Below are 114,983 nucleotides of genomic sequence, written 5' to 3'. Positions count from 1 at the left end.
TCGCTGCGCAAGTACAAGGCCGCGCTGCCCCCCGAGAAATGCGTGACACAGGCCCGCCCCGATACCCCGGACCTGCAGGCAGGAGCGTTGTGGCGACCAAATCCTAAAGTCAAATTAAGCAGGTCCGGTGACGCCGGGCCTTGCGGCAGGGCGTGGCTGCGCGTGGCCGAGCCGACTGTCGCACCGAAAGCCGATGTTTTTTGCGGCTTCGGCGGTTGCACAAAGCGCCCGCGCGCGCGATCTTGGATCGGCGATGACCAGTTTCGCGCGTTCGGCCGTCACCGCGGTGCTGGGGCCAACCAACACCGGCAAGACCCATCTGGCGGTTGAGCGGATGTGCGGCTATTATTCCGGCACCATCGGCTTTCCGCTACGGCTGCTCGCGCGTGAGGTCTATGACCGCGTCGTGCGGCTGAAGGGCGAGGCGCAGGTCGCGCTGATCACCGGCGAGGAGCGGATCGTTCCGCCCAACGCCCGCTATTTCCTGTGCACGGCGGAGAGCATGCCGCTCGACCGCGAGGTCGGGTTCGTCGCCATCGACGAGGCGCAATTGGGGGCCGATCCGGAACGCGGGCACGTCTTCACCGACCGGCTGCTGCGCGCGCGCGGCCGCGACGAGACGATGATCCTCGGCTCCGCCGCGCTGAAGCCGCTGGTTCGTGCGCTAGTGCCGGAGGCGGAGGTGATCGAGCGGCCGCGCTTCTCCACGCTCAGCTACGCCGGCGCCAAAAAGCTGTCGCGCCTGCCCAAGCGCTCGGCGATCGTCGCCTTTTCCGCCGAGGAGGTCTACGCCGTCGCCGAGACGATCCGGCGCCTGCGCGGCGGCGCGGCGGTGGTGATGGGTGCGCTGTCGCCGCGCACGCGCAACGCGCAGGTCGCGATGTTCCAGGCGGGCGAGGTCGATTACCTCGTCGCAACCGACGCGATCGGCATGGGGCTCAATATGGACGTGGCGCACGTCGCCTTCGCCAGCCTGTCCAAGTTCGATGGGCGGCGCTCGCGTCGGCTCACGGTGGCGGAGATGGCGCAGATTGCGGGTCGCGCCGGCCGTCACCAGCGCGACGGCACCTTTGGCGCGCTGGTGGAGGAGGGGCCGGGCGCGTTCACGCCGGAGGAGGTCTACGCGATCGAGGAGCATCGCTTCCCGACGCTCGACTTCCTCTACTGGCGGAACGGCACGCCCGACCTCTCCAGCGTCCCCGCGCTGGTCGCCAGCCTTGAGGCGCGTCCGCAGGGCGTGGAACTGCGCGCCGCGCCCGAGGCGATCGACCTCAAGGTGCTGAAGCGCCTGTCCGACGAGCCGTGGGTGGCGGAGCGGACGCGGACGCCGGTCGGCGTCGCGCGGCTGTGGGCCGCCTGTGGGCTGCCCGACTTCCGCAAGCTCGGCGTGGAGCCGCACAGCCGCTTCGTCGCGCGCATCTTCGGGCACCTGAGCGAAGGCGACGGGCGCATCCCCTTCCGCTGGTTCGCGGAAGAAGTCGCGCGGCTCGATACGGTGGCGGGCGACGTGGAGACGATCGCCGGCCGGATCGCCGCGGCGCGGAGCTGGGCGTACATCGCGCACCGCGCCGACTGGCTGGCCGACCCGCTGGAGGCACAGGCGCGCGCGCAGGCGCTGGAGGAGAAGCTGTCGGACGCGCTCCACGAGCGGCTGACCCAGCGCTTCGTCGACAAGCGCACGACCGCGCTGCTCCGCACGATCGGGGCGGACGCGCGACACCTGCCGGTCGAGATCGACGCGGCGGGCGAGGTCACGGTCGAGAACCACCCGATCGGCCGCCTCGACGGGTTCCGCTTCACGGTCGCTCCCGATGCCCGCGCCGGCGACAAGCGCCTGCTGCTCGCCGCGGCTGAGCGGCGGCTGTCGGGCGAATATGCCGCGCGGGCGGCGGCACTGGTCGCGGCACCCGACGCGGCGTTCACGCTGGCGGACAGCGCCCTGCAGTGGGCGGGCGCGACCGTCGCGTGGCTCGCGCCCGGGCCGTCGCTGTCGCGGCCCCTGATCAAGCTCGACCGCGCGCTCGACTGCCTCGACAAGCCGGCGCGCGCCGCAGTCGAGGCGCGGCTCGGCCAGTGGATCGAGCGCGAGACGCGGCGGCTCACCCCCGTGCTCGCGCGGCTCGACCTGCTGGCGCGCGACGAGACCGCACCGGGCGCGCTGCGCGCGACTGCAGCGGCGCTGGGGGAGGCGGGCGGCATCGCCGATCGTGCGACCATCGCCGAGGTGGAGGCGCTCGATCCGATCGCCCGCCGTTTCCTGCGTGACCTGGGGATCACGGTCGGCACGCTCGACCTGTTCGATCCGCGGCTGACGAAGCCGGCCGCCGCCGCCTGGCGGGCCGCGCTCCTGGCCGTGCGCGGGCACGTCACCTCGCTGCCGGCGCCCGGCGCGACCGTGGTCACCGGGGGCGGCCCGCTTGCCGGGTTCCGCCGCATCGGCGCGCAGCAGGTCCGCGTCGACCTGGTCGAGCGGGTCGCGCGAGCCGCGCATGAGGCGCGCGCCGGTCGCAAGCCGTTCGCCCCCGATCCCGCGCTCGCGACGTCGATGGGGATCACTGCCGACAGCCTCGCCAAGCTGATGGCGCGGCTGGGTTTCGCGCCCGTTCGCGGCGACACGCCGCAGTGGACCTGGCGCGGACGGCCGAAACTGGTTTCGCCCAGGATCGAGAAGCCGGTGCGCCCGAACGCCTTTGCGGCGCTGGCGGAGCTCGGAATCGGGCGTGGCTGAGCCGGTGCCGGCCGGCGCCGCGATGCGGATCGACAAGTTTCTGTGGTACAGCCGCCTCGCCAAGACGCGCAGCTTCGCGCAGGAGGTCGCGGCCGCGCGCCACCTGCGGATCGACGGCCGGGTCATCGAGAAGGCGTCGGCGAGCGTGCGGGTCGGCGACACGCTGACCTTTCCGCTCCACGGCCGCGTCCGGGTCATTCGGGTGCTCGCGCTTCCCGTCCGCCGCGGCCCGGCACCGGAAGCGCGCTCCTGCTACGCCGATCTCGCCGAGCTTAAGAACGTGTCGCAGGAGGGCGCAGGCGATTGACGCGCGCGCGTCGCCTGCCCTAGCGGGGGCGCCGCGCCGCCGTGCGCACCCGAGGAGTGAGCATGACCTACGTCGTCACCGACGCCTGCATCCGCTGCAAGTACATGGACTGCGTCGAGGTCTGTCCGGTGGACTGCTTCTACGAGGGCGACAACATGCTGGTGATCAATCCCAGCGAGTGCATCGACTGCGGCGTGTGTGAGCCCGAGTGCCCGGCGGAGGCGATTCTGCCCGACACGGAGAACGGGCTGGAGAAGTGGCTGGAGCTGAACGCCACCTTCTCCGCGCAGTGGCCCAATGTCACCCGCAACGCCGGGCAGACGCCGCCGGACGCCGACGAGCACAAGGGCGAGGCGGACAAGTTCGACAAGTATTTCTCGCCGGAGCCCGGCAAGGGCGACTGATCCCGCCGCGGGGCAGCGTCGCCGCAGCGCAGCACTGGTAATTTTATTGCAACCGTGTTAAGACCTCTGCGACAGCGGCGGTAAAGCGTCGCTTTGTCCGGAGTATGTACGTCATCCGCCCCCGGTCCCCGCGCCCCTCCCCAGGCTGCGCGCGGTCGCCCATGGGGGCGAAGCACACGGAAAGGCTTGCCCCACATGGCTGCAAAGGCGCTGTCCTTCGTTGTCGGCGATTATGTCGTTTATCCCAAGCACGGTGTTGGCCGTGTCATCGAGCTGCAGAAGCAGGAGATCGCGGGCACCAGTCTGGAGCTCTACGTGCTCCGGTTCGAGAAGGAGCGCATGACGCTCCGCGTTCCGACCAACAAGGCCGAGAGCGTCGGCATGCGCAAGCTGTCGAGCGACAAGACACTGAAGGAAGCGCTAGAAACGCTGAAGGGCAAGCCGAAGGTCAAGCGCACCATGTGGTCCAGGCGTGCGCAGGAGTATGAGGCGAAGATCAACTCGGGCGACCTGGTGTCGATCGCCGAGGTGGTCCGCGACCTGTTCCGGCCCGAGGATCAGCCGGAGCAGAGCTATTCGGAGCGCCAGATCTTCGAGGCGGCCGCCTCGCGGCTCGCCCGCGAGCTCGCCGCGATGGAAGAGGTCGAGGAGCCGAAGGCGCTGGAGAAGATCATCGACATCCTGAAGAAGGCGGCCCCCGCCTTCGTGAAGGACAAGGTTCCGGCCTGAAGCCGACGGACGTTCGCCGATAAAAAGGAAGGGGCGGCCGGCGATGGTCGCCCCTTTTCGCATTGTCTGGTCTCCACGCGTGTGTTAGGTTGGCAACACACATCGGGAGAGATCGGATGCGAACGCTTTTGGTAATCGCCGCGGCACTGCCGCTGGTCGCATGCGGCGGCGTGTCGTTCGGCAACGACAAGGGCGAGCCTGCGCAGGCGAGCGGCAGCGGCGGCACCCGCACATTCGCGGTGAGCGACTTCACCAAGGTCGAGCTGGCCGGATCGGACGACGTCGACGTGCAGGTCGGCGGCGCCTTTCGCGTGACGGCGACCGGCCCCGCCGACGTCCTCGACAAGCTCGACATCCGCAAGGACGGCGACACCCTCTCCATCGGCCGCAAGCGGGAAGGTAACTTCCAGATGAGCAAGGGCCCGCACGCTACCATCACCGTGACGATGCCGGCGATCCGCGCGGCGAACCTCGCCGGCTCCGGTGACATGCGGGTCGATCGCGTGCCGAGCGGCGAGGACTTCTCGGCCTCGCTCGCGGGAAGCGGGGATCTCGCAATCGCGCAGCTGGACGCGCGCAACGTCGAGCTGAACATCGCAGGTTCGGGCACGATCGCGGCCGGCGGCCAGGTCGAGCGGCTGAGCACCAGCATTGCGGGCGCGGGGGATGTGCGCGGCGCCAATCTGCGGGCGAAGGTGGCCGACATCTCGATCGCGGGATCCGGCAATGTCGTCGCGCAGGTGAACGGCAACGCCACGGTGTCGATCATGGGTTCGGGCGACGTGTCGCTCGGCGCGGGTGCCAAGTGCACCACCAGCAAGATGGGATCGGGCACCGTCACCTGCGGTTGACCTGCCGGGCACGCGCGGGCAGCGTCCTGGCATGATCCGCGCGCTTCCGCTGCTCGCCCTGCTGCTTCCCACCGCCGGACCGGCGGAGGAGCGCCCGTACATGGTGACGGGCTTCGACCGCATCCGGGTGGAGGGACCGTTCGAGGTGCGGGTGACGACCGGCGCCCCGGTCGGTGCGTCCGCCAGCGGCGCCGAGCGGTCGCTCGACGGGCTGAGCGTGCGCGCGAGCGGGCGGACGCTGGTGGTGTCGCGCAGCTCGACCGGCTGGGGCGGCTACCCCGGCGAGCGCCCGGCGCTGCCGGTGGTCACCGTCCGCACCACGCTGCTGCGCTCGGCGACGGTGCTCGGCGGCGGGCGCGTCTCCATCGATCGGGTCGGGGGGCAGACCGTCGACCTGGCGGTGTCGGGCGCGGGTGAGCTGTCGGTCGGCACGGTCGCGGCCGACCGGCTGACCGCGGCGGTGATCGGATCGGGCGCCCTGACGCTCGGTGGAGCGGCGCAGGAGGCACGCTTCCAGTCGAACGGCCCGGCGCGCATCGATGCGGGTGCCCTCCGCGTCCGCGACCTCACCGTCTATGCCCAGGGCACCGGCGACGGGCGCTACGCAGCGGAGCGAAGCGCCAGTGTCAACGCAGTCGGGCAGGGCAGCGTCACAATCGCCGGGACCCCGGCCTGCAAGATTGCCGGCGACGCCCCGATCACGTGCGGAGCGCCGCGCTGACGACCAGCCGCTTCCGCGCGCCCTAGCGCCCGAGCAGCACCCGCGCCTGACCCGCGATCTGCGCCAGCATCGCGGCGTTCGGCGCGGGCGCGGCGCGCGCGCGGCGGACGAGATCGGCGAATTGAGCAACCCGCGGTGCGTTCGCCGCGAGCCAGCGGGTCACCGCCTGCTCCGGCCCGTCCGACCCGCAGCGCGCGAGGAAGTCGAGGCGGAGCTGCTGGAAATCGCGGGCGAGCCCGGCAATGAGCAGCCGCTCCCACGGATCGCCGCTGGTGATCCGGGCCGCGTGGGTCTGCGCCCAGTCGAGCCCGAGCGCCTGGCCGAGCCGGGTGAAGGCGTGGGTCAGCGCCGTCTCGTCGATGCCGAGCCGCTCACCGAGATCGGCAAGGCCGACCGCGCCGTCCATCTCGAACAGGCGCACGACCGGGCGGATCAATTCGGGTGGCGCCCCCGCCTCGGTCAGCCGCGCGGCGATCCGGTCCGATCCGGCGCGCGCCTCCTCTCGCAGCAGCTCGGTGGTGCGCGCGTCGAGTGCGTCGAACCCCGGCTTCAACCGCGCGAGTACCGCACCCGGCGCTTCCCCGCTTCGGGCGGCACGCAGCAGGTCGGCGACCTGCGCGCGCACACCCACCGCCACCTCGTCGAACAGCGCGATCCGAGCCGTCTCCCCGATCGGGGCCGCCTCGATCGCCGCCCACAGCGCCGGCAGGCCGAAAATCCGCTCCGCCACCACGAACATCGCCGCGATGTCGCCGAGCGAGGCGCCTTCCTCCTCCGCGAGTTCGAAGGGGTGGAGGACGCCGATCCGGTTGACGATGCGGTTGGCGAGCTTGGTTGCGACGATCTGTCCCCGCAGCCGGTGCCCGTCGATCGCCGCGCCGAAGCGCTCCTGCATGGCGCGCGGAAAGGCGGCGTGAAGGTCGTTGCGGAGCTCGGGCTCGTCACCGAGCCCGCGCGTCTCGACTGCGTCCTGCAGCGCGAGCTTCGCGGTTGCGAGGAGCACCGCGAGTTCGGGGCGGGCAAGGCCGCTGCCCTCCTGTGCGCGGCGCAGCAACTCGTCGTTGGGCGCCAGCCCCTCCACCTGGCGGTCGAGCCGGCCGGACGCCTCGAGCATCTCGATCACCCGGCAGTAGCTCGGCACCGCGATCGCGCCGTCGTTCTCCATGACGGACAGCGCGAGCGTCTGAAGCCGGTTATCCTCCAGCACGAGCCGGGCGACATCGTCGGTCATGGCGGCGAGCAGCGCGTTGCGGTCGTCGTAGCCGAGCCGGCCCTCCGCCATCTCGCGGTTGAGCGCGATCTTGATGTTGACCTCGTTGTCCGAGCAGTCGACACCGGCCGAATTGTCGATGAAGTCGGTGTTGATCCGCCCGCCGGCGCGCGCGAAGGCGATCCGCGCGGCCTGCGTCACGCCCAGGTTCGCGCCTTCGCCGATCGCGCGGGCGCGTAGCTCCTCCGCATCGACCCGGAGGCGGTCGTTTGCGGGATCGCCGACGGTTGCGTTGTTCTCGGCGCGCGCCTTCACATAGGTGCCGATTCCGCCGAACCAGATCAGGTCGACCGGGCTCTTGAGGATCGCGGTGATGAGCGCGCCGGGTTCGATGTCGCCCGGCGCGAGGCCGAGCACCGCCGCCGCTTCCGCCGACAGCGGAATCGTCTTTTCGGTGCGCGCATATACCCCGCCACCGCGGGAGATCAGCGCCGGATCATAGTCCGCCCAGCTGGAGCGCGGCAGCCTGAACATACGGTCGCGCTCGGCCCAGCTCGCCGCCGGATCGGGCGCGGGGTCGAGAAAGACGTGACGGTGGTCGAACGCCGCGACGAGCCTGATCGCCTTCGACAGCAGCATGCCGTTGCCGAACACGTCACCCGACATGTCACCGCAGCCGACGACGCTGATCGGCTGCGTCTGCACGTCGACGCCCTGTTCCGCGAAATGGCGCTGGACCGACACCCAGCCGCCGCGCGCGGTGATGCCCATGGCCTTGTGATCGTACCCCACGCTGCCGCCGCTCGCGAAAGCGTCGCCCAGCCAGAAGTCACGCTCCAGGCTGATCGCATTGGCGACGTCGCTGAAGGTCGCCGTGCCCTTGTCTGCGGCCACCACGAAATACGGGTCCTCGCCGTCGAGCACCGCTACGCGCTCCGGGTGGACGACCCGGTTCTCGACCAGATTGTCGGTGATCGACAGCAGCGTGCGGATGAAGATGCGGTAGGCCTCGGTTCCCTCCGCCAGCCACGCGTCGCGGTCGGCGGCGGGCGGCAGCTGCTTGGGATAGAAGCCGCCCTTGGCCCCCGTCGGCACGATCACGGCGTTCTTGACCCGCTGTGCCTTCATCAGCCCAAGGATTTCCGTGCGGAAATCGTCGCGCCGGTCGGACCAGCGCAGTCCGCCGCGCGCCACCGGTCCGGCACGCAGGTGGATGCCCTCCACCCGCGGCGAATAGACCCAGATCTCGCGCCACGGCAGCGGCTTGGGCAGTCCGGGCACGCGCGCGCTGTCGAGCTTGAAGGCGAGCGCCTCTTGCGCCGCGGGTGCGTAGAAGTTGGTGCGCAGCGTCGCGTGCACGACGCCCGACAGGGTGCGCAGGATGCGATCGTCGTCGATCGCGGAGACCTGGTCGAGCCCGGCCTCGATCGCGGCGTCCGCGCCGGCGATCCGCGCCGGCTCGCCGGCGCGGTCGGGATCGTGGGCAGCCGCGAAGCGCTCGACCAGGGCTGCGGCGACAGCGGGCGCACGGCGGATCGCGTCAACCACGGTCGCCAGGCCATAGGTCAGTCCGGTCTGGCGCAGATAGCGGAACCAGGCGCGGAACAGGGTCGCAGCGCGCGGGTCCATCCCCGCCTCGACGATCAGGCGGTTGAACGCGTCGTTCTCCGCGCGTCCTTCCAAAACGGCGGTGACCGCCGCCTCGACGGTTGCCACGTCGCCCTCGAAGCCGCCCGGGACGGAGACGAGGAAGTCGTGCACCACCGCGCGCTCGTCGCCCAGCAGCGCGGTCGGCACTTCCTCGATCACGCGGAACCCGAAGTTCTCGAACACGGGCACCGCGTCCGACAGCGGCAGCGCGCCGCCCAAGCGGTAGAGCTTGATCCGGAGCTCCCCGGCACTGCCGGCAACCGGCGTGATGCGGATGGAGCGGCCCTGCGGCCCTTCCAGCGCGCTTAGCCGCAGCACGTCGCGCGCCGCCTCCTCGGGCGTCGAGTGGAGGCGGTAGCCGTTGGGGAAGGTACCGGCGTAGCGGATCGCCAACCGGGCGGCGCGCGTGTCGGAGACCTCACCGGCGAGCGCCGCCTCGATCGCGGGCTCCCAGCCGCGCAGCATGCGCTCTAGCTCGGCATCGAGCGCGGCGATGTCGGGCACCCGGTCCTTGCCCCGGACGTCCAGCGTGTAGCGGATGAGGGCGACGCCGCCTTCCTCCAGTGCGATCGACCAGTTGAGGATCGCGGCGTCGGCCGCCTTCGCCAGCATGTCGCCGATCGCGAGCCGGCGCGCGGTGGTCACGTCGTCGCGCGGCAGCCAGACAAAGGCAAAGATGTGCCGCCCGAGTGACGATCGCACCAGCGCGAGCTTGGGTCGCGGCCGGTCGGCGAGCGACATGGCGGTGAGCGCGAGTTCCTCAAGCTCGGCAGCCTGGAACGCGGTGGTAAGGTCGTGGGGCAGGGCGGTGAGCGCATGGGTCAGCGCCTTGCCCGTGTGCCCCTTGGGATCGAAGCCGAACTTCGCTTCCATCCGCGCCAGCCGCTCACGCAGCACCGGGACGTCGCGCGGCGCCGCATGGAGCGCGGAGGAGGTCCACAGGCCGGCGTGGAGCGACAGGCCAGTCACCTCCTCACCGATGCGGATCGGCACCAGCACCAGGTCGAGCGGCACGCGGCGGTGAACGGTCGCGATGCAATTGGACTTGAGCAGCAGCGGCGCGTCACCGCCGCGGCGGAAGAAGTCGAGAGCCAATTTTCTGGACTGGTCTGCGAGCAGCGGGACGTCGAACTGGTGCCGGGCAATGCCGAGCGCGTTCTCCTCGCGGCCGTCCGCGTGCCAGGTGACGTGGCCGAGCAGCGTCATGCCGCGATCGTTGAACCATTGCAGCAGCGCCGCGCCCTCGTTCGCGCCGAGCGTGATCAGCCGCGACACGTCCGCGCGCACCGCCGCCTGGAGGGCGGGCCAGTCGGCAACCGCGCTCCTGACATGCGCCAGGTTGCGTTCGAGCTCGGCGACGATGGCGTTGCGGACCTTCGCATCGGCGCGGCGCATCTCCAGATACACCATCGATTCAAGCTGCCCGCCCCCGATTGCCTGGAGCGTGCCATCCGCGTCGCGGGTGACCGGCACCACCGGGTGGATCACCCGGTCGATCGGCACGTCATGCGCCGCGATCGTTGCCGCGATCGAATCGACCAGGAACGGCATGTCGTCGTTGATGACCGCGAGCCGCAGGCGGCGTTCGCCCTCCAACGCCTCCAGCCGGACGGCGGGAGTGCCGGGCAAGCGCGACAGCGCGGCCTCGGCGACGAAGCGGGCGGCGGCGGCGCGCTGCTCCGTGCTCAACCCCTCGATCTCTCCCGGCAGGGCGCCTTCGATCAGCCGGGCGTCGAGCGCCTCCGACAACGTCTTGGTCTCTTGTGCCATGGCCGCGCCTATGCGCCCGCTCCACGGTCGGCTCAAGGCTCAGCGGGGCTGCAAATCCGCTAAGTTCGCCACTATAAGCGGGTGGTAGCGCTCACCGCACGGGAGAAGGCCGGACATGATCGCATGGCACAGGCTTGCACGGCTGATCGCGCTCGCGGCGGCGCTCCTCGCGGTCTCGCCGGCGCGGGCAGAGGTGGTGCTCGGCTTCTGGTCGCGCGATTTCGGCAGCTACTTCCCGCACGCTTTCATCACGGTGAAAGGAACGGTCGATTCGACCGGGGAGGTCGTTGACACGTCCTGGGGCTTCACGCTCAATTCGCTCAGCCCGAAGGCGCTGTTCGGATCGGTGAAGGCCCATATGGACGTGACCGCCAAGACCTACATGCGCGCGAGCGACGTGCATTTCACCGTGCGGCTGAGCGATGCGCAGTACCTCGCAATCAAGCGCCAGGCGGCCGAGTGGGGCGCACCGGGTTCGCGCTGGAACCTGAACAAGCGCAACTGCGTCCACTTCGTGGCGGAGGCCGCCAGGCGCGCCGGGCTGACCGTGGTCGAGGACCGCAAGCTGATGAAGAAGCCCAAGAGCTTCACCCGATCGCTGGTCCCGCTCAACCCCGGTCGGGTGACCCTCGTCGAGTTGAAGGGCGCCGAGTGGTTCGCGCGCGAGCCGGGGGCCGAAGTGTTCGGCGTGCCCGAGAAGGTCAATGGCTCCGTGCTGCAGAGCGAGGTGCCGGGCGGGGTCAGGCGCGACTGAGGCGCCTTCAGGCCGGCACCAGCTCCATCACGTCCAACACCGACTCGAATGCGGGATAGGGCAGCACCACGCGCCAGCGCCGCTCGGCCACCCGCTCGACGAACCCGGCCATGTCGCGCTGCGCGTCAGCGCCGTAGGCGGGTCCGGCCTGCTCGTCGCCGAGCGCGAGGGCGCCGAGGAACACGCCGCGCGTATCGGTCGACGCGTAGATTCGGCCGATCGCCCGTTGCCCACCATCCAGGGTTGTGAGCGAACCGTCCGCGTCGATCCGGCACGTGGCCGCGGGCAGGCTCCGGAACCCAGGCCGGTCCGCTGCGACGGCGCCGAGCTTCACGACCCGGCAGCGGTACGTACCGGCGGGCGGAACCGGTTCAGTCAGAGCGAGATCGGGTTCGGCGAGCGGCCCCAGCGCGGCGATCCCGGCCGCATCGGTGCCGCGCGCGGCCGGCAGCGCTGTTGTCCATGCGTCGCGCCAGCGGCTCAGCCGATCGCGGTCCTCCGGTGTGGCGACGGCGCGCCACGGCGCAGCGCCGGTGCAGGCCGGCGCGTCGGCGCACCCGGCCGCGGGACGCTCGCCGCCGCTGCACGCCGCCAGCAGGATCGCGAGCGGGAAAGTCAGGCGCGCGCTCACCCGGCGGTCCAGCCGCCGTCGACCGACAGGTTCGCGCCGGTGATCTGCGCCGCCGCGTCGCCGCACAGGAACAGCGCGATCGCGGCGACCTGTTCGGCGGTCACGAACTCCTTGGTCGGCTGTCCGGCCAGCAGCACGTCGTTGATCACCTGCTCGCGCGTCATCCCGCGCGCCTTCATCGTGTCGGGGATCTGGTTCTCGACCAGCGGAGTCCAGACATAGCCGGGCGAAATGCAGTTGGCGGTGATCCCGAAGGTCGCCGCCTCAAGCGCAACCGTCTTGGTGAAGCCGGCGAGCCCGTGCTTGGCGGTCACGTACGCCGACTTGAATGGGGAGGCGACCAGGCTGTGCGCCGACGCGGTCTGGATGATCCGGCCCCACCTACGCTCCTTCATGTGCGGGAGCGCGAGGCGGGTGGTGTGAAAGGCGGCGGTGAGGTTGAGCGCGATGATCAGGTCCCACTTGTCGAGCGGAAACGCCTCGACCGGCGCGACGTGCTGCACCCCTGCGTTGTTGATCAGGATATCGACGCCGCCGAACGCGTCGGCGGCCTCCGCCATCATGGCCTCGATCTGATCGACCTTTGTCAGGTCGTGCCCGCTATAGCGTGCGCCGGCCCCGCTCGCCTGCTCGAGCCCCGCGCGCTCCGCCTCGATCGCGGCCGCATCGCCGAAGCCGTTGATGACGACGTTCGCGCCCTCCGCCGCCAGCGCCTTTGCATAGGCGAGGCCGATCCCGGATGTGGATCCGGTGACGAGTGCGGTCTTTCCGGTGAGGAACATGAGGAATCTCCATGCGTCATCATCGTTCGCCCTGAGTGGCTGCTGAGCCTGGCGAAGCGACGTACCGAAGGGCCTGTGGTTCGATACGCACCTTCGGCTCCGCTAAGTCGCTACTCACCACGAACGGTGGAGTGAATGGCGTCAGTCTTCGTCAGATCGAACTGCGCGGTCTTTCCGTCGAGAATGTTGCTGGCCACCACGCGCGAGCGGGCGACGGTGCTCCCGACCGCGGCCACGCCCGCCGTCCAATGCTCGCGCATGGTGCGGGCGGAGAACTCATAGTCGCGCGACCCGCCCTCCCAGGCGTTCGCGCGGTAGATCAGGTGAACGACGTTGACCGCGGGCTCGTTCGCGGCGCGCGCCAGCGCCACCACCTCCGGATCGTCGCGCAGTTCCGCCGGCAGCCGGGCGAGCAGGGCGCGGATGCGCTCGCGTTCCTGGCGCAGCTTCAGCCGCTCGCTCGACACCTGGCGCGTGCGACTGGAAAAGCGGATCTCCTTCTCGCGCGCGACCACGTCCATGATCGTCCGCGGTCGCTCGGCGGCGGCGGAGAACAGGTCGACCTGGAACACCAGCGTGTCGCAGCGCTGGTGATCGAGGATGTGGGTCAGCGGCGTGTTGGAGACAAGGCCTCCATCCCAGTACCAGCGACCGTCGATCTCGACCGGCGGCAGGCCCGGCGGCAGCGCGCCCGATGCCATGATGTGGCGCGCGTCGATCCGGTCGCTCGTCGTGTCGAAGTAGCGGAAGTTGCCGCTCTCCACGTCCACCGCGCCGACCGACAGGCGCACCGGGCCGGTGTTCAGCAGCTCCCAGTCGACCAGCTTGTCGAGGGTCGCGGCGAGCGGCGTCGAATCGTAGAAGCTTAGCGCCTGCGGAGTGCCGGGCACGGCGAGTGCGGGTGGAATGCCGCGCGGCGTGAAGAAGCCGGGCACCCCCGTCATCATAACCGCTGCCGCCGACCACTCGTGAACCCACTCGCGCACGCGGTCGTCGGGGACGATCGGGAAGCTCGGCAGGGCGGCGGTCAGCGTGTTCCAGAACGCGCGCAGCCGCTCCACCCGGCGGTCGGGCGGGTTGCCCGCGACGATCGCCGCATTGGCGGCACCGATCGAGATGCCGGCCACCCAGTCGATCTCGATCCCGGCGCCGGCCAGCGCCTCGATCACCCCGGCCTGGTAGCTGCCGAGCGCGCCGCCGCCCTGGAGCACCAGCGCGACGCAGTCCGGCAGCGGCAGCGCGGCGCCCGCGGCGGTGCGGCTGGGGCGGCGTGGGTCGGCATCGGCCATGGCCGGCGTCATGCGCCGCGTCGCGCCCGAGTGCAACCGACAAGGGGGCTGCGCATTGTGACCGTGACGCCAGCGAAAGGATGCCCATGCGGCTCGACGATCTCGATCCCAGCAGCAATGTCCGCGATCTCGGCTCGGGCGGCGGTGGCGGTGGTGGTATCCCGATCCTGGGTCTGCTGCTCCCCTTCCTGTTCCGCGGCCGCATGGGCTGCGGGTCGATGGTGCTGCTGGTGATCGCGGGGGTCGTGTTCCTGATGATGGGCGGACTGGGCTCGCTGACCGGCGGCGGCGGCGTCGGCCCGGCGCAGCGCAGCGACACCGGCGGCCAGTCGGGTGCCGCGGTCTGCAACACTGCCGAGCGGCTGTTCTCGTGCCGGGTGCTCGCCTCCACCGAGCAGGTATGGAGCAGCCTCTTCCAGCAGCAGGCCCAGCGCTACACCGCACCGACCCTCAACTTCTACGGCGGGAACGTCCGTTCGGGCTGCGGCTCGGCATCGTCGGCGGCCGGGCCGTTCTACTGCCCGCCGGATCAGGGCGTCTACCTCGACACCAGCTTCTTTGACGAACTCCAGAGCCGCTTCGGTGCCAAGGGTGACTTTGCTGAAGCCTATGTCATCGCGCACGAGGTCGGCCACCACATTCAGAACCTGACCGGCGCGGCGCAGCAGGTCAGCCAGATTCAGCAGAGCGGCAGCCGCGCGGAGGGGAATGCCGCCTCCGTCCGGCTGGAGCTGCAGGCGGACTGCTACGCGGGGGTCTGGGCGCGCCGTTCCGGCCGGCTCGAACCCGGCGACATTCAGGAGGGCATGACCGCGGCGAACGCGATCGGCGACGACACGCTCCAGCGTCAGCAGGGCGGGGCGGTGGTGCCCGACAGCTTCACCCACGGCTCCTCGGCCGATCGCCAGCGCTGGCTGCAGCGCGGGCTGGAGACGGGCGATCCGGCGGCCTGCGACACCTTCGGCACGGCGACGCGGTAACGGCAACGGGTTGGCGAGGTCCCCGCGCTTCTGGCAGAAGCGCGGGCGAAACCTGACCAGGAAGCCTTCATGTCGCCTCACCACGATCGCCTCCGGGCGCTCCGCCAGCACCTCGCCGATTCCCGGCTCGACGGCTTCGTCGTCCCGCTGACCGACGAGCACATGAGCGAGTATGTCGGCAGCTACGCACGCCGGCTGGAATGGCTGACAGGGTTCCAGGGATCGGCCGGCACGGCGGTGGTGCTCACCGACTCGGCGGCCATATTCACCGACGGACGCTACACGCTCCAGGTCCGCGAGCAGGTCGACGCTGCCGACTGGGCGTACGTCGAGGTGCCGGCGACATCAGTCGCGGCGTGGCTGGGCGAGCACGCGCCGGCCGGGGCGCGGATCGGTTATGATCCGTGGCTCCACACGTGCGGCTGGGTCTCGGACGCGCGCGCTGCGCTGGCGGCGCGCGGGGGCGATCTGGTCGCGGTCGATACGAACCCGATCGATGCGGTCTGGGCCGATCGCCCGCAGCCGTCGGCCGCCGTGCTGCGCGTCCAGGACGATGCGCTCGCCGGCCAATCCGCCGCTGCCAAGCGCGGCGAGGTCGCCGACTGGCTGATGGCGAAGGGTGCCGACGCGGCGGTGCTCGCCGCACTCGATTCGATCGCTTGGACCTTCAACGTCCGCGGCGACGACGTGTCGCACACGCCGGTCGCGCTCGCCTATGCGCTGGTCCACGCCGACGGCACCGCCGATCTGTTCGTCGCGCCCGAGAAGATGAGCGAAGCGGTCGCGCAGCACCTGGGCAACGCCGTCCGGGTCCACGACCGCGCCGCCTTTGCATCGGCACTTGGCGGACTCGCCGGCAAGCGCGTCGCGGTCGATCCTGAGCGCGCGGTCGCGGCGATCTTCGAACAACTGGAGGCCGGCGGCGCGACCATTCTCGCTGAGCGGGACCCGACGGTGCTGCCGCGCGCGCAGAAGAACCCGGCCGAGGTCGCCGGCCATCGCGCGGCGCAGCGCCGCGACGGTGCGGTGATGGTCCGCTTCCTGCGCTGGATCGAGGCGGAGGCTCCCAAGGGCGAGCTGACCGAGATCGCCGCCTCCGACTACCTTCAGCACCTCCGTGAGGCGGCGGGGGCCGTCGACCTGTCGTTCGACAGCATTTCCGCGACCGGCGCGCATGGCGCGAGCCCGCACTACAAGGCGGACGCGCAGTCCAATGCGCGGATCGAGCCTGGCCAGCTCTACCTGATCGACTCGGGCGGACAGTGGGCGGACGGCACCACCGACATCACGCGCGTGATCCCGGTCGGCGAGCCGACGGCGGAGATGCGCGACCGCTTCACCCGCGTGCTGAAGGGGCACATCGCGCTCGCCACCGCCGTGTTCCCGCAAGGCACCGTCGGCGCGCAGCTCGACACGCTCGCCCGCGCGCCGCTGTGGGCCGCCGGCCTCGACTTCGCGCACGGCACCGGCCACGGCGTCGGCGCCTATCTGTCGGTGCATGAGGGGCCGCAGCGGATCGCCAAGCCCAACTATCCCGGCGGCGGGCCGATGGAGCCGCTGCGCGCGGGCATGATCCTGTCCAACGAGCCGGGCTACTACAAGGCGGGCGAGTACGGCATCCGTATCGAGAACCTGCTGCTGGTCGTGGCCGCCGAGGTCCACGGCGCGGAGCAGCCGATGCTCGCCTTCGAGACACTGACCTTTGCGCCGATCGAGCGAAGCCTGATCGAGCCCGCGCTGCTGAGTGTGGAGGAGCGGCACTGGCTGAACGCGTACCACGCCCAAGTGCTCGACCTGCTCGGCCCCGGTCTCACGGGCGACGAGCGCGCGTGGCTGCTCGGCAAGTGCGGGCCGATCTGACACCCGTCACAAGTGGAGCATGCTTGATGCCCGATCTCTACGACCAGCCGATCCATCTCGGACCCGGCGGCACTGCGCTTCCGCAGCCCGCCTTCTCCGGGCCCGAGTGGTATGAGGACTACGGCGCGCGCCACGGCGACGACGGCGCGGACGGGCGGCTCGTCAGCCTCTACCGCTTCGACGAGAGCTGGACGAGCTGGGAGATGCACCCGGCCGGCGACGAAGTCGTGGTCTGCCTCGCCGGCACCATGACCCTTCATCAGGAGCACGCCGATGGCCGGGTCGAGCAGGTCGTGCTCGGTCCGGGAAACTACGCGATCAATCCACCCGGCACTTGGCACACCGCCGACGTCGCCGAGCCGGTAACGGCGCTGTTCATCACGGTTGGCGAGGGGACGAGCCATCGTCCTCGCTGACCGGCGGATCGGCCGCCGCGACGCCGCGCGCCTGCGCCTTGCGCTTGCGCAGGTTCTCGCGCAGCGCCTGCGCCAGGCGCACCTGCCGTTCGTCGTCGCTTCCCATCGCGCCTGCGATAAACTGGTGGCTGTTGCCTTGACAATGGCCGGCCGATCCGCTCTTGAGCCGCCTCCCGCACGGGCGAGTGCTGCCGTAGCTCAGTGGTAGAGCGCATCCTTGGTAAGGCTGAGGTCGTGAGTTCAATCCTCACCGGCAGCACCATTTTTCAATGGTTTACGGGCCGCTGGCGGTAGTTGCGCCAGCCCTGGCAATCACCTGGCAAGCACTGTCGGACGATTTTCTTCTTCACTTAGTGAGGCGGACAGGTCCAGTGGCACGCCGAAGCGATGCCGCCGTCAATATGTGGGTGGAGAGCGGTCTGTCCGCTCTTCGTCGGCGGCGGCCGTAAGCGGCCGATCGTTCAACCGGCGGGGATATCGCGTGAGTGGCCGGCTGTGGGTGGAAAGCGGACGTGGAATGGAGTCTTGATCCGAGTCAGCGATGAGCCGCCCATATCTGAAGTGCGTCTTAGCCCTTTTTACGCCAGCTAAATGCCACTGCGAGCGCAATCCCGAGTGCCAACCCGAGAGGTAGGTTCCTGGTCGCTATGCCAACGGCGGTACCAATGGCCACGCCAATCGTGATGCCCTTGCCTGTCATTGATTACTGGTCCTTGTATCGCGTCCAAAGGCTCAAGGCTCTAAAAGCCTGCTCTCTCTGCGGCGTCGATCACGAACGCTCTCACGCTCTGTTCTCACAGCATGGGAGTTGTGCCGGATGTAAAGCGCCAGTCCCGTAATCGCCGCAACCAGGATCAAGATGAGGCCGTAAGCGACCGCTACACGAGGTTCGATCAAAATTACCTTTGGTGACGCTAGATCGTCAGTCCGATCAACCGTTTGTCGGCCCGGAAGGTCCACCCGCAAGCGGACCATTTCGGGTCGCCTCCGCCGCCTACCCGCCAGCGAGCATGCGAACGGAACCCCAGCCAATAATCAACACAATGAGAACGCCTACTACCCAAGCGAAAAGGCGCGACTTCGGGACAGCTCAGCCGTAATCGGCAGACTTCGACATGATAATCTCCTGGGGCGACCGCGGTAAAATTCCCACAGATCCGCCGCACAACAGCTCGCTTACCCGCAAAGTTCATAGTTATGTTTCAGGATCAGCCCTATTCTATATCTTTTATCCTGCGGAACGATTGCCGCTGCGAGCACTTAAGTCGGGGCGATGTGGTGGCACTCGGTAGCCCCCGAAGGCGTCATCGCAGCGAAGTCCCTGCCGGCTTCTCAAAGGCAGTCGGTGAGGGCGTCGAGGTCCGATCACGCTAAGCTCGATGCTGTTGCGCTGCCCCGTCCTCTTGGCGCGAGGGTCGACTTCAGGAAACCGCATGAACCTGCTGCAGCTATTCAGATGTCTAGCCGGCGAGCACAAGGCCAACGAGCGGAGGGTGCGGCTTACCTACAACGGTTGGCGTGCTCGTTGCCGTGGCTGTGGGCGCAAGATGGTGAGGTTCAACGATGGCTGGATGCTGCACCGGTGAGGATGATATTGCAGCTGCGGCACCGTAATTTGGTCCGTTCCATTGGATGCATATTTCACTCACTTCGGCGGCTGCCAAGAACGATGCTCCTACCGGGGCTAGCTGGTCCAATTACTTGAGCCCTTCGGCGCCGAGTTGGTGCCAGGTCCACGTCCTGCAACTTGGTGACAGAGCGCAGCCAATCGCCAGCAGAAACGCCAGCACAAGCGGCGTACCCCAAACGAGAGCGGCGAACCCAATCAGCCAGATCATCGGCACATTACCTCGTCAGAGCTGACCGGTAGCAGGGTGGACGAGGTCGCTACCGCTTCGAAACTGTCGTGTGGCCAACGTCGCTCGAGGTGAAACCAAGCTCATGCTGGCGCACTCAATCGTTCAACGATTAGCAACCCACCGGGTTCTTCGAACCTCGCCATCTAGCAGCTTTGGCTTGAACATCGCACGAACGCGGTCTGCGTCTGCTAGGTTCGTCATGACGACGCGCGTACCGCCCGAGAGCAGCGCCTCGATAGCGCTAATGATCATGCCATCCTTTTCACAGGCCGAGCGGATCTCAGCGACACTAACGCCCACATTTACCGCACGAGTGGTCGCAACTTCGTCGCGGAGTGCGGATGTGGATTGACGCCAGCTCATGCCGCAGCGACCAGCGACGAACGAACGCCGAGTGAGGCCTGAAATGCACGAATACAGTTGGCGTAATTGGCGGCTAATTCCTGATGTGCAAGACGAGCTTTCGGGGTCGTCGCCGAAGCGGCGTGGTGCATCGCAACCTGATGCTGTCCCAAGATATAATTCAGGTCCATGCGCAGGACTCCCGATAGTAGCGGGAGCACGATGGTCTCTCAGTCGCTGACCACTACGGCCGGATGTCTGCGATATGCCCTTATACCATTCTATTTCGAACAATGATACGGTAATCGGTCTTCAGGGGCCCTGGCGATTATAGCGTCAAGGGTAAATTTAATTGGTCTGCGCTCCTTACCTTCAGAAATGCGTTAGCCATATACTTTTGTACCTTCGGCCCTCCTTTCGCTTCGATGGCTGAGAGACCATCGCGCTCCCGCTAACGGCAAAGGATTTGGCATGAAGGATCATGATGGCATCAACGATCGCGCAAGCTCGTGCAATTTTCACGACGCAACTGGCGTTTCCGACCTTTTAGCCCTTCACGGCATCTGGCGAACAACGGTGGATGTATTCCATTACGGCGCATATCGTTACAACAGTGCCGTTGATGCGCTAGCCAAAGCACTACGCCACCCGGTCGCCGGTCATGTTTGAGGGTCGGCTCACAACAAGGCGAGGCTCTGTCACGTTCCGACAACCGTTCCTACTGCGAGGCTCCGAGAGGCCGCATCCAGCAGGTACTTTCGACGTGGACAGCGACAGCGAGGCGATCACCGGCGCGAGCTGCGTCGCTCACCGACATGTCGCCACCTTCATCTACCTGAGAGATGGCGGCAGCACCCGGATGGTTTCCGTAGATCCAGGCGACCTACACACTGCGCTCGAACATGACCGTCAGACCAGCGACAGCGTCATGGCTTCAAGAAGCGAATGATCGTTCCCGTAGGCTCCTTCCTGCCTACTACAGAAATCCGCCCGTCTGTGAACGTAGTTGAGCGTACTCCAAAGCTAGCGAAAAGTGGGCTTTGTCGTGCGGGAATGACGTGCGGCAAACTCTGATCAGGAAGGGCATGCCAACGGTGGCGTCGAAGTCATGGGAGCTAGCAGCAACGCTCAGCTCGTTGCGCTTATTCGTGCGCTCGCGATCACCGCAGTGGATAGGCAGTGTGCATGTCTGTGATCGTGGGACTACGCACGTTCGCCGAGCCGCCGCGAACGGCGGTGATGAGTGGAAGGCGCTCTGTCTGCTTTTCCGCGCAGCTAGCAGCAAGGCAGGCCGTCATTCAGGGTTAAAGATTGACGGTCCGCTTCGCTGATTGACCGGCAACCGATCGTTCGCTGCGGCCGGGCAGGTGGACTAAGCAGACGCTTTCTGCCCATGCTGCGCGGCACTTGGAAGGTGGCTAAGCTGCCTTTGCTGCCAACCACAGAATGTGCGGCGGACTTTCGATCTGCTCGCCCCCGTCGACGCTGACCTGCTCCACCACGAAGCCAGCGGTGCGCAGCCGCACGGTAAAATCATCATCGGCGTACGCAGACCAGACAGCCAAGACGCCGCCCGGCTTCAAGGCCGCATGAGCTGCCCGCAACCCCCAGGGGCAGTACAGCCGCTCGTTGGCACAGCTGATCAGGCCATCAGGTCCGTTGTCGACATCCAGGAGGATCGCGTCAAAGCGACTCTCTCGCTCTATGATCACGTCATGAACGTCGCCGACGGTGATCGTAACCCGCGGATCAGACAGAGAGCCGTCGAACAAGTGAGCAAGTGGACCTTGAGCCCACTCAACAACGGTTGGCACCAATTCAGCCACCTCAATTTGCGCAGCAACCGGGAAAGCCACGCGCGCGGCTGCAAGGGTGAACCCCATGCCCAGCCCGCCAATGAGGATGCGATCGGCGCAAGCACCCACCCGCTTGGCGACCAGCGTTGCCAACTCCTGCTCGGATCGGAATGCCCAGCTTCCCATCAGCTGCTCTTCGCCGAACATGATCTCGAAGTGTTGATTCCACTGCCGCAAGTGGAGCTGTCCGCCACCAGGGATCGTGGCGGAATCGACGTATGTGCCCCACGTTTCAATTGACCGGTCTGAGGACGCGCTCGCGCCTGATGCCGACCGGGTCAGAATCTCACCTCTGGCAAATCAGCCGCAAACCAGGCCTGTCCAGAACAGGCCAGCGTACGTTCCCCGAGTACAATCAACGGGCTGCTCGACCGCGATCAGGGTTCTCACTTAGTCCATCAAGGAGCTTTTCTGAGCGAATTTGCGCTCGGGCCTCATCGGCGCGGTCGTTCCGATCGGCAAGGACGGTCCAAGCGTGAGAGGCGCGCTGGCAGCGCTCGCGCACATTTTCCAGAACGGCGGCTTCGGCGGCGAGCTGCTGCTCGGCGGCCTGGAGTCGGTAAAGGTGCGTGGACGACATTGCCGCCTCCTGAACTGAGGAACGAGGCGGAGGTGGCGTCCACCTCCGCCGACCGAAGTTCAGGCGGCTTGAAGGTTCACGGCAGAGGTCTTGCCGCGCTTGTCGGTCTCCAGCTCGTAGGTGACGCGCTGGTCCTTATCGAGCGTGTGCATGCCTGCCCGCTCGACGGCGGTCACGTGAACAAAGGCATCTTCCCCGCCGGTCTCCGGCGAGATGAAGCCATAGCCCTTGCTGGCATTGAAGAATTTAACGGTTCCGGTGATCATGGGTAATCCTTCGTCCAATGTGTCGGGCATGCGCCAACGATGCGCATCCCGGCGTCGAGAAGCTAGAAAGGGACAAAGGGGAGCCAGAGCGGCCCGATATCCGTCGCAGGCGACGTCAGCCATCCACATGTAGGGTGTGCTCGGGCTTGGAATAACCCCCTCGGCGGTATCGTCAGAGATAAGCTCCTGCATCCGCTTGCGGCAGACGGATTGCACCCCATCTATTGTGCAGTGCAGCAACATGGTCATGGCCACGCCTGTGCAGGCTCACCACCAAGGACGCTGCTTATGCGGAAGCTCTCCGACACGATCACCCGACTTTCAGCGCTGCGCTCCGCAGACACGCGCGGCGGCACAGCGGGCAGCACCAGTCGGCTCACGAGACTTGATGCGTTCGGCTCGAACCCCGGCGCGCTACAAGCGTACACCTACATCCCGGCATCGCTCGGTGCGGGAGCGGCCCTGGTGGTAGTGCTTCATGGCTGCACTCAGACAGCGGCTGGCTACGACACCGGCGCTGGCTGGTCGGAGATGGCCGATCGCCATGGATTTGCTCTGCTCTTCCCTGAGCAGCAGCGGAAGAACAACCCCAACCTGTGTTTCAACTGGTTCTCGCCCGAGGATAACCGGCGTGGATCCGGGGAAGCGCTGTCCATTCGCGAGATGATCGAGGCGGTCGCTGGCAGACACGGCATCGATCCGGCGCGGATCTTCGTCACCGGCCTATCCGCTGGCGGAGCGATGTCGTCGGTCATGTTGGCGACCTACCCCGAAGTGTTCGCCGGCGGCGCTATCATCGCCGGTCTTCCGTACGGCTCGGCCAGCACGGTGCCGCAGGCGTTCGATCGAATGCGGGGAACGGGCGGTCCCAACCCAGCCGAGCTGGCATCTCTGGTCCGTAACGCGTCGGACCATCACGGCCCTTGGCCAACCATCTCGGTCTGGCACGGCAGCGGAGATGCGACCGTCAATCCGGTCAATGCCGAAGCGATCCTCAGCCAATGGCGCCCGCTTCACGGAGTTGATCAAGGCCACAGCCGACTAGATGTCGTTGATGGGTATCCCAGGCGCGTGTGGAGCGATGGCGCCGGGCGCGAGGTCATCGAGGAGTACAGCGTCACCGGAATGGCGCACGGCACTCCGCTCGACACAACAGGCGTCGATGGCTGCGGTAAGGCCGGCGCCTACATGCTGGAGGCGAGCATCTCCTCCACGCGCCACGTTTGCCGCTTCTGGGGCTTGGCTCCGACGGATACGGCGCTCACGACAGCCCGACCTGCTGAACGGGAAGGTGGCTCACGGGTGTCCGAACTTGCAGCTTCACCGAAGGGATTGGACGAGCCGTCGCATTCCCGAGCGACACCTTCCGATGTTGCAGCGATCCCGGGCGCCAGCGCTGTGGGCAAGATCATCGAAGACGCGCTTCGTGCGGCCGGGCTGATGCGGTAGCGGCATGAAGCTGAGGATCCAGCACGATACGATCTATCGCTACCGGCGATCCGTCACGCTGCAAGCGCATCGACTGGTGCTCGTACCGCGCGGAACGCACGAGCTACGCGTTCTGACGCAGTCATTAAAGCTCGCGCCGGAGGCAAAGGTCGAGTGGGCACAGGATGTATTCGGCAATCTGATCGCGACCGCTACCTTCGCGGCCACAACCGACGAACTGTCGATCTCCGCCGGTATTATGGTCGAGCAGTGTGCGCCGACCTGGCCGGTCTTCAGTATCGCGCCCGGAGCTCACTCCTATCCATTCCGCTATTCTGACAATGAGATCGCTGATCTGGGCGCGCTCCTGCAGCCTCAGCGCGTCGATGAAGAGGTTCGGCTCGACACGTGGGTGCGCACCTTTGTCCGTGCATCGCCCACCGACACACTGTCGCTGCTGATTGACCTGAACGCCGGCGTAGCCGCTGCGGCCACTTACCGCACCCGTGACGAGGAAGGCACGCAGACGCCGCTCGCAACGCTGTCACTGGCAAGCGGATCCTGCCGCGACCTGGCCGCGCTGTTCATCGAGGCGGCCCGCCGACTGGGCTTCGGCGCTCGGGCCGTTTCAGGCTACCTCTACGACCCTGACACCCCCTGCGATGCTCCCGGCTCAACGCACGCCTGGGCCGAGGTCTATCTGCCGCTTGCCGGATGGATCGCGTTCGACCCCACGCATCGTCGGATTGGGTCGGCAAACCTTATCCCTGTGGCTGTAGGCCGCGCAAACGACCAGATCATGCCGATCAGCGGCGGCTACATCGGGGAGGCAGACGATCGTGCTGACATGCAGGTGCGCGTGAGCGTGCAGGCGATCTGATCAACCTTCTCAGCGGCAACCCTGGCACGACCGCCTGCGCGCAGGCGGCCTTAACAAAAATAGCAAGCGTCCGACGGAAGCGTCACCATATTAGGTCGATCGCACCGACCTCTTGAGCATCGTGTGACTGAGAGCCCTGCGCTCCCGCTCGTCGGAGGCAGGCATGATAGATGAGACGGAAGCCGAGTATTTCGCCTTACGCGCCGCCCAGTGCCGGGCGGTCGGGCGTGCCGCGACCGATCCTGCGCTACAATATGCCCACCGCGCGCTCGCCGAGCGGTACGACGAGTGGGCACTGGCATCGGCGGCCAAGGAGCGAACCGAGCAAGGGCAAGGCGGTGAATAACACGCGGCGCTGGACGCAGACATGCATTACCGAGCTACGCAGCCGATGTTTGAGCGGCGAGACAATGGAGCAACTGGCAGCGGGACTTGATCGATCAATCGCCGATGTTTCCCGCATGTGCCAACGGTTGCGGTTGTCTGACGGTCATGGATGTTGTGCGGCCCCAGCGATTCCGGCAAGCCGACCTGATGGTGGACGAGACGGATAGCGGCGCCGTGCTGCGCTACGCAATATTGGACACCGCGCCAGAGCAGGGATTCGATGATCTGACCGCTCTTGCGTCCGAAATCTGCGATGTGCCCACAGCACTCGTTTCGCTGCTCGACTCCGACCGACAGTGGTTCAAGGCAAAAGTTGGCTTCGAACCGCGGCAAACGGGTCTCGATAGCTCCGTCTGTCGTCATGTTGTTCGCGAAGCCACGACGATCGTCATCCCGGACCTGACCAAAGACGAACGCACCCGCGACAATCCGTTGGTCACCGGCAAGCCGGGCATCCGGTTCTACGCGGGTGCGCCGCTGGCGACCTGCTTCGGCGTGGTCGGAGCGTTATGCGTTATCGATACGGTACCAAGGCCCGAGGGGCTGACGCTGCGACAGCGCACCTCGTTGGAGCGCCTCGCCCGACAAGCGGTGCTGTTGCTGGAGGCGCGACGCGACTCCATGGACCTACGAGAGCTCCTCGCCGCGCAAAGTGGTGCTGACGCAGCCTTGTCCGTATCCGAAGGTCGCTGGCGACAGCTTTACCGGAACATGGATCAGGGCTTCATCTACGCCCGCGCATTGCGCGACAAGAACGGCGTCATTTACGACTGGCGCTACGAGGATGTGAACAAGGCTTGGGGAAGCCTAGTTGGCATCGACGCTGACTTCGTGCGTGGGCGCACGATCCGGGAGGTCATTCCCGAAATAGAGGAGGAGTGGGTAACAGGATTGGCGCGTGTGGTAGATACGCACAATCCCGCCCGCTTCACCAGTCGAGTGGGCTCCTCCAATCGATGGTATGACGGAACGGCACAGTGGGTCGGGGGCGACGATTTCACGGTCATCTTCCACGAGACCACTGCTCGCGTCGAGGCAGTCCGACGGCGAGATGCGCTGCTCGTCCTGGGTGACATGATCCGCGATAGTCTCGGTACAGCAGACATGCTGGCTAAGGCGGCTGAAGTGATTGGCGTCGCTGTCGACGCATCGCGCGCGACGATCGGTGAATTCGATCACAACCGAGAGCGTATAGCGGTGGACGCCGGCTGGGCATTGCCCAGTATGCCACCGATCGGCGGCAGCTACCGCTTCGAAGACTATGGTCGCATCCGCGAGAAACTCGTGCAGGGCGAAACATTGATCATCGAAGACGTCGAGACCGACCCGCGAACGGCCGACGCAGCAGCGGACTGGCGGGCACTAAAGGCGCGAGCGGTCGTCAACATACCTGTCAAGGTTGAGGGGCGAACGACCATTGTGCTGATCGTTCATCGCGAGGAGCCATACGCTTGGACGGAGGACGAGGTCGCTTTTCTACGAAACGCCGCTGATCGGTTGGAAACAGCGATTGCGCGTCGCCGGGAAGAAGAGCGGCAGGACGTCGTCAACAAGGAGATCGCCCACCGATTGAAGAACTCGCTTGCGATGACACAGGCGATCGCACTTCAAACCTTGCGCGGCGATGCGTCGTCGGCGGGTTTGGAGGCATTCGCCGCTCGATTGCAGTCGCTCGGTGCCGCACACGACGCGCTCACAATGGGAAGGTGGAAGGCAGCCGTCCTCACCGATGTTCTCGCCGGTGTGCTGGACAGCGTCGGCGTGCGTGGCCGATGCGACATCTCCGGACCCGAGATTGCTATGGGGAGCAGGGCGTCAATGAGTACGTCCTTGCTGATCCACGAACTCGCGACCAATGCAATGAAGTATGGCGCTTTGTCGAGCGAGAAGGGACGCGTTTCGATAGAGTGGCGAGTGGACGGCGTAGACGACGATGGAGAGCTGATACTCGAATGGACTGAACGTGGTGGACCGCCGACCGTTGCGTCGACCCGGAAGGGATTTGGGTCGCGGCTTGTCCGCCTTGGTCTTGTAGGAACCGGCGGCTCCACCGTTCGCTATGATCAGACTGGTTTGAAGGCCTGCTTTCGCGCGTCGCTATCCCAGGTGGAGCAGGCATGATTATCGGTCGAGGCGACGTGGGCGGAAGTGTAATCGTGCTGATAGTTGAGGACGAGCCACTTCAACGGTTGGATATGATCGACATAGCAGAGGAGGCCGGCTTCGAAGTGCTGGAGGCGCACGACGCCGATCACGCCATTGCGCTGCTGGAAAAACGGACGGATGTGCGCCTCGTCCTCACGGACATCGACATGCCGGGTGCGATGGATGGGCTCAAACTCGCCGCTGCCGTCCGGCGACGTTGGCCGCCGATCAAGATCATCGTGACCACTGCGGGCGTAGCTCCTGTGCAAGCTGACCTACCTAACGGCGCCGTGTTTCTGCCTAAGCCATTGAACCACCGACGCGTAATCGAAACGATGAATCGTTTGATGGCTTGATACGAATTTCGTCTTGGCTTCTGGGCGACGGGTAAGCATCAAGTACGGGCGCGCGGTGGCTGCAATCACCTTCTCAATTAATCGCAATTAATCTACACTTGAGCCCGCTACATCTACTGAGCGACCGTTCAGATCAGGATGGCTTCCGTCAAGGAATGTTCGCGCCCATCTCCGTCTAACAGAAAGAAGACGAGACGTGCGGCTGTGGCCTGACGTGTAATCAACTTCGGTGCCGCTCTAACGGCCGAGGCGGTGCGAAAGCGGCACGCGGCTGGGCACATTTTGACGGTTTCATCAGTTGCGACCGCTGGTGGAATCACGGCGATTCCGCCGGAGTGACCGGAAGCATGCGACCTTCCGCTCCAGACCGTTGTCGTAGGGCGTCAATGCGACCCGCGAAAGCACTCGCCATGCCGAGATGATGACGACGGCTAAGCGAACAGACCGCAGCGTCTGCGCGCATGAGCGAGACCTGATGGCAAGCGAAGAGATGATTGAGATCCATAAGACAGCTCCGGCATGTAAGCGGGAGCGCGGTTAGTCTCACAGTGACGGCGCTTACGAGTGAATGCCAGCGGTCTTACCTACTTAGTGCATGTCGACGCCGATTACATCCTTTCTACTGGAGGGAACTCGCATCGCTCAGACGTCAGTGCGTTCGGCAAGTTCCAGAGCGTCCTCCACGTCAACGCCCAGGTAGCGCCCTGTGCTATCGATCTTGGCATGGCCGAGGAGGATCTGAACGGCCCGAAGGTTGCGAGTCGCCTTGTAGATGATCGATGCTTTCGTGCGCCGAAGCGAGTGCGTCCCGTAATCCTGAGCCGGAAGGCCGATGCCGGCCACCCACTCGTGCACGAGCCGGGCATATTGTCGCGTGCTCATGTGAGCCATGTAGTCGTTTCGGCGCGGGAAGACGAAGTCATTCAGCGTTCCGCCGCGTCGCTCCAACCAAGCCCGCATCGTCTTTCGTGCCGTGTCCATCAGCTCAAACTGAACCGGTCGTCTGGTCTTCTGCTGAACATGACGGCGCGGTCACGAATGCGCCCGCCGGAAACTACATCGCCGATCCGTACCCTGACCACATCACAGCCGCGCAGCTTGCTGTCGATGGCGAAGTCAAACAGCGCTCGGTTGCGCAGTCGTCTATGCTGGTCGAGCCAGAAGCGAATGGCCCAGACCTGTTGCTGTTTTAGCGCCCGCTTTGCGCCGATCAGCCGGCCCTCGTTCCAGGGCCGGAGCTCGTGGAAGGCGAGATCCATCGCCGAGTGACCCATCGATCATCTCCATCGAATCCGATGCGCCAATCTAACGTACGCAGGCGCGGTAAACCGGTGGTTCGGAAGTGTAGTTGATAGGACGGCGGTGACGCTGAACGAGCGGCTGGTTTCGGGCAGCAACCCGAAATCTCTGAGCGTACGCATGTGGGTCAACCAAGCCGTCCAGCGGGTGGAGCATCACCTCGTCGCGTCGAGAATGACGGCGACTGTCTCCTCCGGCGCGTCCCACATCGGAAAGTGCCCGCTGCCCTCGAACCAGTTGAGCTCGGCGCCGGGAAAGGCTGCCTGCGCGCGCGCCGCCTGTCTCGGAAGGCAGAGCCGGTCGTGCCTGCCCCACCCGATGACGACCCGGCCGGTGCCGGCAGCGGCGGGACCTGACTGCTCAGGTCCCGTGGCAAGGCTGCGGACCAGCGCATCGAACGTCGGCGTCCTACTGAGACCTTCCAGCTCGGTCGCGACGGTCTCCCCGTCAAGCGCCCAAGGACGCGCGGAGAGCTGAGCGAGCAGCGCCGTGCGCGACGCTGCGTTCCGGCTCAACGCCGGCAGAGCTGGCCGGATGGCCCGCAGCAAGCGACCGGAGGCGCCGATAGTGGTTCTGAAGAAGGTCCGCTCCCAGCCTCGCCAGAAGCCGCCAGGATCAAGCGCGACCACGTTGCCGACGAGTCCGCGCCGCGCGAGCTCAAGCACAATCCGCGCGCCCATGGAGCTGCCGATAACATCGACGCCAGACAAGCCAGCCTCCGCGATGTAACGCTCGACGCTGCCGACCAGACCATCAAACGTCCCGCTGTCGGACTCGGCAGGCGTAGCCCCATGGCCGGGAAGGTCGACCGCGATGACCTTCCGCGAGGCGCTGAGTGGGTCCAAGACGGTGCTCCACGATCGCCAACTCCCGCCCAGTCCGTGGATCAGAAGCAGCGTGCGTCCCGTGCCGCGCTCAATGGTGTTCATGCCGTCTCCGCCTTGTCGCTGTGAGAAGCTCAACGAGCAAGGGCGCTTCGCGGGCCCGGCCTTCATCAGCTGACGAGCGCTGGAGATCGGCGCGTAGGTCCACGACGGAAGGCGGTAGGGCCGGGTAACTCTTCCTGTTCAGATAGAGCCCTTGAATATGAACGAGCGACCGCTTGCGAGTAGCGCTACGTTTGCACTGCATGGCCGATAGTGGGTCTAATCGAAGATGAGAGACATATCGGAGCGAAGAACTAACCATCGGCGATGTCGGCCTGCAGCCAGAGCGGTCCCTGATGCACGTCGATTGTTTGCAAGCGACCGGGCCCCAGATTTTCGAAGCGGTGGGGTACCCCGGCGGGCCCGAACACCACCTCTCCCGCCGTCGCATCGATAATCGCGTCGCCGGCGAAGAAGCGCGCATTGCCCGCAACGATGATGAAGACCTCGTCATAGGGATGAACGTGAAGCTGCGGCCCCGCCCCGGGACTATCGTTGCCATAAGCGAGCAGGGTGCAGCGGGTGCTCAGCGTCGCGCCTTCGAGATTGCCGCGCCATGGCCCGTCCGCTTCAGGATCGAACAGCCGCGCCTTGGCTGCGCTGCGCTCATCCGGCCCAACCGTCGCGGGGTCGAAATCCTTGCGCATCTCGGCGTGTCTCCTTGGTTTTTGAGGGCGCGGGCGCCGGCCTTCAGCGCCGGTAGGTGAGGTGGAGAGTCCCGCTCTCCGCGACCTCGGACATGACCGTATAGCCCGCCTCCAGTCCGCGCAGATCGTCCCACAGGCGAACGCCGCGGTCGAGCAGGATCGGTGCTATCGCGACGTGGAGGTGATCGACAAGCCCGGCCTTCAAATAGTCGCGCACGATCGTCGGCCCGCCGCCGATCCGCACATCCTTGCCGTTCGCCGCCTGACGCGCGCGATCCAGTGCCTCCGCCGGAGTGGCGCTGAGGAAGGTGAAGCTGGTGCCGCCCGCCATGCTCAGCGGCGGTCGCGGCCGATAAGTGAGCACGAACACCGGGCAACGGAACGGGGGTTCGTCGCCCCACCAGCCGCGCCAGTCCGGATCGTCCGGAAAGGCATGCAGGCCGAACTTGCCCGCGCCCATGATCTCGGCGCCGATATTGTCGAAATAGTCCCGGGCGTACCGATCGTCGATGCCAGTCGTGCCCTCGCCGTTTGCGTCGCCCAGCACGCGTTCGCGAAAGCTGCGGGTCGCGGCATAGGCGCCAACCAGCCGCGACCAGTCCTGGCCGAAAGGGTTGTCCGGCGTCTGGTCGGTCGTCGTCGCGAAGCCATCCAGCGATATCATCAGGTCAACCCGTACGCGCATGATTACCTTCTCCAACACTAAGGCGCATGCCTTCGTGTTGGACTATACACAGTTAGGCAAGTGCCTTTCTTTATTGACCTGCGATGGTCGTGCGCCAAAATGTGCGAATGCCCCATCATTCGACTCCGCTGGACCTTGCCTTTCATGCGCTCAGCGATCCGACCCGCCGCGCGGTGGTGTCGCGGCTCGCGCAGGGGGAGGTGCCGGTCAGCGTTCTCGCCCAGCCGTTCGACATGGCGCTTCCCTCCTTCGCCCAGCACCTCAAGGTGCTCGAGGATTCGGGATTGATCGCCAGCGAGAAGCGCGGGCGGAGCCGCTGGTGCAGGCTGGTCAGGCCGCGCTTCGACGAGGCCGCCGAGTGGATGGAAGCCGAACGCCGCCGCTGGGTCGACCGGCTGGACCGGCTCGAAGCCTATCTCGATCGGCAACAGAAGGACAACGCATGACGATACCCACGCCTTGGCCGCACGATCGCGAGGTCGTCGTCGTGCAGGTTTTTGATCATCCGCGCGAGCGCGTCTTCGCGGCCTGGATGGATCCCGATGCGCTGGCGCAGTGGTATGGTCCTGACGGGCTCGCCATCGAGACGCATGAGGCTGATCTGCGCGAAGGCGGGCAGTGGCGCTTCGACATGGTCGGCACATTCGAGGGAAAGCCGCAACGCTTCCGCAATCTGATGCGCTTCCTCGAGATCGTCCCGAACGAGCGCATCGTCATGGACTATGGCACGCCATCGCCGGACGATCCCGATCGCTTCCGAATGGCAGTCAGCTTCGATGTGCAGGCCGATGGCAAGACGGTGCTGACGCTGCGCCAGTTGCACCCCAGCCGGGAGCGTCGAGACGCGGTGATTGGCTTCGGCGCCGTCGAATATGGGCAGCAGACGCTGGACAGCCTGGCCAGATGGCTGGCGCGGGACCGTTCGAAGGCGGTCGCCAGTCCGTTATGAACGAATGGCAGACCTTGGGCGCGGCGGGGGTGGCCTGCACGACCGCTTGTGGGTCTTAGTATCAAGATCGCTGGCTCTTGAAACGGTGACTTCGGTCAGCCTCTCACGCGTGTCGTGCTCTGATGGCAAAGGCGTGCGCAGGATTTTGGACGAACACGCGATCGCTCCCCCGACGCGAGGTTTGACATCACGTCGTGGTCGCCCATCCAAGTCCCGCCAGCTTCTGCCGCTCGGTCGCTCGAGCCTACTGCGAAGCGGTCCACGCGAGCGGGCAGGATAGGAATCTCCATGAGCTCTACTCGCATGGGTTCGACCCGGTTCTGAAAAGCGACTAGTGTTCGGGACCGGCCTATCGCCTCCATGCCGACGACTTCGCGGAATTGGATTTGGTGCGACAGGCGAACGTCCTCGTCCTCGCTTACCAAATCTGGTTCGGGCTGCCGCCAGCGATGATGAAGGGATTGTCGACCGTGTGCTCGGCACAGGGTTCCTGCCAAGCAACCTGAAGCAGAAGCCCGGCCCCATCCTGAAGGGAAAGCGTCTGGTCGTCATCACCACGTCGGTCGCTACACGCCCGTGGTCAGAGAAGAAGGGTCAGTACTGCGCTCTGCGTCATGCCTTTGATCTCTACCCCAACGACATTTCCGGCATGCACGGCTAGGACGTCAGGTGAACCAGCGGCGGGCAGCTTCGATGTGGTGCACGAGAAGCTTATTGAACAGCACGATCTTGTGTGTGCCGTAGGGCAGCAATTGTAAGATTTAGAGTGTCCGCGCCTAGTTATAGAACTGCAGAACGGGCGCAGGGGGAACAACGCTCCCGAGATGCTGTGCCTTTCAGCTAACAAGTTGAACTAACGTCCGCGTCCGAGCAGCCAAGGAGTGGCCTCATATGCCCGGCTATCGGTCAGACCTCGACGCGCTCATTTATCAGCGCAACGGCCAGGTCCACATCACCAGCGGTGTGCCGACGAGCACCACCAGCAATGACAGCGGTGCGCCGAGACGGGCATAGTCGCCGAAGCGGTATCCGCCTGGCCCGAACACTAGCGTGTTGCACTGGTGGCCGATCGGCGTGAGGAAGTCGCAGCCGGCGCCGATCGCGGTGGCGATCAGGAACGCCTCCGGCCGGTAACCCAGATCGTGCGCAAACACGGCCGCAATCGGCGCCATCACCAGCACGGTCGCGGCATTGTTGAGGAACGGCGTCACCGCCATCGCCGCCACGAGGATCAGAGCGACCGCACCCCAGGGTGGGAGCCTCGCCGCGACATGCGCGAGACTGGTCGCGATCACGTCGGAGGCGCCGGTGGTGCGGAGCGTGTCGCTGACCGGGATCAGCGCGCCGAGCATGATGAGGATGGGCCATTCGACGCCCTCATAGGCGTCGCGGAGCGGCAGCGCGCCCACTGCCATGGTGAGGCCCGCCGCGGCGAAGAAGGCGACCGCCACCGGTACGTAACCGGCTGCGGTGGCGATCATGGCGGCCGCCAGGATGACGACAGGTAGCCATCCTCGACCCGAATTTCCGAGCCGGATCGCTCGCTCGGCAAGCGGCAAACTGCCGAGATCGCGCATGCGTTCAGGCAGGAGATCGAGCGGACCCTGAAGCACGATCACGTCGCCGGACCGCAGCGTCGTGTCGCTCAGCTTGCGGGTCAGCCGCTGCCCAGCGCGCGAGATGGCGATCAGGTTCACGCCGTAGCGCTGCTGGAGCAGTATGCGGCCTGCGGTCTGGCCGACGAGGACGGAGCCGGTGGTCACCACCGCCTCCACCACGCCGATCTGGTCCGTGTCCTTGCCCTCTACGTCCCCGACGTCGCGATCCTGTCCGGCGAGCTCCAGCCCGTCGCCGGCGATCACCCGCTCCAGCGCCGCAGGATCGCCACCGAGGATCAGCGTATCGCCTTCATGGAGCGTGAGACCCGGAGCGATCGACAGATGCATGTCCTCCCGGTCGACGCCGGTCACGCTAACCTCATGGTCGTGGCGCTCGACGAATGCGGCGACCGTCTCACCAACGGCCGCCGAACCGGCGCCGACCCGTGCTTCCGTCACATAGCCTTCGATATTGAGCGCCTCGCCCATGGTCGGTGCCGCGCGTCGATTGCGGGGGAGCAGGCGATAACCGAAGCGAAGGAACAGAAGTCCGACGACCAGCAGCCCCATCCCGGTCGGCAGATAGTCGAACATCGTAAAGGGCCTGCCCGTCATTTGCTCGCGCACGCGGCTGACGATGATGTTGGGAGAGGTGCCGACGAGCGTCGTCAGGCCGCCGAGGAGCGAGGCGAAGGACATGGGCATCAGGAAGACCGATGGGCTCGCATTGTCTTTCTTCGCGATCTGGAAGGCGGCGGGCATCAGCATCGCCAGCGCGCCGACGTTCTTGACCAGCCCCGACGCGACGCCGACGGTGCCGGCGAGCAGCAGCAGGTGCGAGCGCACCCGCGTGACCCGCCGGGTCATCACGGCGAGCGCGCGCTCGATCAGCCCCGACCGCTGGATCGCGGCCGAGATCACCAGCGCCGAGCCGACGATGATGACGATATCGTCGGAGAAGCCGGTAAACGCGCGCTTGGGCTCGACCAAGCCGAGCGCCAGTCCGGCAAGCAATGCCAGGATGGCGGTGACATCGTAGCGGAAGCGGCCCCACACGAAGAGCGCCATCATGCCGGCAAGGAGTGCGATCGAGAGGACCTGCGGCGTCGTCACGGGAGCCAGATGCCGATCAAGGCCGCTGCTGCGACGACCAGCAGGAAGGCGTTGACCGCGATCAGCAGCCAGGCGGGAAGGCGTGGGGCGTCGGGCTTGGGCGGCGCCACCCGACCCATTTGGCGCCAGACCGCAGCCACGAAGCAGAAGCCGCTGAACAGGATCAGCACGGTACCGGTCGCGCCGACCAGCCAGTCGGGTACGACCGTCTGCAGCAACGCGCGCGCGCCGATTCCTGCGGCGAGCGCGGCGAGGCCAGTCCGGACCCAGGCGGCATAGGTCCGCTCGGCGGCCAGCACCGTGCGGTCCGCGGCGAGCTCGGTGCGGCGGTCGGCGCTGTCGGCCTGCTGCTCGGCGCTCTGCTCCAGCTTACCGGCGCTGTGCGCTAGGTCGACATGGACCTTCGCCGCCTTGCGGTCGTTGGCTTCCGTCACGACGCCTCGTCTGCAGGCGCGTCGGTGCGAGCGCGGGCGATCGCTAGCGGCTCCTTGAAGGTCAGCGTGCGATACGGGTAGGGGATCTCGATCCCGGCTGCGTCCAGCGTCCGCTTGATCGCGCGCACCACCTCGTCGCGGCTGGCGTGCGCCTCCGCGGGTTTGGACCCCGCCCACCAGCGGACAAGAAACGTGATGGCGCTGTCGTCGAACGACTTGGCGAAGATCTCGGCTGGCTGATCAGCGTCGACGCTCGCGCATCCCTTCACCGCCTCCGTGATCCGCTCCTTCGCAGCATCGAGGTCAACATCGTACGCGACGCCCACCTCGACGGTGTGGCGTCGCTTCGGCCGCTGGGTCATAACGGTAACCGGGTTCTTGAACAGATAGGCGTTGGGCACGACGACCAGCTCGCCCGACAGGTGTCGCAGGTGCGTGTCGCGGAGCGAGATCATCTCGACGCGGCCTTCCACATCCTCGCACGCAATCACGTCACCTATCCGCATCTGCTTGCGCAGCATGATGAGCACGCCCGCGAGGAAGTTCTCGAAGATGTCCTTGAACGCAAAGCCGACCGCGACGGAGCCGAGGCCGAGTACGGCCAGTATGTTGGCGGGCGTCACCCCCGGGAACACGATGGTGGCGGTGACGAGCAGCCCCACCACCCAAATGAGCACGCCGACCAGCGTCTCCACCAGGTTGATAAGGGTCCCGCGAAGATCGGTTTTGGCGAGCAGCCGCTCGGCGATGCGGCGGGCGAACTTCGCAAGGATGTAAGTCGCGACGAGCACGACGATCGCAATGGAGAGCTGCGGTAACAGGCGGATGAAGTCGGACGCCATCTCGCGAAGGCGCCGGATCAGGATATTCACCACGTCCATCAAGCGGGAATGCCTAAGTAGCGCAAGGCGTTCCGGTTTCTGCGCGGCAGCGGTTATCGCGCTTGGCGACAGCGCTATGCCTGCGAGATGTGCTAATCGGGCGGCCGCGAGAGCGGAGGTCATGCGCGATGATGAGCAGCAGCGCGGCAGTCGAGATCCGCTTTGCGTGCGCCGCAAACGCCCATGCCGATCAGCTTGCAGCCGAAAGTTTTGCGAACCGGAGGCGGTGCCGGAGGACCGCCTCGTTCATGCCAATGCAGCCGGAAGCACTTTCCGTTGGTACGCCAGCTCACTCCCACCCGGCCGTCGGCAGCTGAGGCGCACCATATTTCGTCGCGTTCGTCGCTAATTTGCGAAGGAGCAGCGACAAGCATAGAGCCGCGTCGGCCTTGACCTCGAACTCGGGTCCGTCGCAGTCTACTCGCTCGCTTTCCGCCTCCATGCGCAGCACGCGGTTACTTGGTAAGGCTGAGGTCGTGAGTTCAATCCTCACCGGCAGCACTATTTTCGCACAGTGCTGGCGACCGGCATCGACTGATGGCGCTCTTGCGTCGTAGCTCGGCCTCTGCCGCGCGCCCGCGACCTTTGCCGCATTGACAACACCGCAGCTCGGCTGCGACCGACACGGCACGACCGGGAGGATCACCGCCCGGCGCAGCAGGAGGGTGTGATGCGGGGCTTCAGGTTCGTGACGATGGCGGCGCTGGTGGCGCTGACGGTGCCCGCGATCGCGCAGCAGGCGGCGCCGGCAAGCGACCGGCTGGCGCTGTCGGAGCGCGGCTATCTGACCCGGCCGGGCCTCGACGTCATCGTCTTCGACGACATCTACCCCGACGGCCACCAGACCGGAGTGACCGTGATCCAGCATGGCCGTCGCGTGGCGGCCAACGGCGACATCCGCCTGGAGGCGGAGCCCGGCCAGTGGTCACCGATGCCCAAGGGCGGCGAGCGGACGGTGGACCGCGCGACCGGCACGATCACCCAGGCGCTGTCCTTTCCCGATCCGGAAAAGAACGGGAAGGGCTTCAACCCGATCTTCTACCCCGACCTGTCGCTGTCGTACAAAGTGCGGGTGGTGCCGGAGCCGGGCGGGGGTTTCCGCGTCAGCGTCGACATGGACCGGCCGGTGCCTGCCGCCTGGATCGGCCGGGTCGGCTTTAACCTGGAGCTGTTCCCGGAACATCTCTTCGGCCGCTCCTGGCTGATGGGGGACAAGGGCGGCACCTTTCCGCGTCAGCCCGGCGGTCCGGTCGCGGCGACAACGGGGCCGAAGGTGCCCGTGCCGCGCAACGCGCAACCGAACGGGCCGGTGCAGGACCCGAACGGCCAGGTCCTCGGCGTGCCGCTCGGAACCGGGCGCAGCCTGGTGGTGGCGCCCGAGAGCGAGCAGCAGCGCATGACCATCACCAGCGAGACGGGCACGATCGCGCTGATCGACGGGCGGTCCGCCCACAACAACGGCTGGTTCATCGCGCGCGAGACGGTGAAGGCGGGCGCCACGGCCAACGCGGTGTCGTGGGTCGTGCGGCCGAGCACGGTGCCCAACTGGACCTACGCACCCGTCGTCCAGGTGAGCCAGGTCGGCTACGCGGCGGCGCAGCCGAAGCGCGCGGTGATCGAGCTGGATGCCACCGCGGGTGCAGCTGCGGGCGCAGCGACGCTCTACCGCCTCACCGCCGCCGGGCGTGAGGTCGTGAGGACAGGGCCGACCGCCGACTGGGGCAAATTCCTGCGCTATCGCTATCGCACCTTCGACTTCTCCGACGTGACCGCGCCCGGCATGTACGTGCTGGCGTACGGCGGCAGCGAGACCAACCCGTTCAGGATCGGCAATGACGTGTTCGCGCGCGGCGTGTGGCAGCCGACGCTCGACACGTTCCTGCCGGTGCAGATGTGCCACATGCTGGTCCGTGAGAAGTACCGCGTCTGGCACGGGCTCGATCACCAGGACGACGCGCTGATGGCGCGCACCGGCCTCAACCACTTCGACGGCTATGCGCAAGGAGCGGAGACGCTGACCCGCTTCAAGCCGGGCGAGGTCGTGCCGGGGCTGAACGCGGGCGGCTGGCACGACGCGGGCGATTTCGACCTGCGCGTCGAATCGCAGATCGGCACGGTTTGGGTCCTCGCCAAGATGGTGGAGGAGCTCGGGCTCGACTATGACGCGACCCGGATCGACGCGGCGGCGAAGTCGGTCGAACTGCGCGACCCGGATGGTAGAAACGATGCTATCCAGCAGATCGAGCACGGGCTCGCCTCCGTGCTCGGTGGCTACCGGGCGCTCGGGCGGCTCTACCGCGGCATCATAGAGCCCGACCTGCGCACCTACGCAATGCTCGGCGATGCGGTGAACCTCAGCGACAACGTGTTTCGCAAGCCGCGTCCCGGCCTCGGCGTCGATGCCAACGGCACGCCGGTCGAGTTCGACGATCGCTGGGTGTTCACGGAGGACAACCCGGACCGCGAGCTCTACACGGCGGCCGGGCTTGCCGCGGCCAGCCGGGTGCTGAAGCGCGACAATCCCGCCCTGTCGGCCGAGGCGCTGGCGGCTGCGCGGGCGATCACTGCCAAGGCGCTGCCCCGCGCCACCAGCGTGCCGAACAAGGTGTTCGCGCTGGCCGAGCTGATCCAGGCGACCGGCGGGCGAGACTATCTCCCGGCGCTTGCCGAACTGACCGACGCGATCGTCGCCAAGCCGGGCGAGAGCGCGTGGATGCTGGCGTCGATCCGCCGCGATCTGCCCGCGGCGATGCGCAGCCGGGTCGATGCGGCGGTCGTCGCCTACCAGCGGTCGGTGCAGGAGAGCGCCAAGACCGACAGCCCCTACGGCATTCCCTACGTGCCCAAGATCTGGGGCGCGGGCTGGGACATTCAGGAGCGCGGCGTGCAGCAGTGGTTCTTCAAGAAGGGCTGGCCGCAGGCGACCGACGACGCGAGCTGGCTCAACGCGCTGAATTTCGTATTGGGCGCGCACCCGGGGGAGAACCGGGCGAGCTTCGTGAGCGGCGTGGGCGCGGAGTCCGCGCTGGTCGCCTATGGTTTCAACCGCGCCGACTGGTCCTATATTCCCGGCGGGGTGATCTCGGGCACCAACCTGGTCCGGCCCGACCTGCCCGAGCTGAAGAAGTGGCCCTATTTCTGGCAGCAGGGCGAGTATGTGATGGGCGGCGGGGCCGAGAACTTCATGTTTCTGGCGCTCGCCGCCGATCGGCGCTTTTCCGGAGCCAGGAAGTGAGATTGCCGGCCGCCGCAGCGCTGCTCGCGCTCGCAACCGTGCTGGTGCCGGCCGCGGACGCGCAGGTCCCCGGCGGGATCGTCGACGACGATCCCGCCATCCGCGAGTATGTTCTGGAAAATGCGAGCGGCGCGCGGGTGCGCTTCCTGAATTACGGCGCAACGATGACGGGGATCGAGGTGCCAGATCGCGCCGGTCGCCGCGCGAACGTGGTGCTGAGCTACCGGCGCGAGAGCGATTACCGCCGCGGGAACGAAGGCAACTGGTTCGGCTCGATCGTCGGGCGCTACGCCGGGCGGATCGCCGACGCCCGCTTCCCGCTCGACGGCCGCACGATCCAGCTGACCGCCAACAGCGGCCCCAACGCGCTCCACGGCGGCGGCGGGCAGGGGCCCGACCGGGCGATCTGGAGCGTGCGCCCCTTCTCCGACGAGCAGGGGGTCGGCGCCGTGCTGCGCCATGTCTCGCCGGCTGGGACACAGGGTTTCCCGGGCACGCTGACGATCACGGTCGTGTACCGGCTGGGCGACGACAACGCCGTGACAACCAGCATCAGCGCGACCACCGACGCGCCTACAGTCGTTAACCTGACCAACCACGCCTATTTCAACCTGGGCGGTACCGGCGCGCGGACGGTCATGGATCATCGGCTCAGCATCGCCGCCGACCGGGTGATCGTGACGCGAGAGGGCGGCATCCCGACCGGTGTCCTGGCGCCGGTCGCGGGCACCCCGCTCGACTTTCGCGATCCCCATGCGATCGGCGAGCGGATCGAGGCAGCCGATGGCCTGGCCAAGCCGCGCGCCGGCTACGACCATGGCTGGGTGCTGCAAGGTGGCGTGACTGCCACGCCGCGCCCGGTCGCCCTCCTGTCCGACGCCGCGAGCGGCCGCACGCTGACGGTCGAGACGACCGAGCCGAGCCTGCAGTTCTACACCGCCGAGCACTTCGACGGGAAGACGGCCGGGAGTGCCGGACCGCTGGTCAAGCGCGCTGGCGCCGCGCTCGAGACCCAGCACTTCCCCGACAGCCCAAACAAGCCGTCATTCCCCTCCACGACGCTCCGCCCGGGCGAGGCGTTCCGGAGCACGACGATTTGGCGCTTCGGCGTGGAGGCCGGTCCGGAACGGCCCTGACCTGACCGCTCAGCCGTTCCAGTCGAACGCCGCGACCTCCCGCCGCACGCCGAGTAGATAGGCATCGGCGACCAGACGGAACGGCTGAAGGTCGGTGTCGCTCTGCCGCGTGGCGATCAGTTCGGCGAAGCGGGCGTAGAGCCGCGCATACTCCGGCTCGTCCGGCACAGCCTGCGTGACGCCGTCGACCGCCATCGCCGATCCTCCCGCCGTCAAAGTCAGTACGCCGTCGTCGGTCTGGATCGCGATGTCCCAGGTCTGCGGCCCGCGCTGATCGAAGTCGAAGCCGACCGCAATCGCCGCGTCGGTGCCGTCGTCCAGCACCAGGTCGGCAGCGATCGGCGCGGCCTTGTTGGCCGGAAAGGCAAGCGTCGCCCGCGCGAGCGACAGCGGGTGGGGCAGGATGCGGGTGAGGATCGACAGCGCGTTGATGCCGGGATCGAACACGCCGATCCCGGGCTCCCAGATCCACTCCTGCCCCGGATGCCAGACGCGGACGTCCTCCCGCCACGACACGGTCACCCGCGCGATCCGGCGATCCTGCAGCCAGGCGCGGGCAGGCTCCACCGCCGCCGCCTCGCGCGAGTGCCAGGTGACGTGGAGCACGCTGTCCGACCCCGCGATCGCCGCGACGATCGCCTCCGCCTCCGTCACGGTCGCGGCGGGCGGCTTCTCGAGCAGGATGTCGAGCCCGTGGGCGACCGCGTCGCGGATCAGGGCGATCCGGCCGCGCGGCGGCGTGCAGATCGCGATCGCGCGAACCTTGGGCTGCCCGGCGACCAGCTCGGCGATGCTCCCGTAATTGGGCACGTCGGGCAGCGTGTTGTGGCGTGTCACCGTTGCGGCGAGGGTGAAGGCGTCGCTCGCCGCGATCGTGGGGATGTGCTGGTCGCGGGCGATCTTGCCGACGCCGACGATCGCGAGTGGGGTGGGCTGTGCGCTCATGCGGTCCTCATGTGGGAAGGTGATGCGGGAAGTTGGCGTTCTACCAGCGCCACGCCGATCGCCGTGCCGATCAGCGCGGCTGCGAGCAACAGCATCGGCGCGAGCGGGCTGCCGCTGGCCGCGGCGATCCAGGGGATCAGCGCCTGCGCCACAAAGCCGCCGAGATTGCCGGTCGCGTTGATTGCAGCCAGCCCGGCGGCGGCACCCGCGCCGTGGAGGAAGCGCGGCGGCAGCGTCCAGAAGATCGGCTGGGCGGAGACGATCGCGCACGCCGCGATGCACAGGGCGACGTACTGCGACACGGGACCCGGCAGCGCCACGCTCGTGACCAGCGCCGCGGCGCTGATCAGGACGGGGATGACGATGTGCCGTGGCCGGTGCGGGTGCCGCGCGGCCCAGCGCGGCACCCGCCATAAGGCGAACGCGACCAGCAGCCACAGCAGCGCATTGATGAAGCCGTTGGCGGTGTTGGACACGCCGAACCCCTGCACGATCGTCGGCAGCCAGTAGCTGAGGCCGTAGGCGGTGAGCGGAAAGCCGACAAAGGTGAGGCAGAGCAGCAGCACGCGCGGATCGAGGAGCACGCGCGCCGCCGCTCGCCCGCTGGGGGCGTCGCGGTGCTCCGCGGCGAGGGCAGCCGCCAGCCAGGCGCGAGCGGCCGGCGACAGCCAGGGCGCGTCGTCCGGCCGGTCGGGGATGACGCAGAGCACGACCGGTGCCAGCAGGACCGCGGGCGCGCCCGTGACCACGAACAGCCACTGCCACCCCGCGAGTCCGAGCATGCCGTCGAGGTCGAGCAGTACGCCCGCGACCGCCGAGCCGAGCACGTTCGCGGCGGCGCTGGCGATCATGAACAGGCCGATCGCGCGTGCGCGATACGCCTGCGGGTACCACAGCGTCACCGCGTAGAGTACGCCCGGGAACAGCCCGGCCTCCGCTGCGCCGAGCAGGAAGCGGAGCAGGTAGAAGACGGTGCCGCTGGTTGTGAAGCCGAGCAGCACGGTGACCAGGCCCCACGTCACCATGATCCGCGCGAACCAGCGCCGGACGCCGACGCGGACCAGCAGCAGGTTGCTTGGTACCTCGAACAGGAAATAGCCGAGGAAGAACAGGCCGGCGCCGAGACCGAATGCCGCGTCCGACAGCCCGATGTCGGCGGCCATCTGGAGCTTGGCATAGGACACGTTCTGGCGATCGATGTAGGCGACCAGGTAGACGAGCCCGAGCAGCGGCAGCAGGCGCCGGTTGACCGCGGTCACCGTCGCCCGCTCAAGCGCCGACTCCGCCAGTTCGCTGGTCAGCGGATCGGGCATGAGCGAGGTGTCACGGGCGTCCGTCGCCGGTCGTCAGGTGCGGGATCGAAGGCGGGTCACGGTTGCTGCGTAGCCCTACGGCGGATCGCCGAGCAAGCAGCATCGAACGCCGCCGATCGGCCGGCATCGACGCGCCTCCATCGAAGCCGTAAGTGGGCCCATGACCGGCGTGACCCGTGACCTGCTCGCTATCAGAACGGACCAATCGTGAGTGGGCCGCTGATCGCAGTGGACTGGGGCACGACCAACCGGCGCGTCTTCCTGCTCGAGCACGGCGCCGCCGTCCAGACCGACCAGGACGCGTGCGGCGTGCGGGCGGTTGAAGACTTCGCCGCCGAGGTCGCGGCGATCCGCGGGCGCTTCGGCGACCATCCGATGCTGCTCGCCGGGATGGTCGGCTCGTCCCTGGGCTGGCGCGAGACACGCTACCTGCCGGCACCGGTGGGCGTCGCCGACCTGGCGCAAGCGCTGGTGTTCGCCGATGCGCGCACTGCGATCGTGCCCGGGGTCGCGACAGCTGCGGACGTGATGCGGGGAGAGGAGGTGCAGCTGCTCGGCGCGGTCGCCGCCGGCCTGGTCCCGACCGACGCGGTGCTGGTGCAGCCGGGCACCCACGCCAAATGGGCGCGGGTGGCCGCGGGACGGCTGGTCGACTTCACTACCGCCATGACGGGCGAACTGTGGGCGCTGCTGCGCGCGGGCAGCGTGCTCGCGCCGCAACTGGCGGGTGAGGTATGCGTCGGCGACGCCTTTCGGAGGGGCGTGGCGGAGGGCGCGCGGCGCGATCTGGCCGCGTCGCTGTTCGGCATCCGCGCCGCCTGCCTGCTGAGAACGCGCGCCGATGCGGACGCGGCGTCGTTCGCGAGCGGGCTGCTGATCGGCAGCGAGGTCGCCGCACGGATAGCGGCCATCGAGCAGTCGACGATCCACGTCGTCGCGGGTCCGGCGCTCGGCGCGCTCTACCTCGCGGCAATCCAGGCGAACGGCCGCCGCGCGCTGATCGTCGACAGCCACGACGCTTTTGTTGCCGGCATCCTTGCCATCGGAGCACACCGACCATGACCCAACTCGCCGCGTTCGACGCCGCGCTCGCGCGCTGCCCGCTCATCGCCATCCTGCGTGGCGTCACGCCCGAGGAGGTCGTGGCGGTCGGGGAGGCGCTGGTCGCGGCCGGCTTCACGCTGATCGAGGTGCCGCTCAACTCGCCCGACCCGCTCAGCAGCATGGTGAGGCTGGCAGAGGCACTGGCGGGCCGCGCGCAGGTCGGCGCCGGCACCGTGCTGCGCGTGGCGGACGTCGCTGCCGTCGCCGACGCCGGCGGCGCGCTGGTGATCTCCCCCAACGCCGACACCCGGGTCATCGCGGCGGCGGCGGCGCGCGACCTGGTGTCGCTGCCCGGCATCGCGACCCCGACCGAGGCGTTCGCCGCGCTGGACGCGGGTGCTGCCGCGCTCAAGCTCTTTCCGGCGGAGGCGTCCTCGCCGGCCGTGCTCCGCGCAATGCGCGCCGTGCTGCCGCCCGGGACCCGCGTGCTGCCGGTCGGCGGGATCACGCCCGACGCGATGGCACCCTGGCGCGCCGCCGGCGCCGCTGGCTTCGGTCTCGGCTCCGCGCTCTACCGCCCGGGCATGTCGGCGGCGGAGGTCGGCGAGCGCGCCCGCGCCTTCGTGGCCGCGCTGGCCGGCTAGGCGCGCGCCTTGTGCGGCTCGCCGAAGTCGTGAAGAAGCAGGTCTCGCAGCGACGCACGGAGGCGCCGACGATGCATGGTCCGGACGCCCGCGGCACGGGAGTGACGCCCGAGCCATCGATGCCGCGCCGGGTCTCGCGCCGCTCGATGGCGGTTGCCGCCTTCTCGACGGTCGTCGAATGGTACGACTTCACACTCTACCTCTACTTCGCGACCGTGCTCGCGCGCGTCTTCTTCGGCTCGGCGAGCGGCGCCTCACTGGGTGCGACACTCGGCGGTTTCGCGATCGCCTACCTCATGCGCCCGCTCGGCGCCGTCGTGTTCGGCCATGTCGGCGACCGCTTCGGCCGCCGCCGCACCATGCTGCTGTCGATGGCGCTGATGACGGCGGCGATGCTCGCGACCGCGCTGCTGCCGACCTTTGACCAGGTCGGGCCGATCGCGGGCTGGCTGCTGCTCCTGCTCCGCTGCGTCATGGCCTTCTCCGTGGGCGGCGAATACACCGGGGTCGTCGCCTATTTGCTGGAGGGGGCGAGCGATGGCAGGCGAGGGCTGGTCACCTCGCTCGCCGCAGCCGCAAGCGAAGTCGGCGCGCTGCTGGCGGCCGGGGTCGCCGCGGTCACGGTGAGCGCCACCGCCGGCGCGGCGCTCGACAGCTGGGGCTGGCGCATCCCGTTCCTGATCGGCGCGGCGCTGGCGGCGGGCGTGTGGATCGTGCGCTCGTCGATGGAGGAATCGCCGGATTTCGTGCGGCAGCAGGCGACGGGCACCGTGCCGTCCGCGCCGATCCGGCAGGTGCTCGCGGCGCAGCGGACCGGCATCGCGCGCGGCTTCGCGATCTCCGCGCTCGGCTCGATCACCTATTATGTCGGGATCACCTACGTGCCCGCCTTTCTCTCCAGCACCGGCGGGCTGGCGGAAGGAGCGGCGCTATGGTTCTCGACCGCGGCGGCGCTGGTGGTGATTGCGGTCACGCCGCTGGTTGGATACCTGAGCGACGCGGTCGGACGCCGGCCGGTGCTGCTCGGTGCCTGCGGCTGCGCGGCCGTGCTGCCGGTCGCGATGTTCCTGCTGATGAGCGGCGGTGCGCCCGGGCCGGTGTTGGGCGGGGTCCTGGTGCTCGCGGCGCTGGGCGGGGCGGTCAGCGCCGTTGGCGCGGTCGCCTCTGCCGAGCAGTTCCCCGGGGAAGGGCGGCTCTCCGGCCTGGCGCTCGGGGTCACCAGCGCGACCGCGATCTTCGGCGGCCTAGCGCCCTACCTTGCGCACCTGATGATCGAGCACACCGGATCGCCGCTCGTCCCCGGCATCATGATCGCCCTGGTCGCTGCGGCCGTCCTCCCGGTGCTGCTCGGGATGGGAGAGACGCGGCCGGCGGCGGGGCACGAATAGGCGCGCCCTTGAGGGACGATGTTCTCGCGCCGAATGGACGTTACGTCCTGATCGAGCGTGTCGTGACGGACTGCCCGTCAGGAGCGCATTGAGAAGGGGCCGTCCGAGATGACCGGATTTAAGCCATTCTCCGCGGATCGCGCGGCCAGCTTGTGCACGGTCGGCGCGGTCCAGGGCTGCCGCATGGTCGGGGCGCTGGAGGTGGTGCGGTTCGCATCAGGCATCGTGTACTCCATTGTTGTGCTCCGGTGTGATCGGGCAGGCTCGATCAGATCAAAGGATGAAGTCGCCGGCGGAGATCGCGTGACCGTCCGCGACGATGACGATCATCGACAGGTCGGCGATCCCGTTGCCGTCAGTGTCGGCCTGGATCGTCCAGGTCGCACCCGAGTTGGTCGCGCGCACTTGGCCTGCAGCGCTGAACGCGGCCGAGCCGATGAAGCTAAAGCTCTGCGTGCCCGCAACGGTGCTGTTCGCGTCCATCGCCGATAAATCGATCCGATCGCCCAACGTGAAGTCGGTGATCGTGTCGCCGCCGCCGTTCGGCGAGTCGCTTGCCAGAAAGTAGCGGAAGGTGTCGTTGCCGGCGCCGCCGGTCATCGTGTCCGCCCCGCCACGTCCGTTGAACGTGTCGGCACCGCCGCCGCCCGTCAGGCTGTCCGCGCCGGTTCCGCCGAAAATGGTGAAGCGTCCGTCGGTCTCCGCGCTGCCGTTGAAGGTCAGGCTCTCGGCAGCTTGCAGGCCATTGGCCTGAATCGTCAGGGTCTGGCCGGCAGCGACGTTGCCGTTGTTCGTCGTCAGCTGGTACTGGAAGCTGCTGGCTGCGCCGAACCGCAGGTCGCTTCCCGATAGAAGCACAACCGTTTCGATGCCGGTCAGGTTGTTGGCGAGCGTGATCCCGCCCGAATAGCTTCCACGGAAGCCGATCTGGTCGTCGCTTCCGGCGCCCCCGTTCACGACGTCGCCCGCGGCGTAGAAGTTCAATCCGCCGGCCGTGCCGAAGTAGAAGCCGTCGTTCTGCGCGCCGCCCGTCAGGGTGTCCGTGCCACGCCCGCCGATGAAGAGAAACGCGCCGTCGGTCTCCGCCGAGCCGTTGAAGGTCATCGATTCGGCGGCGGTCAGCTGATTGCCGCTGACGGTGAGGAGGGTGCCGGGGGCGACGTTCGCGTCGACCGACGCCAGCGTGTAGCTGTAGGTCGCACTGCCGCTTCCGCCGAAGCTGGTGTTGGTGCCGCTCAGCAGCACCAGCGATTCGATCCGGAGCAGGTTGTTCGCGCCGAGCGTCAGCGCGTAGTTGCCCTGCAGTGCGACCTGGTCCTCCTCCACCCCGGAGAAGACGCCGGTGCCGCCATCGAGCGAGTCGCCGACGCTGAGCGCCGCGCCGAGATAGAAGCCGTCCTGGCCGGCGGCGCCGGTCGCGCTATCCTCCCCGCCGTCGGCGAGATTGAAGGTGTCGTTGGCCGGCGTGCCCGTCAGCGTGTTGTTGCCGGCGGTGCCGCGCAACTGATCGCCGGTACCGTCGACGCCCGTGACCGTGATGCTGACCGTGGCGGTGCCGCCGCCAGCCACCGTGTAGGTGAAGCTGTCGAGCGCGGTCGTGTTGGTGGCTCCGGTCGCCGCGGCGGTCGCGGTAGAGACGAGCGCGTTGAAGCGGCCGTTCGGGTTGTAGCTGATCGTGCCGTTGCCGTTGAGCGTCGCGATTGCGCCGGATGTCAGCGTGACGCTGGTGCCGGCGGTGACCGCGACGCCGTTGATCGCCGCAATGGTCGTGACGCCCCCGTCCGGGTCGGGATCGTTGCTGAGCACAGCGAGGGCGGGAACCGCGTCCTCCGGCACCGACGCGCCGTCGGCGATGGGGACCGCGGAGTCGTCGCTTGCGTTTACCGTTACCTGGATCGGCTTTCCGGCCGAGGCGGTGTTGCGGAACGCGCTGATCCGTCCGTCGGCATCCCCGACGATAAGGTCGAGGTCGCCATCGCCATCGATGTCGCCAAAGGTCGGGGCGGCGTTGTCGCCGATATCGACGGCGGCAAGCGGGTTGGCTGAGCCGGTCTGCTCCGTGAACACGCCGGCGTTGTTCTGCCACAGGCGGATCGTCCCGTTGCCGGCGCCGAGCAGCAGGTCGAGGTCACCGTCGCCATCGACGTCGTTGAAACTCGGCATGGCGAAATCGGCCACCGAGATGCCCGACAACGGGTTGGCCGCCCCTACCAGGGAAGCGAAGTTGCCACCGTTGTTGCGAAAGACGTTCAGGCCACCGAAGCCATCGCCAACGACCAGATCAGCGTCGCCGTCACCGTCGAAGTCGGCGAGCACCGGAGCGGCATAGGTGGCGACGGAGATGTTGTTGAACGGATTGGACGCACCCGTCACTTCGGCGAAGCTTGTCCCGGTCTTGCGAAAGGCGCGGATGTTGCCGGCATTGCCGCCGAAGATCAGGTCGGCGTCCCCGTCGCCATCGAAGTCGCCGAATGATGGCGTCGCCGCGTAGCCGATGTTGACACCGTTGAACGGGTTGGCCGCGCCGGTTGCCTGAGCATAGGTGCCGCCATTGTTGCGGAAGAGCAGCAGGGACCCGAACGCTTCTCCCACGACCAGATCGAGATCGCCGTCGTTGTCGATGTCACTGAGCGCGGGCGCGGAGAAGCCATCGGGCTGCGAGGGTGTGCCGATGTCGATCGCACCGAAAGGGTTGGCGGCACCGGTCAACTGCGCGAAGGTCGCGGGACCGGTCAGTCCCAGGCCGGCTGCGTCGACGAGGTTGACCACCAGTGTGCGCAGCGCCGTTGGCGCGTCGCTGATGTTGGCATAGGCGAGCCGCTCGATCACGGCGTCAACCCCAGCCACGCTCGCCTGGGCGTTGAACGTTACGCGAAAGGTCGCGCCGACGCCGCCGGAGATGGCACCGATCACGACACCGCCGACGCTCACGTCGCTACCGGATATCTGCACCTGCCCGGGGCCGCTGCCGTTCGGCAGGAGGCTGACCCGGTCCTCCGCAAGCAGGCCGGTAACGGTCAGCACAGCTCCGTTCAGGTCGCCATCGGCATCACCGAAGACGACGCTCACATCGATGAGTTGCGGACCCGCGTTGACCGACGCCTCTCCAAAGGAAGCAGCGGATGAGAACTGGCTCAGTGTTGGAGCGATTGCCACAGTGACGCCCTTTGCTTGACCCGTAGGAATGCATGGCACACCGGTGCCCCCACTCGCGGACATGTTGGCGGTGATGGCGAGAGGCGAGCAATCGCTCAAAGGTAGTACGACCAAGGATCATCCGTTTGCTTTCCGGCGCGATTATGACTTGGTTGTATTCGGGGGAGGGACGAATGGCCGAATATGGTTCGACCGAGGCGGTGTCCGCGCCAGTGCTGGCGTCGCCGGGCTTTGCTGATTGGCTGGCGCACCACGACATCAGCATCGCGCTGACAACCTATCAGACGGGTCGGCTGATCTTCATCAGCCGCCGCGCAAACGGGACGTTGCGCGTCCACGAGCGCCGGCTGCCGCGCTGCCAGGGTCTCTGGAGTGACGGACGCGAGCTGCTGGTGAGCAGCGAGGCGATGCTGTGGCGTTTCACCCGCACCGCGGACGACTCCGATCCGGGGCTGACCCGGTTCGTGCCCAGGCAGGGGTTCGTGACGGGCGCGATCGACATCCACGACATCGCGCTGAGCGATGTGGAGGGTCGACCAGCGCCGGTCTTTGTCGCCACCGCCTTCAACCTGATCGCGACCGTGGCGACGAATGCCAGTTTTCGACCGCTGTGGCGTCCCGCCTTCATCTCGGCGGTGACGCAGGAGGATCGCTGCCACCTGAACGGCCTGGCGACGGAGGATGGCCGGACCTCGATCGCAACCGCGGTCAGCCGGTCGGACGTGCTGGACGGCTGGCGCGAGCGGCGGCGGGACGGCGGCGTCGCCATCGACATCGCGAGCGGAGAGGTGATCGCCGGCGGACTGTCCATGCCGCACTCGCCGCGCGTGCACGACGGGCGACTGCTGCTGCTCGATTCCGGGCGCGGCCGACTCGTCTCGATCGACCGGCAGTCCGGGTCAGTCGACGAGATCGCCTTCTGCCCGGGCTTCGCGCGCGGTCTCGCGATCACCGGATCTCACGCGATCATCGGCCTCTCGCGTCCGCGACGGAATCACAGCTTCGAGGGACTCGCGCTCGACGCTGAACTTGCCGCGCGCGACAGCGCCGCCCGCTGCGGGCTGATCGTCGTGGACCTGGAGCGCGGACGCACCCTTGAGTGGCTGCGCTTCGAGGCGGAGGTGACCGAACTTTACGACGTGGCCGTCCTGCCCGCGACCCGCGAGGTAGAGGCGATCGGCTTCATCGGACCGGCCATCAGCACGTTCGTTGATCACAAGTGAGCTGACCGACTCCTCAAATAAGAACTGTCCCAATTCTGGACCAATTCTGCGCCGAACGCCAAAAAGCGGCGTCGGTGCCCGAATAATCCTTTGTTCCGCCGTAGCTTAGTTATTTGCGTTGGTTAACAAAGTACTACTTTTGGGCCGCGTCACCCTTTGGAATCTTGTCCCTGTCCGGGGATACGGGGTGCGTTGCTACGCTGACATTGCTCTGCCCGCGTCCGGCGATGAGTCGGCGCACGCTCAGTCGAGCGGAGGGATAGTTCAAGGAGCAGAGCACCATGGCACGCACTCGTCCAGCGCCCCCGATTTCGGGGCCCGATACGCCCGTCACCCCGCTGCCGTCGACCGCACCGACCGGTTCGGCGTGGCAGACCGGCGACGACCTGAACAATTTCATCAACCTGCGGACACCGGGATCCGCATCGTTCCAGCCGGCCAATGCCCGCGGCATGGGCGGTAACGACATCGTCTTCGGCAACTACAATCAGAACATTATCGAGGGCAACGACGGCAACGACGTGCTGATCGGCGGAACCGGATCGGACACTCTGCCGGGCACGGACGCAACCCGTCTGGCGAGCGGCAACGACTGGCTGTCGGGCGGCAACGGCGACGACCTGATGTTCGGTGACGAGGTCGATACCTCCACCGGCACCAACAGCGTTGTCAGCCGGATGGACGGCATCGACAACATGACGGGCGGTGCCGGCAACGACACCATGTGGGGCGGCGGCGGCGGCGACGTCATGTCGGGCGATTCCGGCAATGACGCCATCTGGGGCGAGACCGGCGACGACAAGCTGAACGGCGGCACCGGCAACGACCAGATGTCCGGCGGCGACGGCAACGACGACATGTCCGGCGGCGAAGACAACGACGTCATGCTCGGCAACACCGGCAACGACCTGATCCAGGGCAACAGCGGCCTCGACATGATCTCGGGCGGCGATGGCAACGACACAATCTGGGCTGGCACCGGCAACGATCGCGTCAACGGCGACTCGGGTAGCGACACCATCCGCGGCGGCCAAGGTGCCGACACGGTTGATGGCGGCACCGGTGACGATTTCATCTACGGCGATGACGGCAACGACGCGCCCGGTGGCGACAATGGCAGCGTGCCGGGCAGCGACGGCATCGACACGGACGAGGGCGGCAACGACACGCTCCTCGGCGGTGCTGGCAACGACCGCATCGACGGCCAGCTCGGCGATGACTTCGTCGACGGCGGCGAAGGCGACGACACGCTGTACGGCGACACCGGCAACGACCGAATCCTGGGCGGCGTCGGCGCCGACTGGGTCCAGGCGGGCGCCGGTAACGACTATGTCTCGGGCGGTGAGGGCAACGACGTCCTGAACGGTGCCGATGGAGTCGACGAGATGTTCGGCGACGGCGGCAACGACGAGATCTACGGCGGTGCCGGAGCCGATCTCCTGTTCGGTGGCGACGGTGCTGACGCGATCCACGGGCAGCAGGGGGCGGACCTGATCGAGGGCGGCGCCGGCAACGACACGCTGTTCGGTGAAGGCGGCGGCGACCGGATCCTCGGTCAGGATGGTGACGACGTCATTTACGGCGGTGCCGACAATGACGGCGACATCGATCTGGCCGAGAGCGGCTATCTGAGCGGCGGTGACGGAAACGACACCATCTACGGCAACTCCGGCGCCGACGACATCTACGGCGACGCCGGGAACGACATCCTGTTCGGCAATGACGGTGTCGACTACATGTTCGGCGGCATCGGCAACGACACCATGGATGGCGGCGACGACAACGATCGCCTCTACGGTGATCTCGGAAACGACAACCTGTCCGGTGCTAGCGGCGACGATCTTGTCGATGGCGAGTTCGGGGACGACGTCGTTCACGGCGACGCCGGCAACGACACCGTCTACGGCGGTGAGGGCACCGACTTCGTCTACGGTGACGCCGGCAACGACCGCGTCTACGGCGACGACGGCAACGACGTCCTGTCGGGCGGCAATGGCGACGACTTCCTGGTCGGCGGCAACGGCAACGATTCGCTGCGTGGCGGCAGCGGCCGGGACGTCTTCTGGTTCGACCAGGACGGTGGCGACAACGACAACAGCGGCACCGACACGATCCTCGACCTGTCCATGGCGAACAAGGACACGATCCAGATCGACGTCGCCAATCCGCTGATGGTGAACCTGGCGGCCTTTGTCGTGTCCGACAACGGCACCAACACCACCATCACCTTCGGTGCGCACACCATCGTCGTCAACGGCCTGACCAGCGGCCTGCCCGGCGTGTTCGCGTTCGACTCGATCGCGGACATCAACGCCTTCAGCCAGGGCAACGCCGGCTACGACCTGGTTCAGTTCGTCTGATCGGCAGCTAGCCATACGTCGGTAGCCCCCCGACGTCGGGTGGGAGGGCCCTTCATCCCCCTCCCACCCATCCTTTTTGCGCTAGCGGTCCGCCGCGTGGGCGCGACGCCACCCGAATAGGGGTAATGCTTAATAGCATCGGGCTGGATCAGCGCTGGCTGCTACCTGCTCGCTCTTGGAACAGGTCGCCTTTCCCTCATGATCACCAGTGCACCGGTTGCGGACGCGCCCGATCCGGCGACGATCACGGTCGTGCACGACGACGTGGTCTGGAACATGCTGCGCGAGCAGTCGGGATGCGACATCACAATCGCCGTGGTCGAACGTGGCGTCGCCGGCCCGTGCGAGCTGCTGCTCGCCGCCGGGCTTCAGCCTGAGGATATTCGCGTCGCCGAGTTCCTGCCCTGGCTGCACGAACGACGGCATCAGATCGGCATCAACACCGACGTGATGTCGGAACTCGATCTCACCGCGCTGGACTGTCCGGCGCCCTTTCCGTGCAGCTTGCTTCGCGCGAGTTGCAGCAGCGTCGACCAGTCACAGGCGCTCTGGCTGCTGCTGGGTAGCCGACATGGCCAGCCGATCGATCCGGATCGGGAGGTCCGCCTACGGGCGGTGCTGAGCCGCCATGCCCTGTCGCGCAGTCTCGACGCGCAGCGCGCGATCCAGTTGCGCTATCTCGAAGGAGTGACGGACAGTCTCTCGGTCGCGCTCATGCTGCTCGACCGGCGCGGTCACCTGTTGTGGAACAACGAGGTCGCCCGCCAGATGCTGCGCGCCGGCGATCTTCTCTCGGTCAGTCTGGACGGTCGTCTGCTGGCGCGGCAGCCCGGCGTCACCCACGTCATCTGGTCGACCCTCGCCAGGCCGGCCTCGAACGGGCACGCCTCGGCATCACGGCCGCACATCATCGATCTGCGCGGATCAATCCGGTCGTTGCTGTTGCTGCAGCCGCTTGCCTCAATCGTCCACGGCGATGTCGTGCTGGCGGCCGTGCCGCAGCTGCCAATCGAGGCGTTCACGCGCCAGCTCGCCGGCATCTTCGGTCTGCTACCCTCCGAAGCCAGGTTCCTCGCGACGCTCGTCCGGCAAGGCGCGTTGACCGAGGCGAGCGCCGCACTGCACCTGTCGCCGCAGTCCGCGCGGACCTACCTGAAGCGGATATATGGAAAGCTGGGTATCGGCGGACAACTCGAACTCGCGGTCCTGCTGGCCGGCCTGACCCCGCCAATCTGCCTCGCAATCGAAGAAGACGGTGCCATTGCCGCGACGGCCGACCAGCGCCGCAGCTCAAGGCCCCAGATCACCGAATGAATGGTGGTGCAGGCTTTGGCTGTTCGTCCTCGATCGTATCAGCGGCCTGGCGAAGCACTGCCGGCAATTCGGCCAGCAATCCGGCATGGTCGAACAGGCCGATCATCGCGCCGAGCGCGGCGAGAGCTACCTCCGCCTGGTCCGCTCCGGCATCGAGCAGGCCCGCATAGATCCGCGAGATCGATGCACTCGCATCAACGAGGGCAGGATCGCTGGCGACGCCGAGATCGAGTGCCGCTTGGCGCATCAAGGCGTCGACAACGATGACGCGCGACAGCGGCGTGCCGCCGTCAGTCATGCGAAAGGGTCCGGAATAAGGAGCAAACGGACGAATCCTCGCTGATCCGTCGCAACTTAGAGGCTGGACCGCTCGGCCGGAAGAGCAACCACGGCAATCCATCAGCAAAAACGGGCAACTGATAGCCAGCGGCGGCGTTCGTTACTGTCGGGTCAGCAGTTCACGCCGACGCGCGGCTCCGGCACAGAGTCGGCGGGGACCTGTGGGAGACCCTGCCGGCGTGCCCAGATCGCGGCTTGCGTGCGGTTCTGCACCTGGAGCTTGCGCATCAGGGCCTTGACGTGAACCTTCACGGTCGCATCGCTGATATCCAGTTTGCGCGAGATCAGCTTGTTCGGGTACCCGAGCGAGAGCAGGTTCAGGATCTCTACTTCGCGCTCGGTCAACCGCGCACTGCTGATCGCGGCTTCCGCATGGCTGGTCACTTGGGTCGATTGAAGTTGCTTCAGCGTCTCAACGAGCTTCGATGGGACGACCTTTTCGCCGGCCGCGACCAGTTGAAGGCTCGCGATCAGCGAAGGGCAGGCGATCTCGCGGGTCAGCAGTCCATCGACGCCGAGGCCAAAGGCCCGGCACATGTCATTATAGTCGAAGTCGGCGACCATGCAGACGATGCGGGCCCCGGGAGAGGTCGAGCGGATATGCTCCACGTCGTCGCGCAAGGTCAGCCGGGACTCGTCCAGGAGGATAGCGACAGGGTTTGCTTCTGTTTCCGAAAATCGGCCGGCGACGTCGAGCGATTGGCTTACGACGAAGCCGGCATCCGAGAGAATGCGCTGCAGCCCCTCCCGCAAAATGAGATTTTTGCCGATCAAGGCGACGTTGACCTTGGCTTGCATAGCGATCCTCCCCCGACCCCTATTCTCTCCGCGAGCTCGCTGTCCCCCGATGGGGACAGTCATGAAAACTCAATCTAATCAACGATGAGCGAACTCGAATCAGCGAGGCTACGAGTTTCGGATACTATACTAAAGTGCCGTTCTTGTGTCTAATTCGTATGATCTCCGCCCCTGAACCTTCTAATTTCGGTACATCGAACGGCCAATACCCCGAATAGGGTATGATCATGCACCGAGATGCTTAGGCCACTAACTATTGTTCAAGATCGGGAGGCGCGGCGTCAGTTGCTCTGCGTGCCTTCATTGCGTTGCGGACCGCGGCTTCCGCCGCGCGCAGCTCGTCCTCGCTGGGCGGCGGGGCCGGTGTAGGCGGCGTCGGCTCGGCGGCCGGGGTCGGCACCGGCTCCGGCGTGAACAGGTGGGCGAACGGGTCGTCGATCATCGCCGCATTGTCGAGCGCGGCGGCGAGCGCGGCGTTGCGCTGCGTGTCGGACCGCATGCGATCGATCCAGGCCCGTTCGCTCGCGATCGCCGCCGCGCGCTGGGCGTTCTCCGACGCGGGCACCTCGTCATCGGCAGGAGCGGCGGGGCGGTCGCAGCCGGCGAGCAGGACCGCCGCGATCGGCAGCAGTCCGTGTGCCCTCACGCGCGAACGGCGTCGCTGACCGCGTCGGCGGCGCGCAGCGCAGCGAGCAGGCGGGTGAGATGCGCGTTGTTGCGCACCTCAAGGTCGATGGTGTTGGTGTGAAAGGTCGTGTCGCGGTTGTCCATCCGCAGCCCAAGGATGTTGGCCTTGTGCCCGCCGATCACGGTTGCGATCGCGCCCAGTGCGCCGGGTTCGTTCTTCAGCGTCACGGCGATCCGCGCGATCCCGCCCTCCGCGCCCTCGCCCCAGGCGAGGTCGACCCAGTCACCGTCCTCGCCGATGTTGGGGCAGCCGATCTCGTGCACCGCAATCCCCGCGTCCTCGCGGCGGATGCCCACGATGCGGTCGCCGGGCACCGGCCGGCAGCATTCGGCGAGGTCGAAGGCGACGCCCGGCGTCAGCCCGGTGATCGTGATCGCGTGGCGCTGCGGCGGCGCGCGGTGTGCGTCCTCGCCGCCGGCCGATCCCGGCATCAGCGCCTCCATGACCTGCGCGTCGGAGAGCTTGCGACGGGCGATCGCCTCCGCCAGCGCGTCCTCGTCGGCGAGCTTCAGCCGCTGCAGCCCCGCGAGCACAGCGTCCGTGCCGATCGGGGTCGGCAGGCGCTGGACGATGTCGTCGTAGAGCTTGCGGCCGAGTGCCAGCGTTTCGTCGCGTTCCTTGTTGCGCTGGTGCCGGCGGATCGCGGCGCGCGCCTTGCCAGTAATTGCGAAGTTGAGCCAGTTGGCTTGCGGCGTCTGCGCCTTCGACCGCAGGATCTGGACGCTGTCGCCGTTCTGCAGCTCGGTGCGCAAGGGGGCCATCCGGCCGTTGATCTTGGCGCCCACCGCCTGGTCGCCGAGATCGGTATGAACGGCGTAGGCGAAGTCGATCGGGGTCGCGCCCTTGGGAAGCTGGATCAGCTCGCCCTTGGGGGAGAAGGCGAAGATGCGGTCGGCGTACATCGCCATCCGGGTGTGCTCCAGCAGCTCCTCCGGGCTGTCCGCCGCTTCCAGGATCTCGACCAAGTCGCGGACCCAGCTGACCTGGGTGTCGGGGCGCACCTCATTCTGCTTGTACGCCCAGTGCGCCGCGATCCCGTACTCGGCCTGCGCGTGCATCGCCCGCGTCCTGATCTGCACCTCGACTCGGGTATTCTCCCCGAAGAAGACGGAGGTGTGGAGCGAACGGTAGCCGTTGCGCTTGGGGGTCGAGATGTAATCCTTGAAGCGGCCGGGGACGAGCGGCCACTTGCGGTGGATGAGGCCAAGCGCCCGGTAGCACTCCTCTTCCGTCTCCACGATCGCGCGGAACGCGATCACGTCCGACAGCTGCTCCAGGCTGACGTGTCGCTCCGACATCTTGCGCCAGATCGAATAAGGGTGCTTCTGCCGGCCGGACACTTCGGCGTGGATGCCGCCGCGCTCGAGCAGGGTGGTCAGCGTGTCCGCGATCTTGTCGACGCGGTGACCCTCGCTCTCCAGCGCCTCCAGCCGCTTGGTGATCGATTCATGCGCCTCTGGCTCGAGCTCGCGGAAGGCGAGCGTCTGCATCTCCTTCATGAACTCGTACATGCCGATCCGCTCGGCGAGCGGCGCGTAGATGTCCATCGTCTCCTTGGCGATGCGGCGTCGCTTCTCCGGCTTGGCGATGAAGCGGAGGGTGCGCATGTTGTGGAGCCGGTCGGCGAGCTTGACGAGCAGCACGCGGATGTCGTCGGACATGGCGAGCAGGAACTTGCGCAGGTTCTCCGCCGCGCGCTGACTCTCCGTCTCGGCCTCGATCTTGCTGAGCTTGGTGACGCCGTCGACCATCCGTGCGACGTTCTGTCCGAACAGCCGCTCGATCTCCTCCGACGTGGCGACCGTGTCCTCCACCGTGTCGTGAAGGATCGCGGTGGTGATCGTCTCGTCGTCGAGGTGCAGGTCGGTCAGGATGCCCGCAACCTCGATCGGGTGGCTGAAATAGGGATCGCCGCTTGCCCGCTTCTGCGTCCCGTGCGCGTTGACCGAGAATACATAGGCGCGGTTGAGCATGGCCTCGTTGGCCTGCGGATCGTAACTCAGGACCCGATCGACGAGTTCATATTGGCGCAGCACAGGTGAGTAGATGGGGCGGCACCGCGCGGTTTTGCAACGTTTTTCGTGCTGCGGTGCCGCACCTCAGCGTGCGCGGGCGTTGCAGCGCGCGAGCGCGTCGGCATCGAACGGGGCGCCGCGCGCGGTGAAGGCGGTGAGGATGCCCATCTCGCGGGCGGCGAGCTGGCACAGCACCGCGTCGCGTTCGTCCGACTGGGGCGTGGTGCAGGTGTCGCCCGCGCACTTCCACAAGGTGGCGCGCGTCATGACGTTCGCCTTGGCAGGCATTGCGATCGGCACCGCGCTGTACCCGCTCGCCTGTGCCGCTGCTCCGGCCGGCAGAAGCAGCAGTGCCGCACACATCAACGCAGCTCGATTTCTCATCACGACCTCCGACTCGGTTGCGATTTGAAACTAACATGCTCAAGGTTGAGTTGCAATATGATACTTACCGGCCTTTCACGAAAGAGCGTGAGTGCGCTATGGAGGAGTGATGGCGAAGCTGGCGCGTGAGCAACTCGTAGAGTTCTCTTCGGAGTGCAGCCTTCCGGCCGCGCTGGAGGTGGTGGGGGAGCGCTGGGCTTTCCTGATCCTGCGCAGCGCATTTCTCGGCATGCGCCATTTCGAGGATTTTCAGTCCACCCTGGGGATCGCGCGCAACATCCTTGCCGACCGGCTCGCGCGGTTCGTCGAGCGTGGAATCATGGAGCGGCGGCCGGTGCCCGATGATCGCCGCCGCGTTGAGTACCGGCTGACGGAGAAGGGCTGGGCGCTCACCCCGACGCTGGTCGCGCTGCGGCAGTGGGGCGAGCGGTGGGAGACGGGCACGACGGCGCAGCCGGTGCTGGTCGACGTCGCCGATGGTCTGCCCGTGCGCGAGGTGACGGTGCAGTCGCACGACGGCCGCGTGCTCGGGAAGGGCGATATGCGCTGGGCGGTGGAGGGATCGGCGGAGGACGGCGGTGCTCCCGCGAAGGCGGGAGCCTAGAACCGCAAACGCCTCGCGTCCTGCTCAGGACTACCGACTTCGCGGGAGTACGCGTGGGGATTAGCCGGCCGCCTTCGCGCCGGTGTTGACCCCCATCGACTGGAGATACTTCTTCACGTTGCGCGCGGCCTGGCGCAGCCGCTGCTCGTTCTCGACCAGCGCGATGCGGACAAAACCCTCGCCGTCCTCGCCGTAGCCGACCCCCGGCGCCACCGCGACCTTGGCATGGGTGAGGAGCTGCTTGGAGAATTCCAGGCTGCCCATTTCGCGCAGAGCGGGCGGCAGCGGCGCCCAGGCGAACATCGACGCGCGCGGGGCGGGGATGTCCCACCCGGCGCGGGCGAAGCTTTCCACCAGCACGTCGCGGCGCTTGTGGTAGAGCTCGCGGTTCCTGGCGACGATGTCCTGCGGGCCGTTGAGCGCCGCGCACGCCGCCGCCTGGATCGGGGTGAAGGCACCGTAATCGAGGTACGACTTGACCCGGGTCAGCGCGGCAATGAGCTGCTGGTTGCCAACCGCGAAGCCGATCCGCCAGCCCGCCATCGAATAGGTCTTGCTGAGCGAGGTGAACTCGACCGCGACGTCCTTGGCGCCCGGCACCTGCAGGATCGAGGGCGTCGGATTGCCGTCGTAGTAGAGCTCGGAATAGGCGAGGTCGGAGAGCACCCAGACCTTGTTCGCCTTCGCCCAGGCGACCAGCCGCTCGTAGAACGCGAGGTCGACCGTCTCGGCCGTCGGGTTCGAGGGATAGCCGACCACGAGGACGCTGGGCCGCGGGACGGTGAAGGCCATCGCGCGCTCCAGCGACTCCCAATAGTGCTCGTCGGGCGTCGTCGGCACGCTGCGGATCGTGGCGCCCGCGATGATGAAGCCGAACATGTGGATGGGGTAGGAGGGGTTGGGCGCGAGCACGACGTCGCCGGGCGCGGTGATCGCGGTGGCGAGGCTCGCCAGCCCCTCCTTCGACCCCATCGTGACCACCACCTCGCGCTCGGGATCGAGATCGACGCCGAAGCGGCGGGCGTAATAATTGGCCTGCGCACGGCGCAGCCCCGGAATACCTTTGGACTGCGAATAACCGTGCGCGTCGGGCTTCATCGCGACCTCGCACAGCTTGTCGAGCACGTGCTGGGGCGGCGGCAGGTCCGGGTTGCCCATCCCCAGATCGATGATGTCCTCACCCGCCGCGCGCGCGCCCGCCCGCATCGCGTTCACTTCCGCGATGACATAGGGGGGGAGGCGCTTGATGCGGTAGAAATCGTCGGACATGGCACGCGCTTTCGGTTCGATGCGGGAGCGTCATACGCGATTGAAGCGTTGGCGGGAATGACGCGCCGGCAAGAAGAGCTTAAAGGCGTGCGCGCGAGAGGAGTGGCATGGCCGACGGCAGCGACACGACAGCCCCGGGCGCCGAGGGTGCGGGCAAGGGCATCCCGACGCTGGAGGACATGCAGCACTGGACGTGGGTGCTCGGCCGCGCGCAGCAGATGATGCTCGAGGCGGGGGTGGAGGCGGCGAAGATCACGTCGCCCGCGACGATCCTGCCGTCGGCTCCCGCGGGCTTCGATCCGATACCGATGTTGCAGGCGAGCGCCGACTTCTGGGGCGACACGATCAAGCTGTGGCAGCGCTTCCTGGACCCGGAACATGCCGAGCCGTTCCGCGAGACGCCCGAACAGGCCCGCGACAAACGCTTCAAGGCACCGGAATGGCGCGAGCAGCCGGTGTTCGACTTCATCCGGCAAAGCTACCTCACGGTCGCCGATCACCTGCTGAAGGGCGTCGACGCGGTCGAGGGGGTGGATGACCGGCAGCGCGAGCAGCTCCGCTTCGCGACCCGCGGGTTCGTGGATGCGATGAGCCCAAGCAATTTCGCCGCCACCAACCCGCAGGCCTTGAAGCGCATCATCGAGACTCGCGGTGAGAGCCTGCTCAAGGGGCTGGAGAACATGCTGGCCGACCTGCAGCGCGGCCAGCTGACCCACACCGACCGAGCCGCCTTTGAGGTCGGGCGGAACATCGCGACCACGCCCGGCAAGGTCGTCTATCGCACCCGCCTGTATGAGCTCATCCACTATACGCCGACCACGCCGGAGGTGCTGGCGACGCCGCTCATCATCTTTCCGCCGTGGATCAACCGCTTCTACATCCTCGATCTGACGCCGGAGAAGAGCTTCATCGCCTGGGCCGTAGCGCAGGGCCTGTCGGTGTTCGTGGTGTCGTGGAAGTCGGCCGACGCCAGCCTAGCCGACGTGCGCTGGGACGATTACGTCGCCGCGCAGCTGGAGGCGATCGACGTCGTCCGCGAGCTGCTCGATGCGGCGTCGGTGCACGCCATCGGCTACTGCGTTGCCGGTACCACGCTCGCGGCCACGCTCGCCGTGCTCGCCGCGCGCGAGGAGGCGGACAATGTCGCCAGCGCGACCTTCTTCACCGCACAGGTCGATTTCGCGCACGCGGGCGACCTCCGGCACTTTGTCGACGACGATCAGCTCGCGATGATCCGCAGCCTCGCGACCGACGGGTTCCTCGACGGCCGCTACATGGCCGCGACATTCAACCTGCTGCGCGGGCGCGACCTGATCTGGAACTACGTCAGCAACAACTATCTTCTAGGGGAAGAGTACGCGCCGTTCGACCTGCTCCACTGGAACGGCGACGTCACCAATCTGCCCGCGGCGTGGCACCAGAGCTACCTGGCCGACCTGTACCGCGACAACAAGCTGGTGGTGCCGGGCGCGCTGTCGGTGCTGGGCGTGCCGATCGACCTCACGCAGGTCGCGACCCCGGTCTATGTCCAGGCGGGCCGCGAGGACCACATCGCCCCGGCCGAGAGCGTGTGGAAGATCACGCATCATTTCACTGGACCCTTGCGCTTCGTGCTGGCGGGCTCCGGCCATATCGCCGGGGTGGTGAACCCGCCGGCAGCGGGCAAGTACCAGTACTGGACCAACGACGCCGACGTATCCTCGCTCGACGCGTTCGTGGCCGGGGCAAGCGAGACAAAGGGCAGCTGGTGGCCCGACTGGATCAGCTGGATCCGCCGGATCGGCGCTGGCCGCGTTCCTGCAACGGGCGCGCGGATGCCGGGCGAAGGGAGCTTGCCTGCGCTCGCGGACGCACCCGGGACCTACGTCAGGGCGCGCTGAGCCGGACCGTTCCGCTGCGCAGCCGGGTTGTGCTGCACCGCACAAAAAGCGCTTGCAAAAATGCCGTCGATGCGTATTTGTGCGCTGCAACAAGTAGATGCGGGCGAGCGCAATGGCGAAGAAGGTCACCAGGTCGAGCAAGGGTCCGGCAACAGCGGTGCCGTTCGCCGATGTGGCGCCGACGCCCGACATCGACTCCGCTGCTGCACCTTTCATCCCCGACGCGCCGATCGTAACGGGTGATAGCCTCGCGACGGTCATCGCAACCGCCACCGACGCAGCGCCGCGTACCACTGGTGCCGGGACCGAGGCGACCGATGCGGTCGTCGACGCGACCGCGCTGGTGACTGAGACGACCGCCAACACCGTCGAGCAGGTGACCGATGCGGTCGTCGACGCCATTCCCGAACCCGCGGCCGTTGCCGCTCCGATCGAGGCGGCAGAGACCGCCGTAACTCACGCGGCCGACATGGCCGCCGACACCGTGCAAGAGGACACACAGATCATGGCTACCACTTTCGAGAACACCACCGCGACCGCCGCCAACGAGGCGCCCAAGATGTTCGCCGACATGAACGAGCGTGCGAAGGCCGCGATGGAGAAGAGCGGCCAGGTGGTCGCCGAGATGAACGAGTTCGGCAAGGGCAACGTCGAGGCGATGGTCGAGTCGAGCCGCATCGCGATGCGCGGTCTCGAGGCGCTGGGCCAGGACGCCGCCGAGTACAGCCGCAAGTCGTTCGAGGGTCTGACCGCGACGCTCAAGAACCTGGCGAGCGTCAAGTCGCCGACCGAGTTCTTCAAGCTCCAGAGCGACTGGATGCGCACCTCGTTCGACCAGGCGGTCGCGCAGACCTCCAAGAGCACCGAGGCGATGATCAAGCTGGCCGGCGACGCCGCGCAGCCGCTGTCGAACCGCGTCGCCGTTGCCGCCGACAAGGCGAAGACCGTCGCCTGAACGGCTCGACCTTTCAGTTCAGCGTACCCCGGGGCGGCCGCAGCGATGCGGTCGCCCCTTTTTTCATGACCGTCGCCGCGCCGCCGCCTTGCTCCCGCGGACGCAGGGGCATATTTTACCAGCCGTGACCTACCTTCCCACGATGGCCGACAACGACGATGATGCGGACGGCGACGGCAACGGCGGCTCGTCGCTCGGCGTCGCGACGCGCACTCGGACGCGCACCAAGAAGCCGACGCCCTACCGCGTCCTCATGCTCAACGACGACTACACGCCGATGGAGTTCGTCGTGCTGGTGCTCCAGCGCTTCTTTCGCATGTCGATGGAGGAGGCGACGCAGGTCATGCTCCACGTCCATCAGAAGGGGGTGGGGGTGTGCGGCGTCTTCTCCTACGAGGTCGCGGAGACCAAGGTCGGGCAGGTGATGGACTTCGCCCGCCAGAACCAGCACCCGCTGCAGTGCACGCTGGAGAAGGCGTGACGGGCGCACGATCGATCCCGATTTAAGCGGCGCTTACAAGTTGACCAGCATTGGACCGGTGCAGGTGGGCGCGCTTGCCGCCAAAGCGATGTCGTGTCTCGGAAGCGAACCGTCCAGACGCTTGCCGCCGCCCGCAACATCCCTTCGCGCGAACGGGTGTGTTCGTTAAGTCATCCGTTCGTAGAGCGTCCGGATGGCCGAAGAGTCCTTGTCCGAGCACTGTTCGTTGATGGCACGGCCAGGTGGGCCAGCCAAGTCGAAGGAACTTCCCGCTGATTGCCCCAAGGGTGCCGTCTATATCCGCGGTACCGGTGGAACGATCATTGCTGGAGATGCGACCGTTCCGATGATCTTCGAGGGCGGTGATGGCGACGACAAGATCGTCATTGTCGGATCGGCGAAGGGTGGTGTGCTGGTGCGCGGCGGAGCGGGCCGCGACAGTATCACGCTGGAGAGTCATTGGACTTGGCTCGCGCATCAGATCGGCATGCCGGGCTTCGTCATCCTGGGGACCGCGACCATCATGCTGGCGGTCGTTCTCACGATATGTTGGCGGGCGCTCAAGCAAGAGCGATGATCGCACGACTGCCGACTGGGCCCGCTCGAACCTTTAACGCGATCACGTTCGCTGCTCGTCTGTGCCGTTAGCCCGCGTTTGCCGCGCGGCGTTGTTGCGCTAGACCTCGTGTCAACAAAGGCGGGGGTGAGACCGGCGTGAGCGATACTGACACTGCGACCGACGCGGTACCGGCCAAGGACATCCGCCTCGTCATTACCGCGTCCTCGCTCGGCACCGCGTTCGAGTGGTACGACTTCTTCATCTACGGCACGCTCGCCGCGTCCGGGATCATCGGCCGCACCTTCTTTCCAGCCGGCTCGGAGATGATGCAGACGCTGCTCGCCTGGGCGGGGTTCGCGGTCGGCTTCGGCTTCCGCCCGCTCGGCGCCGTCCTGTTCGGCTTCCTCGGCGATCGGCTCGGGCGCAAATATACCTTTCTCGTCACCATCACGCTCATGGGTCTCGCGACCGCCGGAGTCGGGCTGGTCCCGAGCTACGCCGCGATTGGGGCGGCGGCGCCGGCGATCATCATCCTGCTGCGTATCCTCCAGGGCCTGGCGCTCGGCGGTGAGTATGGCGGCGCCGCGATCTACGTCGCCGAGCACGCCACCGCCAAGCGCCGCGGCTTCTACACCAGCTTCATCCAGGCGAGCGTGTCGGGCGGCTTCATCCTCAGCCTCGCGGTCGTCCTGCTGGTCAAGGGCGTGCTGCCGCCGGACGCCTGGGCGGACTGGGGCTGGCGCGTGCCGTTCCTCTTCTCGATCGCGCTGCTTGCCGTGTCGCTCTGGATGCGGCTCAAGCTGTCGGAAAGCCCGGTGTTCGCCGCGATGAAGGCGGCCGGGCAGACCGCGCGCAATCCGTTCATCGAGAGCTTCACCTATCCCGGCAACGGCCGTCGCCTGATCGTTGCGCTGCTCGGGATCGCCGCCGGGCTCACCGTCATCTGGTACACCGCGCTGTTCAGCGTCCTATCGTTCCTGCAGGGCCCGATGCGTGTCGCGGAAACGCCCGCGCAGCTCATCACCGGCGCGGGAGCGGCGATGGGGCTGGTGTTCTTCATCGCCTTCGGCGCGCTCTCCGATCGGGTCGGGCGCAAGCCGCTGATCGTGATCGGCTATGCCGCGACGCTGGTGCTGCTCATTCCGCTGTTCTGGCTGATCGGCCATGCCGCCAATCCGGAGCTCGCCCGCGCCGCCGACCGTGCGCCCGTGATCGTCCGCGGGCCCGATTGCGCCTATGATCCGTTCGCGGCGACCCAGCGCGACCAGTGCGGCCAAGTGCTCGACTACCTGTCCAAGAAGGGGATCGCCTACACGACCGCGGAGGGGCAGGCTGTCGCCGTATCGATCGGGGGCATGCCGCAGCTCGACGTGTCGCCGCCCGCACTCGACCGCGCGCTGTCCGACGCCGGCTACAATCTGGAGCGGGTCACGCCGTCGGGCGGCAACATCGCGCTGATTCTGCTCGGCATCCTCGGCCTGTCGCTCCTCTCCGGGCTCACCTACGGCCCGGTCGCGGCGATCCTGTCCGAGCTGTTCCCGCCGCGGATCCGCTATTCTTCCATGTCGATCCCCTACCATCTCGGCACCGGCTATTTCGGCGGTTTCCTCCCCTTCATCAGCCAGTACATCGTCGCCAAGACCGGCGACTCCTACGCCGGGCTGTGGTACACCATCGCGGTGGTCGCGCTCGCGCTGGCGGTTGTGCTGATCCTGATGCACGAGCGCGACCTCCAGCAGGATTGAGGACGCGCCGGCCCGCGGCTAGGCCGGCGCGCGTGATCCCGCTCCCGCCCAACCGCCTCCGCCTCGACGGCGCGGCGCTCGTCGCCAACTGGCGCCTGCTCGCGGCGATGAGCGGTTCCGCCGCCTGCGGGGCAGCCGTCAAGGCCGACGGCTACGGCCTGGGTGCACGCGCGGTCGTGCGGCGGCTGGCGGCGGCAGGCGCCCGCGACTTCTACGTCGCCACCTGGCGCGAGGCCGCGGCGCTCGCCGATCTGGGCGCGAGCGTCTCGGTGCTCCATGGAGTCCGGGCGGAGGACATGCCCAGCGCGCTCGCCAGTGCTCACGCGCGGCCGGTGCTGAACACCGCGGCGCAGGTGGCACGCTGGCGCGAGGAGGGCGGAGGCGTGTGCGACGTAATGGTCGACACCGGCATGAACCGCCTGGGCTTGTCCGCGGCGGAGGTCGGTGCCGGGCTGCTCGACGGGCTCGCGGTCGACACGCTGATGAGCCACCTCGCCTGCGCGGACGAGGACAGCGCGATGAACGAGGAGCAGCGCGCCAGGCTCGCAGCCGTCGCGGCCCGCACCGCGGCACGGCGGATCAGCCTTGCAAACTCGGCAGGGGTCGCGCTCGGCGCGGCGTACCACTTCGATCTGACCCGGCCGGGACTGGCGCTCTACGGCGGCGTGCCCCGCGCGGCGCTCGGCGGCGTACGCCAGGTCGCCTATCCGGAGGCGCAGGTGCTCCAGCGCCGCCGCGTCGCGGCGGGCGAGACGATCGGCTACAATGCGACGTGGCGCGCGGCGACAGACGGCGACGTTGCGATCGTCAACCTCGGCTACGCGGACGGCTACCCTCTCTCGCTCTCCAATCTGGGGTGTGCGCTAGCGGGCGGGCGAACGCTGCCGGTGATCGGCCGCGTGTCGATGGACCTGGTCGCGCTCGACGTGAGCGGCGCGGAGGTGGGGGAGGGTGACTGGGTCACCCTCGACTATGCGCTGCCCGACTTGGCGGCGCGATCGGGCCGGTCGCAGTACGAGCTGCTGACCGGACTGGGGCCGCGGTTCGAGCGGGTCTGGCACGACTGAACACCACTGGCGGACACGCCAGCACTTGGCGGCGCAGAGAAAAGGGGAGCGAAGGTGACACCTTCGCTCCCCCAAATCTCAGGATCGTGCAATCCGATCAGAAGCGGACGCGCGCACCCGCGTAGAAGCTGCGGCCGCGATAGTCGTAGATCGCGGTGCCGACACCCGTCGCCGTGGTCCCGAGCGGAGGCAGCTGGTTAAAGACGTTGTCCACGCCCGCGTAGAACAGCAGGCCCTTGGCACCCCGCGTCTGCTCCTGCGTCCAGCCCGTGTCCCACTCGAAGCGGAGGTCGGAGTAGGTGATGATCGGATAGGTGTTCGGCTCGGCCGCGTCGATGTTCGACGGCGGCAGGCCGTTGATGCCGCCGTTCACCGACTCATAGGCGACGAGATACTGCTCGCCGATGAAGCGCAGGCGGTAGCCGAAGGTGAACGCCTGGTAGCCGAGATCCAGGTCGAGCCGGAACTCGTCCTGCGGATAGCCGGTCTCACCCAGGATGCGGTTCTCGAAGTCCGGGTTGGTTGGATCCTCGAAATTGCTGTTCGCGAGCGAGTGGACATAGATCAGGTTGGCGTTGAGGCGGCCGTCCGCGCCCAGGCGGGTGCGGTACTGCAGGTTCACGTCGATGCCCTCACGCTCGCGCTTGGCGAAGTTGAGCGGCGCCACGATCAGCGAGTTGCCGAGGATCGCGCCCGGCTGCTCACCGTTCGGGCCGAGGCCCGGGCCGGCGAAGCGGGTGTACTGCTGACAGAAGATGTTGGTCAGCGTGGGCAGGTCGACGCAGTTGTTGAGGATCGTCTGCGCCCCGACCGACGAGATGATGTCGTTCACGGTGATGTTGAAGTAGTCCACCGTGAGCGCCAGGCCGGGCACGAAGCTCGGCTGGAACACCGCGCCCAGCGTGTAGGAGTCGGACGTCTCCTCCGACAGGTTCGGGTTCGAGCCGCTGACGATCGGCAGCGAGTAGGTGACCGAACCCAGGTTAGCCAGGTTGCCCGCGCCCACCTGCGTCGTGCAGTTCGCACGACGCGTCGTGCTGCCGCTGTTGATGTTCACGATGTTGCACGGATCGCTGATGCTGGTGAAGTTCGGAACCAGCGGGAAGCCCGTCTCCGACACGTTGGGAGCGCGCACCGCACGGGCGTAGTTGCCGCGGATGCGCAGGTCGCGGACCGGCGCCCACTGGAAGCCGCCGTTGTACGCGTAGACCGTGCCGACGCTGCCGCCGTAGTCCGACACGCGACCGGCGCCGTTCAGCGTCAGCTCGTGGAAGAAGGGCGTTTCCTTCAGCAGCGGGATCTGGATTTCGGCAAAGCCTTCCTTCACCTCGAACGCTTCCGGATCGAAGACGGGGATCGAAACCGCGTTGTTGAAGCCCTGCGTCGTAAAGGGGTCCTGCTCGTAAAACGCCTTCTCGCGACGGTACTCGCCGCCGACCGCGAAGCGGATCGGGCCGCCGGGCAGCTCAAACAGTTGGCTCAGGTCACCCGAGACGAACGCCTGACCGACGATCTGCTCGAGGCTGGCATCTGCGCCGAAGGTGCTGGTGAAGTATTGCACCGCCGCCGTGTTGTCGGGCGTGCCGAACGGGTTGTACGGGCGGCAGGCCGCGATGTCGGCGGCCAGGCGAGCCTGGTTGGCCGCGCGGACCTCCGCGGTGTCGGTGGTGCGCTGCGAGATGACGGCGGCGGCAGGATCGATCTGCGAGCGGCAGACGATCTGGCCGGCGGCGTTGCGCGCCGCGTCCATCGACAGCGAGAAGCGCTGGCGATCGATGTAGCCGTTGGTCGACTGGCTCTGGTCGAACCGGCCGTAGTTGCCGGATACCTCGTACGACCAATCGTCGTTGAACGTGCCGCGGAAGCCGGCGACAACGCGGTAGGTGTCGCGACGGAACACCTCGTCACGCAGACCGACGTCGAGCAGGTTGCGGGCCAGAATGAAGCGGTAGGTTCCCGCGTTTACCTCTGCCTGCTGCGCCGCCGTCAGGTTGCCGGCCGCCGGGCACGCCGCGGTCAGGCTGGTGTTGCAGCCCGAGGCCAGGATGAGGTTGGCCAGCGTGGTACGGTCGGCCGGGTTCAGGAACGGGTTGTCGAGCCGCGGACGCTCACGGAAGTCGCCGACGTTGCCCTGATTGCCGGCACCCGTCTGGATGAACGACGGGCCGGCGTTGTTGCCGACCGAATCGAGTCGGGCGAACTTCGCCTCGACGAAGAACTCCGCCTCTGGCGCGAGCTCGAACCGGCCGAGCAGGTTGAAGTTGTAGCGCTCCAGCTGCGGCAGGATCGAAACCGTCTGGAACTCACGGCCGGTCTGGCCATTGCCGCCGATGCGGCTGGCGTTGATGCCGGTGCCGAAGCGCGACCCGGTCTGCTCGGTCAGGCGACCTTCCGGCGAGAAGATATAGGCGCAGCTGAACGCCAGACCGTTGCTGTTCTGCGGACCGTTGTTGGCCAGCGTCGCGTTGCCGCAGGCACCGTTGGCGCCCGCGCGCTGGTTGATCGGAATCAAGCCCCGATAGTCGATCGTGCCCGAGCGGACGTCCTGAAGGAAGATCGAGTCGGGGAAGCCGTCACCACCGTTGACCAGGCCCGTGCCGCCGTCCGCGTCGACCGTGAAGAGGCCGCGTGCGCGATTGAAGTACGGCACCTGCGAGGCGAACACGCGCTCCTGGCGGCTGTACTCACCATGCAGCGTTATGTTGCCCCGCCCGTCGGCGAAGTTCTTGCCTGCCATCGCCGACAGGTACTGGCTGCCGCCGAAGCCCTTCTCGTTGATGCTGGCCGACCCGCGCAGCTGGACGCCGTCGAACGAGCGGCGCAGCACGAAGTTGACCACGCCCGCGATCGCGTCGGAGCCGTACACGGCCGAGTTGCCGCCGGTCACGATGTCGACGCGCTCGATCAGATCGTTCGGGATCGAAGAGACGTCGGGCGACACCGCGTTGTTCAGGATGTCGGCCGCAACGTGACGGCGGCCGTTGACCAGCACCAGCGTGCGCTGCGTCCCGAGACCGCGCAGATCGAGCAGGTTGAGGCCGGCGATGCCGATGCCGAGGCCGGGGTTCTGCTGAGAGAAGGTGCTGGCGAGCTGCGGCAGGTCGTTCAGCAGTTCGCCGACGTTCTGGTCGCTCTGCTGGAAGATCGCCTCACCGCCCAGCGACGTGATCGGCACGTCGGACGTGATGTTTGGGCTGCGGATGCGCGATCCGGTGACGACGATGTCGGCGCTCGGCTGCCGCTCTTCCTCGACCTGCGCCTCGACGCATTCCGGACGAGTGTCGTCGGTCTGGCAGGGCACCGCCTGGATGGCGGTTGTGTCCTGCGCGAACGCGGCGGACGAGATCAGTAGCGTGCTGGCAAGCGCGGTCGCGCCGAGCAGGCGGTGAATTGTCATGCTGTTCCCCTGTAACGGACACCCGTTACCTACAGAGAAGCGGGGAACAGCCCCCCAACGCAACGAAAATTAGCCTAGCATGAATGTCGACCGGCGCGATTAGCCGGCAGCTGTTGCAAGGATGTTACAGGCGGGCGCACGGTTGTTGCCCGCCTGTGTTGGCGCCGCGCGTGCTCAGTCGCGCTCCACGCACATCGCTATGCCCATGCCACCGCCGATGCAGAGCGTCGCCAATCCCTTCTTCGCGTCGCGCCGTTGCATCTCGTAGATGAGCGTGGTGAGCACCCGCGCTCCCGACGCGCCGATCGGGTGGCCAATCGCGATCGCGCCGCCGTTCACGTTGACGCGCTCGGCGTCCCAGCCGAGTTCCTTGCCGACCGCCAGCGCCTGCGCGGCGAAGGCCTCGTTGGCCTCGATCAGGTCGAGATCGCCAATCGACCAGCCGGCCTTTTCCAGCGCCTTGCGGGAGGCGGGGACGGGACCGATCCCCATCACCGACGGGTCGACGCCGGCCGACGCCCAGCTCTTGATCCGCGCGAGCGGGGTGACGCCGCGGCGCTGCGCCTCGTCCGCGCTCATGACCACGAGCGCGGCGGCGCCGTCGTTGATCCCGCTCGCATTGCCGGCGGTCACGGTGCCGCCATCCTTCTTGAAGGCGGCACGCAGCCCGGCAAGGCTCGCGACCTCCACGCCCTCGCGGATGAACTCGTCCCTGTCGACCACCGCGTCTCCCTTGCGCCCCTTGACCGTGACGGCGGCGATCTCGTCGTCGAAGCGCCCGCTCGCGCGCGCGGCGGCCGCCTTGTTCTGCGAGGCGCAGGCGAATTCGTCCTGCTCGCCGCGGGTGATCTGGTACTGCTCGGCCAGGTTCTCCGCCGTGATCCCCATGTGATAGCCGTTGAACACGTCGGTCAGCCCATCGACGACCATGGTGTCGGCTAGGCTCACGCCTCCCATCTTGGTGCCGGCGCGCATCGGTGCGGCATGAGCGGAGAGCGACATCGATTCCTGCCCGCCCGCGACCACGATCTTGGCATCGCCGTTGGCGATCGACTGAAAGGCGAGCGCAACCGTGCGGAGGCCCGAGCCGCAGACCTGGTTCACGCCCCAGGCGGGTACCTCCTTGGGGATGCCGGCGGCCATCGACGCCTGGCGTGCGGGGTTCTGGCCCTGCGCGGCGGTCAGTACCTGGCCGAGGATCACCTCATCGACGTCGGCGCCATCGACCCCGGCCTGCGCCAGTGCCGCCTCGATCGCGACCCGGCCGAGCTCATGGGCCGGCGTCGCGGCGAAGGAGCCCAGGAACGCGCCCACGGGGGTACGCTTGGCGGCGGCGATCACGATGTCGGTCATGGGGCTCTCCTGGCGTCTGTCGCGCGGTCATGTAGGCGCGCGAAGCGCGCTAATCCAGTCGGCGAGCGGCTCCCACACGGCGGCGCGCGCGCCGCTGCCGACGATCATGCCGACGTGGCCGGCGGCGACGGTGCGCTGGGTGCCCGCCGCTGCGCGGCTGGCCACGGGAACGATGCGGTCGGTGGCGGAGGCGATGTCGAGGACCGGGCAGCCGAGCGCCGCCGGATCGATCAGCCGTCCGCCGATCCGCCAGCTGCCGTGTCCGGGCTCGTCGGCGGCGTAGAAGCGCTCGAACAGCTGCCGCCCGGCCGCGAGCGTCAGCGGCGCACCGGCGTTCGCCCAGTCCTCCAGCAGCGTGAACTGCGCCAGCGTTGGTGCATCGGCGGTCGCGAGCCTGGCATATTTGTCGATCGTCCGGGCCGGGTCGAGCTGCCAGAAGCCGGCCTGGAGCACCTCCACCGGCACCAGCCCGAGCGCGGCGCATGACGGTTCGGCGGCATGCCACAGCCGGGCAACGCCGTCACGCGCATCCGCATAGGCGCCGAACCGCCAGGGGGTTGCGAGTAGCGCCACACCCGCAACGGGCGTCAGCGTCGCCGCCGCGATCGCCAGCGTCCCACCCAGGCAGTAGCCAACCAGCACCGGCGGCGCGTCGAGCGATTTGATCAGCGGGACCAGCGCCTCCGTGACGTGCGCGTCTATGTCGCTGTCCCGCTCATCCGGATGCGGCGCGCCCCAGTCGACCATCAGCACCCGGCAGCCCGCTGCCGCCAGCCACCGCAGCAGCGAACGATCTTCGCTCAGGTCCAGCACGGCAGGCGGGTTGATCAGCGATGGGACGACCAACACCGGGCGGCCGCTTCCGCCATGGTCGCGCAGGCTGACCCGGCCCTGCCGAGCGATGACGTGACCGGCGTCCCGTGGCGGGACACGCGGCGCCTGCTGGTAGCGTCGCAACCCCGTCAAGGCCGCCGCACGCCTCGTATGCGATGTTGCGGTTTCGCTGCGCAGCATGGAAAGGAACAGCGGCAGCGGTCGCGGGCCGTGTTGCGGTGCGGCATCGAGCGGTGGTACGCTTCCGCCTGTCATCGCGGGTGGAGGAGTGTTGCCATGAAGAAGTCAGCCGCCGGCGGCCCGGTCATCATCAAGAAGTACGCCAACCGCCGCCTCTACAACACCGAAGCATCCTCGTACATCACACTGGAGCATCTCGCCGCGATGACGCGCGAGGGCCGCGACTTCAAGGTGGTCGATGCGAAGACGGAAGAGGACATCACCCACAATGTCCTCACCCAGATCATCATGGAGGAGGAGGCGCGGGGCCAGACGATGCTGCCCGTCAATTTCCTGCGTCAGCTAATCGCGCTCTACGGCGATTCGATGCAGGCGATGGTGCCGGGGTATCTGGAGGCGTCGATGGAGAGCTTCCGCCGCAACCAGCAGCAGTTCAAGTCGGCGGTCGAGGGCGCCTTCGCCCACTCCCCTTTTGCCGAGATCGCCAAGCGCAACATGGCGATGTTCGAGGCGGCGGCGAGCGCGTTCAAGCCGGGCCAGACCGGCCCCGTGCCGACCGTGGTGCCGCCCGCCGCGGCGGAGGGCGTTGCTCACCCGACCAAGGACGACGAGATCGCCGCGCTGCGGGCCGAGCTTGCGAGCCTGCAGGACAAGGTGTCCAAGCTCTAAAAGGAATCTATCGCGCCGAGACGCAGAGGCGCGGCGCGGTGGTGAGTTCAAGCGCTGCAGGCGTCTGAATGGGATCAAGGGCGCTTCGCGCTGCAATAGCGCAACATATTTTGCGGCTCCGCGTCTCTGCGCGATTTGATCACTACGCCGGCAGCACACCGCTTGCCCGCGCGCGCCGGCCGTAGACCGCCTCGAACAGCGGCGAGGCCATCAGCGTCGTCACGACCGCCATCAGCACCAGCACCGAGAACAGCGTCGGCCCGATGACTCCGCGCTGCAGCCCGATGTTGATGATGATCAGCTCCATCAGCCCGCGGGCGTTCATCAGCGCGCCGACCGCGAGCGCGGTCGGGTTGTCCTGACCCACAACCCGCGCCGCCGCCCAGCACGCCCCGAACTTCGCCAGCACGGAGGCCGCGAGCACCGCCAGCGCGACGCCGAGCAGCGCCGGATCGGCGATCAGCGCCAGCTGCGTGTTGAGGCCGGAAAAGGTGAAGAACATCGGCAGCAGCAGCACCACCGTGATCGGCTCCAGCATCCGCCGCACCTCGCGGGTGAGCAGTCCGCGCGGCATGGCGACGCCGAGCAGGAAGCCGCCGAACACCGCATGCATGCCGACCCAGTCCATCGCGAAGGCGGCAAGCAGGAACAGGATCAGCACGCCCGCGAGCAGCGCGTGATCGACCGACCCCTGCCGCTCCGCCCGGGCCGCGAGCGGGCGGAGCAGGCGCGGGCCGAAGCCGAGGACAAGCACCGCGAAGGCAATTGCGCCGACGATCGCCTTGACCGCGACGCCCGCGCCGTCGCCGAAGGTGGCGAGCACCACCGCGAGGACGGTCCAGGCGGCCGCATCGTCGATCGCACCCGCCGACAGCGCCAGCGAGCCGAGCGGGGAGCCGGACAGCCCGCGCTCGTGAATGATGCGCGCGAGCATCGGAAAGGCGGTGATCGAGATGCAGGCGCCGAGGAACAGCGTCGCCTGCATCGTCCCGAGCGTCGGCGCGAACAGCCCGGGGATGCCGAGCAGCCAGGGGGTCAGGCAGGCGGCCGCCGCGAACGGCGCGGCGATCCCGGACAGCGACACGGCGCTGGCGCTACGGAGATGGCGGCGGAAGTCGTCGCGTTCGAAGCCCATCCCGACCAGGAACATGTAGAGTCCGACGCCGAGCTGGGCGCCGACGTACAGCGTGCCCTTGGCGGCGGGCGGGAAGAGCGCGGCGGTGAGCTGCGGAAAGACAAGCCCGAGCAGCGACGGGCCGAGCACGACGCCCGCGATCATCTCCCCCACCACCTGCGGCTGGCCGAGGAAGCGGCGGCCGAGCCAGCCGACCAGGCGGGCGGCGGCGACGATCACCGCGAGCTGCAGGAAAAACACGATGCTGAGCTGTGCCGGCGTCATCGGCGTGCGTCCTCCCCACGGCGGCGCACGTCGCGCCCGCCCTGTCCCCGCGCCTGCATGGAGACAGACGCGGATCGAGGCAAGTTCAGGCTGCGTCTGGATCGGGACGCAAGCTGCCCCGGTACGCGACGATCAGCCCGGCGATCGGCAGCGCGATTTCCACATCGAAGTGGAAGGTGTCGCCTTCTGCCGCCTCGAAGCTGGTACCGCGCGGGAGCAGGCCGCGCGGCATCGGCACGCCCCACAGCGTCCAGCGGCGCGGGACGAAGTGGAGCCGATCGCCCTTGACGACGAGCGCGAGCGCGAAGCGGGCGGGGCCGAAGCGCTCGACCAGCAGGTGCTGGTCGCGGCCAGTGCCGACCGACTGGTGCGACGAGAAGCGGCGGCCGGCGAAATCGCGAGTCCAGCGCTCGCCCCCAGCCTTCGGCACGAAGCCGACGCTGACCGGGACCGTGTCGCCGCCGGGCGGGAAGCCGACCAGTCGCGCCGCCAGCGCGGCGATCGGTCCGCGGCCGCGGCGGACGGCGGCGGTACCGCGCCAGCGCCGCGCCGCCGCAGTGCCGTGCAGCGCCTGGATCGGACGGGGCAGGGTCGCGAACGCGTCACCGAGCAGCCGCGGGTAGAGCGGCGCGGCGGGCGCGTCCTCGCGGAAACCGGTGTAGATCTGGCGACCGGCGAACAGGCGATCGTAGTCGGCGAGCTCCAGCGCCGCGACGGCCGATCGGGCGCCGGCCGCCGGGCGCTCGCCGACGAGCAGCGCACGGACGATCGCCTCCACCGCCATCGACGGGATGTACGGACCGTCGTCGCCTTCGGCCAGCAGGTGCCAGCTCCGCTCGACCGGTTGGCCGTCACGCATGCCCGTCGCCCTCACGTACATGCCGCCGCGGTGCTCTCCGAAGCGCATCCGGTTCAGCACCCAGTAGAACTTGCGGGAGAAGGGCACGAGCGAGGGGAGGCGGAGCCGGGCCCGCGTGGCCGCCAGCAGGTTGAGGATCCGGTGCAGCAACTCCGGCACCGGCCCGGCACCCATCCAGATGTCCTGCAGGCCCGGGTGCTCGGGCGGGATCACCTGCAGGTCGGGCACGTCGACCAGCGAGAAGCGGATTGAGCGAAGCGGCAGGCGGCCGGGCACCGCGACCGTGTAGCGCCGGCTCTCGGCGAGCCCGGTCCCGGTTGCCGCCCGGCCGCCGCGCCAGAGCTTTACCGGTGCGCCCGCATACCCCACCACCGCGCGCATGACGTTGAGGCCGATCCCGGCGTACGGCGACGGCGCGATGCCGCCCTCGACGCGGAGGATGGTCATGTCCTGCCCCATGCGGCGCAGCACCGCCGCGGTCAGGACAGGAAAGCTGCTCACCCCCGACAGGGCGAAGACGCCCGCGGCGCGCGCGGCGTCGTCGTGCGCGCGGACGCCGAACACGAAGTCGGCGGCGTCGGCGAAGTCGAGGTAGTCGACACCGGCCGCGATGCAGGCCTGCACGACATGGTAGGCGTCGGCGCCATAGTCCTGGAACGGCCCGGACGCATCGACCACCAGCGCCGGGCGATGCTGGACGAGCGCCGCGGCAATGTCGGCACGGTCGAGTGCCACCGGGCGGACGGTGGCGGCCCCCTTGTAGCGCGCGCAGAACGCCGCCGCACGCGCCCCGTCGCGGCCGCAGATCAGCAGCTCGAGCCGCGCCTCGTCCGCCAGCAGCTCGGCCAGCCGCCCGCCGAAGACGCCGTACCCGCCGAGAATCAGGATCTTCACAGCAGCCGGTGGCGGTACTCGGGGGCGGGCAGCCAGCAGGTATCGCGCTTCCCGAACAGGCGGTAGCGGTGCCGCGCCACGAAGCGGTACACCGGATCGCGCACCGCCGCCGGCACGATGCGCAAGGCGCCGAGCAATCGCCAGGGGAGGCCCAGCCCCTCGTAGATCGACAGCACGGCGTCGCTGTCCTGGCGGGCGGTGCCGCGGTCGACCACGATCATGCTCGACGGATCGGCCGGGTCCATGCCGTGGCGGCGATAGAGCGCCGCGCCGAGCGCGCCCTGCATGGAAGCGAGTCGGAAGCGGCCGGCGCGATCATGGCGCAGCACGAAGCGGGCGTTGGCGGAGCAGAGCACGCACTCCGCGTCGAACAAGATGATCGGCCCGCCCGCCGACAGCTCATCGACCTCCCGCGGTGTCACCGGTCCCTCAGCGGCGGGGCTTGGTGAACCTGATCGTCATCCGGTCGCTCTCACCGATCGCGGCGTATTTGGCGCGATCGACATCGCCCAGCCGGTAGGTCGGCGGGAGCGTCCACACTCCCTCCGGCCAGTCGGCCGTGTCCTTCGGGTTGGCGTTCACCTCCGACTGGCCGGCGACCTGGAAGCCGGCGGCCCGCGCGAAGCCGATCACGCTCGACGTCTTCATATAGCCGCTCTTTTCCTCCGCCGCAGCGTCGCGCGACTCGGGCAGGCGGTGCTCCACGATGCCGAGCGTGCCGCCGGGCTTCAGCATCCGGAACATCTCGGCAAAGGCCGCGCGGGTCTGGTCGACGCCGGCGAAGCGCAGGTTGTGCACGTTGCGGAAGGTCAGCACGACGTCCGCGCTGCCGTCCGGCACGCCCGCTGCGCCGGGTGCGGCCGGGAAGGCGGCGAGCCTCACCTTGCCGTAGGTGGCCGGGGCCGCCGTCTGCAGCTTCTTTACGCCGTTCAGCCCGCGCTCCAGGTTGCCGGCGGCGTAGTAGGTGCCGCGTGCCGCCAGATAAGGGGCGAGGATCTCCGTGTACCAGCCGCCGCCGGGGATCAGCTCCACCACCGTGTCGGTCGGCTTGACGCCGAAGAAGGCGAGCGTTTCGACCGGGTGGCGATAGCGGTCGCGCGCGACGTTAGCGGGCGAGCGGGTCTTGGCGGCGACCGCCTGGGACAGGAGGCCGCGCAGGTTGGCTGGCTGGCCGATCGCGACGCTGGTGACGGCGGCGGCGACGGGCAGCAGGGCGAGCACGGGGAGGAGCGAACGCATCGGCGGGCCTTTCACGTGATCGGTTGCAGTTGTGCCGGGTGTACTCGGCCGCTTCTGCGCGGCAAGAGCGGGGGATGCAAGCGCGGTTGTGGGGCGGGGTGGCGGTGGCAGTCACGCTCGCGGTGGTGAGCGGGTGGGCGGAGGCGCGGCGCGGGCGGCGCGGCGACCCGGACCGGGTCGGCTGGGTCCCGTGGCGCACGCTTCAGTTCGCCGCGCTGCTGACGGCGCTGCTCCTCACGAGCGTGGCGCTGAACGGCTGAGCGCCCGGTCGCGTCGCAGGAACACCACCGTCCGCCAGCCGCTGCGGGGCACGGAGAAGATCGGGCGATAGTCGCGCGCGAGCGCCTGTCGGATGACGGGAAGCGTGGCGGGGTTCCAGATCCGCAGCGACCGGGTCGATGCGACGATCACCGGCGGACGGCCCGCCAGGATGCGGCGGAGCTCGGCCGCCTCGTCGATGCCGGTTGACGCCTGCTCGGTCGTGTAGGCGATGAAGTTGGGGAAGGCGTAGGGCGTGGGCACGCAGGCGTCCGCCAGGCTGTAGGTGATCGTGTCGCCGATGAAGACGTAAGGGCAGCCGCCGGCGCTGTTTGCGCGCACCACCGCGGCCACGGCACGGGCGCCGGCGGCATCGGCCGGCACGACCGCGCGCTCCACGATCGCGAGCAGCGCTCCGAGCACAAGCGTTCCGACCATCACGCGCGGAATCCGCCCGAGCGCGATCCCGGCGATGGTGGCGAGCGGCACCAGCAGCGGCAGAGCGTAGTGATCGAAGAAGGTGCCGATCGAGAAGAAGCCAACCAGCGCCGCCGCCAGCCAGCCGAAGGCGAGCTGCCGCTCGCGTACCATCCGCACATTTCGGCGCCGCCAGCCGATCGCCGCGCACAGCAGCAGCGGCGACAGTTCGGCCGCGATGCCGAGCAGACGCATCGCAAGCTCGCCCGGCGGATAGCCGGGCCGCAGCAGGATCGACGTGACGTTCGCGAACCACCAGGCGCCAAGCGCGTCCGCGCCGAGCGCCCGGTACCCGGCCATAACCGCGAGCGTCGGGAGCAGCCCAACCGCGATCCAGAGCGGCGCGGCCGCGATCGCGCGCCGCCGGTCGCTCGTTCGCGCCAGGTACCAGAGGTGCGCTGCGCCGAGGAACGCCGCCTCGACCGCCGCCACCGGCTTGAGCTGGATCGCCAGCCCGCCGAGCAAGCAGGCGGCGAGGCCATTCGCCACGATCGCGCGCGGCGATAGCGACGGCAGTCGCAGCGTCAGCCGGGCGGCCAGTGCGATCAACAGGTTGTAGAACACCGGAGCCTGCCCGCCGCGCCCACCCAGGAGCGACAGCCACAACAGATAGGCGACGCCCGCCGCCAGCGCGCCGCCGCGGCTCGCGCCGAGCGTGCGGGCGCCACTCGCCACGATCCAGGCGGTCGCCGCCGCGAACAGCGTCGCGAGCAGCTGGTAGCCCAGGATGTCGTCACCCGGGATGGCGGCGGCCGCGGCGTAGAGCGCGAATAGCCCCCACGGTTTGCGGTCCCAAAGGTCGAGGTACGGCACTGCCCCGTCGAGCATCCGCTGACCGACCAGCAAATAATATTGCTCGTCGACGTGGATGACCGGGTTGCCGAAATCGATCGCGCGGATCGCGATCGCGGCCGCCAGCAGCAGCGCCGGGAGCACCCCGGCCCGATCGCGCCAGCCAGCAGTCATCAGTAGAAGCGCGCGAGCGTCAGCGTCCGCTCCCCGCCGCCGTCGCACAGCGCAAGCCGGACGACGCGCCCGGGCGTGTCGGCCGGCCAGGCGGCGAGCGGGCTGGATAGATAGTCGCCGGGCAGCGGCGCGCCGTCGATCCGGCAGATCCGCTCGCCCGCGCGCCAGCCACCCGTCGCGGCGGGGGAGTGGCGCATGACATGGAGGACGCGCAGCGACGACTTCTCGTAGGCGACCAGCAGCCCGCTGGTGGAGCGCAGCGGTTCACGGTCGGCGGTGCGCCCGGGGCTCAGCACCATGCGCCGCGCAAGCGGATCGAGCAGCACACGGTAGCGCTGGAGCAGCGCGGAGCCGATCCGCCCGACCGTCCCGGTCCGGTGCGAGAAGCCGCCGCCGCGCTCCACCCGCACCTCCACGTTGCGCGCGGTGAGCGACCCGAGCCGCACCGCCGGCAGGACGGTGAGGTCGGTCTCGATCGCGCCGCCCAGCCCGACCGCATAGGCGGTGGTCTCCCGCACCGCGGGTGGGCGGACGGTCGCCCATGCCTCGCTCGCGATCGTGACGGCCGAGCCGTCGCCGGTGTCGACGATCACCGGGCGCAGTCGCCGCCCGCCGACGCTCACCTCACTCACGAATACCCCTGAGTCGCGCGCGAGCCCGAGCGGCACGCTCGTGCCCCGGAACGGCAGCCGGCCGGAGGGCAGCAGGCGGAAGCGGCGCGTATCGTAGTCGATGTCGAGCGCCTGGGCACCGAGCAGGTCCGCCCCGACCAGCACCTCGACCGGATCGGCGGTGCCGGTCGCGATGCCGGAGAGATCGGCGACCGCGACCCGTCCGCCGGCGCGCGCGAGACCGCCGAACGCGACCTCTTCCACCGCCGCCCAGCCGAGCGGCACCGCACCGCCGATCGCCATCGCGCGACCCGACACGGCAGGCCGCAGCCCGATCGTCGCGGCGAACGCGCGCGAGGTGACGGTGTAGCTGACCCCGGTATCGAGGATGGCGGTCGCCGGTCGGCCATTGACCGTCATGCGGAAGCGCAGCTGGTTGCCGGGCGTCAGATCGAAGGGCACCCAGCGCGTCGCGCTGTCGATCGCCAGCACTGCTTGCGGCGGCGCGGCCGCGGCGGGCAGCGGGAGGAGGAGGGCGGCAAGCCGAAGGAGGCGCATGGTCGTCGCCGCCGCCGTTAGCGCCTTCGCCGCCGATTGGCTATCGACGAGCAGGCAAGGGCGCGTACTCGGTGCGGCCCCGCGCTACGCCTCAAGCCTGCGCCGCGCCGAAGTCGGAGCGCTGCCGTCGCGGACCGTACTCGCCGCGGCGATTGAGCGCCTGGCTGACCCGGTCGAGCAGCTCGGAGCGGCGGTACGGCTTGCTCAGGACGTCGGTCGCCCGCGCCCGCGGGCCGTTGATCACCAGCTCCTCGTTGTAGCCGGTGGTCATCAGCACCGACACGCTCGGATCGCGCTGCGACACGGCATCGGCGAGCATCAGTCCGTTCATGCCGCCCGGCATGACCAGGTCGGTGAACAGGAGGTCGATCCGCTGCCGCTCGTGAATTTCGTCGAACAGGCGCACCGCCTCGTCGCCGCTGGTCGCGGTCGAGATGGCGTAGCCGGCGCTCTCCAGGATCTCGCGGGCGATCGCGAGCACTTCCTCATTGTCCTCGACCACCAGGACGTGAGGCGCGACGCCATCGTCGACTACCGCCGACAGCGTCTGGTGCACGGGCCGCGGGTTCTCGCCGCGCTCGATCGCGACGGTCGGGAACAGCATGCGGATGGTCGTCCCACGACCGGGCTCGCTGTCGATGTCGAGCCGGCCGCCCGACTGGCGGACGAACCCCGTCGCCATGGCGAGACCCAGGCCCGTGCCCTTGCCGACGCCCTTGGTCGTGAAGAACGGCTCGGTCGCGCGCTCCAGCACCGCGGCGGACATGCCTTGACCCTCGTCGCGGACCTCCAGCGCCACATAGTCGCCGGGGGCGAGCGCGTTAATGTCGTCGCCGGCCTCCAGCTTCACGGGCAGGGTGGAGATGGTGACCAGCCCGCCGTTCGGCATCGCATCGCGCGCGTTGTTGACGATGTTGAGCAGCGCCATCTCGAGCTGATCGGGATCGATCACCACCGGCGGCAGCCCACGCCGCAGCGAGAGGTGGATATCCGCCTGCTTGTTGATCGAACTCTCCAGCAGGTCGGAGAACTCGGACACGAGCTGCGTGAGGTCGAGCGCGCGCGGCTCGAGTCGGGTCTTGCGCGCGAAGGCGAGCAGCTGGCGCGTCAGCTTGGCCCCGCGCTCCGCCGCCGACTGGGCGGAAGTGACGTAGCGCTTGATCTTGTCGGGATCGGTCGCGTTCGCGACCAGCTCCAGGTTACCGTTCACGACCTGAAGCAGGTTGTTGAAGTCGTGGGCGAGCCCGGCGGTCAGCTGACCGATCGACTCCATCTTCTGCGCCTGACGGTAGCTCTGCTCGGTGTTGCGGCGCCGGGTCACGTCGAGCTGGCTGGCAAAGAAGTAACGGAGGTTGCCGGCGGTGTCGTAGACCGGTCCGATGAACACCGCATTCCAGAACGGCGATCCGTCGCGGCGATAGTTGAGCAGCTCGAGCGCGATCGCCTGCTTCGACTGAACGGCGTCGCGGAGCGCCGACACCGAGTTTCGATCGGTCTGCGCCCCCTGGAGAAAGCGACAGTTGCGGCCGAGGATCTCGCCTTCCTCGTAACCGGTGAGGTCTAGGAACGCCTTGTTCGCAAAAACGATTGGATTGTCGTCGATATTCGGATCCGTGAGGATCATCGGCATCCGCGTCATCTCGATCGCTGCGAAGAACACGCCGCCGCGATCGTTCAGGTCGGGATCCGTGATCGTGCTCTCACGCCAATGATGGAGCCCGGAGCGCTCGATCGGCTCACTGGCACCGACGTCCATGGCACCGTCCGCCGGCCGGCCGGCGGCGAGGCCGGTCGGATCAACGTCGTCATGCGGCGCATGCGGCAGATCGTTGTCTCGAGGCGACGACATGGGGCGTGGCTAACCGCTACAACCGTGCAGCGCAAGCAGGACGGGGCTGGGTCCGTTGTCGATCAGTACACCCGCTTCTTGGGCTCGATATAGTCGACATCGTCGGTCAGCGTGTAATCGTGAACCGGGCGGTAATCGATCGCAACCGCACCGTCCTTGCCGCCCCAGCCGCGGAACGTCGCAGTGGTGTGCTTCATCCACTCCGCGTCGTTCCGGTCGGGGAAGTCCTCGTGCATGTGAGCGCCGCGCGATTCCTTACGATTCTCGGCGCAGCGCATCGTCACCACCGCCTGCGCGAGCAGGTTGTCGAGCTCCAGCGTCTCGACCAGGTCGGTGTTCCAGATCAGCGAGCGGTCGGTGATCCCGATATCGCCCATGCTGCGGTAAACCTCGTCGACCTTGGCCACGCCCTCGCTCAGCAGCGCGCTGTCGCGGAACACGGCGCAGTGCTTCTGCATCGTCTTCTGCATCTGCGACCGGATCGCCGCGGTCGGCGTAGCGCCCTTCGCCTGGCGGAAGTGGTCCAGGCGACCGATCGCCAGCTCCTCCGATCCCTTGGGCAGCGGGTTGTGCGGCGTGTTGGGCTTCAGCGTCTCCTTGAGGCGCAAGCCGGTCGCGCGGCCGAACACCACCAGGTCGATAAGGCTGTTGGAGCCCAGGCGATTGGCGCCGTGGACGCTGACGCACGCCGCCTCGCCGACCGCGTACAGCCCCGGCACCACCGCGTCGGGATCGCCGCTCGCGGGGTTCACGACCTCGCCGTGATAGTTACAGGGGATGCCACCCATGTTGTAGTGGACGGTCGGCACGACGGGGAGCGGCTGGCGGGTCAGGTCCACGTTGGCGAAGACCTTGCCCGTCTCGGTGATGCCGGGCAGCCGCTCGGCCAGCACCTTGGGGTCGATGTGGTCGAGGTGAAGGAAGATATGGTCGGCTTCCTTGCCGACGCCGCGCCCCTCTCGGATCTCCGCCGCCATCGACCGCGACACCACGTCGCGGCTCGCCAGGTCCTTGGCGCTCGGCGCATAGCGCTCCATGAAGCGCTCGCCCTCCGAGTTCGTGAGATAGCCGCCCTCGCCACGGGCACCCTCCGTGATCAGCACGCCCGCGCCGTAAATTCCGGTCGGGTGGAACTGCACGAACTCCATGTCCTGGAGCGGCAGGCCGGCGCGCAGCACCATCGCGTTGCCATCACCGGTGCAGGTGTGCGCGGACGTCGCGGAAAAGTAGACGCGGCCGTAGCCGCCGGTCGCGAGCACGACCGCGTGGCTGCGGAAGCGGTGGATCGAACCGTCCTCCATGCACAGCGCGATCACGCCGCGGCAGACGCCGTTTTCCATGATCAGGTCGAGCGCGAAATACTCGACGTAGAAGTCGGCGTCGTACTTAAGGCTCTGCTGGTAGAGCGCGTGGAGCATGGCGTGCCCCGTGCGGTCGGCGGCGGCACAGGTGCGCTGCACGGGCGGGCCGGCGCCCATGTTCTGCATGTGGCCGCCGAACGGGCGCTGGTAGATCGTCCCATCCTCGTTGCGGCTGAACGGCACGCCCGCATGCTCCAGCTCGATCACCGCCTGCGGTGCCTCGCGCACCATGTACTCGATTGCGTCCTGGTCGCCGAGCCAGTCGGAGCCCTTGACCGTGTCGTACATGTGCCACGACCAGTGATCGGGCGAGTTGTTGCCGAGGCTGGCGGCGATCCCGCCCTGTGCCGCGACCGTGTGGCTGCGGGTCGGGAACACCTTGGTGATGCAGGCGGTTTTCAGGCCCGCCTCGGCCGATCCCATGGTCGCGCGCAGCCCCGATCCACCGGCGCCGACGACGACGGTGTCGTAGGTGTGATCGATGATCTTGTAGGCGTCAGCCATTACTTGGGCGTCCCCGTGAGTGCGATGCGCAGGATCGCGAAGATCGCGGTCGCGCCTGCGCCTATGGTGAAGACGTTGAGGAGGATCAGCGCCGCGATCCGGCGTGCGTCGTGCTGATAGTCCTCGATCACGACCTGCAGTCCCAGCCGGAAATGAGTGAAGACCGACACAATCAGCAGGACGAGCGGGATCGCGACCCAGGGGCTCGCCACCCAGCGCGTCACGTCGGCGTGGGCGTAGGCGGGCAGGCGGGCGACCGAGACGATGAACCACAGCATCAGCAGCAGGTTCGTGCCGGCGGTCACCCGCTGGCGCCACCAGTGATGCGCGCCCTCCTTGGCGCTGCCCAGGCCGCGGACGCGGCCGAGTTCGGTACCGGTTCCCATGTTTCAGCGCCCCCCGACGATATAGGCACAGAGGGCAATGGTCGCGAGCGGCGCGAAGACGAGGGTCGCGATCGCCGACGCCTTGTTGCGCTTCAGCTCGTAATTGGCGCCCACGTCCATGAACAGGTGGCGGACGCCGTTCGCCATGTGCTGGAAGAACGCCCAGCTCATGCCGACGCCGAGCACCCAGCCGACGATGTTGAGCGCACCCGTGTCGGTCGTGAACAGATCAAGGAAGCGGGCGTAGCTCTCCGCCCCGCCGGCAGCGGCGGCGAGCCACCAGACCAGCAGCACGGCCCCGAGCGTCGCCATCGCCGAGCCCGTCGCGCGGTGCAGGATCGACACCGTCATGTGCGGCCCCCACACGTAGTGGAGGCGCATCGGGCCGTTGAACAGGTGCGGCGAACGGGGGCGACTGGGGCGCGCGGTGGCCAAGATCACGTCCTTTGTGCAGGTGCGAGCGGCTACTTGGCGTGGTGGGACGGGGGATGCAAGTATCTGTCCACTGTTGCGAGCGGGTCGCGGGAGCGCAGCCCATTTCGCTTCCGTTTCCTAGGCGCTCTGCCTATATCCTCGGCATGACAGACACCCCCGAGAACACCCCCAACAGCAACGATTACGGCGCCTCCTCGATCAAGGTGCTGAAGGGCCTGGATGCGGTGCGCAAGCGCCCGGGCATGTACATCGGCGACACCGACGACGGCTCCGGCCTCCACCATATGGTGTTCGAGGTGTCGGACAACGCGATCGACGAGGCGCTAGCGGGGCACTGCGACCGGATCGTCATTCAGCTGAACGCCGACGGCTCGGTCTCGGTCGAGGACAACGGCCGCGGCATTCCGACCGGCATCCACCCGGAGGAGGGTGTCTCCGCCGCCGAGGTCATCATGACCCAGCTCCACGCCGGCGGTAAATTCGAAAACACCAGCGACGACAATGCCTACAAGGTGTCGGGCGGGCTTCACGGCGTCGGCGTTTCGGTGGTGAATGCGCTCAGCGAGTTCCTCGACTTGACGATCTGGCGCGACGGTGAGGAGCATTACATGCGCTTCGCCCACGGTGATGCGGTCGCACCGCTGAAGGTCGTCGGCCCCGCGCCGGAGGGCAAGAAGGGCACGCGCGTGACCTTTCTGGCGTCGCCCGCCACGTTCAAGATCACCGAGTACGACTTCGACAAGCTCGAGCACCGCTACCGCGAGCTCGCCTTCCTCAACTCGGGCGTGCGCCTGTTCCTGCGCGACGCGCGGCACGAGGAGGTGAAAGAGATCGAGCTGTTCTACGAGGGCGGGATCGCCGCGTTCGTGAAGTGGCTCGATCGCAACAAGACGCCGCTGATGCCCGATCCGATCGCGATCGCGGGCACCCGTGACGACGTGACCATCGACGTCGCGCTGGAGTGGAACGACAGCTACTACGAGAACGTCCTCGCCTTCACCAACAACATCCCCCAGCGCGACGGCGGCACCCACATCGCCGCGTTCCGCGCCGCGCTGACCCGCACGATCAACAATTACGCGGATCGCTCGGGGCTGCTGAAGAAGGAGAAGGTGTCCCTCACTGGCGACGACATGCGCGAGGGGCTGACCGCGATCGTCTCCGTCAAGCTGCCCGACCCGAAGTTCTCGTCGCAGACCAAGGACAAGCTGGTCTCGTCCGAGGTCCGTCAGCCGCTTGAATCGCTAATGGCCGACAAGATGGCCGAGTGGCTGGAAGAGAATCCGAACGTCGCCCGCCAGATCATCCAGAAGGTGATCGACGCCGCCGCCGCGCGCGAGGCGGCGAAGAAGGCGCGCGAGCTGACCCGGCGCAAGGGCGTGATGGATATCGCCTCGCTGCCCGGCAAGCTCGCCGACTGCCAGGAGCGCGATCCCGCCAAGTCCGAGCTGTTCCTGGTCGAGGGTGACTCGGCCGGCGGCTCCGCCAAGCAGGGCCGCGACCGCCACTATCAGGCGATCCTGCCGCTCCGGGGCAAGATCCTGAACGTCGAGCGCGCCCGCTTCGACCGGATGCTGTCGTCACGCGAGATCGGGACGCTGATCCAGGCGATGGGCACCGGGATCGGCCGGGACGACTTCAAGCTCGACAAGCTGCGCTACCACAAGATCGTCATCATGACGGACGCCGACGTCGACGGCGCGCACATCCGCACGCTGCTGCTGACCTTCTTCTACCGTCAGATGCCGGAGATCATCGCGGCCGGGCACCTCTACATCGCGCAGCCGCCGCTCTACAAGGCGACCAAGGGCCGGTCCGAGGTGTACCTCAAGGACGACGGCGCGCTCGACGAGTATCTTGTTGAGGCGGGCGTCGGCGCGACCGTGCTGGAGGGGGCGGGCCTCATCCGCTCTGGCGCCGACCTGCGCACGCTGGTCGATCACGCGCGGCGGATGCGGACGCTGATGCGCTTCGTGCCGCGCCGCTACGACGCGAACATCGTCGAGTCGCTGGCGCTCGCGGGGGCGCTCGATCCGGAGTCGACCCGCGAGGTTCGCGCCGAGCGGCTGGCGGCGGTCACCGCGCGGCTCGACCAGACCGACGACGACGCGCGGTGGAGCGCGCGGGTCACAGAGGAGGGCGGCTTCCACTTCGAGCGGGTGTGGCGCGGCGTCACCGACCACCACATCATCGAGGCGAGCTTCATCCAGTCGGCGGAGGGGCGCAAGCTCCACGCGCTCGCGGCCGAAGCGGCCGACAGTTATGCGCAGCTCGCCAAGCTGGTGCCGCTCAAGGGGGCTGCTGCTACCGAAGAGGCCGGTGACGAGGACGAGGTTGCGGTGACTGCCGGCAAGGGCGAAGCGCTGGTCGCGCGGCCGTCGCAGCTGCTGGAGGCGGTGCTGGCGAGCGGGCGCAAGGGCCTCGCCATCCAGCGCTACAAGGGGCTGGGCGAGATGAACGCCGAGCAGCTGTGGGAAACGACGCTCGATCCGTCGAACCGCTCGATGCTGCAGGTCGCGATCGACCAGGCCGATGTGGCCGACGAGATCTTCACCCGCCTGATGGGCGACGTGGTGGAGCCGCGCCGCGAGTTCATCCAGGAGAACGCGCTGACGGTCGCCAATCTCGATGTCTGAGGTGACCGACAACCGCGCGGAGTCCCGCTACGAGCTGGTCGTCGACGGGCAGGTGGCGGTAGCGGCGTACGAGCTCGATGGTGACACGATCACCTTCACGCACACGGTGGTGCCGCGCGTGCTGGAAGGGCAGGGCATCGGCTCGCGGCTGGTGAAGGCGGCGCTGGAGGACGCGCGGGCGCGGGGGCTGAAGGTCGTGCCGCGCTGCGCGTTCGTGGCGACCTATGTCGAGCGGCATCCGGAGTGGGGTGATTTAGTCGCTTGATCCGTGCTCTCGCGCAGACGGAAGCTTAGGATCACTCAGCGGCTCGTGATTGGCTCTGGGCTCCCGCCTGCGCGGGAGCACGGGAGCGTGGATTGCAGGCGTTCGCGCTGTCCACCATCGTCACCCCGGACTTGATCCGGGGTCCATCTGTCCACATGCGCTGCGCTCGCGCCCCTGGTCGGATCGCTTGCGGAGCCGTGGCCCCCGGATCAAGCCCGGGGTGACGAGAGGATGAAAGGGCGCCCGGTGCTCCCGGACGCCCTCCCAATCACCGCCGCAGCGAAGCCGCGTCGTCGGTCCTTGCTGTAGCAAGGCCGGCCGGCAGCGGGTGTGCGGACCTAGCTTCGCTGGTCTGCACCGCGCGCCGGCGCGGCGCGCTCACCCGCTGTAGTACATGTCATACTCGACCGGGCTCGGCGTCATCTCCCAGCGGGCGACCTCGCCGCGCTTGATCTCGACGTAGGCCTCGATCTGGTCCTTCGAGAACACGTCGCCCTTCAGCAGGAAGTCGTGATCGGCCTCCAGCGCGTCGAGCGCCTCGCGGAGCGAGCCGGCGACCGTCGGCACCTCGGCGAGCTCGGCCGGGGGCAGGTCGTACAGGTTCTTGTCCATCGCCTCGCCCGGATGAAGCTTGTTCTGGATGCCGTCCATTCCCGCCATCATCAGCGCGGCGTAGGCGAGATACGGGTTTGCGAGCGCGTCGGGGAAGCGGACCTCGACGCGCTTCGACTTCGGCCCCGTCCCGTACGGGATGCGGCACGACGCCGAGCGGTTGCGCGCCGAATAGGCCAGCAGCACCGGCGCCTCGTACCCCGGCACCAGCCGCTTGTACGAGTTGGTCGACGGGTTGGTGAAGGCGTTCACTGCCTTCGCGTGCTTGATGATGCCGCCGATGAAGTAGAGGCACAGGTCGGAGAGGCCCGCATAGCCGTTGCCGGCGAACAGCGGCGTCTTGCCGTCCCAGATCGAGAAGTGGGTGTGCATGCCCGAGCCGTTATCCTCCTTGATCGGCTTGGGCATGAAGGTTGCGGTCTTGCCGTAGGCGTGCGCGACCTGGTGCACGACGTACTTGTATATCTGCATCCGGTCCGCAGTGGTCGTCAGCGTGCCGAAGGTCAGGCCGAGCTCGTGCTGCGCGGCCGCCACCTCATGGTGGTGCTTGTCGCAGGGCAGGCCCATCTCGATCATCGTGGAGACCATTTCCCCACGAATATCCACAGCGCTGTCCACAGGCGCGACCGGGAAGTAGCCGCCCTTGGCGCGGGGACGGTGGGCAAGGTTGCCGCCCTCATACTCACGGCCCGAATTGCCCGGGAGCTCGATGTCGTCGATCTTGTAGTAGCTGGTCGAGTAGCTGTTCTCGAACCGCACATCGTCGAACAGGAAGAACTCCGCCTCCGGCCCGACATAGACGGTGTCGCCGACGCCGGTGGTCTTCAGGTAGGCCTCGGCGCGCTTGGCGGTCGAGCGCGGATCGCGCGCGTAGAGTTCGCCGGTCGAGGGCTCGACGATGTCGCAGAACACGATCAGCATCGGCGTCGCCGAGAAGGGATCGGTGTAGACCGCGTCCAGATCGGGCTTCAGCACCATGTCCGACTCGTTGATCGCCTTCCAACCCTCGATGGAGGAGCCGTCGAACATGAGGCCGTCGGTCCACTCGTCCTCGCCCATCACGGACGCGACCATGGTCAGGTGCTGCCACTTGCCCTTGGGGTCGGTGAACCGCAGGTCGATCCACTCGATCTCCTCGCTCTCGATCTTCTTCAGGATGTCTGCGGCCGTGGTCGCCATGGTGGATGCCCTCTGCTCTTCGGGTGAAGCCGCGCCGGTGCGGGCGGCAGAATCATGTTGCGTCGCGGTGCGACATTTTCACAGGATATTGCGCCGCGTCAAATCGCGTCTTCGTTGCGCTCGCCCGTGCGGATGCGCAGCGCCGTCTCGACCGGGATGACGAAGATCTTGCCGTCGCCGATCCGGCCGGTCTGCGCGGCGGCGGCGATCGCCTCCACCACGCGCTCGGCAAGCCCGTCCTCGACGACCACCTCCAGCTTCACCTTGGGCAGGAAATCGACGACGTACTCGGCGCCGCGGTAGAGTTCGGTATGGCCTTTCTGCCGGCCGAAGCCCTTGGCCTCCGTAACGGTGATGCCGCTGACGCCGACTTCGTGCAGCGCCTCCTTCACCTCATCAAGCTTGAACGGCTTGATGACTGCTTCGATCTTCTTCACGGAATCGCCTCCCCGCTGGTGCGCCTATCAAGAGCCGTGCCAGCTCCGCAAATCAAGGTGACGTGTGCGTCCGTTTCGCAGCGGAACGATGACGACTGCCGCAATATGCGGCAAACCGGCGGCGCTGCTCACGAATCGCGCAGTGACGGTGAGGGCACCTTGTCGAGTGAAAGATCAACGCCTGCGGTCATCGTTGCGGCAGCGGGCGCTTGATCGTTGCCCCTCAAGCGGGGCGAAGCGACAGGGCGAAGCGCTTGGGATCCTTGATGTCCGGGGCCCACTTGTCGCCGTCATAGTCGAAGTCGATGTCGACTCGCCCGGTCGCGCGGCTGATCTGCACGAGACACTTCTTCCAGGGCTCCTGCCCCGGCACCCGCATGGCGCCGCGCAGCTCGGTGCCGACATCGAGCGTGTCGAACGACGGAATGGCGGCATCCCACTCGGCGGCGTCCCAGTAGCGGTAGCCGTACATCCGCTCCTGCCGGTCGAGGTCGATTACTACCGCGATCGCCGACCATTGCTGATCGGCGAATTCCGGGCTGCGGACGATCTCGCGGCCCAAGTCCTGGATCAAGGCGTCGGCGCGGTCGCGATCGAAGGAAGCGTTTGCCATGAGGAGCAGGCCTGCCAGTAGGAGAGCGATCGGCCTCACTGGCCGAGCGTACGCCGGATATCAGCGGTCGGCACCCGCGCAAAGACCTGGTCGGCTTGATTGGCGAAGCGCGCACCGTTGCGGAAGACGCGCTCCCCGGCCTCGTTCAGCACCTCATAGGCGACCCGGACCTGATCCGGCCGGTCACCCGTGCCGCCGAGCAGCTCGACGTTCACCTTCACCGTGCCGCCGTTCTCGATCCAGGCGGCCCACTCATTCTCCATCGTCTTGTAGGCGGAACGATTGAAGTTGAAGTTCTGCGGGAACATGTTGCGCGTTCCCTGGTCGCCCAGGAAGCGGTGGCCGATGACGTGGCCGGCATCGTCGTCGGCCAGGCCGCGCTCGCGGACGCGGTCCTGCGCTGCAAGCTCGTCGCTGCCCCGCGCTGCGCCGCTCGGCTGCAGCTCGGACAGCGTGGCGCTGACCTTGGTCGGGCGACCCTGCGCATCCACCGTCCACTCGACGCTGTTGCGGCCGATCCGGGCAGAGAGCACGCCGGCGTCGGCAACCTCGTCCGCGCCGCGGGCGCCGGCCCCGAACAGCTCGTCCAGCTGGGTCTTCATCGTTTGGATCGACTCGCGTGCCGCGGTGGGCAGCTGCTCGATCGCGCCGGTGGGGATCTTGTCGACCGCGTCCTTGATCGCGCGCAGCCCGGGCTCCAGCGCCTCGCGCGCGGCCGGGTTGCTGGCGGCGAGCCGGACGGCGTCGGCAACCGTTCCGGCGAGCTTCGGCAGGCGGGCGAGCTTCGCCGTGTCGCCGACGTAGGAGAAAACGCCGAGCCCTGAGATGCCGGCGTCGAGCGCGCGCGAGCCGAAGGCGCCCCAGCTCCGCTGCGTGATCCCGTCGTACACGCCCCGGCCGAGCGAGATGACGGCGTTGCTGCCATCGGCGAACGGCGTCGGTTCGAAGATGCCGACGACATCGAGCCCGATCTGGGTGAGATCGAGGGCGAGGGTGCCGAGGTCGGGACCGTTGGCCGCGGCCGACCGCGGTGCCGCCTCCACCTGCGCCAAGGTCAGCCCGCTCGACTGCATCGTGCGCAGCCCGGCCTCGATCCGGGCGACGTCGTCGGTAACGGCGTTGCCGTCGCCCCAGATCCGGTCGAAGCGCGCGTAGAGCGCGGCGCGGCTCGCATCGGCAGGCCGATCGAAATCCTGGCGGACCGTCGGCGCGGTCGCCTGGAACGTCACCGGCTGCGCATCCGGCGCGGTGATGCTGTAGCGGGCACTAGCATAGTCGCCGCGCTGCACCGGGGTGAGCCGCGCGAGCGTCGCCGCTTCCACGGCGGTGCCGAGCGCCGGATCGTCCGCCTTCACCGCCTCGATCGCGGCGCGCAGCTTGCCCATGTCGCCGTCCGCATCGGCGATCGCCCGTCCGGCGACCACGGCAGGGTCGGGATCGTTGCGCCGCTGGAAGCTCGGCTGGATGGAAGACAGGATCGCCGTTGCGCCGGACATGGAACCGCTCCTCTTGCGTGCGGCTCTTCCCCTACGCCGGTCGTGCGATCCGGTCCCTAGACGATCCGTCTAGGCGGGGACTCAGTACGGCGGCTTGTGGAAGCCCTTGGGCGAGAGCGTGAAGATCTCGCAGCCGTCCTCGGTGATGCCGATCGAGTGCTCGAACTGCGCCGAAAGCGAGCGGTCGCGCGTCACCGCGGTCCAGCCGTCGTCGAGCAGCTTCACGTCGGGCTTGCCGATGTTGATCATCGGCTCGATCGTGAAGAACATGCCCCGCCTGAGCTCCGGTCCCGTGCCCGGGCGGCCGACATGGACCACCTCCGGCGCGTCGTGGAACAGCTGGCCGACGCCGTGGCCGCAGAAATCGCGAACGACGCTGTAGCGCTGGCGCTCGGCATGGGTCTGGATCGCGTGGGACACGTCGCCCAGCCGTGCGCCGGGCTTCGCCTGCTCGATCCCGATCATCAGGCACTCGTAGGTCACCTCGACCAGCCGCTTCGCCTTGATGGGGACGTTGTCGCCGATCAGGTACATGCGGCTGTTGTCGCCGTGCCACCCGTCCAAGATGACGGTCGCGTCGATGTTGACGATGTCGCCGTCCTTCAGCGCCCGATCGCCCGGGATGCCGTGGCAGACGACATGGTTGATCGAGATGCAGCTCGAGTGCGTGTAGCCGCGATAGCCGAGCGTCGCGGGCACGCCGCCGCCCGCCACCATCGTTTCGTACACGATGCGGTCGAGCTCGGCGGTGGTCACGCCCGGGACGGCATGGGGCACGACCGCGTCCAGCGCCTCCGCGGCGAGCCGCCCGGCCCGGCGCATGCCCTCGAACCCGTCCGGACCGTGGAGGCGGATCGCGCCGGTTCGGGTGAGGGGCGCGTCGTCGGTCACATAGTCTGTCATGGCATGGCATATAGCGGCTGCGGCGCGGTTTCGCTATGCGCCTGGGTCATGACACGCATCTGGACGGCCGCGCTGGCGGTGATCGGTGACGAGATCCTCTCCGGGCGAACCCAGGACAAGAATGTCGCGCAGCTCGCGTCCTGGCTGAACGTCCAGGGCATCCGCCTGGCCGAGGTCCGGATCGTGCCGGACGTCGAGGACCGGATCGTCGCCGCGGTGCGGGCGCTGGCGGCGGAGAACGACTATCTGTTCACGACCGGCGGGATCGGACCGACCCACGACGACATCACCGTCGATGCGGTCGCCAGGGCAGCGGGCGTCGGCGTCGTCGTCCACCCGGAGGCGCGCGCGATCCTGGAGCGCTACTACGAGACGCGCGGCGGGCTGACGGAGGCGCGGTTGCGGATGGCGCGGGTGCCGGAGGGGGCGACCCTGATCCACAACCGCGTATCGGGGGCACCCGGCATCAGGCTCGGCAACTGGTTCGTCATGGCGGGCGTGCCCCACATCACCGCCGGCATGCTCGACACGCTGACCGGCACGCTGGAGGGCGGGCGCCCGGTGGTCAGCCGCACGATCGGCGGCTGGGTGGCGGAGAGCGAGGTGGCCGACCTGCTCCGCCAGGCCGAGCGCGATGCGGGCGGGGAGGGTGACGCGCGCGTGTCGATCGGCAGCTATCCCTTCTTCCGCGACGGGCGGGTCGGCGCCAATTTCGTGGTCCGTTCGGCCGATTCCGCCCGAGCGGACGCCTGCGTCGCCGACCTGCGCGCGCGTCTGCAGGGGGCGGGGTACGTCATTACGGACGGCGGTATCTGACCTACCGTCGTGTCAGCGAAGGCTGGCATCCATGTCTCTCGCCGCGAGCGGTGACGTTCCGCTGATGACCGGCAGACATGGACCCCAGCCTTAGCTGGGGTGACGATAGTCGAGGCTTGGCCAACCCACCCTTTACCGCGGCGCCCGATAGCTTGCTTGTCCGCGCGCCGGATCGAATCTAGAGCGCCGCGGTTACCCCCAACATCTGCGAACGTTTCGCAACGAGGATTGATGTCGACCTTGCCCGAGCTTGCCCCCGCCACCGACCGCGCGCCTCTCGTCCAGCCCGAGAGCGCCGCCTTCGACACCGTCAAGGTTCTGTGGGTCAAGCACTGGAACGAGCATCTGTTCAGCCTAGCGGTAGAGCGGCCGGCTTCCATGCGCTTCCGCTCGGGCGAGTTCGTGATGCTGGGCCTGCACGACGGCAACAAGCCGCTGGTGCGGGCCTACTCGGTCGCCAGCCCATCCTGGGCGGACGAGCTGGAGTTCCTGTCGATCAAGGTCGCCGAGGGGCCGCTCACGTCGCGGTTGCAGCAGGTTGAGGCGGGCGACGAGCTCTACCTCGGCCGCAAGCCGACCGGCACGCTCGTCGCCGACGCGCTGCTCGGCGGCAAGCGGCTGTTCCTGCTGTCGACCGGCACCGGGCTCGCGCCCTTCCTGTCGGTCGCGCGCGATCCCGACATCTACAGCCGCTTCGATACGGTGGTGGTCGCGCACTCGGTCCGGCGGGTCAGCGACCTCGCTTATCATGATGAGCAGGTCGCACGCTGGAGCGAGGACCCGCTGGTCAGCGAGGAGGCAGGCGCGCAGTTCTTCTACGTTCCAACCGTCACCCGCGAACCGTTCCACACCTCGGGCCGGATCGGCGCGCTGCTCGAGAACGGCCAGCTGTTCCCCGACGGGCTCGGCGGCGAGAAGCGGCTCGATCCCGAAAGCGACCGCGTGATGCTGTGCGGCTCCACCGCCATGATCCGCGAGACCGCCGAGCTGCTCGACGGCCTCGGCTTCACCGAAGGATCGAACGCCGATCCGGGCACCTACGTCATCGAGCGCGCGTTCGTCGGCTGAGCGTTACATCAACTGTCACCCCGGCGCAGGCCGGGGTCCAGTCGCGAGACGATCGTTGGTAAGCACACCGCCTGCTCGCTGAGTTGGTCGCTACTGGACCCCGGCCTGCGCCGGGGTGACAATCAGGGCGTGGTGGCAGAGCCCGGATCATTCGCGTCGACCGGCGGCACGCTCGCCAGCTCGCGCGCGACCGCCTCGACCCGGTCCATGACGCGCAGCACGTTGCCCTGCGACAGCTTGGCGAGGTCAGCGTCGCTCCACCCGCGGCGGGCGAGTTCGGCAAACAGCAGCGGATAGCTGTCGACCCCCTTCATGCCGACGGGACCCGCGCCGCTGATGCCGTCGAAGTCGGCGCCGATCCCGACATGATCGTGGCCAGCGACCCGCGCGATATGCGCGACGTGGTTCGCGACCGTAGCGGCGTCCACCACCGGCTCGGGATGGGCCCGATCCCAGTCTGCAAGCGCGCCGTTCGCCCGACCGACCGGCGGCAGATCCTGGAGCCCGGCCTGCTTGGCCGCGGCTCGCCTGCCGTTGTCCCAGCCGTTCCACGCTTCGGACAGGAAAGCGGGGTAGAAGTTGACCATCACCACACCGCCGTTGGCCGCGATACGCCTGAGCAGGGCGTCCGGGATGTTGCGCGGCCGGTCGGCGAGCGCGCGGGCGGAAGAGTGCGACGCGATCACCGGCGCGCGGCTGACGTCGAGCACCGCGGCCATCGTGGCGTCCGACACGTGGCTGACGTCGGCGATCATGCCGACCCGGTTCATCTCCGCCACCACCTGCCGACCGAACGGCGACAGCCCGCCGGCGCGGGCGGCGTCGGTGGACGAATCGGCCCAGCCGAGGCTCTTGCCGTGGGTCAGCGTCATGTAGAGCACGCCCAGGTTGCGGAATTCGCGGAGCGCCGACAGGCGGCCGCCGATCTGATGGCCGCCCTCCATCCCGATCATCGACGCGACCTTGCCCGCTGCGGCGATCCGGCGGACGTCGGCGGCGGTGCGCGCGAGCTCGAACGCCTGCGGGTAGCGGCGGACGATCCGGTGGACGATGTCGATCTGGTCGAGCGTGGTCTGGACGGCGGCGGCGCCGGTCACGTCGGCGGGGATGTAGACCGACCAGAACTGCCCCCCGACCCGCCCTTTCTTCAGCCGCGGAATGTCGGTCTGGAGCGGCTTGGTGAGGCGTGAGGTGTCGCGGGTCAGGTCGACCGCGTCGAGCCGTGCGTCATACTCGGTGCGGATCTCCCAGGCGAGATCGTTGTGCCCGTCGATCACTGGCGCGCGGGCGAGCACCCGGTCGACGCGGGGCGGGATGGCGGCGGGCGGGGCGGCCTGGGCGAGCAGCGCCGCCCATAGGAGAACTGCGGTCATGCCGCCACGATAACGACTCGCGCGAGCGTCGCAATCGCCGGGAGGCACGGCTAAGGCGCAGCGGGTGACCGCTGTTGCCGCTCCCTCGCTGTCGCCGCTCCGATCGCAGACGTGGCGCGACGAACTGCCCGCGCTCCTCCGCCTCGCGGTGCCGCTGGTCGGCGCCAATCTGCTCCAGATGGCGATCTCCGCGGTCGACGTGATCTTCGTCGCGCGGCTCGGTGCCCCCGACCTCGCCGCCGCGACGCTGGGTGCGTTCCTGTTCAACCTCCTGAGCTATGCGCTGATCGGCCTGTCGGGCGCGGCGGCACCGCTGATCGCCGCCGAACTGGGTCAGCGCGCGCATGCGGTGCGGGAGGTCAGGCGCAGCTTCCGCATGGCGTTGTGGGTCGGCGTGATCGGCTCGATCGTTCCGATGCTGCTACTATGGCACGGCGAGCTGCTGCTCGGCGCGCTGGGGCAGGAGGTGGAGGTCGCGCGTCGCGCCGGCGCGTTCCTTCGCGTGCTGACGGTGGCGGTGCCGCTCGCGGTCGCGGCCGGCGTGATGCGCACCGCCGCCGCGGCGCTCGGGCGGCCGGGCTGGACTTTCACGATCACCGCGCTGGCGCTCGCGCTCAATCTCGTCGGCAACTGGGTGTTCGTGTTCGGGCGGCTCGGCGTGCCCGCGCTGGGGCTGCTCGGGTCGGCGCTCGCCAACCTGCTCTGCTTCGCCGCGATGGCGGCCGCCTACGCGGCGGTGCTGCTCGGCGACCGCCGCCTGCGCCGCTACCACCTGTTCGGGCGCTGGTGGCGCTTCGATGCGGAGCGGGCACGAACGATCCTGCGGCTCGGGCTGCCGATCATGCTGATGTGGATGCTGGAGGGCGGGCTGTTCAGCGGCGCGGCGCTGCTGATGGGGCTGATCGGCGTGACGGAGGTGGCGGCGCACGGCATCGCGCTCAATATCGCCGCCTTCACCTTCCAACTGCCGTTCGGCATCGCGCAGGCATCCACCGTGCGCGTCGGCCTGGCGTTCGGCGCCAGGAACCCGCGCGGCATCGCGCTCGCCGGCAATGTCGCGCTCGCGGCGGGGATCGCGGTCATGGCGGTGACCGCGGCGGTGATCTGGGCGATCCCGGACGCGCTCGTCGGGCTCTACATCGACCGCGCGCGGGCGGCCGACCTCGCCGTCGCACGCACCGCCACCGCCTTCCTGGCGATCGCGGCGGTTTTCCAATTGGTCGACGGGGCGCAGGCGGTCGCCGCGGGCGTGCTGCGCGGGCTGCAGGACACCCGCGTGCCGATGCTGGTCGCGCTGTTCGGCTACTGGGTGATCGGCTTCGGCGCGTCGGTGGTGCTCGGTTTCTACACCCCGCTCGGCGGAGAGGGCGTGTGGTGGGGGCTGGCGATCGGGCTGCTGGCGGTCTCGCTGATGCTCGGCGCCCGTTGGCGTGCGCGCGTCCGGCTCGGGCTGGTGCCGGCCGCGGTCAGCGGATGACCGCGCGGTAGCCGGGATCGATCGCTAGCGCGCGGGCCGCGTCGGCCGCCGCGCCGGCGGCGTCGCCGCGCTGCGCGCGGAGCAGGCTGCGCTGGTAGAGCGCCTGCGCCGATCGCGGCGCGAGCCGGATCGCGCGATCGAGATCGGCGCGGGCGCCCCGCGCGTCACCGCGCCGCGCGCGGAGCATGCCACGGTTAAGATGGGCGAGCGCGGGATCGTCGCCCGCCGCCACCGCGCGGTCCAGCGCCGCGGCTGCCGCGCGATCGTCGCCGCCCCAAGCGTAACCGAGTGCGTCGGCCAGCAGCGCGTCGCTGCGTCCCCGGCGGCCGGGCCGCGCCGGGTCGATCGCCGACCGGCAGGCGGCAAGACTCCGGGCCGGATCGTCGATGGTGCACGCGTTCCAGCCGCCGCGCGCCGCGCTCGGCGTCGCGCGTAGCTCGGCCAGTGCCAGTGCGGCACGCCCGTCCCGGCGCGCGACGTTGGCACCGGTGACCACGATCTCGTCACCGGACGAGCCTTCGGCCTCTCTCGCCGGCTCGGCAGCGGCGCGGGCCATCGCCGCAGGCGGTGCCGCCGGTGCGGGAGGGGGCGGTGGTGACGGCGGCGGCGGCGGAGGAGGAGGAGGAGGAGGAGGGGGGGGCGGCGGCGGCACGACCTTCTGTGATTCGATCAGCGCGGGCGCGGTGGAGACGGGCGGCGGGGCGGACACCACCTCCGCCGCGGCGCGATCCTCGACCGGAGCCTCCCGGATCGTCGGTGCGGGTGCCTCCGCCGGTCTCTCAAGCCTCGCCGCATCGGCGAGCGCCGGCTGCTCCTGATCGGTTCGCTTGGACGCGGTCGGCACCGTTGCGGGCGCGCGCGCCGCTTGCTCGGCTCTGGGCGGTGTGGCCTCGCGAAACGCCGGCGTGTTCCACAGCGTCACGCTGACGACGCCGACCAGCGCCACAGTGACGAGCGCCGACAGCTGCGGCCAGCGCCGCGACCGCGGTGGGCGCGCCGTCGGCGCGGCCCCGTCCGCCTCCACCCCGTCGAAGCGCGCGAGCGCCGCGTCGATCGCCGCGCGTCGCTGCGCCGGTCGCGGCGGCGGCGCAGGGGGCAGCAGCGACGCCGGATCGCCGCGATCGCTCACGCGCCCGTCACCTGCCGGCGGACCGGGCACCGGCGCTGATCGGGCGAGGAGACGGTCGGGAGCATCTGGTCGTCGCCTATAGCCGCAACGCACCGGGTGCGCGACCCGATCGGGTGCCGCCCGGCGACACCCGAACGGCGCGTCAGCGCTCCAGTTGCGCCATCGAGGCCGCGGTCTTCGCCTGCCGGACGAGCTGGACGAACTCCGCGCGATACCCGAACGGATCGTCGCCGCGCGCACCGCCCGCGATGCGCAGCACGTCGTCGTAGCTCGTCGTGCCGCTGTACTTGCCACCGCGCAGCAACTCGCCGAACGCCGCGACCCCGACGGCGAAGCGTGCATCGCGCGGCGCGTCCTCCAGCCGGGCGAACGCGCCGGCGCGGCGGATCGGGGTGGCGAGCAGCCGGCTCGCCGACGCCTTCGGCAGCTTGTAACGGATCTTGACGAAGCCGTACTCGCCCCCGCCGGTCGCAGTGGCCGGGGTCGGCCGGGCGTAGCGCAGGTCGCCGCTCGCGCGCGGGCCGCCGACCGGCACGATCTCGTACAGCGCGGTCACGGTCTGACCCGACCCGACCTCGCCCGCATCGACCCGGTCGTTCTCGAAGTCCTCGCGCGCCAGCATCCGCGTCTCGTATCCGATCAGCCGGTACTCGGCGACGGTTGCGGGGTTGAACTCGACCTGGATCTTCACGTCCTTGGCGATAGGGAACAGCGTCGCACTCGCCTCCTCAACCAGCGTCTTGCGCGCTTCCGCGACCGTGTCGATGTAGGCGGCCGCGCCATTGCCGTTCTGCGCCAGCGTCTGCATCAGCGCGTCGTTGTAGTTCCCCATCCCGAAGCCGAGCACGGACAGGAAGACGCCCTTTGCGCGCTCGCGCTCGACGAAGCCCTTCAGGGCGTCCGGATCGGTAATGCCGACGTTGAAGTCGCCGTCGGTCGCCAGGATCACGCGGTTGACGCCGCGCGGGTCGAGGTTCTGCTGCGCAAGTGCATAAGCCTGGCGGATCCCCTCCGCCCCAGCCGTGCTGCCGCCGGCACCCAGCCGGTCGAGCACCGCCAGGATACGCGCCTTGTCCGCGACCCGGGTAGGTTCGAGCGCGGTGCCCGCCTGGCCGGCATAGGTCACGATCGCTACGCGGTCGTTCGGGTCGAGCTGCTCGAGCAGCATCGCCAGCGACTGCTTGACGAGCGGCAGCCGGTTGGGCGCGCTCATCGAGCCGGAGGTGTCGATCAGGAAGACGAGGTTGGCGCGGGGCCGGACGGCGCGCGTGATCTCGTACCCGCGGATGCCGATGCGGACGATCTTGCGACCTGCCGTCCACGGGCTCGGCATGACCGCGACATCGGTGCTGAACGGCTCTGCGGCGGAGCGGGCGGGCGCGTATGCGTAGGGGAAATAGTTGACCAGCTCCTCGACCCGCACCGCTGCGGGCTGCGGCAGGACATTCCGGGTGAGGGAGGCGCGCACGAAGGCGTAGGATGCGGTGTCGACGTCGATGGAGAAGCTGGAGACGGGCTCCTCGCGCACCTGCCGGAAGGGGTTGGACTGGGTGGCAGTAAAGCGGTCGCGCGCCTCGACCTGAACAGGTCGTGGGAAGTTCGGCTCCTGCATCCTCATCAGGCGGGGGGCTGCGGGAGCCGGCGGCGGGGGCGGTGGGGGCGGCGGCGGGATGGTCGCGAGCGATGCGATCACTCCCGGCACATGCTGGCCGGTGACGATGATCTCCTCCGCTCCGGCCCGTGCAGCGGCGTTGGCGGCGGCGCTTTCAACCGGCTCGCTGTCGCGGTGTGCGGCGCAGGCGGCAAGCAGGACGGAGACCGCGACGAGGCCGGCAATGGATCGAGCTTGGGACATTGATGCTCCCCTTCAGGGTCACGCGGGCACCATCACCCGCATGACCCTTCGACGCGGGATCGCGGCCGATCCTTGGGAGCGCGCGAAGAAAAACTTCAGGCCGTGGCATCGCCCTGCGAGAGCAGCCGGCGGACCTCGTGCATCCGCCACGACACCGTCGCCTCCGCCACGCCGAGCAGCGCGGCCGCCTCCGCGTGGCTCAGCTGCTGACCGGCGACCAGCGCCACCGTGTCACGGTAGGCGGGCTTCAGCCGGGCGACGGCGCTCGTGACCCACATGGCGTCGTGGAGGTCGCGGCCGTCCGGGCGCGGCGCCAGCCCCGTGACGACCGCCAGCCGCTCGGCAAGGCCGCGCAGCGATCGGCGGCGGCGGTGCAGGTCGCGCGCGGCATTGAGGGTGATCCCGCACAACCAGGTCGTGAACTTCGCCTCGCCGCGAAAGCCGCCGATCTTTTCGACCAGCGCGCAGCACACGTCCTGCGCGACGTCTTCCGCGTCCGCGCGCGAGCCGGTCAGTTGCCAGGCAAGGCCGTGGACTCGGTCGTAGTGCCGCTCCAGCAGCGCGGCAAAGGCGGCGCGATCCCCCGCCTGCGCGGCCCGGACCAGCTCCCCGTCAGGATCGTCCAACAACCACGCCCCCGCATCCCCGCCGCGTGACGGCGCTGTAGCACCACCGCCGCGGCGGGGCGAGAGACCGGCCGGCGTCGCACAACGCGAACACTATGCGCGCACTATGCGAAAGCAGGGAATCGCTCTCGAATTCCTATGCGTCATCCGCCTAATCGCCTGTTCCTGAAGGCGGCGCGCATTGACGACCGCCGCTACCAAGAGGTGCGGGAATGACGTTCTATCAGGCTGCGGCGCTTGTGCTGCTCGCGGCGTCGCCGGTCGCGGCGCAGGCGCAGACGACGGCTGGCGACACGGCGGATGCGGGCGAGACGGAACCGCCCGCCGCGATCACGGTCAGCGGTTCGGCCGCGATCGCCTCCGACTACCGTTTCCGCGGCGTGTCGCAGTCGGACCGGGAAATGGCGGTGCAAAGCGGGATCACGGTTGGGCACCGCAGCGGCGTCTACGCGGGCGTGTGGGCGTCGAACCTGGCCAGCTGGGGAACGTTCGGCGGCGCCAACATGGAGCTGGACCTGATCGGCGGCTACAAGGCCGCCCTCGCCGACAACGCGACGCTGGACGTCGGCCTGACCTGGTACATGTATCCGGGCGGCGCGGACAAGACCGACTTCGCGGAGCCCTACGTCAAGCTGACCGGAACGACCGGCCCCGCCACCCTCACCGCAGGCGCGGCCTATGCGCCCAAGCAGCAGGCGCTCGGCCGCTGGTACCGCACCGGCGCCGATGCGGCGGCGGGCGTGTATACTGATCCCGGCGCCAAGGACGACAACCTCTACCTGTGGGGCGACGGCGCGTTCGCGCTCGTCGGCACGCCGATCACCGCCAAGGCGCACATCGGGCACAGCTGGGGCCAGGATGGACTGGGGCCCAACGCGACCGCCGTGTCACCGACGGGCAAGTATTGGGACTGGTCGATCGGCGCGGATGCCACTTTCCGCAACCTGACCTTCAATCTCTCGTGGGTCGACACGAACATCTCCAATCGGGAGGCAGGATACCTGCGCCCGAGCTTCAGCAAGGGCCAGGACGGCACCGGCAACATTGCCGGCAGCACGGTGCTGGCCTCGCTGACGGCTGCGTTCTGACAGGAGGCCGCTGATGGAAGACCTGCTCTGGATCGCGATCATGGTGGGGCTGGTCGGGCTGACGCTCGCCTACGCCCGCCTCTGCGACAATGCCTAAGGGATGACGCGATGACCCTCGATCTCTGGCTCGCCGCGCTCACCGCGCTCGGGCTGCTCGTCTACCTGGTGGCGGTGCTGATCCGCCCCGAACGCTTCTGAAGGGAGCGGATCCATGACACTTCAGGGCTGGTTCCTGATCCTGCTGTTCGTCGGCATCCTGCTGGCGCTTACCAAGCCGGTCGGACTGTGGCTCCACGCCCTCTACGAGGGACGGCGGACGCCACTCCATGTCGTGCTCGGGCCAGTCGAGCGCGGCTTCTACAAGATCGCCGGAATCGATCCCGCGGCCGAGCAGGGCTGGCGGCGCTATGCCGTGCACATGCTGCTGTTCAACGTTTCGCTGATGGTCTTCACCTACGCGGTGCTGCGGCTGCAGGGCGTGCTGCCGGGGAACCCGCAGGGGCTCGCCGGGCTGTCGCCGCACCTCGCCTTCAACACCGCGGTCAGCTTCACCACCAACACCAACTGGCAGAGCTACGGCGGTGAGAGCACCATGTCCAACCTCAGCCAGATGCTGGGGCTGACCATCCACAACTTCCTGTCGGCGGCGACCGGCATCGCGCTCGCCTTTGCGCTGTTTCGCGGCTTCGCGCGGCGCAGCGCAACGACGATCGGCAACTTCTGGGCCGACGTTACGCGGGTCACACTCTACCTGCTGCTGCCGATCTGCATCGTGTACGCGCTGTTCCTGATTGCGAGCGGCGTTCCGCAGACGATGGCGGGTGCGGTCGACGTGAACACGCTGGAGGGTGTCCGCCAGTCGATCCTGCTCGGCCCCATCGCCAGCCAGGAGGCGATCAAGATGCTCGGCACCAACGGCGGCGGCTTCTTCAACGCCAACTCCGCGCATCCGTTCGAGAACCCCACCGCGCTGACCAACCTGGTTCAGATGCTGTCGATCTTCGTTATCGGTTTCGGCCTGACGTGGACGTTCGGCAAGGCGGTCGGCAACACCCGCCAGGGCTGGGCGATCCTGTCGGCGATGGTGATCCTGTTCCTCGCGGGCGTCACCGTCACCTACTGGCAGGAAGCAGCGGGCAACCCGATCCTCCACGAACTGGGCGTCGCTGGCGGCAACATGGAGGGCAAGGAAGTGCGCTTCGGCATCGCCGCCAGCGCGCTCTTCTCCGTCGTCACCACCGCCGCCTCGTGCGGCGCGGTGAACTCGATGCACGACAGCTTCACCGCGCTCGGCGGCATGATCCCGCTGTTTAACATCCAGTTGGGCGAGGTCGTGATCGGCGGCGTCGGCGCGGGCATCTACGGCTTCCTGCTGTTTGCGATCCTGGCGGTGTTCGTCGCAGGCCTCATGGTCGGCCGCACGCCCGAATATGTCGGCAAGAAGATCGAGGCGCGCGAGGTCAAGCTCGCCGTGCTGGCGATCGCTGTCCTGCCACTCGTCATCCTCGGCTTCACCGCGCTGTCGAGCGTGCTGGAGCAGGGGCTGGCCGGGCCGCTCAACAAGGGGCCGCACGGTTTCTCGGAGATTCTCTACGCCTTCACCAGCGCGGTCGGAAACAACGGCTCCGCCTTCGCGGGTCTCACCGCCAACACGCCCTACTACAACGGGCTGCTGGGGATCGCGATGTGGTTCGGCCGCTTCTTCGTGATTGTGCCGATGCTGGCGATCGCGGGCAGCCTGGCCGCCAAGAAGTATACGCCCGAGAGCGCGGGGTCCTTTCCGACCACCGGCGGCCTGTGGGTCGGCCTGCTCGTCGGTATCGTCCTGATCCTGGGCGGCCTCACCTTCCTGCCGAGCCTCGCGCTCGGACCCATCGCCGATCATCTCAGCATGATCCGCGGCCAGCTGTTCTGACGAGAGGCCACCATGGCAAACACCCAGACCAAGAGCCTGTTCACGGCCGACCTCGTCGTGCCGGCGATCAAGGCGTCGTTCGTGAAGCTCTCGCCGCGGGAACTCGTCCGCAACCCCGTCATGTTCGTCACCGCCGCGGTCGCAGCGCTGATGACGGTCCTGCTCGTGATCGGGCAGGACGACCTCAGCACCGCCTTCAAGGCGCAGCTGGCGGTCTGGCTGTGGCTGACGGTGCTGTTCGGCACCTTTGCCGAGGCGTTGGCGGAAGGCCGCGGCAAGGCGCAGGCGGCGTCGCTCCGCGCCACCAAGGCGGAATTGACCGCCAAGCGCCTGACCGGCGATGGACGCACCCACGACAGCGTGCCCGCCAGTCAGCTGAAGGTCGGCGACATCGTGCTCGTCGAGACGAACGACCTGATCCCGTCCGATGGCGAGGTCGTGTCCGGTGTCGCGTCGGTCAACGAGGCCGCGATCACCGGCGAGAGTGCACCGGTGATCCGCGAGGCGGGTGGCGATCGTTCGGCCGTGACCGCGGGCACCCGCGTCATTTCCGACGAGATCCGCGTCAAGGTCACGGTGGAGCCGGGTAAGGGTTTCCTCGACCGCATGATCGCGCTGGTCGAGGGCGCCGAGCGCCAAAAGACCCCGAACGAGGTCGCGCTGACGATCCTGCTGGTGGGTCTCACCATCATCTTCCTGATCGCGGTCGGCACCATCCCCGGCTTCGCCAGCTACGCCGGCGGCAGCATTCCGGTCGCGATCCTGGCCGCACTGCTGATCACGCTCATCCCGACCACCATCGCCGCGCTGCTGTCAGCGATCGGCATCGCGGGCATGGACCGGCTTGTCCGCTTCAACGTGCTGGCCAAGTCGGGCCGCGCGGTCGAGGCCGCGGGCGACGTCGACGTGCTGCTGCTCGACAAGACCGGCACCATCACCGTGGGCGACCGCCAGGCAAGCGAGTTCCGCAGCGTCGGCGGCACCGGCGAGGCGGAGCTCGCGGAAGCGGCACTGCTCGCGAGCCTGGCCGACGAGACGCCGGAAGGCCGTTCGATTGTCGTGCTCGCGCGCGACAAGTTCGGCCTTCAGCAGACGATGCCGGAGGGCGCGGAGGTCATCCCGTTCACCGCTCAGACGCGTGTCTCCGGCGTGCGCTTCGGCGACACGCTGATCCAGAAGGGCGCGGTCGACTCGATCCTGCGCGTCAACGAAGGGTTGGGCAGCACCGCTGCGGCGACCGAGCTGCGCCGTATCACCGACGAGATCGCCCGCGCCGGCGGCACCCCGCTCGCGGTTGCCAAGGATGGGCGGCTGCTCGGCGCGATCTTCCTCAAGGACGTGGTGAAAGCGGGCATCCGCGAGCGCTTCGGCGAGCTGCGCACGATGGGGATTCGCACGGTGATGATCACCGGCGACAATCCGCTGACCGCCGCCGCGATCGCCGCCGAGGCGGGCGTCGACGACTTCCTCGCCCAGGCGACGCCGGAGGACAAGCTGGAGCTGATCCGCAAGGAACAGACCGGTGGCAAGCTCGTCGCGATGTGCGGCGACGGCACCAACGACGCCCCTGCGCTCGCGCAGGCCGACGTCGGCGTCGCCATGAACACCGGCACGCAGGCCGCGCGTGAGGCCGGCAACATGGTCGACCTCGACAGCGATCCGACCAAGCTGATCGAGGTCGTGGGCCTCGGCAAGCAGTTGCTGATGACTCGCGGCGCGCTGACGACCTTCTCCGTCGCGAACGACGTCGCCAAATACTTCGCGATCATCCCCGCGATGTTCGTGGCGCTCTATCCGGGCCTGGGTGTCCTCAACGTCATGGGGCTGGCGACGCCGGAGTCGGCGATCCTCTCCGCCATCATCTTCAACGCGCTGATCATCCCGCTGCTGGTGCCGCTGGCGCTGAAGGGCGTCGCCTACAAGCCGATGGCCGCGGGCCCGCTGCTCGCGCGCAACCTCGCCATCTACGGCCTCGGCGGGCTCCTCGCGCCGTTCGCCGGCATCAAGATCATCGACCTCGTGGTCGGCGGCCTCGGCCTCGCGTAAAGGACTAGGAACATGGGTAAGGACTTCACATCGGCGTTCCGGCCGGCGATCGTCATGACGATCCTGTTCGCGGCGCTGCTCGGCCTCGTCTATCCGCTGGCGATGACCGGGATCGGGCAGGCGATCTTCCCCGCCCAGGCGAACGGTAGCCTGGTGCGCGATGCGGGCGGACGGGTGATCGGCTCGACGGTCGTCGGCCAGGCGTTCGTCGCTGACCGCTATTTCCAGACGCGACCATCGGCCGCCGGCAAGGGCTATGACGGGCTTGCCTCCTCCGGCTCGAACCTCGGCCCGGCCGCGCAGGCGCTGGTTGATCGGGTAAAGCCGGACGTCGCCAAGCGCCAGGGCGAAGGCGTGACCGGGCCGATGCCGGCCGATCTCGTTACCGCGAGCGGCTCGGGGCTCGATCCCGACCTCTCGCCCGCGGCCGCGCTGGCGCAGGCGCCGCGCATCGCCCGGGTCCGTGGCTTGCCAGTCGAGCGCGTTCGCAGCCTCGTCACAGCGAACACCGAAACGTCGCCGTTCGGCGACCCGCACGTCAACGTGCTCGCGCTTAACCGCGGCCTCGACGCGGCGGCGCCCGCGCGCTGATGCCGGCATCCGGACCAGGACCGGACCCGGGCCGCCCCGATCCTGACGCCCTGCTGCGCGCTGCTGCGCGGGAGGACCGGGGACGGCTGAAGATCTTCCTCGGCGCGGCGCCCGGCGTCGGCAAGACTTACGAGATGCTGTCGGAGGGCGCGGCACGACGTCGGGACGGTGTCGATGTCGTGATCGGGGTTGTCGAAACCCATGGTCGCGCCGAGACGGAGGCGCTGATCCGCGGGCATGAGGTGATAGATCGCCGCAGCGTCCCCTACGAAGGGCGGACGTTGCGCGAGATGGACCTGGACGCGATCCTTGCGCGCGCGCCGCGGCTGGTGCTGGTCGACGAGCTCGCCCACACCAATGCGCCGGGCAGCAGGCATCCGAAGCGCTATGGGGATGTCGAGGAGCTGCTGGCGGCGGGGATCGACGTGTACTCGACCGTCAACATCCAGCACGTCGAAAGCCTCAACGACGTGGTTGCGAGCTTTACGCGGGTGCGGGTGCGGGAGACGGTCCCCGACAGCATCCTTGAGTCGGCCGAGATCGAGGTGGTCGACATCCCACCAGACGAGCTGATCGAGCGACTCCGGGCAGGAAAGGTCTACCTGCCGGACGAGGCGACCCGCGCGCTCGGCCATTTCTTCTCCAAATCCAACCTGTCCGCGCTGCGCGAACTGGCGCTGCGCCGCGCCGCGCAGGCGGTGGACGCGCGCATGCTGGAGGACGTGCGCGCGCTGGGGCTCGGCGGTACCTGGGCGGGGAGCGAACGGATCGTGGTGGCGATCAGCGAGCTTCCCGGCTGCGACACCCTGGTCCGCGCCGCCAAGCGCGTGGCCGACGGACTGCGCGGTCCGTGGACCGCGGTCTTCATCGAAACGCCCCGCGCCGTTCACTTCAGCGATGAGCAACATGCCCGCGTCGCCGCGACGATGACGCTCGCGACCCAGCTCGGCGGGGCGGTCGCCACGGTGCCCGCGCAAACCGTCGTCGCCGGCATCAAATCGGTACTGGTCGACCTGCGCGCGACCCAGCTGGTGCTCGGCAAGTCGCACCGCACGCGCTGGTTCGAGCTGCGGCATGGGTCGATCGTCGATCAGCTCGTGCGCGATACGCCGGACGTCACCGTGCACGTCCTGCCGATGGCGGCAGCGTCGCCCGCCGCACAGCGTGCCCGTGGGCGATCCGGGCAGTGGGGCACGCCGGCCGGCTACGCGGTGACCACCCTGCTGGTCGCCGCGGTGACGGGACTGGCGAGCGCGCTGTTCCAGATCCTCGATCTCGGCAACGTGGCCTTGCTCTACCTGCTGCCGGTGATGGCGGCGGCCAGCCTCTACGGCCTGCGGACTGGCCTCTACGCCGGGATCGCCTCCAGCCTGGCCTACAACTTCTTCTTTCTGCCGCCGACCGGAACGCTGACGATCAGCAATCCGGAGAATGTTGTTTCCGTGCTCGTGCTGCTCGGCATCGCGATTGCGACCAGCCAGCTGACGGCAAGGGTCAGGGCGCAGGCGGATCTCGCCGCTGCCAGTGCCCGGACCAACGCGATCCTAGCCGGTTTTCTGCGTCAGATCGCCGGGGTGAATGATCTGGACGCCGCCGCGCAGATGATCTGCGACGATGTCGGCCGGCTGCTCGATGTCCAGGTGGTTCTGCTCGGCCGTGGCAACGGCGCCGAACGGGAGATCCTGGCGGCGAGCGACCCGGCGTACCGGCTCGACACGATGGACGATGCCGCCGCCAGCTGGACGTTCGATACCGGCAGTCCGGCGGGCAAGGGATCAGGCACGCTTGCCGCGTCGGAATGGCTGTTTCAGCCCATGAAGTCGGGTGAGCGGGTGCTTGCCGTGCTGGGTGTCGCCAGCGACAGGGTGGGGGCGCCGGTCCGTGCCGACCAGCTGCCGCTGCTCGCCAGCCTGATCGACCAGTCGGCGCTGGTGCTGGAGCGGCTGCGACTCCAGGCCGAGATGCGCGACGTGGACGTGGTCCGCACCCGCGACCGCCTGCGCGCCGCGCTGCTCTCCTCGGTAAGCCACGACCTGCGCACGCCGCTCACCGCCGTGATCGCGGCCGCGGCCGAGCTCCACCACGGCACCACCCCCGCGCTGATCGCCACGATCGAGAGTGAGGCGCAGCGGCTGAACCGCTTTGTCGCCAACCTGCTCGACATGGCCCGGGTGGAGGCCGGCGCGCTGAAGCTCGCGGTGGAAGCGACTGACCTCAGCGACGCGGTCGCCGGTGCCGCTCACGACGCGCGCCGTGCGCTGGAGGGGCACGCGGTCCGGCTGAACGTGCCGCCCGACCTGCCGCTGGTACGGGTCGATCCGCAGCTGCTTCACCACTGCCTGCTCAACCTGCTCGACAATGCCGGTCGCTACGGCGAGCCGGGCACCGACATCGTGATCGAAGGGCGTCACCGCTATGGCGAGCTGCGCCTCGCGGTGCTCGACCGCGGACCGGGGCTGCCGCCGGGGCGCGAGGGGGAGGTGTTCGAGACCTTTCGCCGGCTCGAAGGCTCCGATCGCGCGGTCGGCGGCACCGGTCTCGGCCTCGCGATCGTCAAGGCCTTTGCCGACGCGATGGGCATGGCGGTGGAGGCTGCCAACCGCGCCGAGGGGACCGGTGCCGCCTTTACGCTGGTGTTCCCGTCCGCCCTGATCGTCCGCGACCCGCCGCTTCAAGGGACCTCGTGACATGCCTGCCAAAATTCTGGTCGTCGACGACGACGTCGCCATCCGCCGCCTGCTCCGCAACACGCTGCTGCGCGCCGACTATGCCGTAGTGGAGGCGGAGAGCGGCAAGGCCGCGCTGCGGCAGGCGGCCGCGGAGCAGCCGAGCGCGATCCTGCTCGACCTAGGCCTGCCCGACCGCGACGGGCTGAGCGTCATTCCGCTGCTGCGCGCACAAAGCGAGGCGGTGATCCTGGTGGTGTCGGCCCGCGACGCCGTGGACGAGAAGGTGACCGCGCTGGACCTGGGCGCCGACGACTTCGTCACCAAGCCGTTCGACACGGACGAACTGCTCGCCCGGCTGCGGGTGGCGCTCCGCCACCAGGGCCTGTCCGGGACGACGCCGAAAATCATCAGGCGCGGCGACCTCACCATTGATCTCGATCGCCGGATGATCCGGCGGGGAAGCGAGGAGGTGCACCTGACCCGCAAGGAGCATGACGTGCTGGCGGTGCTCGCCCGGCACATCGGCCGGGTCGTCACGCACGAGCGCCTGCTCACCGCCTGCTGGGGCGCGGACGAGGACCCGCGAATCGAGTACCTCCGAATCGTCATCCGCAACCTGCGTCAGAAGCTCGAGCCGGCGGGGCCGGTCGGCAGCGTGATCGCGAACGAGCTCGGCGTGGGGTACCGCCTGCGCGGCGACAGCTAGCCAGGCCGCACGACGGACGCTTGCCGGATCGGGCCGATCCCGCTCCCTCCTTCCGACTGCGCCCGGATGTTGGTAGGGCGCTGCATGGCCTGGGCGGCTTTGCCTATCCTCCTCTTAGTGGTGCCGCACGGCACCACGGCCTCCGTGACCGCTCAGCGCGGCGCAACGCTGGTCGCCGGCACGTTCCGTCGGGTCGAGGCAGGCTATGGCGGTGCGGCGCGTATCAGTCGGCGTGGCACGGCATTGCGGCTGCGTATCGCGCTGAGCTTCAAGCGCCGGCCGACTTGCGACCTGGACGGCGTGCTGCTCGCGTCACCTGAAGGCTACACGGTGCGTTCCGGCGACGGTCCAGTTCTCATCCTCCGACCGGCCGGGAACGGCTTCGACCTCGCCTATGTCGACCCTGCACACCGGCCCTGGCAGGTCGACTATTGCTTGCTCGGCACCGGCATCGACGGGCACTACCGCCGGGTCAGGCCTGGCGGGCCGGGTCGGTAAGCGGCTGGTCGAGCGCGGCCAGGTCCGCCGCCGGGTCGAGCACTGCGTCAAGATCGCGGACGATCAGGCGGTGGACGCGTGGCCGCTCGCCCGGCGTGTGGAGCGCGCGCAGGCGATCGGCGACATCGGCGTCGGCCCTGGTCGCGCGCTCGTTGTGGCGGACGTTCTCCGTCCAGGTCGGCGTGTCGTAGCGCTCGACCCAGACCTCCGGCGCCTCCAGGTCGCGCATCAGCGACCAGTGCCTGGCACCGTCTCGGCGCCGGATGCGCCGGCGCTCGACCATCAGGCGCAGGAACTCGGGCAGCCATTCCTCGGCGATATGGTACTCGATCGTGGTCACCACCGGCCCGCTGCGCGCCTCGATCGGCAGCGCGAGCCGCGGTTCCCGCCAGCGGCCGAGCGGCTCCAGGTCGAGCTTCTGCGCGGCGGGCAGCGGATAGCGGAAACCGATCAGCAGACAGGCGAGCGACACTCCGGCCGCCGCCAGCAGCGCGATGTCGACGCCCGTGCGCTCGGTCACCGCGCCCCACAGCCAGCTGCCCAGCGCCATCCCGCCGAACGCCGACATTTGGTAGAGCGCGAGCGTCCGTCCGACCACCCAGCGCGGCGACGCCATCTGCACGGTCACGTTGAAGGTGGAGAGCGCGAGCACCCAGCCCGCCCCCCCGACGAACAGCGCGGCCATGGTCAGCGCGGTGAAGGAACTGTACGCGGTCACGATCGAAGCCGCCGCGAGCGCCAGCAGCGCCGCCCGCACGAACCCCTCCGTCGACAGCCGCTGGCGCAGCCCGCTGGAGTAATAGGCGCCGACCACCGCGCCGATCCCGAACGCCCCGAGCAGCAGGCCGAAGGTGAGCGGCCCACCCGCCACCAGGTCGCGGGCGACCAGCGGCATCAGCGCGGGAACGGCGCTCGCGCCCAGCCCGAAGACCAGGCTGCGCGCGAGCACCGTCATCAGCGTCGGCGACAGGGCGACGTAGCGGACGCCCGCGCCCACCGCGCGGCCGAGCGTCTCCCGCTGCAATCGCTCGGGCCGGTCGGGTGAGCGCCAGCGGGCGAGCACGATCAGCAGCCCGAGATAGCTGACCGCGTTCACCGCGAACGCTGCCGCCGCGCCGGAAGCGGCGACGATCAGGCCGCCGACCGCCGGCCCGGTGCTCCGCGCGACATTGAACCCCATGCTGTTCAGCGACACCGCCGCGGGCAGGTCGTCGCGCGGCACCATGTCGCCGACCGACGCCTGCCACGCCGGCCCGTTGAGCGCCGCGCCGGTACCGATCAGGAAGGTGAAGACCAGCAGCAGCCAGGGCGTGAGCACGCCGAACCAGGCACATAGCGACAGCGCCACCGACACCAGCAGCATGAACGCCTGCGCCACCAGCATCAGCTGGCGGCGGTCGAACGTGTCGGCGAGTGCCCCGGCGATAAGCGAGAACAGCATGATCGGCAGCGTGGTGGAGGTCTGGACCAAGCTGATCAGCGTGGCCGACGCGCCGAGCGACACCATCAGCCAGGACGCGCCGACCGACTGGATCAGCCCGCCGAAGCGCGACAGGAGGTTGGCGACCCAGACGTCGCGGAAAATGGCGTGGCGGAACGGCCGGAGCGGCGACGTGTCGGCCGGGCGATCGCTGCCGCCCATCGCTTCCAAACCGTCTGCCAGTGCCGCCTCCCGGTTGTCGAGCAACGCGCCTGTGGGCGCCGGCGGGTGAACGTGCGGGTCTCCGATCGGTGCCGGGCGGTTGGACCCGATCAGTGGATCGGCTTGGCAACTCGACCCGGGCTGAGTCGTCATGCCTGCCGCCGATCCTCGAAAGTGAAGCTGTGCACCGACCGCTACTGGACCGTGGAGCGTAAGAACTTTCCGTAGCAGTGAGCGCCTGGCGAGAACAATCGCCGCGCTGCCTTATCCGGCCTGTGACGCCTTCGGCAGCACGACTTCGACCCGGCGATTGCGTTGCCGCCCGTCCTCGTCGTCGCTGCCGTCCGGCTTGGCATTCGGCGCAGCCGGCCTGAGTTCTCCCAGGCCGATCGTCCGCAGCCTGGCCGGATCGACCTGCTTGCCGGAGAGATAGGCTTTGACCGCGTCCGCGCGCTGCTCCGACAGGCGCTTGTTGTAGGCGTCGTCGCCCTTTGCGTCGGTATGGCCTTCGATGCTGATCTGACCGGCGGGGCCGGCCAGGATGAGCGCCGCGAGGCGGTCCAGGGTCGGCTGTGCGCTGGCCCGGATCGTCGCCTTGTCGAAGTCGAAGGTGACATCGCCCGGGAGCGAGACGATCGTCCCGCGGTCCGTTTCGGTGGCCCCGAGCTCGCTCTTGAGGGCTTCCACGGTCCTCAGGTCACTCGTCGCTTGTCCGCCGGCACCTAGCCTGGAATTGGTCGCCGCAGCAGGCCGCAAGGACGAGGCGGGTAGCGGTCGCATGTTCGACAGGGCCGACGCTTCCGGCACGCCGCTGCCGCCGAATGCCCCATCCAGCGGCAAGGCGATCTGAAATCGCGGGGAAGAGCTGTAGGTACCGTCGGCGGAGCCGTTCTGGTTCAGCACCAGCGTCGCGCGATCCGACCTGGGCAAGGCACCGCTGAACACGAGCGCGCCGTCCATCACCTGTCCCGCCGGCACCGCCAGGTTGGGGTTGCCGGCGGGAGCAACAAGGAACAGCTTCTCGCCGCCGTCGCTCAGGAGATAGGAGTTCTCCCGCCCCTGGTTGAGCGTGATCTCCCGGTCGCGCCCGTTCAGCACGCGGACGGTGACCAGGGTGCGATCGCCCGCCGCCTTGATGGCGATCAGCTGGATGACCGTGCCGTTTGGATGCAAAACCTGCGCGTCCAGCGGTGCGCCCGGCGACGTGCCGAGCAGGCTGCTGCCGTCGCAGCCTCCCGCGACCAGGCCACAGAGCATCAGGGCCGGCACGATGCGGCCCCCGGTGCGACGTTCGCTCAACGCGCCGCTGCCCCGGCTACGGTGCCGAGCGGCAGGTTGATCCGGTAGCCGGGCGTGGTCGTGTACTGGCTGTCGGTTTGCCCGTTCTCGTTGAGGATCAGCACGGCACTCTGGCTCTGCGGCAGCTTGCCGAGGAACACGAGCTCGCCCTCCAGCGTCTGACCCGCCTCGACCGACAGCCGGGGGTTGTTGCCCGGCGGCGAGAGGTACAGGCGCTCGCCTGTGTCGAGTGCGAGATAGCCGTCGCGATTGGAGTTGAATCGGTTGAGCTCGATCGCCCGGTCGCGGCCGTTGATCACCCGCACGCCGAGCACCGTTTCCGTTGGCCGCGACTGCACGGAGGTAAGCTGCAGGACCACGCCGTTCGGATGTGCGCTCTGCAGATCGAGCGCCTTCTTGGCACCGTTCGCCCAGAGCGCGCCCGTTCCAGATGTCGCGACCACGCTTGGCGGCAACTGCTCGGCCGATTGGTTGCCAGCGTCCGACGTTCCGCCACCGCAGCCGATCAGGCCGCAGCTGAGCAAGGTCGTGACCAACGCAGCGCCTCGTACCAAAGCGATCCTCCCGAATGATCAGCCGATCGCAACCTGTTAGACTGGCGGACAGGCAATACAAACGATCAATTTGCGCCCGATGCGCTCGCTGGTCGCTCGCTCCCCGTCGCGGTCGGATCGCGGCCGTCCCGCTCAGGCACGAGGCGCTCGAGCAACGAGGCGGCGCTCGCCGTGAACGGCAAGGCGACCAGTGCGCCGACGACATTGAAGAGCACATGAGCGTTGGCGATGCGCTGACCAGGCTCGGCAGAGGTCGCCTGTCCGAAGCCGGCGAGCCGATCGATGAGGAGGATACCGATGCCGACGGTCGCGATGTTGAACAACAGGTGGAAGATTCCGGCCTTCACCGCGGCGCGCGAGCGCCCGGCGGTCGCCACCAGCGTGTCCGCACAGGTGCCGATCTCGGCTCCTAGCATGAGCGCGATGCCGGCGGGCAGCGTGATCAGTCCGCCCCCGGCGAGCGTGATGGCGATCCCCATCATCGCCGAGGAGGACTGGATCGCGACGGTGGCGAGTGCGCCCACGGCTACACCGAGCAGGGGCGTCTCCAGTTGTTTCAGCCAGTCGATGATCTGCGGCTGTTCCTGCAACGGTTCGGCGGCAGTGCCGATGATGTTGAGGCCGAATAGCACGAGCCCGAGTCCGAGGACGACCGTCGCACGGCGCCTGGCGCTGTCCGAGCGGGCCAGCGCCTTCCACATCAGCCCCCCTGCGACGGCCACCGGCGCATAGGTATCGACGTTCCAGGCGAACACCTGGCTCGAGAAGGTCGTGCCGACGTTGGCACCCAGGATCACGGGCAGCGCCTTGGCAAAGGGCATCAGACCGGCATCGACGATCGTGATCAGAAGGATGATGACGACCGAGGAGGAGTCGAGCGCGACCGTCGCCGCCGTGCCGCTGGCGAGCGCGGCGATCCTATTACTCGCGGATCGCTCCAGCAGCTTCTGAAAACGTCCGCCCTGCGCCTCCCGCAGCGCCGTCGCGAGCAGGTCCACGCCGTAGA

At 68.2% G+C, this 114,983-nt stretch carries 103 protein-coding genes, 1 tRNA gene and 1 pseudogene (2 of these 105 running past the window's edge); 52 read left to right on the top strand and 53 right to left on the bottom strand.

Annotated elements, in window-relative coordinates; genetic code table 11:
• A protein-coding gene (locus CRO12_RS01340) for a M23 family metallopeptidase (protein ID WP_342747190.1) crosses the window boundary here: on the bottom strand, positions 1-11 show its beginning. 1,459 nt of this gene lie to the left of the window's left edge; 11 of the gene's 1,470 nt are visible here — the first part of the coding sequence; the start codon lies at positions 9-11; the stop codon falls past the left edge of the window.
• 242 nt (positions 12-253) lie between these two features.
• Here CRO12_RS01340 and CRO12_RS01335 point away from each other — a divergent pair, with 242 nt between their 5' ends.
• The 6 genes from CRO12_RS01335 to CRO12_RS01310 all read left to right on the top strand — a co-directional run bounded on the left by CRO12_RS01335 (position 254) and on the right by CRO12_RS01310 (position 5,740).
• Positions 254-2,728, top strand: coding sequence for a helicase-related protein (locus CRO12_RS01335; RefSeq protein ID WP_097063270.1), 2,475 nt, complete (start codon positions 254-256; stop codon positions 2,726-2,728).
• Between the two features lie 22 nt (positions 2,729-2,750).
• A complete protein-coding gene (locus tag CRO12_RS01330; RefSeq protein ID WP_097063271.1) occupies positions 2,751-3,035 on the top strand; it encodes an RNA-binding S4 domain-containing protein in 285 nt (94 codons plus the stop codon).
• Positions 3,036-3,097: 62 nt separating this feature from the next.
• Positions 3,098-3,439, top strand: a complete 342-nt coding sequence (gene fdxA, locus CRO12_RS01325; RefSeq protein ID WP_097062228.1) for a ferredoxin FdxA — start codon at positions 3,098-3,100, stop codon at positions 3,437-3,439.
• A gap of 195 nt (positions 3,440-3,634) precedes the next feature.
• Complete coding sequence (locus CRO12_RS01320; RefSeq protein WP_097062227.1) at positions 3,635-4,168, top strand: CarD family transcriptional regulator; 534 nt, start codon at positions 3,635-3,637, stop codon at positions 4,166-4,168.
• Between the two features lie 116 nt (positions 4,169-4,284).
• Positions 4,285-5,019 carry a head GIN domain-containing protein gene (locus tag CRO12_RS01315; protein ID WP_097062226.1) on the top strand — a complete coding sequence of 245 codons (735 nt, stop codon included), beginning with the start codon at positions 4,285-4,287 and terminating at the stop codon, positions 5,017-5,019.
• A gap of 31 nt (positions 5,020-5,050) precedes the next feature.
• On the top strand, positions 5,051-5,740 hold the full coding sequence (locus tag CRO12_RS01310; RefSeq protein WP_097062225.1) for a head GIN domain-containing protein: 690 nt from the start codon (positions 5,051-5,053) through the stop codon (positions 5,738-5,740).
• 22 nt (positions 5,741-5,762) lie between these two features.
• On the opposite strand, the gene CRO12_RS01305 is transcribed toward CRO12_RS01310, so the two are convergent.
• Positions 5,763-10,370, bottom strand: a complete 4,608-nt coding sequence (locus CRO12_RS01305) for an NAD-glutamate dehydrogenase (protein ID WP_097062224.1) — start codon at positions 10,368-10,370, stop codon at positions 5,763-5,765.
• Between the two features lie 115 nt (positions 10,371-10,485).
• Between CRO12_RS01305 and CRO12_RS01300 the strand changes: the two genes are divergently transcribed.
• Positions 10,486-11,124: a hypothetical protein gene (locus CRO12_RS01300; protein ID WP_097062223.1), complete on the top strand. Its 639-nt coding sequence runs from the start codon at positions 10,486-10,488 to the stop codon at positions 11,122-11,124.
• A 7-nt stretch (positions 11,125-11,131) separates the two neighbouring features.
• Here CRO12_RS01300 and CRO12_RS01295 read toward each other — a convergent pair whose 3' ends face one another.
• From CRO12_RS01295 to CRO12_RS01285, 3 genes are all read right to left on the bottom strand, one after another.
• Positions 11,132-11,755, bottom strand: a complete 624-nt coding sequence (locus CRO12_RS01295) for a DUF4893 domain-containing protein (RefSeq protein WP_245858106.1) — start codon at positions 11,753-11,755, stop codon at positions 11,132-11,134.
• Positions 11,752-12,537, bottom strand: coding sequence for a 3-hydroxybutyrate dehydrogenase (locus CRO12_RS01290; RefSeq protein WP_097062222.1), 786 nt, complete (start codon positions 12,535-12,537; stop codon positions 11,752-11,754). Before CRO12_RS01290 ends, CRO12_RS01295 begins: the two co-directional genes overlap by 4 nt.
• A 110-nt stretch (positions 12,538-12,647) precedes the next feature.
• The gene (locus tag CRO12_RS01285; protein WP_097063268.1) at positions 12,648-13,826 is read right to left on the bottom strand and encodes a patatin-like phospholipase family protein; all 1,179 of its coding nucleotides are present in this window, start codon (positions 13,824-13,826) and stop codon (positions 12,648-12,650) included.
• An 86-nt stretch (positions 13,827-13,912) separates the two neighbouring features.
• Here CRO12_RS01285 and ypfJ point away from each other — a divergent pair, with 86 nt between their 5' ends.
• From ypfJ to CRO12_RS01270, 3 genes are all read left to right on the top strand, one after another.
• A complete protein-coding gene (ypfJ, locus tag CRO12_RS01280) occupies positions 13,913-14,806 on the top strand; it encodes a KPN_02809 family neutral zinc metallopeptidase (RefSeq protein ID WP_097062221.1) in 894 nt (297 codons plus the stop codon).
• A gap of 69 nt (positions 14,807-14,875) precedes the next feature.
• Positions 14,876-16,666, top strand: a complete 1,791-nt coding sequence (locus CRO12_RS01275; RefSeq protein WP_097062220.1) for an aminopeptidase P family protein — start codon at positions 14,876-14,878, stop codon at positions 16,664-16,666.
• Positions 16,667-16,692: 26 nt separating this feature from the next.
• Positions 16,693-17,082, top strand: coding sequence for a cupin domain-containing protein (locus CRO12_RS01270; RefSeq protein WP_097062219.1), 390 nt, complete (start codon positions 16,693-16,695; stop codon positions 17,080-17,082).
• Here the strand turns inward: CRO12_RS01270 and CRO12_RS17855 are convergent.
• Positions 17,045-17,188, bottom strand: a complete 144-nt coding sequence (locus CRO12_RS17855) for a hypothetical protein (RefSeq protein WP_179640801.1) — start codon at positions 17,186-17,188, stop codon at positions 17,045-17,047. The genes CRO12_RS01270 and CRO12_RS17855 overlap by 38 nt on opposite strands.
• Positions 17,189-17,269: 81 nt before the next feature.
• Here CRO12_RS17855 and CRO12_RS01265 point away from each other — a divergent pair.
• Positions 17,270-17,344 (top strand) — tRNA-Thr (locus CRO12_RS01265).
• Positions 17,345-17,650: 306 nt separating this feature from the next.
• On the opposite strand, the gene CRO12_RS18590 is transcribed toward CRO12_RS01265, so the two are convergent.
• Positions 17,651-17,782, bottom strand: a complete 132-nt coding sequence (locus CRO12_RS18590; RefSeq protein ID WP_483881770.1) for a glycine zipper domain-containing protein — start codon at positions 17,780-17,782, stop codon at positions 17,651-17,653.
• 1,518 nt (positions 17,783-19,300) lie between these two features.
• A complete protein-coding gene (locus CRO12_RS17850) occupies positions 19,301-19,474 on the bottom strand; it encodes a hypothetical protein (RefSeq protein WP_179640799.1) in 174 nt (57 codons plus the stop codon).
• Positions 19,475-19,754: 280 nt separating this feature from the next.
• On the opposite strand from CRO12_RS17850, the gene CRO12_RS17565 reads away from it, so the two are divergent.
• Together CRO12_RS17565 and CRO12_RS18095 are read left to right on the top strand one after the other, a co-directional pair.
• Positions 19,755-19,952: a hypothetical protein gene (locus CRO12_RS17565; protein WP_144033488.1), complete on the top strand. Its 198-nt coding sequence runs from the start codon at positions 19,755-19,757 to the stop codon at positions 19,950-19,952.
• A 94-nt stretch (positions 19,953-20,046) separates the two neighbouring features.
• Entirely contained in the window at positions 20,047-20,232 is a 186-nt protein-coding gene (locus tag CRO12_RS18095) for a hypothetical protein (RefSeq protein WP_218838840.1), read from the top strand.
• A gap of 469 nt (positions 20,233-20,701) precedes the next feature.
• Here the strand turns inward: CRO12_RS18095 and CRO12_RS01255 are convergent, their stop codons facing one another.
• On the bottom strand, positions 20,702-21,316 hold the full coding sequence (locus CRO12_RS01255) for a spermidine synthase (RefSeq protein WP_245858103.1): 615 nt from the start codon (positions 21,314-21,316) through the stop codon (positions 20,702-20,704).
• Between the two features lie 298 nt (positions 21,317-21,614).
• Here CRO12_RS01255 and CRO12_RS18430 point away from each other — a divergent pair, with 298 nt between their 5' ends.
• Entirely contained in the window at positions 21,615-21,737 is a 123-nt protein-coding gene (locus CRO12_RS18430) for a hypothetical protein (protein WP_281253366.1), read from the top strand.
• 41 nt (positions 21,738-21,778) lie between these two features.
• On the opposite strand, the gene CRO12_RS01250 is transcribed toward CRO12_RS18430, so the two are convergent.
• On the bottom strand, positions 21,779-21,985 hold the full coding sequence (locus tag CRO12_RS01250) for a cold-shock protein (protein WP_097062216.1): 207 nt from the start codon (positions 21,983-21,985) through the stop codon (positions 21,779-21,781).
• Between the two features lie 288 nt (positions 21,986-22,273).
• On the opposite strand from CRO12_RS01250, the gene CRO12_RS01245 reads away from it, so the two are divergent.
• The 5 genes from CRO12_RS01245 to CRO12_RS01225 all read left to right on the top strand — a co-directional run bounded on the left by CRO12_RS01245 (position 22,274) and on the right by CRO12_RS01225 (position 27,181).
• Positions 22,274-23,434, top strand: coding sequence for an extracellular catalytic domain type 1 short-chain-length polyhydroxyalkanoate depolymerase (locus CRO12_RS01245; RefSeq protein WP_097062215.1), 1,161 nt, complete (start codon positions 22,274-22,276; stop codon positions 23,432-23,434).
• A 4-nt stretch (positions 23,435-23,438) separates the two neighbouring features.
• Positions 23,439-24,293: a transglutaminase family protein gene (locus tag CRO12_RS01240; protein ID WP_097062214.1), complete on the top strand. Its 855-nt coding sequence runs from the start codon at positions 23,439-23,441 to the stop codon at positions 24,291-24,293.
• A 163-nt stretch (positions 24,294-24,456) separates the two neighbouring features.
• Positions 24,457-24,639, top strand: a complete 183-nt coding sequence (locus tag CRO12_RS01235) for a hypothetical protein (RefSeq protein ID WP_097062213.1) — start codon at positions 24,457-24,459, stop codon at positions 24,637-24,639.
• Positions 24,640-24,725: 86 nt separating this feature from the next.
• Positions 24,726-26,801 carry a GAF domain-containing protein gene (locus CRO12_RS01230; RefSeq protein WP_245858101.1) on the top strand — a complete coding sequence of 692 codons (2,076 nt, stop codon included), beginning with the start codon at positions 24,726-24,728 and terminating at the stop codon, positions 26,799-26,801.
• Positions 26,798-27,181, top strand: coding sequence for a response regulator (locus CRO12_RS01225; RefSeq protein WP_097062212.1), 384 nt, complete (start codon positions 26,798-26,800; stop codon positions 27,179-27,181). Before CRO12_RS01230 ends, CRO12_RS01225 begins: the two co-directional genes overlap by 4 nt.
• Positions 27,182-27,823: 642 nt before the next feature.
• On the opposite strand, the pseudogene CRO12_RS01220 reads toward CRO12_RS01225, so the two are convergent.
• From CRO12_RS01220 to CRO12_RS01205, 4 genes and pseudogenes are all read right to left on the bottom strand, one after another.
• Positions 27,824-28,455: pseudogene (locus tag CRO12_RS01220) on the bottom strand (tyrosine-type recombinase/integrase).
• A gap of 180 nt (positions 28,456-28,635) precedes the next feature.
• Complete coding sequence (locus tag CRO12_RS01215; RefSeq protein ID WP_097062211.1) at positions 28,636-29,409, bottom strand: alpha/beta fold hydrolase; 774 nt, start codon at positions 29,407-29,409, stop codon at positions 28,636-28,638.
• Between the two features lie 251 nt (positions 29,410-29,660).
• Positions 29,661-30,053 carry a cupin domain-containing protein gene (locus CRO12_RS01210; protein WP_097062210.1) on the bottom strand — a complete coding sequence of 131 codons (393 nt, stop codon included), beginning with the start codon at positions 30,051-30,053 and terminating at the stop codon, positions 29,661-29,663.
• A gap of 43 nt (positions 30,054-30,096) precedes the next feature.
• Positions 30,097-30,738, bottom strand: coding sequence for a dihydrofolate reductase family protein (locus CRO12_RS01205; protein ID WP_097062209.1), 642 nt, complete (start codon positions 30,736-30,738; stop codon positions 30,097-30,099).
• A 107-nt stretch (positions 30,739-30,845) separates the two neighbouring features.
• On the opposite strand from CRO12_RS01205, the gene CRO12_RS01200 reads away from it, so the two are divergent.
• From CRO12_RS01200 to CRO12_RS18510, 3 genes are all read left to right on the top strand, one after another.
• Complete coding sequence (locus CRO12_RS01200; RefSeq protein ID WP_097063266.1) at positions 30,846-31,184, top strand: ArsR/SmtB family transcription factor; 339 nt, start codon at positions 30,846-30,848, stop codon at positions 31,182-31,184.
• Positions 31,181-31,687 (top strand): SRPBCC family protein, encoded by a 507-nt coding sequence (locus CRO12_RS01195; RefSeq protein ID WP_097062208.1) that lies wholly within the window; start codon positions 31,181-31,183, stop codon positions 31,685-31,687. The genes CRO12_RS01200 and CRO12_RS01195 overlap by 4 nt, the downstream gene beginning before the upstream one ends.
• Positions 31,688-31,881: 194 nt before the next feature.
• Entirely contained in the window at positions 31,882-32,022 is a 141-nt protein-coding gene (locus tag CRO12_RS18510) for an NAD(P)H-dependent oxidoreductase (RefSeq protein WP_097062207.1), read from the top strand.
• Between the two features lie 594 nt (positions 32,023-32,616).
• Here the strand turns inward: CRO12_RS18510 and CRO12_RS01185 are convergent.
• From CRO12_RS01185 to CRO12_RS01175, 3 genes are read right to left on the bottom strand one after another with little or no spacing between them, the layout of a single operon-like run.
• Positions 32,617-34,398, bottom strand: a complete 1,782-nt coding sequence (locus CRO12_RS01185; RefSeq protein ID WP_097062206.1) for an SLC13 family permease — start codon at positions 34,396-34,398, stop codon at positions 32,617-32,619.
• Positions 34,395-34,832 (bottom strand): DUF202 domain-containing protein, encoded by a 438-nt coding sequence (locus tag CRO12_RS01180; protein ID WP_218838839.1) that lies wholly within the window; start codon positions 34,830-34,832, stop codon positions 34,395-34,397. The genes CRO12_RS01185 and CRO12_RS01180 overlap by 4 nt, the downstream gene beginning before the upstream one ends.
• The gene (locus CRO12_RS01175) at positions 34,829-35,713 is read right to left on the bottom strand and encodes a mechanosensitive ion channel family protein (protein ID WP_097062205.1); all 885 of its coding nucleotides are present in this window, start codon (positions 35,711-35,713) and stop codon (positions 34,829-34,831) included. The genes CRO12_RS01180 and CRO12_RS01175 overlap by 4 nt, the downstream gene beginning before the upstream one ends.
• Before the next feature lie 670 nt (positions 35,714-36,383).
• On the opposite strand from CRO12_RS01175, the gene CRO12_RS01170 reads away from it, so the two are divergent.
• Positions 36,384-38,948, top strand: a complete 2,565-nt coding sequence (locus CRO12_RS01170) for a cellulase N-terminal Ig-like domain-containing protein (RefSeq protein WP_097062204.1) — start codon at positions 36,384-36,386, stop codon at positions 38,946-38,948.
• 2 nt (positions 38,949-38,950) lie between these two features.
• Positions 38,951-40,084, top strand: a complete 1,134-nt coding sequence (locus CRO12_RS01165; protein WP_218838838.1) for an aldose epimerase family protein — start codon at positions 38,951-38,953, stop codon at positions 40,082-40,084.
• Positions 40,085-40,093: 9 nt separating this feature from the next.
• Here the strand turns inward: CRO12_RS01165 and CRO12_RS01160 are convergent, their stop codons facing one another.
• Together CRO12_RS01160 and CRO12_RS01155 are read right to left on the bottom strand one after the other, a co-directional pair.
• On the bottom strand, positions 40,094-41,029 hold the full coding sequence (locus CRO12_RS01160) for a Gfo/Idh/MocA family protein (RefSeq protein ID WP_097062203.1): 936 nt from the start codon (positions 41,027-41,029) through the stop codon (positions 40,094-40,096).
• Positions 41,026-42,342, bottom strand: coding sequence for an MFS transporter (locus CRO12_RS01155; RefSeq protein WP_097062202.1), 1,317 nt, complete (start codon positions 42,340-42,342; stop codon positions 41,026-41,028). Before CRO12_RS01155 ends, CRO12_RS01160 begins: the two co-directional genes overlap by 4 nt.
• Before the next feature lie 207 nt (positions 42,343-42,549).
• Between CRO12_RS01155 and CRO12_RS01150 the strand changes: the two genes are divergently transcribed.
• The 3 genes from CRO12_RS01150 (at position 42,550) to CRO12_RS01140 (ending at position 45,418) form a co-directional block, all read left to right on the top strand.
• The gene (locus CRO12_RS01150; RefSeq protein ID WP_097062201.1) at positions 42,550-43,404 is read left to right on the top strand and encodes a 2-dehydro-3-deoxygalactonokinase; all 855 of its coding nucleotides are present in this window, start codon (positions 42,550-42,552) and stop codon (positions 43,402-43,404) included.
• Positions 43,401-44,030, top strand: a complete 630-nt coding sequence (locus tag CRO12_RS01145; protein ID WP_097062200.1) for a 2-dehydro-3-deoxy-6-phosphogalactonate aldolase — start codon at positions 43,401-43,403, stop codon at positions 44,028-44,030. The genes CRO12_RS01150 and CRO12_RS01145 overlap by 4 nt, the downstream gene beginning before the upstream one ends.
• Before the next feature lie 119 nt (positions 44,031-44,149).
• Positions 44,150-45,418, top strand: coding sequence for an MFS transporter (locus CRO12_RS01140; protein ID WP_425442994.1), 1,269 nt, complete (start codon positions 44,150-44,152; stop codon positions 45,416-45,418).
• Positions 45,419-45,495: 77 nt separating this feature from the next.
• On the opposite strand, the gene CRO12_RS17845 is transcribed toward CRO12_RS01140, so the two are convergent.
• Complete coding sequence (locus CRO12_RS17845; RefSeq protein WP_179640797.1) at positions 45,496-45,642, bottom strand: hypothetical protein; 147 nt, start codon at positions 45,640-45,642, stop codon at positions 45,496-45,498.
• 49 nt (positions 45,643-45,691) lie between these two features.
• The gene (locus CRO12_RS01135) at positions 45,692-48,487 is read right to left on the bottom strand and encodes a beta strand repeat-containing protein (RefSeq protein WP_179640795.1); all 2,796 of its coding nucleotides are present in this window, start codon (positions 48,485-48,487) and stop codon (positions 45,692-45,694) included.
• A 260-nt stretch (positions 48,488-48,747) separates the two neighbouring features.
• On the opposite strand from CRO12_RS01135, the gene CRO12_RS01130 reads away from it, so the two are divergent.
• The 3 genes from CRO12_RS01130 (at position 48,748) to CRO12_RS01120 (ending at position 53,471) form a co-directional block, all read left to right on the top strand.
• On the top strand, positions 48,748-49,797 hold the full coding sequence (locus CRO12_RS01130) for a TIGR03032 family protein (protein WP_097062198.1): 1,050 nt from the start codon (positions 48,748-48,750) through the stop codon (positions 49,795-49,797).
• Between the two features lie 281 nt (positions 49,798-50,078).
• Entirely contained in the window at positions 50,079-52,157 is a 2,079-nt protein-coding gene (locus tag CRO12_RS01125; protein ID WP_097062197.1) for a calcium-binding protein, read from the top strand.
• 252 nt (positions 52,158-52,409) lie between these two features.
• Positions 52,410-53,471 (top strand): helix-turn-helix transcriptional regulator, encoded by a 1,062-nt coding sequence (locus CRO12_RS01120; RefSeq protein ID WP_144033486.1) that lies wholly within the window; start codon positions 52,410-52,412, stop codon positions 53,469-53,471.
• On the opposite strand, the gene CRO12_RS01115 is transcribed toward CRO12_RS01120, so the two are convergent.
• From CRO12_RS01115 to CRO12_RS01095, 5 genes are all read right to left on the bottom strand, one after another.
• Positions 53,461-53,769, bottom strand: a complete 309-nt coding sequence (locus tag CRO12_RS01115; RefSeq protein WP_097062195.1) for a hypothetical protein — start codon at positions 53,767-53,769, stop codon at positions 53,461-53,463. The genes CRO12_RS01120 and CRO12_RS01115 overlap by 11 nt on opposite strands.
• A 152-nt stretch (positions 53,770-53,921) precedes the next feature.
• Positions 53,922-54,608 carry a LuxR C-terminal-related transcriptional regulator gene (locus CRO12_RS01110; protein WP_179640793.1) on the bottom strand — a complete coding sequence of 229 codons (687 nt, stop codon included), beginning with the start codon at positions 54,606-54,608 and terminating at the stop codon, positions 53,922-53,924.
• Positions 54,609-54,861: 253 nt separating this feature from the next.
• A complete protein-coding gene (locus CRO12_RS01105) occupies positions 54,862-55,254 on the bottom strand; it encodes a hypothetical protein (RefSeq protein WP_097062193.1) in 393 nt (130 codons plus the stop codon).
• On the bottom strand, positions 55,251-57,332 hold the full coding sequence (locus CRO12_RS01100) for a RelA/SpoT family protein (RefSeq protein ID WP_097062192.1): 2,082 nt from the start codon (positions 57,330-57,332) through the stop codon (positions 55,251-55,253). The genes CRO12_RS01105 and CRO12_RS01100 overlap by 4 nt, the downstream gene beginning before the upstream one ends.
• A 63-nt stretch (positions 57,333-57,395) precedes the next feature.
• Positions 57,396-57,674: a CC_3452 family protein gene (locus CRO12_RS01095; RefSeq protein WP_097062191.1), complete on the bottom strand. Its 279-nt coding sequence runs from the start codon at positions 57,672-57,674 to the stop codon at positions 57,396-57,398.
• A 130-nt stretch (positions 57,675-57,804) separates the two neighbouring features.
• On the opposite strand from CRO12_RS01095, the gene CRO12_RS01090 reads away from it, so the two are divergent.
• The gene (locus tag CRO12_RS01090) at positions 57,805-58,299 is read left to right on the top strand and encodes a winged helix-turn-helix transcriptional regulator (RefSeq protein WP_097062190.1); all 495 of its coding nucleotides are present in this window, start codon (positions 57,805-57,807) and stop codon (positions 58,297-58,299) included.
• Positions 58,300-58,359: 60 nt separating this feature from the next.
• On the opposite strand, the gene CRO12_RS01085 is transcribed toward CRO12_RS01090, so the two are convergent.
• Complete coding sequence (locus CRO12_RS01085; protein ID WP_097062189.1) at positions 58,360-59,568, bottom strand: LL-diaminopimelate aminotransferase; 1,209 nt, start codon at positions 59,566-59,568, stop codon at positions 58,360-58,362.
• Between the two features lie 107 nt (positions 59,569-59,675).
• On the opposite strand from CRO12_RS01085, the gene CRO12_RS01080 reads away from it, so the two are divergent.
• The 6 genes from CRO12_RS01080 to CRO12_RS01055 all read left to right on the top strand — a co-directional run bounded on the left by CRO12_RS01080 (position 59,676) and on the right by CRO12_RS01055 (position 66,255).
• Positions 59,676-61,448, top strand: a complete 1,773-nt coding sequence (locus CRO12_RS01080; protein WP_097062188.1) for a PHA/PHB synthase family protein — start codon at positions 59,676-59,678, stop codon at positions 61,446-61,448.
• 112 nt (positions 61,449-61,560) lie between these two features.
• Positions 61,561-62,403 (top strand): phasin family protein, encoded by an 843-nt coding sequence (locus CRO12_RS18180; protein WP_245858099.1) that lies wholly within the window; start codon positions 61,561-61,563, stop codon positions 62,401-62,403.
• 142 nt (positions 62,404-62,545) lie between these two features.
• Positions 62,546-62,884 (top strand): ATP-dependent Clp protease adapter ClpS, encoded by a 339-nt coding sequence (gene clpS / locus CRO12_RS01070; RefSeq protein WP_097063261.1) that lies wholly within the window; start codon positions 62,546-62,548, stop codon positions 62,882-62,884.
• A 193-nt stretch (positions 62,885-63,077) separates the two neighbouring features.
• Complete coding sequence (locus tag CRO12_RS17560) at positions 63,078-63,461, top strand: hypothetical protein (RefSeq protein WP_144033485.1); 384 nt, start codon at positions 63,078-63,080, stop codon at positions 63,459-63,461.
• A 137-nt stretch (positions 63,462-63,598) separates the two neighbouring features.
• Positions 63,599-65,188, top strand: a complete 1,590-nt coding sequence (locus CRO12_RS01060; protein ID WP_245858098.1) for an MFS transporter — start codon at positions 63,599-63,601, stop codon at positions 65,186-65,188.
• Positions 65,189-65,220: 32 nt separating this feature from the next.
• Positions 65,221-66,255: an alanine racemase gene (locus CRO12_RS01055; protein WP_425442972.1), complete on the top strand. Its 1,035-nt coding sequence runs from the start codon at positions 65,221-65,223 to the stop codon at positions 66,253-66,255.
• Between the two features lie 97 nt (positions 66,256-66,352).
• On the opposite strand, the gene CRO12_RS01050 is transcribed toward CRO12_RS01055, so the two are convergent.
• From CRO12_RS01050 to CRO12_RS01040, 3 genes are all read right to left on the bottom strand, one after another.
• Positions 66,353-69,652 (bottom strand): TonB-dependent receptor domain-containing protein, encoded by a 3,300-nt coding sequence (locus tag CRO12_RS01050; RefSeq protein WP_097062186.1) that lies wholly within the window; start codon positions 69,650-69,652, stop codon positions 66,353-66,355.
• A gap of 174 nt (positions 69,653-69,826) precedes the next feature.
• Positions 69,827-71,005: an acetyl-CoA C-acetyltransferase gene (locus tag CRO12_RS01045; RefSeq protein WP_097062185.1), complete on the bottom strand. Its 1,179-nt coding sequence runs from the start codon at positions 71,003-71,005 to the stop codon at positions 69,827-69,829.
• A 27-nt stretch (positions 71,006-71,032) separates the two neighbouring features.
• Positions 71,033-72,094, bottom strand: a complete 1,062-nt coding sequence (locus CRO12_RS01040; protein WP_097062184.1) for an alpha/beta fold hydrolase — start codon at positions 72,092-72,094, stop codon at positions 71,033-71,035.
• Between the two features lie 21 nt (positions 72,095-72,115).
• On the opposite strand from CRO12_RS01040, the gene phaR reads away from it, so the two are divergent.
• Positions 72,116-72,688, top strand: a complete 573-nt coding sequence (gene phaR, locus CRO12_RS01035) for a polyhydroxyalkanoate synthesis repressor PhaR (protein ID WP_097062183.1) — start codon at positions 72,116-72,118, stop codon at positions 72,686-72,688.
• 142 nt (positions 72,689-72,830) lie between these two features.
• Here the strand turns inward: phaR and CRO12_RS01030 are convergent, their stop codons facing one another.
• The 4 genes from CRO12_RS01030 to CRO12_RS01015 form a co-directional block, all read right to left on the bottom strand.
• A complete protein-coding gene (locus CRO12_RS01030; RefSeq protein WP_097062182.1) occupies positions 72,831-74,087 on the bottom strand; it encodes a cation:proton antiporter in 1,257 nt (418 codons plus the stop codon).
• Positions 74,088-74,172: 85 nt separating this feature from the next.
• Positions 74,173-75,840 carry a saccharopine dehydrogenase family protein gene (locus CRO12_RS01025; RefSeq protein WP_097062181.1) on the bottom strand — a complete coding sequence of 556 codons (1,668 nt, stop codon included), beginning with the start codon at positions 75,838-75,840 and terminating at the stop codon, positions 74,173-74,175.
• Complete coding sequence (locus CRO12_RS01020) at positions 75,837-76,262, bottom strand: thiol-disulfide oxidoreductase DCC family protein (RefSeq protein ID WP_097062180.1); 426 nt, start codon at positions 76,260-76,262, stop codon at positions 75,837-75,839. The genes CRO12_RS01025 and CRO12_RS01020 overlap by 4 nt, the downstream gene beginning before the upstream one ends.
• 7 nt (positions 76,263-76,269) lie before the next feature.
• Complete coding sequence (locus CRO12_RS01015; RefSeq protein WP_097062179.1) at positions 76,270-77,079, bottom strand: class I SAM-dependent methyltransferase; 810 nt, start codon at positions 77,077-77,079, stop codon at positions 76,270-76,272.
• A gap of 74 nt (positions 77,080-77,153) precedes the next feature.
• On the opposite strand from CRO12_RS01015, the gene CRO12_RS01010 reads away from it, so the two are divergent.
• A complete protein-coding gene (locus tag CRO12_RS01010) occupies positions 77,154-77,339 on the top strand; it encodes a hypothetical protein (protein WP_097062178.1) in 186 nt (61 codons plus the stop codon).
• On the opposite strand, the gene CRO12_RS01005 is transcribed toward CRO12_RS01010, so the two are convergent.
• From CRO12_RS01005 to sdhC, 6 genes are all read right to left on the bottom strand, one after another.
• Positions 77,314-78,750, bottom strand: coding sequence for a hypothetical protein (locus CRO12_RS01005; protein WP_097063258.1), 1,437 nt, complete (start codon positions 78,748-78,750; stop codon positions 77,314-77,316). The two genes, CRO12_RS01010 and CRO12_RS01005, sit on opposite strands and share 26 nt — an antisense overlap.
• 29 nt (positions 78,751-78,779) lie before the next feature.
• The gene (locus CRO12_RS01000) at positions 78,780-79,949 is read right to left on the bottom strand and encodes an aspartyl protease family protein (protein WP_097062177.1); all 1,170 of its coding nucleotides are present in this window, start codon (positions 79,947-79,949) and stop codon (positions 78,780-78,782) included.
• 91 nt (positions 79,950-80,040) lie between these two features.
• Positions 80,041-81,798 carry a histidine kinase famiy protein gene (locus CRO12_RS00995; RefSeq protein WP_218838837.1) on the bottom strand — a complete coding sequence of 586 codons (1,758 nt, stop codon included), beginning with the start codon at positions 81,796-81,798 and terminating at the stop codon, positions 80,041-80,043.
• 62 nt (positions 81,799-81,860) lie between these two features.
• A complete protein-coding gene (sdhA, locus tag CRO12_RS00990; protein ID WP_097062176.1) occupies positions 81,861-83,663 on the bottom strand; it encodes a succinate dehydrogenase flavoprotein subunit in 1,803 nt (600 codons plus the stop codon).
• Entirely contained in the window at positions 83,663-84,049 is a 387-nt protein-coding gene (sdhD, locus tag CRO12_RS00985; RefSeq protein WP_097062175.1) for a succinate dehydrogenase, hydrophobic membrane anchor protein, read from the bottom strand. The genes sdhA and sdhD overlap by 1 nt, the downstream gene beginning before the upstream one ends.
• Positions 84,050-84,052: 3 nt before the next feature.
• Positions 84,053-84,484 carry a succinate dehydrogenase, cytochrome b556 subunit gene (sdhC, locus tag CRO12_RS00980; RefSeq protein WP_097063256.1) on the bottom strand — a complete coding sequence of 144 codons (432 nt, stop codon included), beginning with the start codon at positions 84,482-84,484 and terminating at the stop codon, positions 84,053-84,055.
• A gap of 143 nt (positions 84,485-84,627) precedes the next feature.
• Between sdhC and gyrB the strand changes: the two genes are divergently transcribed.
• Positions 84,628-87,120, top strand: coding sequence for a DNA topoisomerase (ATP-hydrolyzing) subunit B (gene gyrB, locus CRO12_RS00975; protein ID WP_097062174.1), 2,493 nt, complete (start codon positions 84,628-84,630; stop codon positions 87,118-87,120).
• A complete protein-coding gene (locus CRO12_RS00970; RefSeq protein WP_097062173.1) occupies positions 87,113-87,385 on the top strand; it encodes a GNAT family N-acetyltransferase in 273 nt (90 codons plus the stop codon). Before gyrB ends, CRO12_RS00970 begins: the two co-directional genes overlap by 8 nt.
• A 378-nt stretch (positions 87,386-87,763) precedes the next feature.
• On the opposite strand, the gene glnA is transcribed toward CRO12_RS00970, so the two are convergent.
• The 5 genes from glnA to map form a co-directional block, all read right to left on the bottom strand.
• Positions 87,764-89,176 carry a type I glutamate--ammonia ligase gene (glnA, locus tag CRO12_RS00965; RefSeq protein WP_097062172.1) on the bottom strand — a complete coding sequence of 471 codons (1,413 nt, stop codon included), beginning with the start codon at positions 89,174-89,176 and terminating at the stop codon, positions 87,764-87,766.
• A gap of 98 nt (positions 89,177-89,274) precedes the next feature.
• The gene (locus CRO12_RS00960) at positions 89,275-89,613 is read right to left on the bottom strand and encodes a P-II family nitrogen regulator (RefSeq protein WP_097062171.1); all 339 of its coding nucleotides are present in this window, start codon (positions 89,611-89,613) and stop codon (positions 89,275-89,277) included.
• Between the two features lie 223 nt (positions 89,614-89,836).
• Entirely contained in the window at positions 89,837-90,226 is a 390-nt protein-coding gene (locus tag CRO12_RS00955; RefSeq protein ID WP_097062170.1) for a hypothetical protein, read from the bottom strand.
• A gap of 35 nt (positions 90,227-90,261) precedes the next feature.
• Complete coding sequence (locus CRO12_RS00950; RefSeq protein WP_097062169.1) at positions 90,262-91,722, bottom strand: DNA/RNA non-specific endonuclease; 1,461 nt, start codon at positions 91,720-91,722, stop codon at positions 90,262-90,264.
• Positions 91,723-91,803: 81 nt separating this feature from the next.
• A complete protein-coding gene (gene map, locus CRO12_RS00945; protein ID WP_097062168.1) occupies positions 91,804-92,625 on the bottom strand; it encodes a type I methionyl aminopeptidase in 822 nt (273 codons plus the stop codon).
• Positions 92,626-92,673: 48 nt separating this feature from the next.
• Here map and CRO12_RS00940 point away from each other — a divergent pair, with 48 nt between their 5' ends.
• The gene (locus CRO12_RS00940) at positions 92,674-93,441 is read left to right on the top strand and encodes a competence/damage-inducible protein A (RefSeq protein ID WP_097062167.1); all 768 of its coding nucleotides are present in this window, start codon (positions 92,674-92,676) and stop codon (positions 93,439-93,441) included.
• Positions 93,442-93,672: 231 nt separating this feature from the next.
• Positions 93,673-94,509, top strand: a complete 837-nt coding sequence (locus tag CRO12_RS00935; protein WP_097062166.1) for a ferredoxin--NADP reductase — start codon at positions 93,673-93,675, stop codon at positions 94,507-94,509.
• A gap of 122 nt (positions 94,510-94,631) precedes the next feature.
• Here the strand turns inward: CRO12_RS00935 and CRO12_RS00930 are convergent, their stop codons facing one another.
• Entirely contained in the window at positions 94,632-95,882 is a 1,251-nt protein-coding gene (locus tag CRO12_RS00930; protein WP_097062165.1) for a dipeptidase, read from the bottom strand.
• Between the two features lie 64 nt (positions 95,883-95,946).
• Here CRO12_RS00930 and CRO12_RS00925 point away from each other — a divergent pair, with 64 nt between their 5' ends.
• Positions 95,947-97,359 (top strand): MATE family efflux transporter, encoded by a 1,413-nt coding sequence (locus CRO12_RS00925; protein WP_245858096.1) that lies wholly within the window; start codon positions 95,947-95,949, stop codon positions 97,357-97,359.
• Here CRO12_RS00925 and CRO12_RS17840 read toward each other — a convergent pair.
• The 3 genes from CRO12_RS17840 to CRO12_RS00905 form a co-directional block, all read right to left on the bottom strand.
• Positions 97,349-98,488, bottom strand: a complete 1,140-nt coding sequence (locus CRO12_RS17840) for a tetratricopeptide repeat protein (protein WP_179640791.1) — start codon at positions 98,486-98,488, stop codon at positions 97,349-97,351. The genes CRO12_RS00925 and CRO12_RS17840 overlap by 11 nt on opposite strands.
• Positions 98,489-98,630: 142 nt before the next feature.
• Positions 98,631-100,343, bottom strand: a complete 1,713-nt coding sequence (locus CRO12_RS00910; protein ID WP_097062163.1) for a vWA domain-containing protein — start codon at positions 100,341-100,343, stop codon at positions 98,631-98,633.
• 95 nt (positions 100,344-100,438) lie between these two features.
• Positions 100,439-100,969: an RNA polymerase sigma factor gene (locus tag CRO12_RS00905; protein ID WP_179640789.1), complete on the bottom strand. Its 531-nt coding sequence runs from the start codon at positions 100,967-100,969 to the stop codon at positions 100,439-100,441.
• Positions 100,970-101,181: 212 nt separating this feature from the next.
• Between CRO12_RS00905 and CRO12_RS00900 the strand changes: the two genes are divergently transcribed.
• The 8 genes from CRO12_RS00900 (at position 101,182) to CRO12_RS00865 (ending at position 110,482) form a co-directional block, all read left to right on the top strand.
• On the top strand, positions 101,182-102,057 hold the full coding sequence (locus tag CRO12_RS00900; RefSeq protein WP_097062161.1) for a TorF family putative porin: 876 nt from the start codon (positions 101,182-101,184) through the stop codon (positions 102,055-102,057).
• A 108-nt stretch (positions 102,058-102,165) separates the two neighbouring features.
• Entirely contained in the window at positions 102,166-102,255 is a 90-nt protein-coding gene (kdpF, locus tag CRO12_RS00895; RefSeq protein ID WP_037531783.1) for a K(+)-transporting ATPase subunit F, read from the top strand.
• 13 nt (positions 102,256-102,268) lie between these two features.
• Positions 102,269-103,972 carry a potassium-transporting ATPase subunit KdpA gene (gene kdpA / locus CRO12_RS00890; RefSeq protein ID WP_097062160.1) on the top strand — a complete coding sequence of 568 codons (1,704 nt, stop codon included), beginning with the start codon at positions 102,269-102,271 and terminating at the stop codon, positions 103,970-103,972.
• Positions 103,973-103,984: 12 nt separating this feature from the next.
• Positions 103,985-106,018 carry a potassium-transporting ATPase subunit KdpB gene (kdpB, locus tag CRO12_RS00885; RefSeq protein WP_097062159.1) on the top strand — a complete coding sequence of 678 codons (2,034 nt, stop codon included), beginning with the start codon at positions 103,985-103,987 and terminating at the stop codon, positions 106,016-106,018.
• A 12-nt stretch (positions 106,019-106,030) separates the two neighbouring features.
• Positions 106,031-106,609 carry a potassium-transporting ATPase subunit KdpC gene (kdpC, locus tag CRO12_RS00880; protein WP_097062158.1) on the top strand — a complete coding sequence of 193 codons (579 nt, stop codon included), beginning with the start codon at positions 106,031-106,033 and terminating at the stop codon, positions 106,607-106,609.
• Positions 106,609-109,296 (top strand): sensor histidine kinase, encoded by a 2,688-nt coding sequence (locus CRO12_RS00875; protein ID WP_097062157.1) that lies wholly within the window; start codon positions 106,609-106,611, stop codon positions 109,294-109,296. The genes kdpC and CRO12_RS00875 overlap by 1 nt, the downstream gene beginning before the upstream one ends.
• Position 109,297: 1 nt before the next feature.
• The gene (locus CRO12_RS00870; protein WP_097062156.1) at positions 109,298-109,984 is read left to right on the top strand and encodes a response regulator transcription factor; all 687 of its coding nucleotides are present in this window, start codon (positions 109,298-109,300) and stop codon (positions 109,982-109,984) included.
• Between the two features lie 84 nt (positions 109,985-110,068).
• Positions 110,069-110,482 (top strand): hypothetical protein, encoded by a 414-nt coding sequence (locus CRO12_RS00865; protein WP_144033484.1) that lies wholly within the window; start codon positions 110,069-110,071, stop codon positions 110,480-110,482.
• Here the strand turns inward: CRO12_RS00865 and CRO12_RS00860 are convergent.
• The 4 genes from CRO12_RS00860 to CRO12_RS00850 form a co-directional block, all read right to left on the bottom strand.
• Complete coding sequence (locus CRO12_RS00860; RefSeq protein ID WP_097063254.1) at positions 110,457-112,124, bottom strand: MFS transporter; 1,668 nt, start codon at positions 112,122-112,124, stop codon at positions 110,457-110,459. The genes CRO12_RS00865 and CRO12_RS00860 overlap by 26 nt on opposite strands.
• 264 nt (positions 112,125-112,388) lie before the next feature.
• The gene (locus tag CRO12_RS17835; protein WP_179640787.1) at positions 112,389-113,423 is read right to left on the bottom strand and encodes an OmpA family protein; all 1,035 of its coding nucleotides are present in this window, start codon (positions 113,421-113,423) and stop codon (positions 112,389-112,391) included.
• A complete protein-coding gene (locus CRO12_RS17830; protein WP_179640785.1) occupies positions 113,420-113,959 on the bottom strand; it encodes a hypothetical protein in 540 nt (179 codons plus the stop codon). The genes CRO12_RS17835 and CRO12_RS17830 overlap by 4 nt, the downstream gene beginning before the upstream one ends.
• An 83-nt stretch (positions 113,960-114,042) precedes the next feature.
• Positions 114,043-114,983 carry the 3' portion of a Na/Pi cotransporter family protein gene (locus CRO12_RS00850; protein ID WP_097062154.1) on the bottom strand. 52 nt of this gene lie beyond the right edge of the window, so only the last 941 of its 993 coding nucleotides appear in the window; its start codon lies off the right edge, out of view; its stop codon occupies positions 114,043-114,045.

The sequence above is a fragment of the Sphingomonas guangdongensis genome, assembly GCF_900199185.1.
Classification (GTDB): Bacteria; Pseudomonadota; Alphaproteobacteria; order Sphingomonadales; family Sphingomonadaceae; genus Sphingomonas; species Sphingomonas guangdongensis.
The sequence above is the reverse complement of the archived record's forward strand: the minus strand, read 5'-3'. Positions and strand labels throughout refer to the sequence as shown.

Coding starts and splice junctions, on each gene's coding strand:
- fdxA (WP_097062228.1), top strand. CDS start 3,098: ATGACCTACGTCGTCACCGACGCCTGCATCCGCTGCAAGTACATGGAC.
- CRO12_RS00910 (WP_097062163.1), bottom strand. CDS start 100,343: ATGTCCCAAGCTCGATCCATTGCCGGCCTCGTCGCGGTCTCCGTCCTG.
- CRO12_RS01030 (WP_097062182.1), bottom strand. CDS start 74,087: ATGACGCCGGCACAGCTCAGCATCGTGTTTTTCCTGCAGCTCGCGGTG.
- CRO12_RS17850 (WP_179640799.1), bottom strand. CDS start 19,474: ATGGACCTGAATTATATCTTGGGACAGCATCAGGTTGCGATGCACCAC.
- CRO12_RS01175 (WP_097062205.1), bottom strand. CDS start 35,713: ATGGACGTGGTGAATATCCTGATCCGGCGCCTTCGCGAGATGGCGTCC.
- CRO12_RS01235 (WP_097062213.1), top strand. CDS start 24,457: ATGATAGATGAGACGGAAGCCGAGTATTTCGCCTTACGCGCCGCCCAG.
- CRO12_RS01145 (WP_097062200.1), top strand. CDS start 43,401: ATGACCCAACTCGCCGCGTTCGACGCCGCGCTCGCGCGCTGCCCGCTC.
- gyrB (WP_097062174.1), top strand. CDS start 84,628: ATGACAGACACCCCCGAGAACACCCCCAACAGCAACGATTACGGCGCC.
- CRO12_RS01315 (WP_097062226.1), top strand. CDS start 4,285: ATGCGAACGCTTTTGGTAATCGCCGCGGCACTGCCGCTGGTCGCATGC.
- kdpA (WP_097062160.1), top strand. CDS start 102,269: ATGACACTTCAGGGCTGGTTCCTGATCCTGCTGTTCGTCGGCATCCTG.
- CRO12_RS00875 (WP_097062157.1), top strand. CDS start 106,609: ATGCCGGCATCCGGACCAGGACCGGACCCGGGCCGCCCCGATCCTGAC.
- CRO12_RS01155 (WP_097062202.1), bottom strand. CDS start 42,342: ATGCCCGATCCGCTGACCAGCGAACTGGCGGAGTCGGCGCTTGAGCGG.
- kdpC (WP_097062158.1), top strand. CDS start 106,031: ATGGGTAAGGACTTCACATCGGCGTTCCGGCCGGCGATCGTCATGACG.
- CRO12_RS00930 (WP_097062165.1), bottom strand. CDS start 95,882: ATGACCGCAGTTCTCCTATGGGCGGCGCTGCTCGCCCAGGCCGCCCCG.
- CRO12_RS00870 (WP_097062156.1), top strand. CDS start 109,298: ATGCCTGCCAAAATTCTGGTCGTCGACGACGACGTCGCCATCCGCCGC.
- CRO12_RS17855 (WP_179640801.1), bottom strand. CDS start 17,188: ATGGGAAGCGACGACGAACGGCAGGTGCGCCTGGCGCAGGCGCTGCGC.
- CRO12_RS18180 (WP_245858099.1), top strand. CDS start 61,561: ATGGCGAAGAAGGTCACCAGGTCGAGCAAGGGTCCGGCAACAGCGGTG.
- CRO12_RS00950 (WP_097062169.1), bottom strand. CDS start 91,722: ATGTCCGGCGCAACGGCGATCCTGTCTTCCATCCAGCCGAGCTTCCAG.
- CRO12_RS00955 (WP_097062170.1), bottom strand. CDS start 90,226: ATGGCAAACGCTTCCTTCGATCGCGACCGCGCCGACGCCTTGATCCAG.
- sdhD (WP_097062175.1), bottom strand. CDS start 84,049: ATGGGAACCGGTACCGAACTCGGCCGCGTCCGCGGCCTGGGCAGCGCC.
- CRO12_RS01250 (WP_097062216.1), bottom strand. CDS start 21,985: ATGATCACCGGAACCGTTAAATTCTTCAATGCCAGCAAGGGCTATGGC.
- ypfJ (WP_097062221.1), top strand. CDS start 13,913: ATGCGGCTCGACGATCTCGATCCCAGCAGCAATGTCCGCGATCTCGGC.
- CRO12_RS01195 (WP_097062208.1), top strand. CDS start 31,181: ATGACGATACCCACGCCTTGGCCGCACGATCGCGAGGTCGTCGTCGTG.
- CRO12_RS01200 (WP_097063266.1), top strand. CDS start 30,846: ATGCCCCATCATTCGACTCCGCTGGACCTTGCCTTTCATGCGCTCAGC.
- CRO12_RS01095 (WP_097062191.1), bottom strand. CDS start 57,674: ATGTGTGCGGCACTGCTGCTTCTGCCGGCCGGAGCAGCGGCACAGGCG.
- CRO12_RS01335 (WP_097063270.1), top strand. CDS start 254: ATGACCAGTTTCGCGCGTTCGGCCGTCACCGCGGTGCTGGGGCCAACC.
- CRO12_RS00935 (WP_097062166.1), top strand. CDS start 93,673: ATGTCGACCTTGCCCGAGCTTGCCCCCGCCACCGACCGCGCGCCTCTC.
- CRO12_RS00940 (WP_097062167.1), top strand. CDS start 92,674: ATGACACGCATCTGGACGGCCGCGCTGGCGGTGATCGGTGACGAGATC.
- CRO12_RS01320 (WP_097062227.1), top strand. CDS start 3,635: ATGGCTGCAAAGGCGCTGTCCTTCGTTGTCGGCGATTATGTCGTTTAT.
- CRO12_RS01085 (WP_097062189.1), bottom strand. CDS start 59,568: ATGTCCGACGATTTCTACCGCATCAAGCGCCTCCCCCCCTATGTCATC.
- CRO12_RS17560 (WP_144033485.1), top strand. CDS start 63,078: ATGGCCGAAGAGTCCTTGTCCGAGCACTGTTCGTTGATGGCACGGCCA.
- clpS (WP_097063261.1), top strand. CDS start 62,546: ATGGCCGACAACGACGATGATGCGGACGGCGACGGCAACGGCGGCTCG.
- CRO12_RS01285 (WP_097063268.1), bottom strand. CDS start 13,826: ATGGCCGATGCCGACCCACGCCGCCCCAGCCGCACCGCCGCGGGCGCC.
- CRO12_RS01000 (WP_097062177.1), bottom strand. CDS start 79,949: ATGCGCCTCCTTCGGCTTGCCGCCCTCCTCCTCCCGCTGCCCGCCGCG.
- CRO12_RS01300 (WP_097062223.1), top strand. CDS start 10,486: ATGATCGCATGGCACAGGCTTGCACGGCTGATCGCGCTCGCGGCGGCG.
- CRO12_RS01275 (WP_097062220.1), top strand. CDS start 14,876: ATGTCGCCTCACCACGATCGCCTCCGGGCGCTCCGCCAGCACCTCGCC.
- CRO12_RS01125 (WP_097062197.1), top strand. CDS start 50,079: ATGGCACGCACTCGTCCAGCGCCCCCGATTTCGGGGCCCGATACGCCC.
- CRO12_RS01270 (WP_097062219.1), top strand. CDS start 16,693: ATGCCCGATCTCTACGACCAGCCGATCCATCTCGGACCCGGCGGCACT.
- CRO12_RS00865 (WP_144033484.1), top strand. CDS start 110,069: ATGGCCTGGGCGGCTTTGCCTATCCTCCTCTTAGTGGTGCCGCACGGC.
- CRO12_RS01040 (WP_097062184.1), bottom strand. CDS start 72,094: ATGACAGGCGGAAGCGTACCACCGCTCGATGCCGCACCGCAACACGGC.
- CRO12_RS01115 (WP_097062195.1), bottom strand. CDS start 53,769: ATGACTGACGGCGGCACGCCGCTGTCGCGCGTCATCGTTGTCGACGCC.
- CRO12_RS01305 (WP_097062224.1), bottom strand. CDS start 10,370: ATGGCACAAGAGACCAAGACGTTGTCGGAGGCGCTCGACGCCCGGCTG.
- CRO12_RS01210 (WP_097062210.1), bottom strand. CDS start 30,053: ATGCGCAAGGATTTCGACCCCGCGACGGTTGGGCCGGATGAGCGCAGC.
- CRO12_RS01050 (WP_097062186.1), bottom strand. CDS start 69,652: ATGACAATTCACCGCCTGCTCGGCGCGACCGCGCTTGCCAGCACGCTA.
- CRO12_RS01225 (WP_097062212.1), top strand. CDS start 26,798: ATGATTATCGGTCGAGGCGACGTGGGCGGAAGTGTAATCGTGCTGATA.
- CRO12_RS01240 (WP_097062214.1), top strand. CDS start 23,439: ATGAAGCTGAGGATCCAGCACGATACGATCTATCGCTACCGGCGATCC.
- CRO12_RS01215 (WP_097062211.1), bottom strand. CDS start 29,409: ATGAACACCATTGAGCGCGGCACGGGACGCACGCTGCTTCTGATCCAC.
- sdhA (WP_097062176.1), bottom strand. CDS start 83,663: ATGGCTGACGCCTACAAGATCATCGATCACACCTACGACACCGTCGTC.
- CRO12_RS17845 (WP_179640797.1), bottom strand. CDS start 45,642: ATGCCTGATGCGAACCGCACCACCTCCAGCGCCCCGACCATGCGGCAG.
- map (WP_097062168.1), bottom strand. CDS start 92,625: ATGACAGACTATGTGACCGACGACGCGCCCCTCACCCGAACCGGCGCG.
- CRO12_RS01130 (WP_097062198.1), top strand. CDS start 48,748: ATGGCCGAATATGGTTCGACCGAGGCGGTGTCCGCGCCAGTGCTGGCG.
- glnA (WP_097062172.1), bottom strand. CDS start 89,176: ATGGCGACCACGGCCGCAGACATCCTGAAGAAGATCGAGAGCGAGGAG.
- CRO12_RS18590 (WP_483881770.1), bottom strand. CDS start 17,782: ATGACAGGCAAGGGCATCACGATTGGCGTGGCCATTGGTACCGCCGTT.
- CRO12_RS00995 (WP_218838837.1), bottom strand. CDS start 81,798: ATGTCGTCGCCTCGAGACAACGATCTGCCGCATGCGCCGCATGACGAC.
- kdpB (WP_097062159.1), top strand. CDS start 103,985: ATGGCAAACACCCAGACCAAGAGCCTGTTCACGGCCGACCTCGTCGTG.
- CRO12_RS01090 (WP_097062190.1), top strand. CDS start 57,805: ATGGCGAAGCTGGCGCGTGAGCAACTCGTAGAGTTCTCTTCGGAGTGC.
- CRO12_RS01290 (WP_097062222.1), bottom strand. CDS start 12,537: ATGTTCCTCACCGGAAAGACCGCACTCGTCACCGGATCCACATCCGGG.
- CRO12_RS01245 (WP_097062215.1), top strand. CDS start 22,274: ATGCGGAAGCTCTCCGACACGATCACCCGACTTTCAGCGCTGCGCTCC.
- CRO12_RS01015 (WP_097062179.1), bottom strand. CDS start 77,079: ATGCGTTCGCTCCTCCCCGTGCTCGCCCTGCTGCCCGTCGCCGCCGCC.
- CRO12_RS01160 (WP_097062203.1), bottom strand. CDS start 41,029: ATGAGCGCACAGCCCACCCCACTCGCGATCGTCGGCGTCGGCAAGATC.
- CRO12_RS01045 (WP_097062185.1), bottom strand. CDS start 71,005: ATGACCGACATCGTGATCGCCGCCGCCAAGCGTACCCCCGTGGGCGCG.
- phaR (WP_097062183.1), top strand. CDS start 72,116: ATGAAGAAGTCAGCCGCCGGCGGCCCGGTCATCATCAAGAAGTACGCC.
- CRO12_RS01330 (WP_097063271.1), top strand. CDS start 2,751: ATGCGGATCGACAAGTTTCTGTGGTACAGCCGCCTCGCCAAGACGCGC.
- CRO12_RS01205 (WP_097062209.1), bottom strand. CDS start 30,738: ATGCGCGTACGGGTTGACCTGATGATATCGCTGGATGGCTTCGCGACG.
- CRO12_RS00970 (WP_097062173.1), top strand. CDS start 87,113: ATGTCTGAGGTGACCGACAACCGCGCGGAGTCCCGCTACGAGCTGGTC.
- CRO12_RS01170 (WP_097062204.1), top strand. CDS start 36,384: ATGCGGGGCTTCAGGTTCGTGACGATGGCGGCGCTGGTGGCGCTGACG.
- CRO12_RS01310 (WP_097062225.1), top strand. CDS start 5,051: ATGATCCGCGCGCTTCCGCTGCTCGCCCTGCTGCTTCCCACCGCCGGA.
- CRO12_RS00900 (WP_097062161.1), top strand. CDS start 101,182: ATGACGTTCTATCAGGCTGCGGCGCTTGTGCTGCTCGCGGCGTCGCCG.
- CRO12_RS17565 (WP_144033488.1), top strand. CDS start 19,755: ATGAAGGATCATGATGGCATCAACGATCGCGCAAGCTCGTGCAATTTT.
- CRO12_RS01110 (WP_179640793.1), bottom strand. CDS start 54,608: ATGCAAGCCAAGGTCAACGTCGCCTTGATCGGCAAAAATCTCATTTTG.
- CRO12_RS01080 (WP_097062188.1), top strand. CDS start 59,676: ATGGCCGACGGCAGCGACACGACAGCCCCGGGCGCCGAGGGTGCGGGC.
- CRO12_RS01010 (WP_097062178.1), top strand. CDS start 77,154: ATGCAAGCGCGGTTGTGGGGCGGGGTGGCGGTGGCAGTCACGCTCGCG.
- CRO12_RS00860 (WP_097063254.1), bottom strand. CDS start 112,124: ATGGGCGGCAGCGATCGCCCGGCCGACACGTCGCCGCTCCGGCCGTTC.
- kdpF (WP_037531783.1), top strand. CDS start 102,166: ATGACCCTCGATCTCTGGCTCGCCGCGCTCACCGCGCTCGGGCTGCTC.
- CRO12_RS01140 (WP_425442994.1), top strand. CDS start 44,150: ATGCCGCGCCGGGTCTCGCGCCGCTCGATGGCGGTTGCCGCCTTCTCG.